This is a genomic window from Citrobacter sp. Cpo032, from assembly GCF_030332975.1.
GTDB classification, from domain to species: Bacteria; Pseudomonadota; Gammaproteobacteria; order Enterobacterales; family Enterobacteriaceae; genus Citrobacter; species Citrobacter portucalensis.
Genome location: NZ_JAOWGU010000044.1, coordinates 1 through 115,343 on the forward strand (window position 1 = coordinate 1; position 115,343 = coordinate 115,343).

Here is a 115,343-nt window from a genome sequence, read left to right on the forward strand (position 1 = left end):
TGAATCGCCACGGGTTTAACAGACACCTCGGAGTCATTTAAGATGACTTAAAGAGAGGTGCCCATGAGCGGTAAACGTTATCCCGAAGAGTTTAAAATTGAAGCAGTCAAACAGGTTATTGATCGCGGTCATTCTGTTTCCAGCGTTGCAACACGTCTCGATATCACCACCCACAGCCTTTACGCCTGGATAAAGAAGTACGGTCCGGACTCATCCACTAATAAAGAACAGTCAGATGCTCAGGCCGAGATCCGCCGACTCCAGAAGGAGTTGAAGCGGGTTACTGACGAACGGGACATATTAAAAAAAGCCGCGGCGTACTTCGCAAAGCTGTCCGACTGAGGTACGCCTTTATTCGTGACAACTCCCGTTGCTGGCCTGTTCGTCTGCTCTGCAGGGTGCTGGATGTTCATCCCAGTGGCTTTTACGCCTGGTTTAAGCAACCGTATTCTCAGCGCCACCAGGTAGATCTGAGACTGACGGGACAGATCAAACAGTTCTGGCTGGAGTCCGGTTGCGTTTATGGTTATCGCAAGATCCATCTGGACTTGCGGGATAGCGGTCAACAGTGCGGAGTGAACAGAGTCTGGCGACTGATGAATCGTGCCGGGATAAAGGCTCAGGTCGGGTACCGGAGCCCGTGGGCACGCAAAGGCGAGGCCAGTATCGTATCGCCCAACAGGCTCCAGCGACAGTTCAATCCGGATGCTCCGGATAAGCGTTGGGTAACGGACATAACCTACATCAGGACCCACGAAGGCTGGCTGTATCTTGCTGTGGTTGTTGATCTGTTCTCACGCAAAATTATCGGCTGGTCAATGCAATCCCGGATGACAAAGGACATTGTCCTGAACGCACTGCTGATGGCTGTATGGCGGCGTAATCCCCAAAAACAGGTGCTGGTTCATTCGGACCAGGGCAGTCAGTACACAAGCCATGAGTGGCAGTCGTTCCTGAAATCACACGGCCTGGAGGGGAGCATGAGCCGTCGCGGTAACTGTCACGATAATGCGGTTGCAGAAAGCTTTTTCCAGTTGCTGAAACGCGAACGGATAAAGAAAAAGATCTACGGAACGCGGGAAGAAGCCCGCAGCGATATTTTTGATTACATCGAAATGTTTTATAACAGTAAGCGTCGGCATGGTTCGAGCAATCAGATGTCACCGACAGAATATGAAAACCAGTATTATCAACGGCTCGGAAGTGTCTAGATTATCCGTGGCGATTCACTGATGACCCTTGCGCGTTCCAGATAACCAAAGCGCTTATTAGCCAGTACAGCATGTACTCGCAGAGGGCAAGGCATAAAACCGGCCAGTATCAATCGCGACCTTACCTGCCTAAGTGGCATGTTTACGGCACTAATTGATGCGGAACTGTTTTTTGGTGAACACCCTTTCAGAGGGATGAAAAAGCTCAAGGAGCAGAAACCAGAAACAGGCTATCTGACGCAGGAAGAAATAACATTGTTGCTTGCCAATCTTGACGGGGACAACAAGAAAATCGCGATTCTCTGTTTAAGTACCGGCGCTCGATGGGGTGAGGCCGCGAAATTGAAAGCTGAGAACGTAATACAGAATCGGGTGACGTTCGTTAAAACAAAGACGAACAAACCGCGTACTGTCCCTATCTCTGAGGAAGTAGCTGTAATGATTGCGGGTAAGGGTTATCTGTTCCCTGATGCCTCATACCCGAAGTTCAGGCGAACAATGAAAGATGTAAAACCAGATCTACCGGACGGGCAAGCAACTCACGCATTGCGTCACAGTTTTGCTACCCACTTTATGATTAACGGCGGGAGTATCATCACCTTGCAGAGAATACTGGGACATTCACGGATAGAGCAGACAATGGTCTATGCGCACTTTGCCCCGGAGTATCTTCAGGATGCTGTTTCACTCAATCCGCTACGTGGTGGTGTTGACTCCCAGAGTGTCCACACTGTGTCCACAGTAGGGTAATTTATTATGGCTTTCAGTGGTCTTGCGTGCCGCGCAAACCCGCATTGCACCGCTGAAAGCCCATGTTACCTGCCCTGAAAAACGCCCTTACGCAGGCTTATTTTTTGCCTGCCGTTTAAACTCCCTGAATATCCCAATTCAAATCACTTTTATCAGGCGAAAAAAAACCGGGCATTACGCCCGGCTGATTAGGTGATTAAAGATTAATGTGCGGCTTCTGGCTTGTGCTTTTGCGCACTCTGGAAGCCATAGGTCAGCTCATTTTTCTCTTTATCCAGCGCAACGGTCACCTGGCCACCATCCACCAGCGAACCGAACAGCAGTTCGTTAGCCAATGGTTTTTTCAGGTTATCCTGGACCACACGCGTCATTGGACGTGCGCCCATTGCGCGGTCGTAGCCTTTCTCTGCCAGCCAGTCACGTGCTTCCTGGCTCACTTCCAGAGAGACACCTTTCTGATCCAGCTGTACCTGAAGCTCGACGATAAACTTATCAACAACCTGATGAATCACCTCGGTAGAGAGATGATCAAACCAGATAATGTTGTCGAGACGGTTACGGAATTCCGGCGTAAACACTTTTTTGATTTCGCCCATTGCATCAGTACTGTTGTCCTGATGAATCAACCCAATCGATTTACGCTCAGTTTCACGCACACCAGCGTTGGTGGTCATGACCAGCACCACGTTGCGGAAATCCGCTTTACGCCCGTTATTGTCGGTCAGCGTGCCGTTATCCATCACCTGCAGCAGCAGGTTAAAGACATCCGGGTGCGCTTTTTCGATTTCATCCAGCAGCAGTACCGCATGCGGATGCTTAATAACAGCATCGGTCAGCAAACCGCCCTGGTCGAAACCGACATACCCCGGAGGCGCACCAATCAGGCGGCTGACGGTGTGGCGTTCCATATATTCGGACATATCAAAACGCAGCAGTTCAATGCCGAGTGCTTTGGACAACTGCACCGTGACTTCGGTCTTACCGACGCCAGTTGGTCCGGCAAACAAGAACGAACCAACTGGTTTATGCTCGTGTCCCAGACCGGCACGGCTCATTTTGATCGCTTCAGTCAGCGCCTCAATGGCTTTATCCTGTCCGAATACCAGCATTTTCAGACGGTTGCCCAGGTTTTTCAGCGTGTCGCGATCGCTCTGCGAAACGCTCTTCTCCGGGATCCGCGCAATGCGGGCCACAACGGACTCGATATCCGCCACGTTGACGGTTTTCTTGCGCTTGCTGACCGGCATCAGACGCGCACGCGCGCCCGCCTCATCGATCACGTCAATCGCTTTATCCGGCAGATGACGATCGTTAATGTACTTCACCGCCAGTTCGACCGCTGCACGCACCGCTTTGGCGGTATAGCGGACATCATGGTGCGCTTCGTATTTTGGCTTCAGACCGTTGATTATCTGTACGGTCTCTTCTACCGATGGCTCAGTGACATCAATTTTCTGGAAACGGCGCGCTAACGCACGGTCCTTTTCAAAGATATTGCTGAATTCCTGATAGGTCGTGGACCCTATCACACGGATCTTACCGCTGGAGAGCAGCGGCTTGATCAGGTTAGCCGCATCCACCTGGCCGCCCGATGCCGCACCCGCACCGATAATGGTGTGGATCTCATCGATAAACAGAATACTGTTAGTATCCTGTTCCAGCTGTTTCAGCAGCGCCTTAAAGCGTTTCTCAAAATCACCGCGATATTTGGTGCCAGCCAACAGCGAGCCGATATCCAGGGAGTAAAGGGTGCAATCAGCCATGATTTCAGGCACATCACCCTGGACGATACGCCAGGCGAGCCCTTCAGCAATGGCGGTTTTACCGACACCAGACTCTCCCACCAGCAGCGGGTTGTTTTTTCTGCGACGGCACAGTACCTGAATGGCGCGCTCCAGCTCTTTGTCCCGGCCAATGAGCGGATCAATTCCGCCCACTCGGGCAAGCTGGTTAAGGTTAGTCGTGAAGTTCTCCATACGGTCCTCCCCGCCAGCTTGCTCTTCGTTATTTGGCTGATTCCCAGAGTCAGAAGACTGACTGGGTTCGTCTTTGCGCGTGCCATGAGAAATAAAATTCACCACATCAAGACGACTTACTTCATGCTTACGCAGCAGATAAGCCGCCTGAGATTCCTGCTCGCTGAAGATAGCGACCAGCACATTTGCGCCGGTAACTTCATTGCGCCCGGAGGACTGAACATGAAAGACCGCGCGTTGCAGTACACGCTGAAAACTCAACGTTGGCTGCGTGTCGCGTTCTTCCTCACTGGCAGGCAATACAGGTGTGGTCTGTTCAATGAAGGCTTCGAGTTCCTGACGGAGCGCCACCAGATCCACAGAACACGCTTCCAGCGCTTCGCGGGCCGATGGGTTACTGAGCAACGCCAGTAACAAGTGCTCGACGGTCATAAACTCATGTCGGTGCTCGCGCGCTCTGGCGAAAGCCATGTTTAAACTGAGTTCCAGTTCTTGATTGAGCATAGGCACCTCCCCCAATGTTTATGCCTGCATTCAGGCTTTTTCCAGCGTACACAGCAACGGATGCTCGTTCTCCCTCGCATATTTGTTCACCATCGCTACTTTGGTTTCAGCCACTTCGGCAGTAAACACGCCGCAGATAGCTTTGCCTTGATAGTGAACTGCAAGCATCAGTTGCGTTGCACGTTCTACATCATAAGAAAAGAATTTTTGTAACACGTCAATAACAAACTCCATCGGAGTGTAATCATCATTGACTAATATCACTTTATACATAGATGGCGGTTTTAGCGCGTCGCGCAATTTGTCTTCCGCCAGCAGATCGAAATCCAGCCAGTCGTTCGTCTTACCCATTGTCAGTCGTCATCTTCAGTTACGGTTTCCGGCAGAAAATCTTGCCGCTGACAAGCAGCCTATGCGCACAATCAATCTACCTCAAGTATTAGATAACTATCATCTATTAGTGCCATCCGCGACATCTGTCACATAACCGACAATAGCGTTAACTGCTTCAAATTTTGATGCATTTTTACCCTATTCCGTCTGCATGGCGCTTGACGCCCCGCCTGATTTCTCTAAATTGTAGTTTCGAGAGTTGGCGAGGTTTTGAACAGCCCCCACTCCGCCACCGGTTCATTCCATCTTACTTATATAAGATTTACGAAGGATGTCGAAGTATGGAAACGGGTACTGTTAAGTGGTTCAACAACGCCAAAGGGTTTGGTTTCATTTGCCCTGAAGGCGGCGGCGAAGATATTTTCGCCCATTACTCCACCATTCAAATGGATGGTTACAGAACGCTAAAAGCCGGACAGTCTGTCCAGTTTGATGTCCACCAGGGGCCAAAAGGCAATCATGCCAGTGTCATCGTGCCTGTCATTGAAACAGAAGCTGTCGCATAGCTCTTCTGTCTCATTGTGTACATCCCGCAGTCAAAATGCCAGCCCTTGCGGCTGGCATTTTTATCTCTGTGGCATTATTCCCGCGCCAGAGCATCTACCGGATCCAGACGTGCCGCATTCCGCGCCGGTAACCAGCCAAACAACACACCGGTTGCAGTCGAACACAGGAACGCCGTCAACAGCGCGACGGGTGAGAATCCAATTTCCCAGCCCGGCAGAAATAGCTGTAGCGTAAAAGCGATCAGCATCGACAGGCTAATGCCCAACGCGCCGCCAACCAGACACACTAACACCGCTTCAATTAAGAACTGTTGCAGCACGTCACTGGCGCGAGCGCCAACCGCCATACGAATACCAATCTCACGCGTTCGTTCGGTTACTGAAACCAGCATAATATTCATCACGCCAATCCCACCGACCACCAGCGAAATCACCGCCACCAGCGTCAGGAAGAGTTGTAATGTACGTGTGGTCTTTTCGGCGGTTTTCAAGATGCCGTCCATATTCCAGGTGAAGAAATCCTTCTTACCGTGGCGCAACGTCAACAGTCGGGTCAGTTGCTGTTCGGCCTGGGCACTGTCGAAACCATCCTTCACCCGCACGGTGATCGAGTTCAGCCACGACTGTCCCATAATGCGCCCGGACATAGTGCTGTAAGGCAGCCAGACCCGCAGGATCTTGCTACTGCCAAACATCGACTGTTTCTCTTCTGCAACACCAATCACCGTAGCAGGCATATTCCCCACCAGCACGACTTCGCCAACAACTTTCGCTTTATTGGGGAACAACTGACGACGGGTATTGCTGTCGAGCACCACCACCTGAGCGCGCCCCGCCAGTTGCTCGGCGTTAAAGGTGGTCCCTTCGCTAAATGTCATGCCATAGACGTTGAAATAGTCGCCGCTAACGCCATTAGCACTGGCAGCAACGTCGATATTGCCATAGCGTAACCGCAGGTTCTTCGACACCGCAGGCGTTACTGAACTGACCCAGGGCTGCTTCTGTAGCGCCGTCAAATCGTCATACTTCAACGCCTGTTGATATTGCGGATCGTCGTCGCCGAAGTCTTTGCCTGGATAGATATCAATGGTGTTAGTACCTATAGCGCGAATATCTGCCAGTACCAGTTGTTTAGCCGCATCGCCTACCACCACGATCGACACCACCGAAGCAATACCGATAATGATCCCAAGCATGGTCAGTAGCGTTCGCATTTTATTCGCGGCCATTGCCAGCCAGGCCATGGTAAGCGCTTCACGAAAACCGCTGACAAACTGGCTCCAGCCGGATGCCGTTTTCACCGTTGGCTCCGCGATATCGCGTCCGCCAGAGGGTTTCTGTGGCGGTGGATTGCGCACAATCTCGCCGTCACGAATTTCAATGACCCGTTCGGCCTGCGCGGCGACCTGGCTGTCGTGAGTAACGATAATTACCGTATGCCCGCGATCGCGCAGCTGATGCAAAATCGCCATCACCTCTTCGCCGGAATGGCTATCCAGTGCGCCGGTGGGTTCATCGGCAAGAATAACCTGCCCCCCGTTCATCAGCGCACGCGCGATACTGACCCGCTGCTGCTGACCACCGGAAAGCTGGGAAGGTTGATAGTCAACCCGGTCACCCAACCCCAGCCGCTGGAGTAATTCCTGCGCACGCGCCAGGCGCTGCTTACGTTCAGTGCCCGCGTAGACCGCCGGTACCTCAACGTTTTGTGCGGCGGTTAAATGCGACAGCAGGTGATAGCGCTGGAAGATAAAACCAAAATGCTCACGACGCAGTTGCGCTAGCGCATCGCTATCCAGCGTAGAGACATCACGTCCGGCAACGCGATACGTACCGCTGGTTGGCTTATCCAGACAGCCGAGAATGTTCATCAGCGTCGATTTACCCGAACCCGACGCCCCGACAATCGCCACCATTTCCCCGGCCTGAATGCTCAAGGATACGTCCTTCAATACCTCAACCTGGCCTTCACCTGACGGATAGCTGCGGCGGATATGGCTCAGCTCAAGCAATGCTGTCATTTTGCAGCTCCAGCGTTGCCCTCACCGGTAATGACTTCATCCCCCTCTTCCAGCCCTTTCACGATCTCCACATCGGTGTCATTACGCGCGCCGATAACCACTTCACGTTCGCGGGTTTCGCCGTTACGCAGTAGTCTGACGTTATAGCGGTTGTTGCCAATAGGATCGCCCAGCGCCGACAGCGGGATGGTCAGGACATTTTTGACATCAGTGAGCTGGATATGGACCTGCGCGGTCATATCCAGACGCAGGATCCCTTTCGGGTTGGGAACTTCGAAGCGGGCATAGTAGAAAATCGCATCATTCACTTTCTCTGGCGTCGGAAGAACATCTTTGAGCTTACCTTCATAGCGTGTTTGCGGATCGCCCAGCACGGTAAACCAGGCCTTTTGCCCAGGATGCAGGTGAATTACATCAGCCTCAGAAACCTGCGCTTTTACCAGCATGGTGCTCATATCCGCCAGCGTCAGAATATTAGGGGCCTGCTGGGCGGCAATAACGGTTTGCCCTTGCAGGGTAGTAATTTGCGTTACTTCGCCAGCCATTGGCGCAACGATGCGGGTGTAATCAAGGTTGGTTTTTGCCGTATCGAGAGAGGCCTGATTACGCTTAATTTGCGCGTCAATTGTGCCAATTTGCGCCTGTTTGACCGCCATTTCGGTGGCCGCCGTGTCGAGATCCTGCTGTGAAACGGCCTGAGTTTTCGCCAGCTGTTGTTGGCGGGAGAGAGTGACCCGCGCCAGCTTCCACTCAGCTTCGGCTTGTAAACGCTGGGCGCGCAATTCCATCAGCGTCGCTTCAACCTCTTTGATTTGGTTTTGCGCCTGTTCAGGATCGATAACACCGAGCAACTGATCTTTTTTCACTTTATCGCCAATCGCAACCGACAGCGTTTTTAACTGCCCGCTGACCTGTGCCCCGACGTCAACTTTACGCAGCGCATCCAGCTTACCGGTCGCCAGCACGCTTTGTTGCAGATCGCCAGGTCGAACAATTAATGTTTGATACTGAGGTAAAGGCGCATTAAGCGTTCGCCAAAGTGCAATTACCGCCACAATAAGGATGACGGCGAACAGAAAATAGCGTTTTTTGATTTTTCCCTTGAGCTTCATAAATGTCCCAATTCCCCCAATACGCCCACCAGAGTGGAGTGCTAAACATCAACGTTAAATAAATCGCCGTTGAAAAGCGCAAGAATAACAGAGTTATTGATGAATGGTTAAGATCCGCTGTGCTGAAATTAGTACAAGGGTATCAATCGGATTTATATTATGAGTCAACTAACTGAAAGCACTTTTCTTTCCACCAAACCAGTCACGCGTTTTGGCCTTTTTTTCAGCCTGAGCAGCGGTCATTTACGGCCCGCACATTGCTGGGATAAACGGAGCTTTCGTCGTAAATTTATCTGGCGTTCATTATTGATACCCCGTCTCACTCAGGAATGGATGACTGAACTGGCCCAATGGCCGGATCTTGGCCCCCTGCTCGCCCGTCAACCCCGACTGCCGGTTCGTTTGCACCGTCCTTATCTTGCGGCAAACTTCTCCCGCAAAATGCGTTTAGATGCGGTGCGTTTTCATTACCATTTTATCCGCCACGCATTCTTACCCGCTGAATTTAACGCCTTATTAAGCAATGACGGCTTACATCTGGCGCAAACCGAAGGTAAAGACGGCGATATATTTACCATCACCATGATGATGTTTCCGGTACTGGATAAAGAGGGTGAAGCCACCATTCAGGTGCGCAATGGTCACGGAGACGTGCTAACCAAAATGACGTTTACGTTCTGCGAATATAATGGGAAAAGTACATTATTTATTGGCGGTGTGCAGGGCAATGCGCAACTACCACACGAAGCAATCCAAAAAGCAACGAAGTCCTGCCATGGAATTTTCCCAAAACGTATTGTGATGGAAACCATTTGCCGTTTAGCCGAACAGTTGAATATTGAAAAAGTTATGGCTGTAAGTAATGAACAGCATATCTTTCGCAGTCAACGCTACCACGATAAAAACAAGGTGATCCATTCTGACTACAACGCTTTTTGGGAGTCGGTTGGCGGTGAGTGCGACAGCAACGGGTACTATCATATTCCACGCACGCTGGCGCGAAAAAGCGAGGCGGATATTGCCAGCAAAAAACGCGCAGAATACCGCCGCCGCTATCAGCTACTGGACAGCATCCATTCGCAGCTGTCGTCGATGTTTCGCCACTAATCCGCTCTGCCGCGTGCCAGCCACAGCACGCGGGAAAACATTTTTCGCAGCAGCGTTGGCACCGCATCAACGCCCCGCCGCCCGGCTTCCATCGCCACCTCAATGGCTAAATCCGGTTTTGACGAACGATGTATCGCCTTGGAGATAATTTTGCGCATATTCATAGGCACATTCTCAGGGATTTGCGCCACCCGGTGAAAGACGTCAGCAAACCCCTGGCGATACATAAAGTGTTCCATATCCAGCGCGGGGAGCATGGTCAAATGCTCACGCTCTTCCTCTCTGTCGTCATTCAATAAGCTACGTACCGTGGCCGCGTACTTTTTCCCGGCTTCATCGCCATCGACCAGCACATGCCACTCTATCCCCATCCGGCGGGCGAATTTAACCAGCGGCTTAAGACCGGACTGGGCAAATTCAATGACTTTAATCCCTTCTGCATCAAAGTGGTGTCCGCACTGGCGGGCCAGTTCGTTAATAACCCATGTTTCCGTTTCACCTTCCACCAGCAGCCAGCAGCGGGCAAACAACGATGACGCACGATTAAAACGAATATGAAATGCGATTCGCCGACCATCTTCTGCACTGATCCCACCCGGCCCCAGCCGCCAGGCAGCGACGCGGGATGATTCACGTACCAGACGAACAACATGCTCAACAGGCGTAAGGGACAGCAGCTCACCAGAGTTGGTGGTCGCCACTCGCTGCAGAGGCAGTAAATTCAACAAGTGCCAGGCCACCGACAGCATGATGGGATGTAAACGCGTTTCCGGATCTTCCACCAGCAGTAAAGGTCGGGCGTCTTTATCCAGCCTTAGCGTGCCTTTGGCCTGCAACAAGGTCGAAAACAGGCCCAACAGAATAACCCGGTGCGTACGTCCGCCGGGTTTATCAATCATGCGGTTAATAATGTCCAGATAGCGCCAGCTCCGTTGTTCGTTATTGGAGCGACGGCGCATCAGACGGTAGCGGGACTGGCCAGCCCCCTGCTCGGAAAAATAGTGCTCCAACAACTGAACCATGGCCGATAACCCCTGGCGGATCTGCCCGTCGGTCAGGTTTTGCGGCCGGGTAGCCAGCTCACGCGCCAGAAAATCCAGTTGGCGGGCGGTGACTTCGACATCCGCCGAGTCCGGCACGGTACCGTTGCGGATCCGTCGCATAAATCGCGCGTCGCGCAGACGCAGTACCGGCATCAGACGCACAAGGTGGCGCGCCTGATCGTTAATGTCATCGAGAGGTAATGGATGGCCGTCGCCATCAAGAAAACTGCGTAAGGTCAGAACGCTACCGTCATCCGCACACTCGCCTTCCAGGCGATAAAAAATGCGGTGATAGCCATCCTGGCAAGGCGTCCAACTGGCTTCCAGAGGACGATAGCGACGCACCCGGTGACGACCCGGCTGGGATTCACGAAACGTCAGGATAATGTGCAGGTGGTGTTCCCTGCCCTGTATATCACCCGGCGGGAACCAGAAATCCTCGCGGACAAAATGATACAAGTCTGACTCCGGCGACAGCAGCAGGGTCAAGGCATCCAGCAGACTGGATTTACCCCACGCGTTCTCCCCAATCAGCACGTTGCTCTGCTCCAGCATCAACGACAGACGGTTAATACCGCGAAATCCAACAATCTCAACGCGTTCGAGAATCATATAGCCTCCGGAAATGCTAACTTTTTCCTTCAAGTTATCAGGAGTATAACGGCAAGCGGTCGCTCAGGACACCCGATATCAATCTGGTGTGAATCGCAAAAGCAAAAAAAATAAGAATATTCTTCTTATGTTTTCTCCTGAATATAATTTCAGAACTTAATCATCGTCCTTTCGCTAATTGAACTATGCTTCATTCACCCAAGATTCAAAAAGGAATCGCAACATATTGCCTTAAATCAAATTTTTTCATCAATTTAACTGGCGAAGGGATGATATTTTTTTCTAAAATACCCGCTCTTTCATCATCGTCCCTTTTAGCGATGAATTACCGGGCAAGGAACACGAACCCGGAACTTTTAATTGAGGTGGTTATGTTCAGGAAATTAGCAGCTGAATTCTTCGGTACGTTTTGGCTCGTTTTTGGTGGGTGCGGTAGTGCAGTGCTGGCAGCCGCATTCCCGGAATTGGGAATTGGATTTGCCGGTGTCGCGCTGGCATTCGGCCTGACAGTATTAACCATGGCATTCGCTGTGGGTCATATTTCAGGTGGGCATTTTAACCCGGCGGTAACCTTCGGTTTATGGGCTGGCGGTCGTTTCCCGGCAAAAGATGTTATTGGTTACGTTATTGCTCAGGTTGTAGGCGGTATTGTTGCAGCTGCGGCACTGTATCTTATTGCCAGCGGTAAAGCAGGTTTTGATGCAACGGCCAGTGGTTTTGCTTCGAACGGCTTTGGTGAACATTCACCAGGCGGTTATTCCATGCTTTCTGCCGTCGTCATTGAAATTATTCTGACCGCAGGTTTCTTATTAGTGATCCACGGCGCGACCGATAAACATGCTCCGGCAGGTTTTGCACCTATCGCAATTGGTCTGGCGTTAACACTGATTCACTTGATCAGTATTCCGGTCACCAACACCTCCGTGAACCCGGCACGTAGTACCGCAGTAGCCATTTTCCAGGGCGGCTGGGCATTGCAACAATTGTGGTTCTTCTGGGTCATGCCGATTATCGGTGGGGTTCTCGGCGGTCTTATTTACCGCACCCTGCTGGAAAAACGCGATTAATCGCTAACAAAAAGGCCTGGCGAAAGTCAGGTCTTTTTTTTCCTCTCTATATTTCCTTTTATTTGCAACTTTACTCCCCTCTTTGCATTGAGTAGTGTGTATACCCGTTATACTTCAAGTTGCAGATGTGTTGACTGCGCTCGCTCCCCCCAGTCACGTACTTATGTACGCTCCCGGGGATTCACTCCCTTGCCGCCTTCCTGCAACTTGAATTATTTAGGTTATAGTGACGCATTTCGTCTTACTTCTCAGCAAGGATCTGATTTTCATGTTTTCAGGGCTGTTAATCATTCTGGTTCCCCTTATTGTGGGCTACCTTATTCCGCTCCGGCACAGGGCTGCATTACAACTTATCAATCGCCTGTTAAGCTGGATCGTCTACCTTATTCTCTTTTTTATGGGTATTAGCCTGGCGTTTCTGGATAATCTCGCCAGCAACCTGTTAGCCATTCTTCATTATTCTGCGGTCAGCGTGACGGTCATTATACTGTGTAATATTGCGGCGCTGTTCTGGCTGGAGCGTTCGCTGCCCTGGAGACACAACCACAAGCAAGAAAAGCTCCCCTCGCGAATTGCAATGGCGCTTGAGTCGCTTCAGCTTTGCGGCGTCGTCGTCATCGGCTTCCTGCTCGGCCTCACTGGGCTTCCCATTCTGCAGCATGCCACCGAAGCCAGCGAATATACGTTAATCTTTTTACTGTTCCTGGTGGGGATTCAACTGCGCAACAGCGGCATGACCTTAAAGCAAATTGTGTTGAACCGTCGGGGGATGATCGTGGCCGTCGTCGTCGTCGCCAGTTCGATGCTGGCGGGGGTTATCAATGCCTTGATCCTCGGTCTGCCGCTGAAAACCGCGCTGGCGATGGCATCAGGTTTTGGCTGGTATTCCCTGTCCGGTATTCTGTTAACCGAATCGTTCGGGCCCATAATTGGTAGTGCCGCCTTCTTTAACGACCTGGCCCGTGAGCTGATCGCCATTATGTTGATTCCAGGAATGGTGGGCCGCAGCCGCTCTACCGCGCTGGGATTATGCGGCGCGACATCAATGGATTTCACCCTGCCCGTTTTACAACGCAGCGGCGGTCTGGAAATGGTCCCGGCAGCCATCGTCCACGGCTTTATTCTGAGTCTGTTAGTGCCTCTGCTGATGGCGTTTTTCTCCGCCTGACGCCGGGACAAATACCTCTCTGGCGGTAGTCAGCTACCGCCAAAATTGCGCTAAATCAATCTCCCTGCAAGTAGTAGCAGAAATCCCTTTTATCCCTTCGCGCACAGGCATAACCTTAAACATGTATATTAAATATAACTTTAAAAGGTGTGACCATGTTTTGTGTGCAATGTGAACAAACCATCCGTACTCCGGCAGGAAACGGCTGCTCTTACGCGCAGGGTATGTGCGGTAAAACGGCTGAAACCTCCGATTTGCAGGATCTGCTGATTGCTTCCCTACAAGGTCTGTCTGCATGGGCTGTTAAAGCACGTGAATACGGCATTATCGACCATGAGGTTGATAACTTTGCGCCGCGTGCATTCTTCTCCACGCTGACTAACGTTAACTTCGATTCCCCGCGTATTGTTGGCTATGCCCGTGAAGCTATCGCCATGCGCGACGCCCTAAAAGCGCAATGCCTGAACATCGACGCGAACGCAGCGGTCACCAACCCGATGGCCGATCTGCAACTGGTCAGCGACGATCTGGGCGACCTGCAACGTCAGGCCGCTGAATTTACCCCGAACAAAGACAAAGCAGCCATCGGCGAGAACATTCTCGGCCTGCGTCTGCTGTGTCTGTACGGCCTGAAAGGTGCGGCAGCTTACATGGAGCACGCGCACGTTCTCGGTCAGTACGACAACGAAATCTACGCTCAGTACCACAAAATCATGGCGTGGCTGGGTACCTGGCCTGCCGATATGAACGCTCTGCTGGAGTGTTCAATGGAAATCGGCCAGATGAACTTCAAAGTGATGAGCATTCTGGACGCCGGTGAAACCACCAAATACGGCCACCCGACCCCGACTCAGGTCAACGTAAAAGCAACCGAAGGTAAGTGCATCCTGATCTCCGGTCACGACCTGAAAGATCTGTACAACCTGCTGGAGCAGACCGAAGGTACCGGTGTTAACGTTTATACCCACGGTGAAATGCTGCCGGCGCACGGCTACCCGGAACTGCGTAAGTTCAAGCACCTGATCGGCAACTACGGCAGCGGCTGGCAGAACCAGCAGGTAGAGTTTGCCCGCTTCCCAGGTCCGATCGTCATGACCTCTAACTGCATCATAGACCCGACCGTTGGCGCGTACGACGACCGTATCTGGACCCGTAGCATCGTCGGTTGGCCGGGTGTGAGCCACCTCGAAGGCGACAACTTCGGTCCGGTTATCGCTCAGGCACAGCAGATGGCTGGCTTCCCGTACAGCGAAATCCCGCACCTGATCACCGTAGGTTTCGGTCGTCAGACTCTGCTGGGCGCTGCTGATACCCTGATCGACCTGGTGAGCCGCGAAAAACTGCGTCACATCTTCCTGGTTGGCGGTTGTGACGGTGCACGTGGTGAACGTAACTACTTCACCGACTTCGCCACCAGCGTGCCGGATGACTGCCTGATCCTGACCCTTGCTTGCGGTAAATACCGCTTCAACAAACTGGAGTTCGGCGATATCGAAGGCCTGCCGCGTCTGGTGGATGCTGGTCAGTGTAACGATGCTTACTCTGCCATCATCCTGGCGGTAACCCTGGCTGAGAAACTGGGCTGTGGCGTGAACGATCTGCCGCTGTCTCTGGTGCTCTCCTGGTTCGAACAGAAAGCGATTGTTATTCTGCTGACCCTGCTGTCTCTGGGCGTGAAAAACATCGTCACTGGCCCGACTGCACCTGGTTTCTTCACACCGGATCTGCTGGCAGTTCTCAACGAGAAATTTGGTCTGCGTTCCGTGACCACCGTTGAAGAAGACATGAAGCAACTGCTGAGCGCGTAAGGAGTAAAGAATGACAATGCCAACTCATCAGTGCCCATGGCGGATGCAGGTTCACCACATCCATCAGGAAACGCCGGATGTATGGACAATTTCGTTGCTATGCCACGATTATTATCCTTACCGCGCCGGGCAATATGCACTGGTCAGCGTACGTAATTCAGCGGATACGCTGCGTGCTTACACCATTTCTTCAACGCCGGGCGTTAGCGAGTACATCACGTTGACCATCCGCCGGATTGACGATGGCGCAGGTTCACAGTGGCTAACCCGCGACGTGAAGCGCGGCGACTATATCTGGCTGTCCGATGCAATGGGTGAGTTCACCTGTGAAGATAAAGCGGAAGACAAGTTCCTGATGCTGGCCGCCGGCTGTGGTGTTACGCCAATCATGTCAATGCGTCGCTGGTTGGCAAAGTACCGCCCACAAGCGGATGTACAGGTAATCTTTAACGTTCGCTCGCCGCAAGATGTCATTTTTGCCGACGAGTGGCGCGAATATCCGGTGACATTAGTTGCTGAAAACAATGCCACAGAAGGTTTTGTTTCCGGCCGACTGACGACCGAACTGCTGAAAAGCGTACCGGATCTGACCTCGCGTACCGTGATGACCTGTGGCCCGGCACCGTATATGGATCTGGTCGAGAAAGAAGTCAAAGCGCTAGGTGTGACGCGCTTCTTTAAAGAGCAGTTCTTCACACCTGTTGCCGAAGCCGCCACCAGTGGCCTGAAGTTTACCAAGCTACAGCCGGCGAAAGAGTTCTACGCGCCAGTGGGCAGTACGCTGCTGGAAGCGCTGGAAAGCAACAAGGTTCCGGTTGTCGCCGCATGCCGTGCAGGTGTTTGCGGCTGCTGCAAAACCAAAGTGGTTGACGGTAACTACACGGTCAGCAGCACTATGACGCTGACCGACGCAGAAATCGCTGAAGGTTATGTGCTGGCTTGTTCCTGTCATCCGCAGGGTGATTTAGTGCTGGCGTAATTGGCCGGGATCTGATGTGCAAAAGGCCGCCTGGCTGTACCGGGTGGCCTTTTTTTATGCTGTCAGGCGTTGCAAAATTCTGATGTTTTCACTCTCCCCGCAAATTATCGACCACACTTACCCTGCGCAGATTAAACATAATACCCGACTAGCACGTCGAACTTTCTACAAGGATCCCCATGAAAAAAGTGGCCATTGTCGGCGTCGGTCCCACCGGGATTTATACGTTTCATGCCCTGGTTGAGCGCGGTGAACCGCTGGAAATAGAGCTTTACGAGCAAGCTGAAGAGGCGGGCGTTGGCATGCCTTACAATAGCGACAACAACGCAGACCACATGCTGGCAAATATAGCCAGCATTGAGATCCCACCGATCTATATCAGTTATCTGACGTGGCTTCAGAATCAAAGTGATGACTATCTGGCCCAGTTTCAGATTGAACGCGCGTCTTTGCATGAGCGGCAATTTTTGCCCCGCGTGATCCTCGGCGACTATTATCGCGATCGTTTTTTAGCCATTGTCGAGAAAGCGCAACAAGCCGGTTTCACGATTCGCGTACATGAATCAAGCGAAGTCACCGACCTGCGAGCAGACCCGAATGGGGTTTCTTTGTGGATCAACCACGCGTCACAGCCCGTTGAGGTGGATTTCGCCGCTATCGCCACTGGTCATCTGTGGCCTGAAACGGATGCTCAGGAACGCAAATTTTTCCCCAGTCCGTGGACCGGTCTGATGGACGCGCAGATTGGTGCTTGCCGGGTAGGGATTCTGGGCACCTCGTTAAGTGCTATCGACGCAGCGATGGCTGTGGCCAGTCAGCATGGCACCTTCACTACCAATACCGACCATTCACTGCAATTCACACCTAAATCCGACAGTCAAAACCTGAAACTGACCCTGATGTCGCGCAGCGGGGTACTGCCTGAAGCGGATTTTTACTGCCCCCTTCCGTATGAATCGCTGAATATCGCGACGCCAGAAGCAATTGAAGATGCCATTGCCCATGGACAAAACGGATTACTGGACCGCATCTTTCAGCTTATGGCGCAACAACTGCAAGACGCAGCGCCAGGCTGGTGCCAACAGGTGGCGCTTGCGACGCTTAACGCCGACACGTTCCCCGAAGTCTATTTCGCCGACAGGCTCAGGCATGACCCTTTTGACTGGGCGAGACGTAACCTGGTAGAAGTTGAGCGCAACAAGCAGAAACAACATACCGTCGCCTGGCGCTATACCTTGCTGCGCCTGCACGAGGTTATCGAGGAGATAGTCCCTCATCTTGATGCCCGCGACGAAAAACGTTTCAAGCGCGGACTGGCGCGGGTATTTATTGATAACTATGCGGCAATCCCGTCAGAGTCAGTTCGCCGACTGCTGGCGCTGCACGAAGCTGGGCTGATTGAGATCCTCGCGCTTGGCACAGATTATGAGCGCATGAATGAACAGGAAATGACGGTAATTTCCCACCACGGTCAGCGCAGCGAATTTGATGTGTTTATTGACGCCCGAGGACAACGGGCATTGCAGAGCAAAGATATCCCGTTCCCAACGCTACGCGATCAACTGCTGGCCTGTGGCGATGAGATCCCGGATATCGGCGAAGATTACACGCTGCAAGCGCCGGAAAACGCCCGCAATCGCATCGCTTTTGGCGGGCTGCCGTGGTTAATGCACGATCGTCCGTTTATTCAGGGACTGGTGGTCAGCGCTGAAATAGGCGCCGCGATGGCAAGGGCATTGACGCAGCGAGCGCTGAGACGTCGGCACAAACTATGGAACAGTGACGACATATAGATTAGCGACAAATTGAACGACGAGGCGGAGCAATGCTACGCTTTCCCGCCTCGGTATTGACTCTCAGATGGTAACTATCGCCAGGCAGAATTCCCGGCAACGGAGTAACGCCCCGCCCCCAAAAACGCCACGGCCAGCGCGCCGATAAAGAAATAAACCAGACTTTCAATCGCCCATGCACCGGTTTTATCCAGTGTCCAGGTTTCCCCCATCCCGACCATCAGCCATGCCACAACCATCGTAAACGCCAGCCCCAACGCCGCCGGACGCGTCAGGATGCCAAGAATAATCAGACACGGTGCCACGACCTCTCCCAACAGAACGCCATACGCAATAAAGCCAGGGAAACCTTTCGCTATCAACATACCGCTGATGCCATCAATACCCGCAAAGAGTTTATGCAGCCCATGAAACAGCATCAACCCACCTACGGCAAAGCGTAACAATAACTTGCCAAAATCTTCGTGAGTCAGTACTCGGTTAACTGAATTTAATAGTTTTATAACCATTTGAATTTATTCCTTGTTTCACCATGTCCAAAACAAACTACGCTTAATACAGGTTAAATGAAACCTGCCGGAAATAAGGGGGAAATGAGAAGCATAACTATTATCTTCATCTAAACTTGTAACCGGTATCACATTAGAGGAGAAGGAAAACCATGAAACAAACGGTTGCCGCTTTTATTGCTAAAACACTCGAACAGGCTGGCGTAAAACGCATTTGGGGTGTAACGGGTGACTCGCTAAATGGTCTGAGTGACAGTCTGAATCGTATGGGAACAATTGACTGGATGCCAACCCGTCATGAAGAGGTTGCAGCCTTCGCTGCGGGCGCTGAAGCGCAGTTGACGGGCGAACTGGCCGTCTGCGCAGGCTCGTGCGGGCCAGGCAACCTGCACCTGATCAACGGGCTGTTTGATTGTCACCGTAACCACGTCCCGGTACTGGCAATCGCCGCGCATATTCCCTCCAGTGAAATAGGCAGCGGTTATTTTCAGGAGACCCACCCGCAAGAGTTGTTCCGCGAATGTAGCCACTATTGCGAGCTGGTTTCCAGCCCAGAACAGATCCCGCAGGTACTCGCCATTGCCATGCGTAAAGCCGTATTAAATCGTGGCGTCTCGGTGGTGGTTTTACCCGGTGACGTGGCGCTAAAACCTGCACCTGAAAGCGCCACCACGCACTGGTATCATGCACCGCTCCCGGTGGTGACTCCACAAGAAGAAGAGCTGAGAAAACTGGCGCAACTGCTGCGCTACTCCAGCAATATCGCCCTGATGTGCGGCAGCGGCTGCGCCGGTGCGCATAAAGAGCTGGTTGAGTTTGCGGCTAAAATTAAAGCGCCGATTGTTCACGCCCTGCGTGGTAAAGAGCATGTTGAGTACGATAACCCCTATGATGTGGGTATGACCGGGCTGATTGGCTTTTCATCCGGCTTCCATACCATGATGAATGCCGACACGCTGATCCTACTTGGCACCCAGTTCCCCTATCGCCCGTTCTACCCCACCGACGCCAAAATTATTCAGATTGATATCAATCCGGCGAGCATTGGCGCGCACAGTAAAGTGGATATGGCGCTGGTAGGCGATATTAAATCCACTCTCCGTGCCCTACTGCCTCTGGTGGAAGAGAAAACCGAGCGGCAATTCCTGGACAAAGCGCTGGAGCACTATCGCGAGGCGCGTAAAGGGCTGGATGATTTAGCCAAACCCAGCGATAAAGCCATTCACCCGCAGTATCTGGCGCAGCAGATCAGCCACTTTGCCGCTGACGATGCCATCTTTACCTGCGACGTTGGTACGCCAACGGTGTGGGCAGCACGCTATCTGAAAATGAACGGCAAACGTCGCCTGCTCGGATCGTTTAACCACGGGTCGATGGCGAATGCCATGCCGCAGGCACTCGGCGCACAAGCGACCGAACCAGGACGCCAGGTTGTGGCAATGTGCGGTGACGGCGGCTTTAGCATGCTGATGGGAGACTTTCTGTCGGTTGTCCAAATGAAGCTGCCGGTGAAGATTATTGTCTTCAACAACAGCGTACTGGGATTTGTGGCGATGGAGATGAAGGCTGGCGGTTATCTGACCGACGGCACTGAACTGCACGACACCAACTTCGCGCGGATTGCCGAAGCCTGTGGCATTACAGGCATTCGCGTGGAAAAATCCTCAGAGGTTGATGAAGCGCTACAAAGGGCGATGTCGATTGACGGCCCGGTGCTGGTCGATGTGGTGGTGGCGAAAGAAGAGCTGGCGATCCCGCCGCAGATCAAACTCGAACAGGCCAAAGGTTTTAGCCTGTATATGCTGCGTGCAATCATCAGTGGACGCGGTGATGAAGTGATCGAACTGGCGAAAACGAACTGGCTCAGGTAAAACATCCTTATTAAATCACACACAAAATCATTCATGATGCCTCAAGGCGGCTAGCCCGAAAATCCCCAGGAGCATAGGTATACTATGTGACTGGGGTTTAAGGGTGCGGCCAACGCCGAGGCAGCTTGAAGGATGAAGTGTAATAAGGAGACACCATGATTGATTTACGCAGTGATACCGTCACCCGGCCGAGTCGCGCCATGCTGGAAGAGATGATGGCAGCCCCAGTCGGGGATGACGTATATGGAGACGACCCTACCGTTAACGCCCTCCAGCAATACGCCGCAAAACTTTCTGGTAAAGAAGCCGCTATTTTCTTACCTACCGGTACTCAGGCTAACCTGGTGGCGCTGCTCAGCCATTGTCAGCGTGGCGAAGAGTACATTGCCGGTCAGGGCGCGCATAACTATCTCTACGAAGCAGGTGGCGCAGCGGTGCTCGGTAGCATTCAACCGCAACCTATCGACGCCGCACCAGATGGCTCCCTGCCTCTGGACAAAGTAGCTGCGAAAATCAAAGCGGACGATATCCACTTTGCCCGCACCCGCTTGCTCAGTCTGGAAAATACCCACAACGGCAAAGTGCTGCCGCGCGAGTATCTGAAAGACGCCTGGGAATTCACCCGTGAGCGTAATCTTGCCCTGCACGTCGACGGCGCACGTATTTTTAACGCCATCGTCGCCTACGGCTGTGAACTTAAAGATGTCACGCAATACTGTGATTCGTTCACCATTTGCCTCTCCAAAGGCCTCGGTACCCCCGTTGGTTCACTGCTGGCCGGCAGCCACGAGTACATCAAACGCGCTATTCGCTGGCGCAAAATGACCGGCGGCGGAATGCGTCAGGCTGGGATTCTGGCTGCAGCCGGACTGTATGCGTTGAAAAATAACGTGGCGCGTTTGCAGGAAGATCATGACAACGCCGCCTGGATGGCGGAACAGCTGCGCGAAGCAGGCGCAGACGTCATGCGCCACGATACCAATATGCTGTTTGTTCGCGTTGGCGAAGAGCACGCTACCGCGCTGGGCGAGTATATGAAAGCGCAAGGTGTGCTGATTAACGCCTCCCCGATTGTGCGCCTGGTGATGCACCTGGACGTATCACGTGAACAACTTGCTGAAGTCGTCGCCCACTGGCGCGCTTTTTTAACCCAATAAGGAGATGGGCGTGCCGCAACGGATTTTGGTTCTTGGCGCCAGTGGCTACATTGGTCAGCATTTAGTACAGGCGCTCAGTCAGCAAGGGCATCAGGTGTTGGCTGCGGCACGTCGCATTGAACGGCTGGAAAAGCAGCAACTGGCCAATGTCAGTTGCCACAAGGTCGATTTGAATTGGCCAGATAACCTCACCCCGCTGCTGACGGGTGTTGATACGGTTTATTATCTGGTTCATGGTATGGGCGAAGGCGGTGATTTTATCGCCCACGAACGCCAGGTGGCGATGAACGTGCGCGATGCGCTGCGTAATACGCCAGTTAAACAGCTTATTTTCCTGAGCTCATTGCAGGCTCCCCGGCATGAACAATCCGATCATCTGCGTGCACGACAGATAACCGCGGACACCTTGCGCGAGTCAGGCGTGCCAATGACGGAATTGCGCGCGGGCATTATCGTGGGAGCGGGTTCCGCTGCCTTTGAAGTCATGCGCGATATGGTTTACAACCTGCCGGTTCTCACCCCTCCACGCTGGGTACGCTCGCGTACCACGCCTATCGCGCTGGAGAATTTAATGTACTATCTGGTGGCATTGTTGGAAAACCCCACACCACATCACCGCGTCCTCGAAGCCGCCGGGCCGCAGGTGTTGAGCTATCAGGAACAGTTCGAGCATTTTATGGCGGTCAGCGGTAAACATCGCCTGCTCATCCCCATCCCCTTTCCTACCCGCTGGATTTCGGTCTGGTTTTTAAACGTCATTACGTCAGTGCCGCCAACCACGGCCAAAGCGCTGATCCAGGGCTTAAAACACGACCTGCTGGCCGATGACACCGAATTACGTGCGCTGATCCCTCAAAAACTGATTGCCTTTGATGACGCGGTGCGCAGCACGTTGAAGGAAGAAGAGAAACTGGTCAACTCCAGCGACTGGGGTTACGACGCACAGGCGTTTGCCCGCTGGCGTCCAGAATATGGCTATTTCGCCAAACAAGCTGGCTTTAGCGTTGAAACCTCTGCCAGCACAAAAGCGCTGTGGCAGGTTGTGAATCGACTCGGCGGCAAAGAAGGCTATTTCTTTGGCAATATTCTATGGAAGACGCGCGCGGCGTTGGACCTGCTGGTCGGCCATAAGCTGGCAAAAGGTCGTCCCGAACACCCACTATTGCAAGTTGGCGACACCGTTGATAGCTGGAAAGTCATCATCGTTGAGCCGGAGAAACAGCTGACGCTGCTGTTTGGGATGAAAGCGCCGGGACTGGGTCGCCTGAGCTTCACACTGGAAGATAAAGGCGATCACCGACGCATTGATGTACGCGCGTGGTGGCATCCGCACGGTATGCCTGGCCTCTTCTACTGGCTGTTGATGATCCCCGCCCACCTGTTCATTTTCAGGGGGATGGCGAAGCGTATAGCCAAACTTGCAGAACAAATCACAGACTAATGATAAAAAGAGCCTGTATTCTTTCATGTTTCCCATTGCATACAGGCGTAATTCACGGAAGAATGCGCACGACGTTTTTTAAACACAGTGGATTGATATGAAGGTACTGGTTACCGGAGCCACCAGCGGCTTGGGCCGAAACGCGGTTGAGTTTTTATGCAGCAAAGGCGTCAGCGTCAGAGCCACCGGTCGCAACGAAGCGATGGGCAAGCTGCTGGAGAAAATGGGCGCAGAGTTTGTGCATGCGGATTTGACCGAGCTGGTTTCTTCGCAGGCAAAAGTGATGCTGGCCGGCATTGACACGCTGTGGCACTGCTCCAGTTTCACCTCTCCATGGGGAACTCAGGAAGCTTTTGATCTGGCCAACGTTCGTGCTACCCGCCGTCTGGGCGAGTGGGCCGTAGCCTGGGGCGTACGTAACTTTATTCATATCTCCTCTCCGTCGCTGTATTTTGATTATCACCATCATCGCGATATCAAAGAAGACTTCCGTCCCCATCGCTTCGCCAACGAATTCGCCCGCAGCAAAGCGGCTGGTGAAGAGGTGATTGCGCTGCTCGCCCAGGCCAACCCGCAGACTCGCTTTACTGTCTTGCGCCCACAAAGCTTGTTCGGACCTCACGATAAAGTCTTTATTCCCCGCCTCGCCCATATGATGTACCACTACGGCAGCATCCTGTTGCCGCACGGCGGGAGTGCGCTGGTGGATATGACCTATTACGAGAACGCGGTTCACGCGATGTGGCTGGCGAGTCAGGAAGCCTGCGATAAGCTGCCGTCGGGTCGCGCGTACAATATAACCAACGGTGAACATCGCACCCTGCGCAGTATTGTGCAGAAACTTATCGACGAGCTGAATATTGATTGCCGTATCCGCTCCGTGCCCTACCCGATGCTGGACATGATTGCCCGCAGCATGGAGCGTTTAGGCAATAAATCGGCGAAAGAGCCAAAGCTTACGCATTACGGCGTTTCGAAGCTGAATTTTGACTTTACGCTGGATACCAGCCGCGCCCAGGAAGAGTTAGGTTATCAGCCAGTTGTGACGCTGGATGAAGGGATTGAGCGTACCGCGGCCTGGCTGCGCGACCACGGTAAGCTGCCGCGTTAGGCTGATAGCCATTGCAGGGGGGCGGCACAAGCGTCACAAAATCCTGCAAAATTAACCGTAGGCCTGATAAGCGAAGCGCCATCAGGCATTGGTGTCTGCGTTAACCCTGCCCGTATTTCTCCAGTAACGCTTCGGCAATCGCCTGCGTTTCCGCGTCCGCCACGCCATTCCACAACGTCGGGCGGAAGTGCATCTGGAATGCCATAATCACCCGCTGCTGTTCACGCGGCGTCATCTCAGCTTTTACCTCATAACCATAGCGTGACAGCAGATCGAGCAATGACGCGGTTTCTACCGGCGTATGGGGCGCTCGTCCGGCGAGATAAAATGCCACACGCTGAGCATCCGGCCATGCGCCAATGCCCTGAGCGGCCAGTGCTTGCCACGGAAACAGCGGGCCGGGATCGTCCTTACGCTGCGGCGCAATGTCTGCATGAGCCACCACGTTTTGCGGTTTTATGTCGTAGCGGACGATGATATCTTTCGCCAATGGGATTAACGCCTGAATCTGCGCGGGCTCAAACGGCGCAAAATACTTGCTGCCCGCTGATTTTTGCCAGCCGCGGTTTTCCAGCTCAATGCCAATTGAGGTATCGTTAATACGCGTAGCACCGCGCCAGAAGCTAATCCCCGCATGCCAGGCCAGGTCTTTTTCCGGCACCAGTTGCCAGATACGCGGCTTACCATGGTAAAGCGGCGGCACTGCGGGGATCAAATAGTGTGAACTGACGTTTTTATCGGTCAGCGTAGCCAGGGAAGAGTCAAAATCATCGGCCGTGTAATGGATAACCAGTACTTTAATGCGCGGATAAGCAGCCTGGGCCTGACGGCGGGTATCTAACTGATACCCGTTTTTGTCGACAATCCCTTTTTCGCCAGCACATCCCACCAGCAACAGCGTAAATGCCAGCAGACACAACAGACGTTTCATCGGCGAGTTTTCACCGCGGTACCGCTGACGCTCACCATCAGCATGCTACCGTCTTTGCCTACGGTTTCGTAATCGATATCGATACCGACCACCGCATCAGCACCCAGCGCTTTCGCCTGTTCGCCCAGCTCCTGAAAAGCAATTTCACGCGCTTTACGCAGCTCTTTTTCATACGCGCCGGAGCGACCGCCAACAATATCGCGAATGCCGGCGAAGAAATCGCGGAAGATATTCGCGCCTAAAATGGCTTCGCCGGTAACAACACCGCAGTACTCCACGATGCTCTGTCCTTCCAGCGTAGGGGTTGTCGAAAACTGCATGGTTAATCTCCTTTTTGCACTAAGAGCACAATCTCAAAAGCATTATCAAACCAATACACTATGACACTCAAAGGAAAGCCCGCCAAATAAAACTGCTATCCTTGTTGATGTGTAGCGGTTTCAGGTGGTGCGTTTTTTATTTTTATTTGACTGTTATGCCGCCAGAAATAAAAAATCCCCCAGATGTTTGGGGGCCTGAAGTTATTATTTTCTGAAATCTAATGGCGCCTGGCCGGACTGAATGTACATTGCTACGTTATCAAATGTAATCATTTTTGATTTACAAAAAATACATTTTGCCCCGAATGGATTTCCTTCAGTAACATCAAAGGTTGATGTTCTGTATTGGGAGCCATGGCAACATGGACAGCGAAAGTGAATATGATTAGTAATAATAGTTACCTCAAAGCGCCACAACATTAATTGCGGATGGACCTTTAGGTCCCTGCTCCACACCGAATTCGACTTTCTGGTTTTCATTCAGTGACTTAAACTCATTACTTTGAATCGCTGAGAAATGGACAAAGACATCTTTGCTGCCATCTGCAGGCGTAATGAAGCCAAAACCTTTTTCAGGATTGAACCATTTAACTAAACCAGTCATTTTAGTAGACATATATTTATTCCTTAATTTGAGCCTTTCGGCAAGCTTGGTTTTTATGACAGAAACTTCGTAGTGCTTAATGAAGAGACTCAAAGAGGGGATAAACGGATTACACCTGAAAATGAGAACTGCTTGAGTAAACTACTTTGTATATCGTCTGTTATTCAAACCGACCGGATCATTAACGCACGGGCACCGAGATTAAGCAACTCTTATTTTAGCCATCCGGAGTCCCTTATAGCCAACAACACGGCATGAGTTTTGTTTAGCCAGGCGTAAAGCGCGGCAAATAGAACATGCAAATGCTCAGATGGTCTATACAGTATAAGAAGCATGAATGGCCGCCAACGCCCCGTTGCAGGTTGATATACTAAAGCTGAAGCTGGCAACGAGCGCCACCAACATGCTTCAGGTGGGGTGTCCGCGAATTTGCTTTAGCAAAAACAATGTGTTAATCGATCATACAATCTTTAGTGAGACCGAATTGTTCATCGTAGAACACAATTAGTAGGAAGCTTATAAGGAAATCATTATGCGCTATTCGAAACTCTCTCTGCTGGTTCCATGTGCACTACTTCTCAGCGCCTGTACGACCGTGACGCCGGTCTATAAAGATAACGGCACGCGTAGTGGTTCATGCATAGAAGGTGGGCCAGACAGCGTGGCTCAACAATTCTATGATTACCGTATTCAGCATCGAAACAATGACATTACCGCCCTTCGTCCGTACCTGAGCGACAATCTGGCTAAACTGCTGACCGACGCCAGCCGCGATAATGCACACCGCGACCTGTTTAACAGCGATCCGTTCTCCAGTCGCGCTACGTTACCAGACAGCGCCAGTGTCGCCAGCGCATCGACTATTCCGAATAGTGATGCACGCAACATTCCACTGCGCGTAGAGCTGAAACAAGGTGACCAAAGCTGGCGTGATGAAGTGCTGATGATCCGTGAAGGTCAGTGCTGGGTCGTTGATGATGTACGCTATCTGGGCGGCAGCGTACACGCGCCAGCCGGGACGTTGCGCCAGTCTGTCGAAAACCGCTAACCGCCCCATTCACCCGCTTAAATCATAACCCCCATAAATTGTCTGGCATTCTGCATAGAATGCCGACATTTATTCTTGCCCACTGGTGACCTCGCTATTTTGTGCTATGTTTAGAGAAGAATGCGGTTTGCATTTAACTTTTAACGCATAAATATTGCATAACTATTCTGTCAAAGGTAGTATCTGCGGCTTCAATAGCTATCAGACTGCCAGTATCGAGTGTCAATGAGTATTCAATTAAACGGCATTAACTGCTTCTATGGCGCACATCAGGCGCTGTTCGATATCACGCTGGATTGCCCTCAGGGTGAAACACTGGTGTTACTTGGCCCAAGTGGAGCCGGGAAAAGCTCGCTGCTGCGCGTACTCAACCTGCTTGAGATGCCGCGCTCAGGCACGCTCTCTATTGCGGGCAACCGTTTCGACTTCACGAAGACCCCGTCAGATAAAGCCATTCGGGATCTGCGTCAGAACGTGGGCATGGTCTTTCAGCAATATAATCTCTGGCCGCATCTCACGGTTGTGCAGAACCTGATTGAAGCGCCCTGCCGTGTACTCGGTCTGACAAAAGAGCAGGCAATGGCGCGCGCCGAGAAACTGCTGGAACGTCTGCGCCTCAAGCCTTACAGCGATCGTTACCCATTACATCTTTCCGGTGGACAGCAACAGCGTGTAGCCATTGCCCGCGCGTTGATGATGGAGCCGCAGGTGCTGCTGTTTGATGAACCGACCGCCGCGCTTGACCCGGAAATTACCGCCCAAATCGTCAGCATCATTCGCGAACTGGCGGAAACCAACATTACTCAGGTGATCGTCACCCACGAAGTGGAAGTTGCACGTAAAACGGCCAGTCGTGTGGTGTATATGGAAAACGGTCATATCGTCGAGTTTGGGGATGCGAGCTGCTTTGCCAACCCGCAAACCGAAGCGTTTAAAAACTATCTTTCTCACTAAGATTCGGGACAATACAATGAAAAAAGTTCTGATTGCCGCGCTAATCGCAGGTTTTAGTCTTTCCGCTACCGCAGCCCAAACCATTCGTTTCGCCACCGAAGCGTCTTATCCTCCGTTTGAATCTATCGATGCGAATAACAAGATCGTAGGTTTTGACGTTGATCTGGCAAACGCGCTGTGTAAAGAGATTGACGCTACTTGTACCTTCACCAATCAGGCCTTCGACAGCCTGATCCCAAGCCTGAAATTCCGTCGTTTTGACGCGGTAATGGCCGGTATGGACATCACCCCAGAGCGTGAAAAACAGGTGCTGTTCACCACCCCTTACTACGACAACTCTGCGCTGTTTGTGGGCCAGCAGGGTAAATACACCAGCATTGACCAGCTGAAAGGTAAAAAAGTCGGCGTTCAAAACGGTACTACGCACCAGAAATTCATCATGGATAAACATCCGGAAGTGACCACTGTGCCGTATGACAGCTACCAGAATGCCAAACTCGATCTGCAAAACGGTCGCATTGACGGTGTATTCGGTGACACCGCAGTGGTAACCGAATGGCTGAAAGACAATCCAAAACTGGCCGCGGTTGGCGACAAAGTGACGGATAAAGATTACTTCGGTACGGGTCTGGGCATCGCGGTGCGTCAGGGCAACACTGAGCTGCAGCAGAAGTTTAACGCTGCGCTGGAAAAAGTGAAGAAAGATGGGACTTACGAAACCATCTACAACAAATGGTTCCAGAAGTAATATTTGATGAATGAATTTTTTCCTTTAGCAAGCGCCGCCGGGATGACCGTCGGCCTTGCCGTTTGTGCGCTGATCATTGGCCTTGCACTCGCCATGTTTTTTGCCGTCTGGGAGTCAGTAAAATGGCGCCCGGTGGCATGGGCGGGCTCGGCCCTGGTCACCATCCTGCGCGGTCTGCCAGAAATTCTGGTGGTTCTGTTTATCTATTTCGGCTCCTCACAACTGCTGCTGACGCTGGCCGATGGCTTTACGATCAATCTCGGGTTTGTACAAATCCCGGTTCAGATGCAGATCGAAAACTTCGACGTCAGCCCGTTCCTGTGCGGTGTCATTGCACTGTCATTATTGTACGCCGCTTACGCGTCGCAAACGCTGCGTGGCGCGCTGAAGGCCGTGCCACTCGGACAATGGGAATCAGGTCAGGCGTTGGGTTTGTCTAAAGCCGCGATCTTCTTTCGTCTGGTGATGCCGCAGATGTGGCGTCATGCCTTACCGGGACTGGGTAACCAGTGGCTGGTATTGCTGAAAGATACCGCGCTGGTCAGCCTTATCAGCGTGAACGATCTGATGCTACAAACGAAGAGTATTGCCACCCGTACCCAGGAGCCGTTTACCTGGTACATTGTGGCGGCCGCTATTTACCTGGTGATTACGCTGGTGAGTCAGTACATTCTCAAACGCATTGACCTGCGCGCGACACGTTTTGAGCGGAGACCAGGCTAATGCTTGAGTATTTACCTGAATTGTTGAAAGGGCTGCATACCAGCCTGACGCTGACAGTCGCCTCCATCGTGGTTGCTCTGGTGCTGGCGCTGATCTTCACCGTCATCCTGACGCTGAAAACGCCGGTGCTGGTGTGGCTGGTTCGCGCGTATATCACGCTGTTTACCGGTACACCGCTGCTGGTGCAAATCTTCCTGATCTACTACGGACCTGGACAGTTTCCGGCATTGCAAGAATATCCGGTACTGTGGCATCTGCTCTCTGAACCCTGGTTATGCGCCTTAATTGCGCTGTCGTTAAACAGTGCGGCCTACACTACGCAACTGTTCTACGGCGCTATCCGTGCAATCCCGGAAGGCCAATGGCAGTCCTGCGGAGCGTTAGGGATGAGCAAAAAGGATACGCTGGCGATTCTGTTGCCGTACGCCTTTAAACGCGCCCTCTCCTCGTATTCCAACGAAGTGGTGCTGGTATTTAAAAGTACCTCACTGGCTTACACTATCACGCTGATGGAAGTCATGGGCTATAGCCAGCTGCTGTACGGTCGTACTTATGACGTTATGGTCTTCGGTGCGGCAGGTGTGATTTACCTGATCGTCAACGGCTTGCTGACGCTGATGATGCGCTTAATCGAACGTAAAGCGCTGGCGTTTGAACACCGGAATTAAGCATATGCCTGATGGCGCTACGCTTATCAGGCCTACGGTTCATGCACCTTTTGTAGGCCGGATAAGGTGCTAGCACCGCCATCCCACAAATATGCATAAAGCAAAATAATAAAGACGGACAACAACCTAAATTGTCCGTCTTTTTTTATACCAGTAAAAATATTTAATCGTTTTTATTGCATATAAATTCATTAAATGGCATTGTTACTCCACGCCGCAGACACGGTAATAATCATAAGATTGACAGACGGGAGTTCCACCATGAAAAAGTTAGTACTGGCCGCATTACTTGCTACTTTCGCCGCTGGCGCCTCAGCTGCTGATAAAATTAGTTTCGGTGTATCAGCCACGTATCCGCCATTTGAATCACTGGACGCGAGCAATAAAATTGTCGGTTTTGACATCGACCTGGCAACGGCGCTGTGCAAACAAATGCAGGCAGAATGTACTTTCACCAATCACGCTTTCGACAGCCTGATCCCCGCGCTGAAATTCAAGAAATATGATGCGGTAATTTCCGGAATGGATATCACACCTGAGCGTAGCAAGCAGGTTGCATTTACTCAGCCTTACTATGCCAACTCCGCGCTGGTGATTGCGAAAAAAGACACCTATAAAACCTTTGCCGACCTGAAAGGTAAGCGCATCGGTATGGAAAACGGCACCACGCACCAGAAATACCTGCAGGACAAACATCCTGAAGTGAAAACCGTGGCCTACGATAGCTATCAGAATGCGATTATCGACCTGAAAAATGGCCGTATTGATGGCGTATTTGGCGATACCGCTGTGGTTAACGAATGGCTGAAAACCAACCCGCAGTTAGGCGTTGCCACTGACAAAGTAACCGATCCGCAATACTTCGGTACTGGCCTTGGCATCGCGGTTCGCCCGGATAACAAAGCCCTGCTGGAAAAACTGAACAGCGCGCTGGCGGCAATCAAAGCTGACGGCACGTACCAGAAAATCAGCGATCAATGGTTCCCGCAGTAACGTCTGCCCAATCTGAAAAGCCGCGCTCTGCGGCTTTTTTTATCTCTTCGCCTGCGCTTTCAGTCAGTTCTTACGCCATAAACGCTTTCCTGGCATACACTTGTTAAAACGAAAAAAAGTGAGGCAAACGGATGATAGCGTTCCCTGCCAGTTTACTGATCCTCAATGGAAAAAGTGCTGATAATCTCCCCCTGCGTGATGCCATTGCGAAGCTTCGCGATGAAGGCGTGGAAATCCATGTTCGCGTGACCTGGGAAAAAGGCGATGCCCAACGCTACGTTGATGAAGCTCGTCAGCTAGGCGTTGCTACGGTGATAGCCGGCGGCGGTGACGGCACCATCAACGAAGTTTCGACAGCGCTGATTCAGTCGCAGGGTGGCAATATTCCGGCGCTGGGTATTTTACCGTTGGGAACGGCGAATGACTTTGCCACCAGCGTTGGTATACCCGACGACCTTGATAAGGCGTTAAAGCTGGCTATCGCTGCAAATGCGACTGCGATCGATATGGTGCAGGTCAACGATAAAACCTGTTTTATCAACATGGCGACCGGGGGATTTGGCACGCGCATCACCACCGAAACGCCGGAAAAACTCAAGGCCGCACTGGGCGGTGTATCGTATTTTATTCACGGATTAATGCGCATGGATACTCTCAAGCCCGACATCTGTGACATTCATGGGGAGGATTTTCACTGGCAGGGTAAGGCGCTGGTGATTGGTATCGGTAACGGTCGCCAGGCCGGTGGTGGGCAACAGCTTTGCCCGACGGCGCTGATCAACGACGGCCTGCTGCAACTGCGCATTTTTACCGGCGAAGAACTACTGCCAGGACTGCTTTCGGCGTTAACGCAATCCGAAGACAACCCTAACATTATTGACGGCGCATCGTCGTGGTTTGATATCCGCGCCCCACACGAAATTACCTTTAATCTCGATGGTGAACCACTCAGCGGACAAGAGTTTCATATTGAAATCCTGCCCGCTGCGCTACGTTGCAGACTGCCGCCAGGTTGTCCGCTATTGCGCTAACCCAACGACAATCCGAGGATCAGGCAATAGTAACTTTGCTGTCCAGATAAACGTCCTGTACGGCGTTAATCAACTTAACGCCGTCGGCCATGGTTTTCTTGAACGCTTTACGCCCCAGAATCAGCCCCATACCACCCGCACGTTTGTTAATAACCGCCGTACGTACTGCATCGCTCAGGTCGGTGTCGCCGCCGGCCGCCCCGCCAGAGTTAATTAACCCGGCACGCCCCATATAACAGTTCGCCAGTTGGTAACGCACCAGGTCAATTGGATTCTCGCTGGTCAACTTGGTATAGACGCGATCGTCGGTGTAGCCAAAATTAACCGCTTTATACCCGCCGTTATTTTCCGCCATTTTCTGCTTAACGATATCCGCTCCGATAGTGGCAGCCAGATGGTTAGCCTGCCCGGTAAGATCGGCGGAAACATGGTAATCCACGCCATCTTTTTTAAACGCGGAGTTACGCAGATACGCCCACAGCACGGTAACCATACCCAACTCATGGGCGCGCTCAAACGCTGCTGAAATCTCTTCAATCTGGCGGCGAGATTCCTCAGAACCGAAATAGATAGTTGCCCCTACCGCAACCGCACCCATATTGAACGCCTGCTCTACGCTGGCATACAGCGTCTGGTCAAAAGTATTCGGATAGCTGAGCGTTTCGTTGTGGTTAATTTTAACGAGGAACGGGATACGGTGCGCGTAGCGGCGGGAGACAGAAGCCAGCACACCGTAAGTTGATGCCACGCAGTTGCACCCTGCTTCGATAGCCAACTCCACAATATTCTTCGGATCAAAGTACAGCGGGTTAGCGGCAAACGAAGCCCCAGCAGAATGCTCTACCCCCTGATCCACCGGTAGGATCGACAGATACCCTGTCCCCGCAAGTCGCCCCGTGTTATACAGCGTCTGCATATTACGCAGCACGGCAGGCGGCCGGTTGTTATCCACCATCACGCGATCGACGTAATCATGTCCAGGCAGGTAAAGTTGGTCAGAAGGAATGGTCATACAACGATGCTGTAAAAGGCTGTCGGCATCTTTGCCAAGCAACTGCGCAATATCAGTCATAGCTATGCTCCCGTAAGTTCCGGTTTAAAACCGGAATATGGATTGTCCTGACCCGCCTTTTTGCGGGCAGCATTAAGCCTGGTACTGACTGCACTTTTTTTCCATCTTTAGCGCACTTTTCAGCAACTTCTGCTGGCTCGATTCAGGAAAGAATAATGTTAAGACGGTCAAAGTTTAACCCCAAAGGTATTTTAAAGGTATTATTGAATGGTACTATCAGCGCGTACCTTACCTGTCATGAAGGATTTAAAGATGAAAACTACAGTTAAGCTGTCGTTCATGATGTTTGTAGAGTGGTTTATCTGGGGTGCCTGGTTTGTACCACTGTGGCTGTGGCTGAGTAAAAGTGGCTTTAGTGCCGGAGAGATCGGCTGGTCCTACGCCTGCACAGCCATTGCAGCGATCCTGTCGCCCATTCTGGTCGGTTCAATCACTGATCGCTTTTTCTCCGCGCAAAAAGTGCTGGCGGTGTTGATGTTCGTCGGCGCTATTCTGATGTACTTCGCCGCCCAGCAAACCACCTTTAGCGGATTCTTCCCTCTGTTACTGGCCTATTCGTTGACCTATATGCCGACGATTGCGCTGACCAACAGTATTGCTTTTGCCAACGTACCGGATGTTGAACGTGATTTCCCGCGCATCCGCGTGATGGGGACCATTGGCTGGATTGCCTCCGGTTTGGCCTGCGGTTTCTTACCGCAAATGCTTGGCTATAACGACATCTCACCCACCAATATTCCCCTGCTTATCACTGCCGGAAGCTCCGCATTGTTAGGCGTTTTTGCCTTCTTTTTACCGGATACGCCGCCAAAAAGTACCGGCAAAATGGATTTCAAAGTTATGCTGGGTCTGGATGCGCTGATCCTGCTGCGCGATAAGAACTTCCTCGTCTTCTTCTTTTGCTCTTTCCTGTTTGCTATGCCACTGGCGTTCTATTACATCTTCGCCAACGGCTATCTGACAGAAGTCGGAATGAAAAACGCCACCGGCTGGATGACACTGGGCCAATTCTCTGAAATCTTCTTTATGCTGGCGCTACCGTTTTTCACCAAACGCTTTGGCATTAAAAAGGTATTGTTGCTTGGTCTTATTACTGCGGCGATCCGCTACGGATTTTTCGTTTACGGCGGTGCGGAAGAATATTTCACTTACGCCCTGCTGTTTCTCGGCATTCTGCTGCACGGCGTCAGTTACGACTTCTATTACGTCACGGCTTACATCTATGTCGATAAAAAAGCGCCGGTCCACATGCGCACCGCAGCGCAAGGGCTTATCACCCTCTGCTGTCAGGGGTTCGGCAGCCTGCTCGGTTACCGTCTGGGCGGCGTGATGATGGAAAAAATGTTTGCTTATCAGGAACCGGTTAATGGTCTCACCTTTAACTGGGCTGGCATGTGGGGATTTGGCGCGGTCATGATTGCCGTCATTGCCGTGATGTTTATGATTTTCTTTCGCGAATCAGACAAAGAAATCACCGCCATTAAGGTGGACGATCGCGATGTAGCGTTGAAACAAGGGGAAGTAAAATGAAAGCAGAACGTATTCTCGGTGCTCTTTATGGGCAGGCGTTAGGGGATGCGATGGGCATGCCGTCGGAACTGTGGCCAAGAACCCGGGTTAAAGCACACTTCGGTTGGATCGACCGTTTTTTGCCCGGCCCTGCGGAAAATAATGCCGCCTGCTATTTTAACCAGGCGGAGTTCACTGATGACACGTCCATGGCACTGTGTCTGGCAGATGCCCTGCTTGAGTGCGACGGCGAAATTGTGCCAGACGTTATTGGTCGCAATATTCTGGCCTGGGCCGAGCAGTTTGATGCTTTTAATAAAAACGTGCTCGGCCCGACCTCGAAAATTGCGTTGAACGCTATTCGTGACGGTAAACCAGTCGCCGAACTGGAAAACAACGGCGTGACCAATGGCGCGGCAATGCGCGTTTCCCCGCTGGGATGCCTGCTGCCCGCCTGCGATCTTGATGCCTTTATCGATGATGTGGCACTGGCCTCCAGCCCAACACATAAATCGGATCTGGCTATCGCGGGAGCCGTTGTCGTCGCGTGGGCGGTATCGCGCGCCATCGACGGAGGAAAATGGTCAGAGATTGCCGACGCGCTACCTGCCATTGCCCTGCGTGCGCAGCAAAAACGAATCACCACCTTTAGCGCATCGCTTTGTGCACGCCTTGAACTGGCGCTGAAAATCGTCCGTAACGCCGACGGCGTCGAGTCCGCCAGCGAGCAGTTGTATCAGGTTGTGGGGGCAGGAACCAGCACCATTGAGTCCGTTCCTTGCGCTATCGCCATGGTTGAGCTGGCACAGACCGATCCTAACCGCTGCGCCATTTTGTGCGCTAACCTCGGCGGCGATACCGACACCATCGGGGCGATGGCAACCGCCATTTGTGGTGCATTACACGGCGTGAGCGCGATCAACCCAGCATTGAAGCAGGAGTTGGATGCGGTGAATCAGCTGGACTTTACCCACTACGCCAACGGGTTAATGCGACTGCGCGAGCAGCGGGAGGCGCTATGAGCAACACGCATCTGCAACAACTTCTCTCGCAGTTACGTACACAGCGGCCAGTAACGGTGGTGGGTGCGGCGGTGATTGATGTCATTGCCGATGCGTATGCCCTCCCCTGGCGCGGCTGTGACATCGAGCTCAAGCAGCAAGGTGTTAACGTTGGCGGCTGCGCACTCAATATCGCCGTCACGCTTAAGCGTTTAGGTATCGATGCCTGCAATGCTCTACCACTGGGCCAGGGAGTGTGGGCCGACATTATCCGCAACCGGATGGCAAAAGAGGGACTGCACAGCCGGATCGACAATGCCGAAGGCGATAACGGCTGGTGTCTGGCGCTGGTGGAGCCGGATGGCGAGCGTACCTTTATGTCTTTTAGCGGCGTTGAGAATCAGTGGAATGCCGCCTGGCTGGCACAGCTGGATATCCCGCGTCATAGCCTGGTATATCTTTCGGGTTATCAGCTAGCGTCCCCGTGCGGTGAATTGCTGGTGCAGTGGCTGGAAGGTCTGGAAGAGGTGACACCATTTATCGATTTTGGCCCGCGCATCGGCGACATTCCCGAGCCCTTACTGGCAAGAATTATGGCCTGTCGTCCGCTGGTGTCACTTAATCGTCAGGAGGCGGAAATTGCTGCCGAGCGGTTTGCATTAAGTCAGGATGTGGAAGGTTTTGGCGCAGAATGGGTGCAGCGTTTCACCGCACCGGTGGTCGTGCGTCACGATAAAGACGGCGCATGGTATTTCAGCGCACAGACATCCGGCTGCGTACCGGCATTTGCAACGGCGGTCGTTGATACTATCGGCGCAGGTGACAGCCACGCTGGCGGCATGCTGGCTGGGCTGGCGTCTGGCTGGACGCTGGCCGACTCAGTGCTGTTAGGTAACGCGGTGGCGTCCTGGGTAGTTGGACATCGCGGCGGCGATTGCGCCCCGTCACGCGAGGAGCTACTCCTCGCACACAAAAACGTATAGATCGCTACGACAGTAACTGATGCTGTATTCAATAGGCCGTTGCTGCTGGTCAAGCGCTACCTGCTTGATCACCAGTACCGGCACTTTGCTATCCATTTGAATGTGCGCCTGAAACTCTGCGTCAGGCATTCTGGCGCTAACACGTGAGCGCGTACGCTGCGGGAAAATATGCTGGCTACGAAAATAGTCATACAGCGAAACACCGATGGCATCCACGTCATGAATTAGATGTGCGGGTACCCAGGACTCTTCAATAGAGACTGCGTCTTCGTCAACGTAACGAATGCGTTTGAGCAGGAAGACATCACTCCCTGCGACAACAGCCAACTGCTGTGCCACCTCTTCCGGGCAAGGCACAATTCTTTTGTTAACCCACAACGTATCCGGTTTTTTACCGCGCAACACCACCTGCTGAGAAAAACCGCGCGCTTCTTTAAGCGAATACTCGAAGATATTGTTAATTTGCGTTCCGTAACCGCGGGCACGGGTTACTACACCTTCTTCTTCCAGGGCCTGCATCGCCTTACGTACCGTAATCCGAGAAACGCCGGTCAACTGGCTGAGGTCGCGCTCGCCGGGCAGGATATTGCCGTGCTCCAGGATCCCACTGCGCACAGCATTCTTCACCGTCTGCGCAAATTTCATATACAGCGGCGTGTTATCCGCCGCTGAAATACGTTCATTCAGTTGTGCGATAAGCTGGGTATGCGCTTGTTCCATTTATCTTTTTCCTGGCCGCCGTTTCTGCAGCCAGTATACCCATTACCACCACGCGTGGAAATGATGCACCGGACCGATTCCTTCGCCAACTTCCAGCGTGTCGGCCTGTGCCAGCGCCGCTGAAAGCCACAGTTTGGCTTCCTGTACGGTATCGGCCCAGCTGTTATGGCGCGGACGCAGGGCTGCCAACGCCGCCGATAGCGTACAACCGGTGCCATGGGTGTTTTTGGTCATCACCCTTGGTGCGGTAAAACGCTGCTCACCATCGCGCGTAAAGAGCCAGTCGGGGCTTTGCGCATCATCCAGATGACCGCCCTTCATCAACACTGCCTCGCAGCCCAGCGCCCGTAGCGCCCTTCCCTGCTCTAACATCTCCTGCTCAGTTTGCGCATGCGATGCCCCGAGCAGTGCAGCAGCTTCGGGTAAATTAGGGGTGATAATCGAAACCTGCGGCAACAAACGGGTACGCAACGTTTCTACCGCCGAGGGCGACAGCAACGGATCGCCGCTTTTCGCCAACATCACCGTGTCCAGCACCACATTTTGTACCCGATGGCGACGTAAACGTTCGGCAACAGCTTCGACAATGTCCGTCTCAGCCAACATACCGATTTTAGTCGTATCAATACGCACATCATTGAACACAGAATCCAACTGCGCGGCGACAAAATCAGGTTCAATGCGATACACCGACTGCACCCCACGCGTATTTTGCGCCACCAGCGCCGTGATAACGGAACAGCCGTAAGCGCCCAGCGCCGAGAAGGTTTTTAAATCAGCCTGAATACCCGCGCCACCGCTTGGGTCGGTTCCGGCGATCGTTAATGCGTTAATCCGTTTCATGCTTGCTCCTGGGCTTTCAGGTTATAGAGGGCGTCGAGAAATGCCGGGACAAAGCTACCCGGTCCGTTTGATTGCCCGGTGGCGATTTGCCCGGCCTGTTTCATCCAGCTACAGGCGGAGGCGACGTTATCAAGTCGGTCACCACGTAAAGCGCAACTGGCCGCAACAACCGCTGAAAGAGCACATCCGGTGCCCACCACGCGAGTCATCAACGGGTCACCACCGTCCACGCAAACGGTACGCTGACCATCGGTGACGTAATCCACTTCGCCGGTCACCACGACAATGGTCCCAATCTGACGAGCCAGCGCCTGCGCTGCCGGAAGCGCAGCGACAGCCGTATCGGTTGTATCCACGCCGCGTCCCCCACCGTTCATGCCGGCCAGAGCAAGTATTTCCGAAGCGTTGCCACGAATAGCAGCAGGCTGTAGTGACAATAATTCCAGGCAGAAGCGGCGGCGAAACTCAAGCGCGCCTACGGCAACGGGATCGAGCGTCCACGGGGTTTTAGCATTCTGAGCATGCTCAACTGCGGCACGCATCGCCGCGGCCCGTTCCCGAGTTAAGGTGCCGACATTAACCAGCAACGCACTGGCAATGGCGGCGAATCGGCTGGCTTCTTCAGGCTCGATAACCATCGCAGGCGATGCGCCCAGCGCCAGTAATGTATTGGCAGTAAAGCTTTGCACGACCTCATTGGTCATACAGTGTGTGAGCGGGGATAAGATTCTAAATTGGTGCAAAGTGTGAGCCGCGAGCGCGCGGCTGTGCAGGTCAGGCTGCATGGTTCAGCTCCTGCCCGCGCGAAGAAGGGACACGAGCAGTGTCAGACTTCCCTACGCTGGCATTATCCAGATCAGGTGGTACGGGTATTTCTCAGCCTTCACCAGGAAGGGCACCCCGAGTCGTTGAATTGATCTCTTTTAATTTTACAGTAAGTTATGCCTGAAAAATTAATTTGATCCGGAGTCAATATACACCATAACACCCCGCAAAGGTGTATCTCTTTTTGTGTCATACGTCGTGCCCCGCTTTAGGCATTATCCCGTTAATTGCATTTCAATGATTTAAGCTCTAGTAAACCGGAATATTAATTTTACTAAAATCTATTTTATTTTCATGATGTTATAATAATCACTCATTCCTTATTCCCATTTTTCAGGAATATGATAACGAGGGATACCATACTAACTAAGAGGGATTTTGATATGGCAATACCTGTTTATCTATGGCTTACAGACGATGTAGGAAATCAGGTTAAAGGATCGGTTGATGTACATGGTAGAGAAGGTTCTATTGAAATTGTAGAACTGATGCATAACGTAGAGCTACCTACTGATCCACTGACAGGACAGATTACAGCTAAGAGGAAGCATGGAGATTATTTTTTACTGAAAGAGGTAGATTGTTCATCGCCTTATCTCTATCAGGGTGTATCCAGTGGACAGATATTCAAACAAGCGGTATTGAAATTCTACCATATCAACCACAACGGGCTGGAAGAAGAATATTTTCGAGTGACAATGGATAATGTAAGGGTCAATGAGATTGAACCTTTTATGTTTGATGTCAAGAATCCAGCATATGAAAAGCGAAATCACATTGAGGCATTCTACTTAGCCTACGAAAAGATCACATGGCTCTATCTGGACGGGAACATAACTCACTCCGATTCATGGAACGACAGCAAGGAGGCGGCGTAATGACTTGGGTATACAAAGTAAGTTCTCATAGCTTCTATCTGAATGGTACATACCAATTTGATGCATTGTATTCAGGTAGACCAGGTTTTAAGAATGATTCAGCTAACGAGTGCGTGAGTGAAAAGGGGCCACTTCCTAGAGGAACCTACACTATCGGTCTTGCTTTCTATCACCATAAGACAAAAGCGTACACAATACGCCTTACACCTTACCCTGAAAATCAGATGTGCGGGCGTGATGGTTTCATGATACACGGTAATAGTTCAACACATCCTCTTAGTGCCTCGGATGGATGCATCATATTAGGACTGGCTGGTCGCAAAGAGATCAATGATAGCTCTGATAAGATTCTGGTAGTTGAGGATTAAATGAAAAAATTATTAATCCTTATAACCTTCATACCTATTCTTTCATTTGCAAAAAATGAGGGTTGTGCATCAGTAGGCTCAGCAATGGAAGCCATATTATTCAATAAGTTAGCAGAGGACTTGAGTATAGATACATCTACTGTTGATGAAATGAAAGCAAAAGTAGATGTGCTTGATATTACACCTATTTCACGGATGTACGCTGAGAAATTAGCAAGAATCGACTTTGATAAAGATCCTGATAAGGATAAAACAGAAGATAAGTACAAAAACATTTATCTTTCAAGCTATTATGATAATGAAGTGAAGTCCATTACAGCTAAATATACCTACACCGATAAGCACGGTAAGAAAGATGTATTCATTGCCTCAAGCCTGATGAACAAAGACGAGTGTTCAGTTAGGTTCAACGGGTACATCACCCTATCAAGAGAATTTTAATATTAATAATAGGGGTTAGCAACGGTCCCTATTATCTAATAGATGAAAGAATGCATGGCTGTCAGCCATAGAACAGCCGTAAAGCTGACAGAATGAATCGTGCTGTACCTCCCCTATTGCGAAACTACTGGTCAAGGTTGCTGCAATTCTGTACTTTCATTTACACTTTTTACGAAATGACTGGAGTGATCACAAAATAGTGCTTGTCAGACATCCGGTATGCCAGGAATGATACATGACTGATTTTGATGACCCGAAGAGGTAGAGAGGATGGGTATGAAGAATAAAATGTTGCTGGGTGCACTTCTGCTTGCAAGCAGCGTCGTCTGGGCCGCACCAGCTGCAACAGCTGCCCCCACCGGTATCGATAAGTATGAACTGAGCAGCTTTATTGCTGACTTCACCCATTTCAAACCCGGTGACAAGGTTCCACCACTGTATCTCACCGAAGAATACACCATTAAACAGTGGAATCTGCGCAACCTGCCCGCACCGACGGCAGGCACCCACTGGACCTACATGGGCGGCGCATATGTGCTGGTCAACGATGCCGATGCTAAGATCATTAAAGCCTACGACGGCGAGATTTTTTATCATCGGTAAAAAAACGCACCCAGTATAGTTGGGTGCGTAAATTTCTTGCTTTACTTACTTTTTAATTATAGTCAATAACGACCTTTACCCGACTCATTGTTTCTCCCGCAGTGACTTTCCCTGCATACGTTCTGGTGCGGGCGTAAATATTGATTGGTACTATATTCGCTTTCACATCGCCAGATCGATACAGGTTACTTCTGCCATAACCAATACTCGTTGAACCGTCCATTGATAACTGAAATCCTACCGACCCTGCGCTATTCGCCGCAGTACCATAATCGTTGGTCAGGGTCATTGAATCCTCCGCCAATGGACTCATCGGTTCAAAATAAAATAACAGATTATCAGGCGTAAACTTCAGATTCCCAGCCCCACTGGCCTGACAGGTGAATATTACCGGGTGAAGCTCAAATTTTTTCTTATCAAGATCATTAATATTTATCCTTCCCAGATCAATTTCCTGATTACCAAAATAGCAGGTTGTGATATCGACCATAATCGTGACATTTAAATTATAATTTAATTTTTTTGAACTACAGTTATTCTCATTTCCCTGACAGTATTCAAGGCTCAACTCAGTAACGAGAGGGATCGTCGCACCAGGGGCGATGATCGTTGCGGCCCCGCGGTCTGGGGCCTCAACAATTGAATAGTTCAGAACTAAACCCGCCATATCAAAAAAATCTGACAATGTATACTTTGCTTTATTTGCAACAATATCCTTTGCTTGATAACTCACAGAAAAGGAAACAATGTAATATTTACTGCCTACCTTAAAAGCATATTCACTGCTATGCAAGATGGCCATTGCGGCCTTCAACCATGCCTTCTCCTGTGACTTACAGTCCAGTACAACAGTGCCATCCTGGCCAGAAGCAAAAACACCACCATCAAGTACACCGGACATCGCATCTGGGGTGAAAGAATATGCTCCCGTAATATTTGGTGGAGGAACAAAATCACATTTATCAGCCTGTGCCCAAAAAGAGCATAATGTTAATACCGTTAACAGTATCCATCTCATCATCATTATCCTTTTACTGGCATGAGTATGTCTTACTGGCATCAATTTCCTGATTGAAGGAGATTGTGCAGTAACGTCCTTGTTGTTTATCAATGGCAACTTTGATTTTTGCAGGCACGTCATTAGTACGAATAAACAACATACTGCCTTGCCCAACCAGACCAATGTTTTCGCCCTGTTCGCTTTCGACCTCATAACCAAAGGTTAATGGTGATCCATCCGAGCGCAATGCTTTAAAGTACCAGGGTTTACGCTGGTCGGTATCAAATTGCGCTTTGACCACTGCCCCACGATATGGAGCAACACTTTTACGGTTACCCTGTAATTCTGTTTCGCTATTGGTATTAGAGACATCCAGTGTCAGCATATTCTCACGGTACGCACTCATACCATCATATACCACCGTACCTTTACTGTTTGTCTCCCGATATTTCTGCCCATTGATATAAGCGCCTTCAAGTCCAGGGGCGTCTACGATGGCGAAAGTCTCAGAAAGGTGGTTTGCCAGGTTTATACCGCCAGCCCATGCCACAATCCCACCGGAGATACTGCCACTGCTTTGTTTATATTTTGTGGATTGACTATAACTACCGTTAACCGTTGCAACAGGAGCACGCCACGTCACATTTGCCCCTGCGCTGGTTTCGCTGTCTTGTCGTTGATGGCTCAGGTTTACACCATAGTTAAATTGATCGCGATCGCCTGCGATCCCACTAATACCGGTATTATTTGATGCAAAACCATCATCATCAAATGTGGTCGAGTTAGAGAGATATACCTGTCGCCGTGGCGTGGATATACCATCTCCCCAGTTAAAGGGTATGGAGATAAAGATGTTGAAACGTTTATCTTCATTATGATCTTCATCGTAGGTTTGGCTAGCAGAAAGCGTATAGCTAATCCGTTGCCAACTATTGGTGTAGCTCAGTTGATAATCTTTATTACTACCGCTACGCCCCCAGTAGTCACGCCACAATGTGCTTAGTGATACGGATCCCCAACCCTCAGGAAGCGATTGATTGATGTTGGCTGTAAAACTGTTTTTACGACCGAAATCATACTGATAATAATCAGCAATATCGTAGACATCATTTTCATCACGATGATAACTGTTTTTATTATTCGCCCATACGTGATCGTTAAATGTACGATAGTCACGAGAAGAATATCGGTATGCCGCTAAACCAAATCGCGTCCCTGTCTGCGTAAGATATTTATTCCACGCAACCTGGTAACTCTGGCCATCAAAAACGTCACCATTATCCTGTTTACTATGTGACTGCGTGGCGTCAAAAGAAACAGCGCCAATGCGCGTATTCCAGCCTGTTCCCAGCGTAAAGGCATTATAGTTATCCCCTAGCATTGTGCCGCCATACAGCGTTAATAGATTATTAAAGCCATACTGATAACTGGCCTGAACGAAATCACTTTGGTTGCTGGCACCTTCAATATGGCTGCGACCCGCGACAAAATCATACTTTGACACGCCAGGCTGCAACATATTGGGTACAGACGAATAAGGAACCAGATAGGTCGTAACGGTACCATCCGCTTCTTTCACGCTAACGTCGAGGTCCGACCCACCGCCTGCTAACTGCAAATCGGCAATTGAGAAGGGGCCCGGCGGTACCTCTTTTTGATAGACAACAAAACCATTTTGTTCAATAGTGACAAGGGCATTACTTTGTGCAATCCCTTGAACTAACGGCGTAAAATTCTGTTTTGAGTTCGGGAGCATCTGCATATCACGATATAAGCGTACCCCGCGAAACCGCACGGTATCAAAAATATCTGATGATGTGTACATATCGCCCGCGCGCAATGTGCCCAAAATTTCCGGGATCCCGCGCTCCAAATAGAGAGTATTACTCTTCCACTCACCATTACTATCATCAGTCTTATTGTAACTGGCATCAGAATGTAGTTGCCAACCTAATAAATTCAATCCGCTATTAAAACGAGCAAAAGTATTTTTACTGTTACCGGAGTCTTTATAATCGCTATAGTATTGGCTCACATAATAGGACGTATACAGCGCATTAATCCCCCGATCCCAGTTTTCAGGCTCGACGTAACCGTATTCAAGTTCATTGACGAAAGCCTGCGGGACATTGAGATCAAGGCGAAATCGGCTCACATCAAAAGTCGCCCCTCCCCCCTGAAGTGCAGTTTTTAAAGGTACACATTGTGCATCTTTATCGACTTTAATCCCTTCAGACTTAATCCCAAGACGATGAACGAGATCCCACGTCAAACACGTGTCATCAGGTTCATCTTTGACATTCAATTCATATTTCCCACGCCATTGGTTGTTAAGATAAATATCTAGATCATAGGTTCCGGAAATCGGTTTTTCACCATCAAATCTAAAGTCACTGACCTTTTCACCCTTTAATCCCCCCATCATAAAATGGGTATCAAATGTTTCTTCTTCAGCAAATAGTTGCCCCGAGAACAACAGAAAAAATATCGCGGAAGCAAGTGGAGTTATCCTTAACATGGCCACACCTCATATTATTTAACTCTGATCGTATCGCTAACATAATTACCGCGATCATCAATAATAGTCACAACATACTGATTGCTGCCATTGTTTCTCAGTTGGAGAAGTTGACTGGATAATGGTGGCAATAAAATAGTTTTACCATTTAACTGAACTTTGTTCGCTTCAATCTTGGGGATGGTAATCCAGTTCGCAGTAGCATTATTTAAATTTAACCCGCCATTGCCGCGAGAAAAACTTAACTTTTTAATGCTATTTTGTGTGACCGACTCAATACCCTTAGGTCGGTACAGCATTTTTAATCTGTTCTGCATGGCAAATTTTAGCGTATTCTTCCCATCTTGATTATTTGTATTTGGGGGTATATCCAGCACATTAAAATAAAAAAGACTTTCTTTATCATTTGGTAAGTTATTGGCGATTTTTTTGATTTTTATTTGCTGACCTGAATTACCTTTAACACGGATAACCGGCGGAGTCAGCAAAAATGGTACATCTATTTTTTCCGGAGGTAATGTAGTATCGCCATCATCAATCCAGGATTGTACCAGTGATGCCCTGGTACTCTCATTCATCAACTGAACGACAATTTCTTTTTGATCAGCCGGATAAATAACACGGGTGCCATAAATCACGATATCAGCGTGTGCCGGGAGCGTCAGTGCTATCAGGCCTGAAAGTAAAATCCGTTTCATAATACACTACCTTATTGATAGCGCTATATTGTCGAGTCATCCCGACAATATAGCCATTTAGAATTAATCAGTTTCAACAGTAAATTTTATCGTAGATTTTACATCGCCAGCTTTAACAACCTGAGCCAGTCGCGCCCATCGCGCATCAAATTTCAAGGTGTACTTGACACCTTCATTTCCAATGGACTCACCTTTCAACCCGCTAACATCCACAACCTGGTCGTTCTCGTTGATATTAACGAAACTCGTGGCGGTGTTATAAAAATCAACAGCGAACCCTACGCCGGTAGTATCGCCACCATCATCCTGTAATAATCCCGGATGTTCCGAGAATTTAGTTGGTGAAAAGGTAATATTTTTCAACTCTACCGTAGACGGACAAATAATTTCAATTGAATCTGCATCGGTATTCCACACTTTTGTACTGCTAACAGCACCGATACCAATTTTATACACATCAGAAGTTGAAATTGTACCCATATCAATAATTGCAGAGTCACCACCATTGGAATTAAAATGACAAGATGACCCTTCTACTGTCGCTTGAATGATTAACTGTCCCTCATCAGTAATTTCAGCAGCATGCGCCATACCGACAGATAAAAATGGTAACATCGCCAAAGAAATAATGGATCTTTTCATAGGTCATTCCTTATTAATTTTAATAAACACATCCTTTTAACAACTTCGAAATCAAAATGTCACGAGAATAATTTTGACGCAATGTGAAATGATGTTTTATTTGATTTAACGCAAATTTCACTAAGCATTATTTAAGCATAAGATAATACTTATTTAAGTAATTCACGATAATAATAAATAACGGAAAGCAAATGTAATAGAAGGGAAAATTAAAGAGGCGGCAGTATTACGCTGGGTAAAACTGCCGTTTGACAAGATTCATTCTGAGGTCATTAATCGTAGGTATTGAGCACTATTTGCCGTGTCGTATCACCCGGTAACATCACACGTTGCGTATTGACACCCCGGTAGTTTGGTTTGTCGCTTCCAACCGTCAATCGAACCGCATCTGCCTGGCAATCATTTTGAGGCTCGCCACCTGTCATATCGATATGGCAGGTGGACTCAACAACATGCCCGATGATTGTTAACTTTCCATCGATTGTATCAGAAGCCAAAGCCTGCAAACTCATTCCATAAGCCAGAGTAATAACTCCCAAGAATAAACTTTTCTTCATTGTGTTCATTATTCCTGTAATGGGTGGGAAACAGCGTACAAGCCGCCTGCACTGAGTATTATCAGTTAACTCCCCTATTTGAACCAATTGAAATTGTAGATTAATGGGATAGATTTGATCAATTGTAATGATGCATTGAGGTGATTTATTCGGAAAAAGGCATGAATTATAAACGCAGAATGAACAATATCGTGAGATTTTTAAATTTAATATATTCACCGCATCAATAATACATTGATGCGGTGAATATCTGTAACGCTATAAATTACACCGCGCGGAAGGCAATTTCGCCCGGAATAACCTCTCCCTGCCAGTAGAGCTGTGCAGCCACTCGTCCTGCCAGATCGCGGTAAATAGCAGTAAATTCGCTATCAGGACGGCTAATCACCGTCGGCGTACCACGATCGAGGTCCTCACGCAGAGAAATATGCAGCGGCATCTGTCCCAGCAGTTGAGTGTGATACTGCTCGGCCAACTTCTGTGCCCCACCGGTACCGAAGATCGGTTCATGGTGACCGCAGTTGCTGCAAATATGCATACTCATATTCTCAACAATACCCAGTACCGGCACTTCGACTTTTTCGAACATCACGATGCCCTTTTTCGCATCGATCAGCGCGATGTCCTGCGGCGTAGTGACAACAACCGCGCCCGTTACCGGAATGTTCTGCGCCAGCGTCAGCTGGATGTCACCGGTGCCCGGCGGCATATCCAGTACCAGATAATCAAGATCCGGCCATAAGGTTTCCTGCAACATCTGCAGCAGCGCTTTGCTGGCCATCGGGCCGCGCCATACCATCGCGTTATCGTCAGTGACCAGATAACCAATGGAGTTCGTTGCCAGACCATGAGACATGATCGCTGCCATGTGGGTACCATCTGGCGAGGTTGGACGCTGGTTTTCCGCGCCAAGCATTGTCGGGATAGACGGACCATAAATATCGGCGTCCAGAATCCCTACCTTCGCCCCTTCTGCAGCCAGCGCCAGCGCCAGGTTCACGGCGGTAGAGGATTTACCCACGCCACCTTTACCTGAACTGACGGCGATGATGTTTTTCACACCATTAATACCCGGCTGGTTTTTCACGCGTTTCAGCGTCGCGATGTTATGCGACAGTTTCCAGTCGATCGCTTTCGCACCGGTAATACGCAGCAGATCGGCGCTACATTGCTCTTTTAAGTCCTCAAACGCGCTATGCCAGACAAACGGCATGACCAGCTCAACGTGCAACGTGTCATCCATCCAGGCGACGTGGTGCAACGCTTTAAGCGTAGTCAGATTATGCTTCAGGGTTGAATGCTGAAAATTCGCCAGCGTCCCGGCAACCATGGCGCGCAGGGTCTCTGGTGATTTGGCCTGGGATTGTGCGTTCATCCCGACTCCTTTTTGTTGTTCTGAATATACAATAGTCACCAGGTAGTTTACTCCAACCGCAACAATTATTCATTTACGGATAAATGCCCTTATCGCTTGGCGCAGTAATTACCATTTTGGTACTATCAAAGCCCTTTTCACTACAAAAGAAGTAATTGCCCACTATGACTCAAGTCGCGAAGAAAATTCTGGTAACGTGCGCGCTGCCGTACGCCAACGGCTCAATCCACCTCGGCCATATGCTGGAGCACATCCAGGCTGATGTCTGGGTCCGTTACCAGCGAATGCGCGGCCACCAGGTTAACTTCATCTGCGCGGACGACGCACACGGTACGCCAATCATGCTGAAAGCACAGCAGCTTGGGATCACGCCAGAGCAGATGATCGGTGAAATGAGTCAGGAGCATCAGACTGATTTTGCAGGTTTTGACATCAGCTACGACAACTACCACTCGACGCACAGCGAAGAGAACCGTGAGTTGTCTGAGCTGATTTATACTCGCCTGAAGGAGAACGGTTTTATTAAGAACCGCACAATCTCCCAGCTTTACGATCCGGAAAAAGGCATGTTCCTGCCGGACCGTTTCGTTAAAGGCACCTGCCCGAAATGTAAGTCTCCGGATCAGTACGGCGATAACTGTGAAGTCTGCGGCGCAACCTACAGCCCGACCGAACTTATCGAGCCGAAATCCGTCGTGTCTGGCGCAACGCCGGTGATGCGTGACTCCGAACACTTCTTCTTTGATCTGCCGTCATTCAGCGAAATGCTGCAGGCGTGGACGCGCAGCGGCGCGTTACAGGAGCAGGTCTCCAACAAAATGCAGGAATGGTTCGAATCCGGCCTGCAACAGTGGGATATCTCTCGCGATTCTCCGTACTTCGGTTTTGAAATCCCGAATGCGCCTGGCAAGTACTTCTACGTTTGGCTGGACGCGCCAATTGGCTATATGGGTTCATTTAAAAACCTGTGCGATAAGCGCGGTGACACCACCAGTTTTGACGAGTACTGGAAGAAAGATTCCGACGCCGAGCTGTATCACTTCATCGGTAAAGATATCGTTTACTTCCACAGTCTGTTCTGGCCTGCCATGCTGGAAGGCAGCAACTTCCGTAAGCCGACCAACCTGTTCGTACACGGTTATGTGACGGTGAACGGCGCGAAGATGTCCAAATCTCGCGGCACCTTCATTAAGGCCAGCACCTGGCTGAAGCACTTCGATGCCGACAGCCTGCGCTATTACTACACCGCGAAGCTTTCTTCACGTATTGATGACATCGACCTGAACCTGGAAGACTTTGTCCAGCGCGTTAACGCCGATATCGTCAACAAAGTAGTCAACCTGGCATCCCGTAACGCCGGCTTTATTGCTAAGCGTTTTGACGGCGTTCTGGCGAATGAACTGGCCGACCCGGCGCTGTATAAAACCTTCACCGACGCCGCAGCGGTGATTGGCGAAGCATGGGAAAGCCGTGAATTTGGTAAAGCTATCCGTGAAATCATGGCACTGGCCGACGTGGCAAACCGCTACGTTGACGAACAGGCACCGTGGGTCGTGGCTAAACAGGAAGGCCGCGATGCCGACCTGCAGGCGATCTGCTCCATGGGTATCAACCTGTTCCGCGTGCTGATGACCTACCTGAAACCGGTTCTGCCAACGCTTGCTGAACGTGTTGAAGCTTTCCTGAACAGCGAACTGAGCTGGGATGCCATTGAGCAGCCACTGCTCGGCCACAAGGTCAACACCTTTAAAGCGCTGTACAATCGCATCGACATGAAACAAGTTGAAGCGCTGGTTGAGGCGTCGAAAGAAGAAGTGAAAGCAGCTGCAGCACCGGTTACCGGCCCGCTGGCGGATGACCCGATTCAGGAAACCATCACCTTTGACGATTTCGCCAAAGTTGACCTGCGTGTAGCGCTGATTGAAAACGCCGAGTTCGTGGAAGGTTCTGACAAACTGCTGCGTCTGACGCTGGATCTCGGTGGTGAGAAACGTAACGTCTTCTCTGGTATTCGTTCTGCGTATCCAGATCCGCAGGTCCTGATTGGCCGCCAGACCATTATGGTGGCCAACCTGGCACCACGTAAGATGCGCTTCGGCATTTCCGAAGGGATGGTGATGGCCGCAGGTCCTGGCGGGAAAGATATCTTCCTGTTAAGCCCAGACGAAGGTGCAAAACCAGGCCAACAGGTGAAGTAAATCAAACATCTCAAGCGCTGCAACCGCAGCGCTTTTTTTTGCTACGCAAGTGCTTCCTCTAATCTTAACCCCTGCTCCATTTTCGGACTGCTTCGTTGTTAATATTAGATTTATTCTATACTGCTCTGGTATCAAGGTAGTCCGGGCTCACCAGATTCGTGGACGTTATTATTTAACATCCGATATTCATGAAATGGAGTTTTACATGAAAGCGTTACAAAAATTATTTTCTCTCGCCGTGGCATCGATTGTGGTTTTTTCCCTGGCGGGATGTGGTGATAAAGAAGAGACAAAAACATTCAATGCCAACATTAATGGTTCTGATATCACCGTCTCCTACACCTATAAAGGTGATAAGGTCCTGAAGCAAATCTCCGAAAGTAAAATTAGCTATGCGTCAGTCGGTGCCAGCAATAAAGAGGAAGCAGCAAAAGTATTCGACGCATTAAGCGCCAAATATCAAAACATTACTGGCATAGAAGAAAAACTCACCTATTCAGATACCTACGCGCAAGAAAATGTCACTATCGATATGGAAAAAGTTGATATAAAAGCGTTGCAGGCCATTTCAGGGATGAAACTCTCTGAAAACGCCGATAAAAACATCAGCATGAAGCAAATGCAAACGGTAATGGAATCGGCGGGTTTTAAAGAAGTGAAGTAAACCATCGGCGACCCGATGTTAATCGGTGTCGCCCATTTTTTCTTTATGGTTTCGCGTTATGTACCCGTGATGTCAAACCACGCAGAAAATAACGCAGGAACTGATCGCCGCATTCGCGATAGTTCTTATGATCAGGGGCACGCATCATGGCGGTAATTTCCGGCATCGACACACGGAATTTCTGCTCGGTCATAATAGCCAGAATATCGTCGGTTTTCAGCGAAAAGGCGATACGCAGCTTTTTCAGCACCGTATTGTTATTAACACGACGCTCCAGCGCCAGTTCCGGTGCAGAATCATCTTTACCACGCAGATGATAAATCAGGCCGTTTAAAAAACCGGAGAGAATGATATCCGGGCAACGAACAAACCCAGTCTCATCTTCTTTTGTCATCCAGGTATCGAAACCTGCGGAGGTGGATTCCATGTCAGCAAGCGCAAGAATACGCACCATGTCGTTATTGTTCGCTTTCAGGGTGTAGCGCAGGCTACGAAGAATATCGTTACTTAGCATAGAGCCTTCAACTGTCGGTGATGCAATGGCGCGCAGTGTATCAGTTTTACAGTCCAATCGCCTCTTTTAGACTTTTAAGATAACGACGACTCACCGGAACGGTCAGTCCGTTACGCAAAATCAGTTCCGCCTGACCGTTGTCTTCCAGACGGATCTCCTGCAATTGCGCCATATTTACCAGATATTGCCGATGACAACGCAGCAGAGGAGTACGGCTCTCCAGCGTCCTGAGCGTCAACTCAGTGAAGCCTTCTTTACCATCGCTGCTGGTCACATACACACCACTCATGCGACTGCTGATAAACGCCACATCATCCATTTGCAGCAAATAAATCCGACTATGGCCGCTGCACGGAATAAACTTCAGTGCCTGCTGATTTTCTGGCAGCAGTGATACATCCTGCTTGGTGCGCTCCTGACGCAAACGGATCAGCGTTTTTTCCAGCCGTGCTTCTTCAATCGGCTTGAGCAGATAATCAAACGCATGTTCTTCGAAGGCTTTCACCGCATACTCATCAAAGGCGGTCAGAAAAACAATGTACGGACGATGCTCGGGATCAAGCATGCCAACCATTTCCAGGCCGCTGATACGCGGCATCTGAATATCAAGGAACAGAACATCCGGACGCAATTTATGCACCGCGCCAATGGCTTCCACCGCATTCGAACATTCACCGACAATCTCGATGTCGCTTTGCTCTTGCAACAGGATCCGCAGATTCTCCCGGGCTAACGGTTCGTCATCGACAATCAGCACTTTGATCATGCCAGTTCCTCCAGAGGAAGTCGTAAAGTGATTCGGGTAAAGCGGTCAGGTTCACACGCTACGCTGATGCCAAAATCATCACCAAACCGCTCGCGCAGTCGTTTATCGACCAGATTCATACCCAGTCCACTGGCTTCTGAGGTTGGCTGATACAGCCCGGCATTGTCTTCGATATCCAGCATCAGATATTGCCCTTCGCGACGGGCGGTAATCGATACTTCACCGGTATCCAGTAACTGAGAAGTACCGTGTTTGATGGCATTCTCCACGATGGGTTGCAGAGTAAAGGCGGGTAATTGCTGATGCGAAAGTTCTTCTGGCACCGTCAAGGTCACCTGAAGACGTGACTGGAATCGTGCCTTTTCAATTTGCAGATAAGCATTAACGTGTTCAATTTCATCGGCCAGCGTCACAATTTCCGACGGGCGTTTTAAATTTTTACGAAAGAACGTCGACAGATACTGCACCAGTTGGCTGGCCTGCTCGCTATCGCGTCGGATCACAGCTTTGATGGTGTTGAGTGCATTAAACAGAAAATGGGGATTGACCTGGGCGTGCAGGAGTTTTATTTCCGACTGCGTGAGCATCGCTTTTTGCCGCTCATACTGCCCGGCCAGAATTTGCGCCGAAAGCAGTTGGGCGATCCCTTCCCCCAGCGTACGGTTGATCGAACTAAAGAGGCGGTTTTTGGCTTCATAAAGTTTGATGGTCCCCATTACCCGCTGGTTTTCACCTCGCAGGGGGATCACCAGCGTCGAGCCTAATTTGCATTGCGGGTGCAAAGAGCAACGGTAAGGAACTTCATTCCCATCGGCATACACCACCTCTCCGGTTTCAATCGCGCGTTGGGTATATGACGATGAAATAGGTTTTCCGGGTAGATGGTGATCGTCACCAATACCGGTAAATGCCAGCAGTTTCTCACGATCGGTAATCGCCACCGCACCGATATCCAGCTCTTCATACAGCACCTGAGCAACCTTCATGCTGTTAACCTCGTTGAATCCCTGGCGCAAAATACCTTCCGTTGAGGCGGCAACTTTGAGTGCTGTGGCGGAAAAAGCGGAGGTATATTTTTCAAACATTGCCCGTTTATCGAGCAAAATACGCATAAATAAGGCGGCGCCCACGGTATTGGTCACCATCATCGGCGCGGCAATATTGCTGACCAACCGAAACGCATCATCGAACGGACGCGCAATTAATAAGATGATCAGCATCTGCACCAGTTCGGCAACAAAGGTAATCGCTCCCGCGGTCAGCGGACTAAAGACTTTATCGGTACGACCACGACGGGTAAGCACGCTGTGCACCAGCCCGCCGAGCAACCCTTCCACAATGGTCGAGATCATGCAGCTAAGCGCAGTCATCCCACCCATCGAATAACGATGCAAACCGCCGGTAAGACCAACTAAACCGCCAACCACCGGGCCGCCAAGCAGCCCGCCCATCACCGCGCCAATAGCGCGAGTGTTAGCAATAGAGTCATCGATATGCAGCCCGAAATAGGTGCCTAAAATGCAGAAAATGGAAAAAGTAACATAGCAAAGCAGTTTATGCGGGAGTCGGATAGTCACCTGCATCAGCGGGATAAACAAACGCGTTTTGCTCATGAGCCACGCGATAACGAGGAACACACACATCTGCTGAAGCAGCAGCAACACCAGATTAAACTCGTACATACCCGCCAACCACACATCACTTAAAAGCGCGTAACATACATGGGCTGCGTGTAACTTTCTTTGAAGTGTTGCAAAAAAAGACGAATTTGTGAGAACGATCACTCGAAAGCGCGAGCATGGTTACAAAATCACCCATTCATAGATCAAAAAACAGACAAAACTACCTGGTTCGCAAAAGAGCGTCTAAAGTAAAACTGGGACCTCGCGAGCAAGAGTGAGACGACGATGGCGCTTTACACAATAGGTGAAGTGGCTTTGCTTTGTGATATCAACCCTGTCACTTTACGCGCGTGGCAGAGGCGTTACGGATTACTTAAACCGCAGCGGACAGACGGCGGGCATCGCCTGTTTAACGATGCGGATATCGACCGGATCCGCGAGATAAAACGCTGGATAAACAACGGTGTTCAGGTCAGCAAGGTTAAAATGTTGCTCAGCAATGAGAGCATTGATGTGCATAACGGTTGGCGTGAACAACAAGAGACGCTGTTGAGCTATTTGCAAAGTAATAATTTGCATAGCCTCAGACTGTGGATCAAAGAGCGCGGCCAGGATTATCCCGCACAAACGCTCAACACCCATTTGTTCATTCCGTTACGCCGACGTCTGCAATGCCAACAGCCGATCCTGCAGGCGTTACTGGGGATCCTCGACGGCGTACTGATCAACTATATCGCGATTTGTCTGGCCTCAGCACGTAAGAAACAGGGGAAAGATGCTCTGGTGGTTGGCTGGAACATTCAGGATACGACCCGTTTATGGCTGGAGGGTTGGGTCGCCAGCCAGCAGGGATGGCGCATTGACGTCCTTGCCCATTCGCTGAACCAACTGCGACCGGAGCTGTTTGAAGGTCGCACCTTGCTTGTCTGGTGCGGCGAGAACCAAACGCCCGCTCAGCAGCAACAGCTGAATGAATGGCGCGCGTTAGGTCACGATATTTATCCACTCGGTATTTAATATTCTATTAACAAACGTGTACAATCCTTGAATTCACATAAGGAGTGCATAATGAGCGCAGCTAAAATCGGTGTCATTACCCTCTTCCTGCTGATGGCCATCGGCGGTATCGGCGGTGTCATGCTGGCAGGCTATACTTTTATTTTACGTGCCGGGTAAGATGTCTCGCTAATTTCTCAAACCCGCGATCAACAATTACCGCCGCCAGCGCGACCAGCAGCGCCCCCTGAATCACATAGGCGGTATTGAACCCACTTAGCCCGATAATAATCGGCGTACCCAGCGTGTTCGCCCCAACGGTTGAGGCGATGGTTGCGGTGCCGATATTAATAATCACCGACGTGCGAATCCCGGCCAGAATCACCGGGGCCGCCAGCGGCAACTCGACTTTACGCAGCCGCTGCCCCTGACTCATGCCCATTCCGCTGGCAATATCCATCACGCTGGGTGAAATTCCGCCGAGTCCCGCCAGTGTTGCCTGCAAGATCGGTAATACGCCATACAGGATCAACGCGATAATTGCCGGTTCAGGACCAAATCCCATCACCGGTACAGCTATCGCCAACACCGCAACTGGCGGAAAGGTCTGCCCCACGGCGGCAATGGTTTCCACCATCGGCCGGAATTCCGCGCCCCAGGGCCGGGTTACCGCTATACCGGCCCCGGTGCCAATGAGTACGGCAATCAGGCTTGAAATCCCCACCAGGCCAAAATGGCTCAGTGCCAGCGCCGCAAAACTTTCCTGCTGATACACGGGACGCGGTAGCGCCGGAAATAGCGCACTGAACAAGGCCTGACTATGAGGCAACCCAACTAACAGGACCAGAAACAGGACAATAAGCCATAACAACGGATCAGCAAGACGTTTCACGGGTCGGCATCTCCGAAAGCAAATCACGAAAATGAAGCGTCCCGCAGGACACCCCCTGCGGGGTCACGACCGGCAAGACGTCGCAACCGCGCGCTACGAACACCGACAACGCATCACGCAGCGTCATTTCATCTACCAACGGTTCACCGGCTGTGTGTTCACCGCGACGGATAAAATCCCCTACCGTGCGAAGCGACAACAGACGTACGCCCAGTTCACTACGGCCAAAGAATGTTTGCACGAATTCGTTCGCCGGTGCTGTCAGCATCGACAGCGGCGTGCCTTGCTGCACTACCTTTCCTGCATCCATCAGAACCAGATGCTCCGCCAGCCTTAGCGCCTCGTCGATATCATGCGTCACCAGCACAATGGTACGCCCGAGCAGACGATGAATACGCGTCATCTCCTGCTGCAGCGCACCGCGGGTGACCGGATCCAGCGCGCCAAAAGGCTCATCCATCAGCAGTACCTGCGGATCTGCCGCCAGTGCGCGAGCAACCCCGACCCGCTGCTGTTGCCCGCCAGAAAGCTGATGCGGATAACGATGGCGCAAACTGTCCTCAAGACCCAGCAGCGCCATCAGTTCGTCTGTTCGGTCATCAATACGAGAACGCGACCACTTTTGTAGCTGCGGCACCGTGGCGATGTTCTGCGCGACTGTCCAGTGGGGAAACAAGCCAATCGACTGAATCGCGTATCCCATACGCCGCCTTAACTCCAGCACCGGCAGGCTGCGGATCTCTTCCCCGGCAAAGCGAATCTGTCCGCTGTCATGTTCAACCAGCCGATTGATCATTTTCAGCGTGGTGGATTTCCCGGAACCTGACGTGCCAATTAACACCGAAAAGCTGCCCTCCCCCAACCGCAGGTTAAGGTCGTCAACGGCTGTTTGCTGACCATAGGTTTTACTGACATGGCGAAATTCAATCATTGTTTGTTACCTTCAACAGCGCGAGCCCTAAATCAAACAGCGCATCAATCAATACTGCCAGTACCACAACCGGGATCACGCCCAGCAACACTAAATCGACGGCGCTACTGAGCAATCCCTGAAAGACCAGCGCGCCAAATCCCCCTGCGCCAATCAGCGCAGCAATCACCGCCATTCCCACCGTTTGCACCATCACTACCCGTAAACTGCGCAAGAAGACCGGCAATGCCAGCGGGAACTGCACCGAGACAAACCGCTGGAAAGTGTTCATCCCCATCGCTCGGGCGCTTTCCAGTACATCCTGCGGCACCTGATTCAACCCAGCCACAACGCCACGTACCAGCGGTAACAGCGCATACAGCACTAACGCAATAAGCGCAGGCGTCAGGCCAGTTCCGGCGACGCCGAGCGAACCCAACAAAGGAAAGTGCTTCACCAACCCGGCAAGGGGCGCAATTAACAGGCCAAACAGCGCGACTGAGGGAATGGTTTGGATGATATTCAGTACCGCAAAAACCGGCCCCTGACGGGAGACAGAGAAAGCACACCAGATGCCCAACGGCACACCAATAAGCAGCGCGGGCACCACGGTAGCGAACAGAATTGTCAGATGCTGCGCCAGGGCGTCATTGAAGACATCCTGACGGTTGGCATATTCTTTAAGCAGGGAAAGATCGTTAAACGTGCCGGAGAACAAAAGCACCAGCGGAAAAATAAACATTTGCGCGTGCAACAGCCAACGCCATGATGCCAGCTCGGTTATGCGACGAATAGCGTCACTGGCGGCCAGCAACATTAGTCCTAGCCCCAACCAGAACCCGCTGCCCAGGCTGGTTCTGGCCAGTGGACTTCCCGTCTGGGCCAGATACGTTGCCGTTGTTCCTGCGGTTACCAGCGCTGCAATCACCAGCAACTGGCTAATAACAAGGGTCAATATATTGCCGGGCTTTCCCGGTACAAAGCACAGAAGAAACAGCAGCAAACAGGCTACTGCCAATCCCCACGCCATGTCGGGCCGGATATCCCAGAGTTGGCGCCCCTCACCGGAGACCAGGCGATTAGGCGCATAGCTAATGAAAGGCAGCGCTGCCGCCGCGAAGGTAAGAAGTACCAGTAACAACAGCACCCGATTAACTGAAATCTTTGACAAAACACCCACCTGCTGCAAACTCCGTTACTTCACCCATCCTTTTTGCTTCAGGTAGTCTGCTGCAACTTTTTTCGCATCCAGCCCCTCCACGGCAATACTGGCATTCAGCTGCTGCAACGTTTTTTCATCCAGACTGGCAAAAACTGGTTGTAGCCATTCTCCCATTTGCGGGTAGTCTTTCAGCACCGATTCACGTACGACGGGTGCTGGCGCATAAATGGGCTGGACACCTTTTGGATCGCTTAAAGTTTGCAGACCGAGCGCCGCAACCGGGCCATCTGTGCCATAAGCCATCGCCGCATTGACGCCAGAAGTCTGCTGCGCCGCTGCTTTAATCGTCACCGCGGTATCTCCCCCAGCTAGCGACAACAGCTGATTTTGATTTAGTTTGAAATCATAGGCTTTTTCAAACGCAGGCAACGCGTCAGCCCGTTCGATAAATTCAGCAGAGGCAGCAAGTTTGAACGTTCCCCCGTCTTTCAGGTAGCGGCCTAAATCAGCAAGGGACTCAAGCTTGTTCTTTTGCGCGACATCCTGGCGTACCGCAATGGTCCAGGTATTGTTGGCAGGAGCAGGCGTTAGCCAGACCAGCTTATTTTGCTCTGCATCCAGCTTTTTCACTTTATCGAAACCGGCCTGCGCATTTTTCCACGCGGGATCATTTTCATCTTTAAAAAAGAATGCGCCATTACCAGTATATTCCGGATAAATATCCAGCTCACCGGAGGTGATTGCCCCACGCACTACTGGGGTGGTACCCAGCTGTACTTTATTGACAGTTTTCACGCCATGGCTTTCGAGCACCTGCAAAATAATGTTGCCGAGCAGCGCCCCTTCGGTATCTATTTTTGAACCAACCGTGACGGGTGACGCGGCCTGTAAGGGTAGGCTTATCGCGGCTAACAGCGCCAGCGAACCCACCGATACTTTTGAGATTATCATGCTGTACTCCTTATCCTTTTGCGGCCCTTTTCAGAGACTTGAGGAAAAAGCATAGTCGAAAAATCAAGCCTTAACCTGGCAATTGGGTGGTAACGCTGAGAGTTATTAGCGGTAAGGCGATAATAAAATAAAAAAAATCCGGCAAACCCAATGTGAATTTGCCGGATGATACGACTTTGTCGGCCTGATAAGCATAGAGCCATCAGGCATGCTGCATGACTTTATTCATCTATTACAGCAGTTCAAATTCGCCCTGCTTCACTCTGGCGGAATCCACGCCGATGAAAACGTTAAATTTGCCAGGTTCTGCATCGTATTTCATCTGCTGGTTCCAGAATTTGAGCGCTTCAATATCAATCGGGAAGCTGACGGTCTGGGTTTCACCAGGCTTAAGATTCACTTTTTCAAAACCTTTCAGCTGTTTTACCGGACGACTCATGGAGGCGGTCACATCCTGTAAATACATCTGAATCACCGTTGCACCTTCGCGTTTGCCGGTGTTGGTCACCTGCACGCTGGCCGTCACGGTTCCGTCACGCTTCATCGTCGGAGAAGAGAGCTTCACATCAGAAACCGTAAACGTGGTGTAGCTCAGGCCATAACCAAAGGGATACAACGGACCATTGGCTTCATCAAAGTAGCGCGACGTATACTTGTTCGGCTTATCGGCGTTATACGGACGGCCGGTATTGAGATGGCTGTAATAGACCGGGATCTGTCCAACAGAGCGCGGGAAAGACATCGGCAGCTTGCCTGACGGATTGTAATCACCAAACAGCACATCGGCGATGGCGTTACCGCCTTCCGTCCCGGCAAACCAGGTTTCGAGGATCGCATCGGCTTGTTGATCTTCCTTCACCAGCGCCAGCGGACGACCGTTCATCAACACCAGAACCAGAGGTTTACCCGTGGCTTTCAGCGCAGCAATCAGGTCACGCTGACTTTGCGGAATGGTGATATCGGTGCGGCTGGAGGCTTCATGCGCCATGCCCTGCGCTTCACCGACTACCGCGACAACCACATCAGATTGCTTCGCGGCGTTAACGGCTTCATCGATCATCGCCTGCGGCGAACGCGGATCAACCTTTACCGCTTCTTCATACAGGTTGAGGAAATCGACAATGCCTTTGTCGTTGGTGATATTCGCCCCTTTGGCGTACAGCACTTTGCCCTGATCGCCGACGGCATTTTTAATCCCCGTCAGTACCGTTACCGACTGATCGGCAACACCGGCGGCGGACCAACTGCCCATTACATCACGCTTGCTGTCGGCCAGCGGTCCGACAACCGCCACGGTGGCGAATTTTTTCAGCGGCAACGTTTCCAGACGGTTTTTCAGCAACACCAGGCTTTCGCGCGCCACTTCACGCGCCTCTTTGCGATGCAAACGGCTTTCTGCGTTGGTGTCCTGTGGGTCAGATTCTTTGGCCCCCAGATGGCTGTACGGATCGTTAAACAACCCCATATCATATTTCACGTTCAGCACATGACGCGCGGCGTCGTCCAGCTCCGCCATCGTCACTTTGCCGGATTTAATCAAGCCCGGCAGATATTTGCTGTAATACTCATCGCTCATACTCATGTTGATGCCGGACTTGATCGCCACACGCACCGCATCTTCAGGATCGGAGGCGGTACCGTGCTTAATCAGTTCCTTAATCGCGCCGTGATCGGAAACGGTAATCCCCTTAAAGCCCCATTCATCTCGCAGCACGTCTTTTAGCAGCCATGCATCTGAGGTTGCTGGTGTACCGTTCAGCGAATTAAGACCCACCATCACCGCACCGCTACCGGCATCCAGCCCGGCTTTATACGGTGGCATATAGTCGTTGAACAGACGCTGTGGACTCATATCGACGGTGTTATATTCCTTGCCACCTTCAACCGCGCCATAGGCGGCGAAGTGCTTGACGCTGGTCATCACCGAATAGCGGTCAGCCGGGCTTTTCCCCTGCATCGCTTCCACCATGGTTTTACCCATCGTAGCCGTTAAAAACGTATCTTCTCCAAAACCTTCTGAAGCTCGGCCCCAGCGCGGATCGCGAGAGACATCGACCATTGGCGCCCAGGTCATATTCAGACCATCATCGGCAGCCTCATACGCGGAAATACGGCCAACGGTTCTGACCGCATCGAGATTAAAAGAGGACGCCAGGCCGAGACTTATCGGGAACACGGTACGCTGGCCGTGCAATACGTCGTAGGCAAAAAAGAGAGGAATTTTCAGGCGGCTGAGCTCCATCACCTGATCCTGCATTTTGCGGATATCCTGGCGCGTGACGGTGTTAAAAATTGCCCCAACCTGCCCGTCTTGGATCATCTCGCGGATGGCTTCTTTCGGGTTATCAGGCCCTACGCTTATCAAGCGTAGTTGCCCAATTTTCTCATCCACGGTCATCTGTTTAAGTAAATCGGTAACGAATGCATCCCGCGCTTCTGGCGTCAGAGGATGGTTACCAAACAGCGTGTCCGCCAGCGCTGGTTGCAACGCCAGACTCACCGCGACACCTACAGAACATAGCCATTTCATGTTGATTCTCTCTTTATTTTTTCCCGACGAGGCAGCGAAAATATAACAAAAACCGCAGTTTGCCGTAAGACTAAACGGGAGCGATAAAGAAAGCTAAGGTTATTCTCCTAATTTTCGAAACCAACGCGACTCAGTGGAGGACAACCCAGAGACAATGTGAATGAGAAAGCGTATTGTCATACAAAGCGCTATGCTTGTTCCTGATATTGAGTCCCACCACAAGGAGTGGAGAATGTCTTCCATTACAACAGATAATAAAGCTTTTCTGAATGAACTGACCCGTCTGGTAGGTCATTCACACCTGCTCACAGACCCTGCTAAAACCGCCCGCTATCGCAAGGGATTCCGTTCCGGTCAGGGCGATGCACTCGCCGTGGTGTTCCCTGGCTCGCTTTTAGAACTGTGGCGCGTCCTCAACGCTTGCGTCGCCGCAGATAAAATTATCCTGATGCAGGCCGCCAACACTGGCCTGACCGAAGGCTCTACGCCGAGCGGTAATGATTACGACCGCGAGATTGTCATTATCAGCACCCTGCGCCTTGATAAGCTGCACGTCATCGGCAAAGGCGAACAGGTGCTGGCCTATCCCGGCACCACGCTTTATTCACTGGAAAAAGCGCTCAAACCGTTTGGCCGTGAGCCGCATTCGGTGATCGGATCTTCCTGTATCGGCGCTTCAGTGATTGGCGGTATTTGTAACAACTCCGGCGGCTCGCTGGTTCAGCGCGGTCCGGCATACACTGAGATGTCGCTGTTTGCGCGTATTGACGAGCAGGGTAAATTACAGCTGGTTAACCATCTGGGTATCGAACTGGGCCAGACCCCGGAACAGATCCTTAGCAAACTTGATGACGAGCGTATCAAAGATGACGATGTGCGCCACGATGGACGTCATGCACACGATCACGACTACGTTACCCGCGTCAGAGATATTGAGGCGGACACGCCCGCTCGCTATAACGCCGACCCGGATCGGTTGTTTGAATCATCCGGTTGTGCAGGCAAGCTCGCGGTTTTTGCGGTGCGCCTGGACACCTTCGAAGCCGAAAAAAACCAGCAGGTCTTTTACATCGGTACCAACCAGCCAGAGGTACTGACGGAGATCCGCCGTCATATTCTGGCAAAATTTGAGCATCTGCCGGTCGCCGGTGAATATATGCACCGCGATATTTATGACATCGCTGAGCAATACGGTAAAGATACGTTTCTGATGATCGACAAGCTCGGCACCGACAAAATGCCCTTCTTCTTCACCCTGAAAGGTCGCACCGATGCGATACTGGAAAAAGTGAAAATTTTCCGTCCACATTTCACCGATCGGGCAATGCAGAAATTTGGCCATTTGTTCCCCAGCCACTTACCCGCGCGCATGAAAAGCTGGCGCGATAAGTACGAACATCACCTGCTGTTAAAAATGGCCGGTGGCGGCGTGGCTGAAGCGCAAAACTGGCTAAGCGAGTTTTTCAAAACCGCTGAAGGCGACTTCTTTGCCTGTACGCCGGAAGAAGGCAGCAAGGCGTTTTTGCATCGCTTTGCGGCGGCTGGCGCGGCGATTCGTTATCAGGCCGTACATGCCGATGAAGTGGAAGATATTCTGGCGCTGGATATCGCGCTGCGCCGTAACGACACCGAATGGTACGAGCATCTGCCTGCAGAGATCGACAGCCAACTGGTGCACAAACTCTATTACGGCCACTTTATGTGCTACGTCTTCCACCAGGATTACATCGTGAAAAAAGGCGTGGATGCGCATGCGCTGAAAGAGCAGATGCTGGAGCTTCTGCACGAGCGCGGAGCACAGTATCCAGCAGAGCATAACGTCGGACATCTGTATAAAGCACCGGAAACATTAACCCGTTTTTACCGCGAGAATGACCCCACCAACAGTATGAACCCGGGGATTGGTAAAACGAGTAAGCAAAAGTTCTGGAAAGAGTCGTAAACCAGAAAAAGATAAGCGCCACCGGGCATGTTGCCGGGGGCGCTTCGCTTGCCCGGCCTACCGCTACATTAGCTATGTGTATGCCGGATAAGTTGTCTTATTTAATCGTTCTGTGCAGTTTGCTCGCTCGTCACTGAACCCGCCGCTGCCATCTGCGCCGCTTTTTGCTTTTTATAGCTCAGCGCCGCTGCCGGAACCGGCATCACCTTGCCCGTTTCGATCCAGGTACGTAAACGGCTGGCATCAGCAAAGTGGGTATATTTACCGAACGCATCCATCACCACCAGCGCCACCGGTTTGTTATTGATCACGGTGCGCATCACCAGACAGTGGCCTGCCGCATTGGTAAACCCGGTTTTGGTTAACTGAATATTCCAGTTATCGCGGTATACCAGATGGTTAGTGTTACGGAATGGCAGCGTATAAGCCGGGTTGGCAAAAGTCGCCATATCTTCACGCGTGGTGCTTAACTGGCCAATCAGCGGATACTGTTTGCTGGCGATCAGCAGCTTGGTTAAATCACGGGCGGTCGAGACGTTATGAATCGATAAGCCGGTTGGTTCCACAAAGCGAGTCTGAGTCATGCCGAGCGCTTTCGCTTTGGCATTCATGGCCTTAATAAACGCGTTATAACCGCCAGGGTAATGATGCGCCAGGCTCGCCGCCGCACGGTTTTCTGATGACATCAGCGCCAGCAGCAGCATGTCTTTACGGCTAATTTCACTGTTCAGTCGCACACGAGAGTAGATGCCTTTCATTTCCGGCGTCTGACTGATATCAACTTTCAGCTTCTCATCCAACGGCAGTCGTGCATCAAGCACCACCATCGCGGTCATTAATTTGGTAATCGACGCTATCGGACGCACCAGATCCGGGTGGTTCGAATAGATAACCTTGTTGGTATTCAGATCAACAATCATTGCGCTACCGGACGCTATCTCAGGCTGAGAAGCTGCTGCGGTAGTTGCCGTTTTAGCCACGGCTTGGGGTGCAAAAGGAACGGCCAGCACCAGGGCAAGGCTTAATAATGAAACTCGGAATTTCAGCATGATGAGATTTCTGATAATGGTTCACGCACGTCACAACGCACACCGCCAGAGACTAAGTATTATCTCAAGCTAGCTCAGGCATCATAGCGATCCGGCAGGTTTGCCGCCACAGGAGAATCGTCTCGAAATGCTGCGTTGCTGACTTTTACGTCAACAACGCAGCGCAGACAGGTTTATCCGTCAGAATAACCGATAGCCGTAACCCCACAGGATTACCGTAATCGCCAGCAGAACTTCCAGCACCAGCACACCGATCGCCAGCGTCGAACTGGAAAAGCTCAGGCCTTCCTCTTTAGAGATATTCAGGAACGTCGGAATGCCGAGATAGAGTAAATAACCGGTGTAAAACAGCGCAATGGTCCCCACCAATGCGCACAGCCAGACCAGCGGATAAAGTGCGACCAGCCCGCTTAAAAACAGCGGCGTCGCGACATATCCGGCAAACACCATACAATGCGCCAGCGACGGACGTTGCGGATAATTACGCGCCATCCACCAGATAACCCGGCCCATGACGGCGACGCCTGCCAGCATCACCCCGTAGAACAGAATTGCCATCGCAAATCCGGTCAACAGAGATAACTTCAGGATATTGCCATCGCCAAAATTCCAGCCGATTTGCGTGGTACCGATAAACGCGCAAACAACCGGGATTGCCGCCATCAGCAGTACATGGTGGGTATAGTGATGCGAAACACTTTCGTTTTCGCTGTTGATCACGTGCATTTCACGATCGGGATGGGAAAATAGCCCCCAGACATGGTTCATACCGCCCCCTTCTTGTCAGCTCCGGACCTCAACACTTCAATTATAATTCAGCTTTTGATTATTTTATGTACACAGAGAAAATACCGAAGCGCCGGGTAAAAAGTGTGTAAGCCGTAGGCCTGATAAGCGAAGCGCCATCAGGCATTAGGGAACTGAACGACGTTATGCGCTACTACGCGGCTTTTCCGGCATCAAATAATCATAGGGTGTATGCTATGACCAGTGGAGGTCATACAACGTATGGATATAACGCATTATGTTGCGCAGTACGGCTATGCTGCGTTAATCATCGGCAGCCTGGCGGAAGGTGAAACCATAACCCTGTTAGGCGGCGTCGTGGCGCATCAGGGAGTCCTGAAATTCCCGCTGGTGGTACTCTCGGTCGCACTAGGTGGGATGATTGGCGATCAGTTGCTCTATTTACTCGGACGTCGTTTTGGCGGCAAAATTCTGCGTCGTTTCTCGCGCCATCAGGCGAAAATTCATTATGCGCAGAAAATGATCCAACGACGTCCTTACCTGTTTGTGGTCGGTACGCGCTTTATGTACGGCTTTCGCGTTATTGGTCCCTTACTGATTGGCGCCAGTCACCTGCCGCCGAAGATCTTTTTACCGCTGAATATTCTTGGCGCGTTTGTCTGGGCATTGCTATTTACCACCCTTGGCTACGTCGGTGGTGAAGTGATTGCACCGTGGCTGCACAGCCTCGACCAGCATATCAAGCATGGCATCTGGCTGGTGCTGGTTATTGGGATAGTCGCGGGCGTTCGCTGGTGGATGAAACGCCGAAGCACGCGTAAAGCGCAATGAAGATGGCCCGCCAGCGGAACACCGGCGGGCCGAACAATCAGGATGCGTGATAACCGCCGCCCAGCGCGCTGGTCAACTGGATTGAGGCATCCAGCCACTGGCCTTGTAAAATCAGACCGTTGCACTGTTCACGTAATGCCGGGATCTTTGCCTCACTGACCCTGGAGCCCGCAATAATACCCGCATTAAAGCGCGCCTGCGCCAGCCCCACTACGCGCTGAGCGTCATGTTCAATCTGCTGCTGATGCTGATTTTTCTGCGCCAGTGTTTCTACCTGCGATGCCGCACGTGCCACGTCATTCACCGCATCCACCACAGCTTTGTTGTAATTCGCCACTGTCAGATTACTTTGCGCTTTCGTAATATCGAGATTCGCATTCAGTCTGCCACTGTCAAAGATAGGCAGCGTCAACCCGGCGGTTACGCCCATTTGCTGCGCGGAATGGCGGAACAGGTCACTCAGATGTAACGCATCCTGTTGTAAAAATGCCATCAGATTCACATCGGGATAAAACGCCGCTTTCGCCGCATCAATACTGCTCAGCGATGACTCAATGTACCAGTGTGCTGCCTGCAAATCTGGTCGACGGGCCAGCAGCGAATAACCTAGCTGGGACGGAAGCTGACTTTCAACCACGGGCAGTTTGGTCGAATGGAGCTTCAGGGCAACGGACTGCGAGTTGCTCAGCGCGCTTAGGCGCGCCTCAATCACCTTCATTTTACCGCTGACATCGTTCAGCTGCTGCTCTGTCTTGCTGGAATCGATATCGGTTTCGACGCCTTCCACCGAAGAAGTGAGGCCGTTTTGATACAGTTGATGATCGACGGTAATCACATTTTGCTGCTCGCTTTCGATTTGCGTCAGCACGGTTTTCAGCGCCGCCTGCGTCTGCCATTCCCAGTAAAGACGGGAGACACCGCTCGCCAGCAGCTGCCGGGTTTGCTCGCGCTCAGCCTCACGCGCCTTAACGGCTCCTATACGCGCAGTCACTTCGGCCCGATTCTTACCCCACAGATCCAGATTCCAGCCGGCGGTTAAACCAAAAGTACCGTTGGTGTACCACGGCCCTGTCGTCCCGGCGGCCGGATCGGTAATGGCAAACGGCCCCATCAGCCCTTCGGCTGACATTCTCTGACGCTCAACGTCTGCGGAGAAGTCAATCTCCGGGCCATCTTGTGCTTCCACGGCCTTAGCCTGCGCCTCCGCCAGTTGAATGCGCTGTTCCGCGACCTGCATATCAGGAGAATTTCGCAACGTGCTTTCAATCAACGCATTAAGCTGGGGGTCGTGATATGCCTTCCACCACTGGCTGTCCGGCCAGCCATTTTTTAACGCGGCAGGCAATGCGGTATCGACATTTGCGGCAGGCGTCTGCTGTGACAGAGACTGGCGGTCATCATGCATCGGCGCGCAGCCAGACATCAGAACAAAAAGCGGCAACAATGCCGTCGTGACAAACACAGAATTACGATTCATGGAGATATACAGGTAAGAAAAGATGTGCAGAGATTACGACTTGTCGCTGTTGCTTTTTTAGTTACGCGTGGCAATACATCTTTGGCAATAAAAATATATAATCAGCAAAATATACACCTAGTAAATAATATAGATTAAATAATTTTAATAATTAATGGATGGAGATGTTATGTCACAGAATATCTATGACAATCCTGAGTTCTTTGCCGGATATGCCACGCTGGATCGTTCAGTAAAGGGACTCGACGGCGCGCCAGAATGGCCGACAATACAAGCGATGCTCCCCTCTCTTCAAGGCAAAAATATTCTTGATTTGGGCTGTGGATATGGTTGGTTTTGCCGCTACGCGCGCGATAATCAGGCAGCCAGTGTAATGGGACTGGATATTTCACAAAAGATGTTAACCCAGGCACACAGTATGACGCAGGGTAATGGCATCGTTTATCAGCGTGAAGATCTCGAAACGCTAACCCTGTCCCCAAATTCTTTTGACCTGGTTTATAGCTCGCTTGCCCTGCACTATTTGCACGATATAGAACGATTATTCGTAACCATTTACCAGTCATTAACACCAGGCGGTATGTTAGTTTTCTCTGCCGAGCATCCAATTTATACCGCACCGCTTAATCAGGGTTGGATAAAAGATAAAACTGGGCAGCTGTCCTGGCCGGTTAATCATTATCAGCAGGAAGGTGAGCGCATCAGTAACTGGTTTGCTGAAGGCGTCAAAAAACAGCACCGTAAGCTGGCGACCTGGATTAATGCGCTGATTGCCGCCGGATTCGAGATCGTTTGTGTCGATGAATGGGGACCGTCCGCGCAACAGATTGCTGAAAACCCGGCTTTAGATGAAGAAAAAGAGCGGCCGATGGTGTTTCTGCTCAGCGCACGTAAACCTGCATAACAACGCCTCCAGGCAGAATGATTGATACTTTCCTATACTCAATCTGAACTTACCAAAAAAAGGAAAGTTAATGAAAATTCTGCTGTGGGTAATTCTGATTATTTTTCTGATTGGGCTATTGGTGGTAACAGGCGTGTTTAAGATGATTTTCTGATGTCGTCATTTCGCCCAGGCCTGATAGCAGAAATCTCAGGCTATTCTTCTCTCTGATGCCGGATGGCGGCGTAAACGCCTTATCCGGCCTACTGGAACTGAGATCAGGCAGTAATCTCGATAGCCTGAATCGCACGTGCGATATCCGGCGAATTATTTAACGCACGAATTTCCTGAAACAGTTCTGTTGCCTCTGAATATTCTTTGCGCAAATACCCTAACCACTGCTTAATCCGCGCTACATGATACAGCCCGGTGTCCCCCTGCTTTTCAAGGCGGGTATATTTTTGCAACAGCGTCACGACTTCAGGCCACGGCATACGCGGCTCGTTGTATTTCACCACGCGGCTCAGGTTCGGAATATTTAATGCGCCACGTCCGATCATCACCGCATCGCATCCGCTGATGGCCATACAATCCTGGGCGCTCTGCCAGTCCCAGATTTCACCATTCGCAATAACCGGTATGGTCAGCCGCTGGCGGATCTCGCCAATCGCCTGCCAGTTGATATGTTCCGCCTTGTAGCCCTGCTCTTTGGTTCGGCCATGCACCGCCAGTTCACTGGCACCAGCTTGCTGGACGGCATCGGCAATTTCAAACTGCCGGTCGCTGTTGTCCCAGCCCAGACGAACTTTCACCGTCACCGGAAGATGAGCCGGGACCGCCTCGCGCATAGCTTTTGCGCCCCGGTAGATAAGCTCAGGATCTTTCAATAATGTTGCGCCACCGCCGCTACCGTTCACCAGCTTCGATGGACAGCCACAGTTTAGATCGACACCGTACGAGCCCAGTTCTACCGCTCGTGCGGCATTCTCCGCCAGCCACTGCGGATACTGTCCTAACAGCTGAATGCGAACCAACGTGCCGGATGGCGTCCGGCTGTTGTTATGCAGTTCCGGGCAGAGTCGATGAAATACTTTTGCCGGCAGGAGCTGATCCACCACGCGCACAAACTCGGTGATGCACAGATCGTAATCATTCACTTCAGTCAGCAGCTCGCGCACCAGTGAGTCGAGCACGCCTTCCATCGGCGCCAGTAAAACACGCATATCGTCACCCGCAAAAAAAGAGGCGCTATGGTAGCGCCTCCGTTCGGGAGATTAAAGAGGCTCAGCGCGGCAACAGACAGTTATCTTCTTTCCAACCGTACAGCCATTCCATACCGCGATAAAACTCTGCCTGCGATTTGTCTTTCCACAGCAGATTACGTACCTGACGCTCGACGCCTGCGGCGTGGTAGACACGGCCCATTTCACGCGTTGACCAGACGATGCGTGCGGTACGCGGAATACGCACCGACTCATACAGCGCAAAGGCATCAGCCGCATCGCCACCACACTGCTGTAGCGCTTTACCGAGCGTTACCGCATCTTCCAACGCCATACAGGCACCCTGTGCCATATATTGCGCAACCGGGTGCGCGGCGTCTCCCACCAGCGTGATGCGGTCGGTTCCCCATTTTTCTACCGGCTCGCGGTCGGCAGTGGACCAGCGCCGCCATGATGTCGGTTTATCCAGCATCTGGCGCGGGCGCGGATGGATACCCGCAAAATAGGAGAGCACTTCCTCTTTGCTGCCATCCTTCACGCCCCACTCTTCCTGCTGACGACTGTGGAAGGTCACCACCAGGTTATATTGCTTACCGCCGCGCAGCGGATAGTGCACCAGGTGACAGTGTGGTCCGGCCCACAGAACCGGTGCGTTAATGCGTAAATCTTCTGGCATATCATCGCAATCAATCACGGCGCGATAGACCACGTGTCCGGTAACCCGTGGCGCATCGCCAATCAGAGACTGGCGGACAACCGACTTCACACCGTCACAGCCCACCAAAATATCTGCCGTCCAGCTGTTGCCGTGCTCATCAAATACCGTCACGTCATTCTCTGTCTGGCGGATATCAACCACGTTAGTTGAAGTGCGATACTCAACGTTAGGATGCACCAGCGCCGCTTCCCAAACGCTGGCGTGAATATCAACCCGATGGATAACCGCATAAGGACCGCCAAAGTGATCGCGGAACGCCTGGCCGGTTTCAATGCGGACCACCTCTTTCGCATTTACCGCATCCATCATCGTGATGTGGTCGGTAAAAACGGCACGCTTACGGGCGACTTCTCCCACGCCAAGGCTGTCCAGAGCAGAGAATGCATTCGGCCCGAGCTGAATACCCGCGCCAATTTCACCAATCTCGTGCGCTTTCTCCAGCAACATCACTTTAATGCCCTGACGGGCCAGCGATAGCGCGGTCGCCGCGCCGCCAATCCCGCCACCCACGATAATTGCGCGTGTCACTTTAGCCATTGTCGTTCTCCTTATCAGGCTGGAATTTTATCTTGTTGATTCTCGGGCGCGGCTGCGATAAACGCCGGAAGCTGAGTACAGGCATCATATACCGCCTTACAGCGCGGATATCCGCTCAGATCGCAGCCCATACGTAACGCGTTCGCCCACTGTGGGATCAGACAGCAATCCGCCAGCGTTGGCGCATCACCCACGCAGAACGTCCCCGAATGGCTCTGGCGCAGCATCTGTTCCACCGCGCTTAACCCTTGCTGGATCCAGTGTGCATACCAGCGTTTTTTATCTTCTTCACTGACCTTTAACTCTTCGCTCAGGTAGCGCAGTACCCGCATGTTATTCACCGGGTGGATATCACAGGCGATGGCATAGACAATTTCCAGCACCTTACTGCGCACCGGGAAGTCGGCAGGCAGCAGTGGCGTTTGCGGAAAGTGGCCATCCAGCCAGTCAATTATTGCCAGCGACTGCCCAAGTGATTCTCCGTCATCGGTCACCAGAGTCGGCACCAGTCCCACCGGGTTCATCCGTCGGTAGGCCAGTTCGTTCTGCTGACCGATGCGAATGTTGACGCCCACCGTCTGGTAATCCAGCCCCTTCAGCGCCAGCGCAATGCGCACCCGATATGACGCCGAGCTATTAAAGAAACTGTACAGCTTCATCATCCACCTCAGACAATCTTCACGGCGATGGGGGTTAAACCGTCTACGTTTCCGGTGATCACATCCCCTTTAACTACCGCCCCCACGCCTTCTGGGGTACCGGTGTAGATCAGATCGCCCGGCTGCAGTTCAAAGAAACCAGACAGATAGCTGATGGTTTCATTCACAGACCAGATGAGGTGGCGAATATCGCTACGCTGATGATCGTCGCCGTTGACCTGCAACCAGATTGGCGCATTGTTAACATCCACACTTTCGCTGGCTTTATGCAGCGGCGCGATGGGTGCGGAGAGATCAAACGCTTTGCCAATTTCCCACGGACGCCCCATCTGGCGCATCTCCATCTGCCGATCACGGCGAGTCATATCCAGACCGGTGGCATAGCCCCAGATATATTCGTGCGCTTTTTCCAGCGGAATATCACTGCCTTTTTTGCCAATCGCCACCACCAGCTCTATCTCATAGTGATAGTTATCGGTTTGCGATGGGTACGGCAGTTCGAGGATCTGACCAGCCGCCACCGGGACTACCGCATTGGCAGGTTTACAGAAAAAGAACGGCGGTTCGCGATCCGGATCAAAGCCCATTTCACGGGCATGTGCGGCATAGTTACGGCCCACACAGTAAACACGGCGCACAGGAAATTGTTCATCACAGCCAACAACCGGAACGGTAACAGGCGCTTGTGGTTCAAATACGTATTGCGTCATTTTCTCTCTCCCAAATTAATAGCGTGCTTCGCGGAACAACCCCAGTGCTTCCTGAACCGGTCTGTCCGAAAAACTGAATAAGACGGTATCTTCGTGGGTCTGGAACGACACGCCGTGCCAGGTCGGCACCACAAAGATATCTTTTGGCGAAAAGTTGAAGGTTTCGTTGCCGATGGTGACCTGCCCACTTCCTTCCACCACGTGGTAGATAGTGCTGTCGGTGGTACGCGCCATCCGTGAGGAAAAGCCCTGCGGCAACAGTTGCAGGAAGGTTCCCATCGAAGGCATGGGATAACCGCCGGTTACCGGGTTGACGTAACGCATCTTGTAACCGTCCCACTCATCGGCGTCGCCCATGCGGGTCAGGTCATGCAGTGCTTCACGGCTGCGATCGTAGCGATAGTTAAAAATCGGCGATGAGTTACCTTTCTGATGACGCAGCGGCAGCATATTGGCCGCGTAGCGCGGTAAGTAATCCCCTTCCTTGCGCGTGACCGGCTGCTGATCTTCCGGGTAGTCTTCCGCAAAGCCACAGCCCAGCAGGTTCACCAACGGCAGGTCCAGACCGTCCAGCCACACCACCGGTTCACTGCCCGGGTTGCCGTGATCGTGCCAGCGCCACTGCGGCGTCAGAATAAAATCGCCTTCATGCATTTGGGTGCGCTCACCGTCCACGGCGGTAAATGCGCCTTTCCCTTCGACAATAAAGCGCAGTGCAGACTGATTATGACGATGACTCGGCGCAACCTCGCCCGGCATAATTAACTGCAATCCCGCGTACAGCGTTGGGGTGATTGAAGACTGTCCACGCAGCATTGGGTTTTCCAGCACCAGCACGCGGCGAATCGCCTCTTTCGCGCCAATCAGATCGCCACTTTCCAGCAGCAGCGGGCGGATCTCCTGATAGTTCCAGTACGCAGGCGCGCAATGTGCGTTCGGTGTTGGCGGCACCAGGCGGTGCAGCGACTCCCACAGCGGGGTCAGATTCTGCCCGGAAATATGCTGGTAAAACTGCTGACGGCTGTTCTTAACGTCCTGATTCAGTTCAGACATAGGGATTCTCCTTATTCATTCACAACACCTGCGCGTGGCAGAGTATTTGAGGCAGAGGCCGACTGGCGGATAACAACCGTCAGCAGCGTAAGCATTACCGCGCTGATGGCCGCCGGGACGGCAATAATGAAAAACAGGTTATCGAATGAGAAATTCATCGCCATCATCACCCCGCCGGAAAGCGAGCCGACAATCGCGCCGCAGCGCCCCACTGCATTAGACCAGCTGACGCCCGTCGCCCGGCTTTGTGTCGGATAAAGCGTAGCGGTTAACGCATTAAGACCAACCTGAGAACCGCTGATGCCGATGCCGGTGCCAAAAATAGCCAGTGCCATCAGCCACAGACCGTTTTCGCTCAGGCCAATCATGACGATGCACACTGCGCCCAGCGCATAACTCACGGCCAGCACGCGGAAAGGGTCATATTTGTCCATCAGCACACCCAGCGCCAGTGCCCCCAGCGTTCCTCCAATCTGGAAGGCGGCAGTTACCCAGGAGGCATGCTGCAGATCAATTCCACGATGGTTAAGCAGCGTTGGCATCCAGCTGGAGAGCAGATAAATAATCAGCAGGCTCATAAAGAACACTACCCATAGCATCAGAGTAATAGGCAGCTGTCGCCCAACGAACAGCTGGCGAATGCTGCCTTTAGCTATCGCGGCACCTTCGTTGAGATAAAAATGGGTATTGTCATAACGTTCCCGGGTGATGGCGCTAACGGTTCTGGCAATCACGTTTTGCGGCAACTGACGACGAACCTGCCAGCGCGGGGATTCCGGTAGCGCAAACAGCAGAGCAACAAACAGCATTAGCGGTAGAACGCCTCCCAGCACCAGAATGCCGTGCCAACCAATCACCGGCACCAGCTGTGCGCTGACGATACCGCCCATTGCCGATCCCAGAGTAAAGCCACAGAACATCATGGTGACCAGTGCACCACGCCGACGCGCGGGCAGGTATTCCGAGGTCATAGTAATGGTATTCGGCATCGCGCCGCCCAGCCCTAAGCCGGTAAGAAAGCGCAAAATAACCAGCGTTTGCAGATCGGGTGAAAAAGCCGAGAGCAGGCTCAGTGCACCGAACAGCGCCACGCAGAGTTCTATCACCCGTTTGCGGCCAAAACGGTCGGACAGTGGGCCACAGAGCAGCGCGCCAGCGGTCAGCCCCAGCAGACCTGCACCAAACAGCGGTGCCAGATCGCCAGCAGTCAGCTGCCAGTGAGTGCGAATATCGGGTGCGATAAAACCAATCGCCGCGGTATCAAATCCGTCGAGCATGACAACCAGAAAACAGCAGATGATAACGCGCCACTGGGTCTTACCGACGGGGGCGGAATCGATCAGTGCTTGTAGATCACGTTGTTGAGTCATAGTGAATGCCTCAGTGCAGGTAGAGTAGATTTCTGTTTTGTTTTAGGTATGTTGCGACTTTGTATGTTTGGAGATGAAATGTACAATGGCTTTTCATGCAGAGGCATAACCTGGAGGTTATAGCAAATGGCAAACTGGGCGCAGAAACTGAAGTTGCAACACCTGCAAACGCTTATCGCGCTGGGCGAACAGGGAAATCTGACGCACGTCGCCCGGATGATGAATATCACCCAGCCCGCATTGTCGAAATGGTTATCACAGCTCGAAGATGAGATTGGCATCACGCTCTTTGAACGTCACAGTAAAGGCTTGCGCCCTTCCGAAGGCGGCAAGTTGCTACTGCAACATGCCCAACGCCTGATCAATGATATGGAGCGTTCGCAGTATGAAATCGCCCGTTTTAAGCAAGGCGGACTTGTAGGGAGTCTGAAGATTGGCTGCTCGCCGGTAGCGACCGACTGTGTTTCACAGGCAATACTGGGTTTGCTCACAGAACTGCCAACCCTGCATCTAAATATTGAAGAGAAAGTGATGACCCCGCTGCTGCACGATCTGCTCGCGGGTTCGGTGGATGTCGTCGTCGGTCGGGTCGGCGGTCGGGCGCTTCAGTTGCCGCTCAATTATCAAGTGCTGTATACCGAGCCGGTCTGTTTCGTCGCCCGCCCCGATCATCCCTTGGCAAAATATCCCCTGCTCACCTGGCACGATCTGGCTAACTGGCGCTGGATTGTCTGGCCGACAGGAACCCCTATCCGGATAAGCATTGATAACGCGCTGGTTGATAACGGCGTAATGTTGCCGGAAAACATCATTGAATCGGCATCAATCAACGTCAGTACCAACCTGCTGCAAAGTAGCGACATGATCTCTATTCTTTCTCTACGGCTGGCACAACGGTATGCCGCCCAGGGACAACTGGCTATCCTGAATCTGCCGAAGATTGAACAAAAAGGCAGCGTCGGCGTATTCTGGCGCAACAACGAAACGCCTACTACCGCCCTGAATCGTTTTCTGTACTACCTGGCACAAGTTTAGCGCGGAGAGTTAGGGCCATCGCCCGATGTTCCAGATATCTATTTCCTCTATGCTTAGAATTCATGATGTGATCGGTAGCACGTTTTTAAGTTTAATTGTATGATGAATCAGTCTCGTCAAGGGTTTCAACTATGAGCAAAGCACTGAACGTTATCTGGCAATATTTGCGCGCATTCGTCCTGATTTATGCCTGCCTCTATGCAGGTATTTTTCTTGCATCGCTACTCCCCATCACCATTCCGGGCAGCATTATCGGCATGCTGATTCTGTTTGTCTTACTGGCTTTGCAGGTGTTACCGGCAAAATGGGTTAACACCGGCTGCTACGTGCTGATTCGCTATATGGCCCTGTTGTTTGTCCCGATTGGCGTGGGGATCATGCAGTACTTTGACCTGCTGCGCGCGCAATTTGGTCCGGTGGTGGTGTCTTGTACCATCAGTACGCTGGTCGTTTTCCTGGTGGTGAGTTGGAGCTCGCACATTGTGCACGGTGAGCGCAAAATCGTTGGGCAAAAAGAGGCTAAAGCAAAAAAATGATGTCGTATATCTGGTGGTCGTTACCTCTTACGCTGGCGGTATTTTTTGGCGCACGTAAGCTGGCAGCTCGCTTTAAAATGCCTTTGCTGAATCCGCTGCTTGTTGCCATGGTGGTGATCATTCCCATTCTGCTGCTGACCGGTATTCCCTACGATCACTATTTCAAAGGCAGCGAAGTGCTGAACGATTTGCTGCAACCCGCCGTGGTCGCGCTGGCCTATCCGTTATACGAACAGTTGCACCAGATTCGCGCCCGCTGGAAATCAATCATTGCTATCTGTTTTGCCGGGAGCGTTGTGGCGATGGTAACAGGTACAACAATCGCCTTGTTGATGGGCGCATCACCGCAAATTGCCGCGTCTATTATGCCAAAATCGGTCACTACACCTATCGCTATGGCGGTGGGTGGCAGTATTGGCGGCATTCCGGCGATCAGCGCCGTATGCGTCATCTTTGTCGGTATCCTGGGGGCAGTGTTTGGTCATACGTTGCTTAATGCGATGCGTATCCGCACTAAGGCCGCACGTGGGTTGGCAATGGGCACCGCGTCGCACGCCCTGGGCACCGCACGCTGTGCGGAACTGGACTATCAGGAAGGTGCGTTTAGCTCACTGGCGCTGGTCATCTGCGGCATTATTACCTCGCTGGTAGCCCCGTTCCTGTTCCCGATTATTCTGGCAGTGGTGGGTTAATCTTCATTTTTTAGCTATTTATTTGCGATGCGTTGCACATTTTTCATTTAAGTTTCATAAGTTGCACACACAATGAGATTTGGATCACATATAAAGCCATAACAGGCCCGTAAACTACGATTCCATTACATTGTTATGAGGCATCGCCATGCATCCACGTTTTCAAACTGCTTTTGCCCAACTCGCGGATAACTTGCAATCAGCCCTGGCCCCTGTTCTGGCGGATGCACATTTCCCCGCCATGCTGACTGCTGAGCAGGTCTCTTTGCTGAAACGCGAATCGGGACTGGACGAAGACGCGCTGGCATTCGCTCTGCTGCCGCTGGCTGCGGCCTGCGCACGTACTCCGCTGTCCAACTTCAACGTTGGGGCAATTTCTCGCGGCATCAGCGGCAACTGGTACTTCGGTGGGAACATGGAGTTCCTGGGCGCGACCATGCAGCAAACTGTTCATGCCGAGCAAAGCGCTATCAGCCACGCCTGGCTGCGCGGTGAAAAAGGGCTCGCCGCCATCACCGTCAACTACACGCCGTGCGGCCACTGTCGACAGTTTATGAACGAACTGAACAGCGGACTGGATTTACGGATTCATCTGCCGGGACGTGCGCCACACATGCTGCGTGATTACCTGCCAGATGCCTTCGGCCCGAAAGATCTGGAGATTAAAACGCTGCTGATGGACGAGCAGGATCACGGCTTCGCGCTGCAGGGCGATGCGTTGACCCAAGCGGCAATCACTGCTGCCAACAGATGTCATATGCCGTACAGCAAATCCCCAAGCGGCGTGGCGCTGGAGTGTAAAGATGGCCGTATTTTTAGCGGCAGCTATGCTGAAAATGCCGCCTTTAACCCGACCCTGCCACCGCTGCAGGGCGCGTTAAACCTGTTGAATCTGAACGGTTATGATTATCCAGATATCCAACGCGCCGTGCTGGCTGAAAAAGCCGACGCGCCGTTGATTCAGTGGGATGCGACCTTCGCCACGCTGAAAGCACTGGGCTGCAATAATATTGAGCGCGTTCTCCTGGGTTAATCGACTCAATAACGCCAGTTCGTAGGCCGGATAAGGTGTTTACACCGCCATCCGGCACTATGCAGAATGCCTAAAATCCCCTCAATCAGACTGCTGTTTCTTGCGCTACGTCTTCCGGTACAGTAGCCTGATTGAAATTCCATCCAAATAACGAGTTTTCTGCATGTTAAAGCGCGTGTTTTACAGCCTGTTAGTCCTGCTAGGCTTGCTGCTTTTGACTGTGCTTGGACTCGATCGCTGGATGAGCTGGAAGACGGCTCCCTACATTTACGACGAACTGCAGGATTTGCCCTACCGCCAGGTCGGTGTGGTTCTGGGCACGGCGAAGTATTACCGCACCGGCGTCATCAATCAGTATTACCGCTACCGTATTCAGGGCGCATTGAACGCCTATAACAGCGGGAAGGTAAACTATCTGCTGTTAAGCGGCGACAATGCCCAGCAAAGCTATAACGAACCCATGACGATGCGTAAGGATCTGATTGCCGCAGGCGTCGATCCCGCTGACATCGTGCTTGATTACGCCGGGTTTCGGACGCTTGACTCCATCGTGCGTACCCGCAAGGTGTTCGATACCAACGATTTCATCATTATTACTCAACGATTCCACTGTGAGCGCGCCTTGTTTATTGCGCTGCATATGGGTATCCAGGCCCAGTGCTACGCCGTACCTTCGCCAAAAGATATGCTCACCGTGCGGGTTCGTGAATTTGGCGCGCGTTTTGGCGCACTCGCCGATCTCTACATTTTCAAACGTGAGCCCCGTTTTTTAGGTCCACTGGTGCCCATCCCTACCATGCATCAGGTACCGGACGATGCGCAGGGGTATCCGGCGGTCACGCCTGAACAATTACTCGAATTACAAAAGAAACAAGGAAAATAAGCATGGAAGGAAAAACGATCTTTATCGTTATTGGCGTACTGATGATTGTTCTCTGGACGTGCAGAGAAGGCCTGAAGGGACTGCGTTCCGGTATCGTCGAGAAAACAGTGAAAGGTTCGCAGACGCCAATGATCATTTCTCGCGCTAAAGAACCCAGCACTTACTGGAGCTATATCATCGTTTATTTCGGTATGGCCATTGGTGCACTGTTCACTGGTATCTGGTTACTCTTTATCAAATAAAAAAACCGATGCAGAACGCCTCTGCACCGGTTTTATTTTTCTCTTCCCAGATTACTTCTTACGCGCGTACTTCAGTGAGTCCAGCGCGACCGCGAAGATAATAATGCCGCCCTTGATAATATACTGCCAGTATGGGTTCACGCCGATGTAGGTCAAACCGTAGTTGATGACGGTGAAGATAATCACACCGGTCACTACGCCAAACACGGTACCTACCCCGCCGCTGAACGACACGCCGCCAACCACGCACGCCGCAATCGCATCCAGCTCATACATAAAGCCGAGGTTGTTGGTCGCTGAGCCGATACGTCCGGCTTCCAGCAAACCACCGAAGGCATAGAATACGCCAGACAACGCATAGATAATCAGCAGGTTCAGCGCAACGTTTACACCGGACACTTTCGCAGCTTCCGGGTTTCCGCCGATGGCGAAAATGTTTTTACCGAAGCGAGTCTTGTTCCACAGCACCCACACAAAGGCCACCGCAATCAGCGCATAGAAAGTGATGTAGGAGAGTCGGAAACTGCCCAGTGCAATAAAGCCCTGCGCAAAGGTTGAGAATCCGCTGTCAAAGCCAGAAATTGGCGATGCGCCGACGAAGTCGTAGTACAGGGAGTTGATCCCGTAAACGATAATCATCGTACCCAGTGTGGTAATAAACGGCGTTACGTTCAGATAAGCAATGATAATACCGTTCACCAGACCGATAATGGCGCCAATCACGCAAACAATCAGCACCACTACAATGATCGGCATCGTCGCCATTTCCGGGAACACCTTGTTGGCATTCTCCATAGACTGCAACAGAGTTGCCGCCACCACTGCCGCCAGGCCAACCTGACGCCCCGCCGACAGGTCGGTCCCTTGGGTAACAATCAGTCCAGCCACACCCAATGCGATAATAATACGCACCGAGGATTGCGTGAGAATATTACTCAGGTTCAGTAAGCTTAAGAAAGTGGGATCCTGGAAAATAATAATCGCCAGCAAAACCAAAAGAACAACGTAAATTCCGCCTTCTTTCAGGTAAGTAAGAAAACTTTTCTTATTTAACGCACTCATGAGGAGCCCCTAATCTTAAAGGTGCAAAGACGCAAGACGGAGGATTTCGTTTTGCGTTGTTGTTTTAGTGTCAACAATTCCAGCAACGAGACCATTGCTCATCACCAGAATACGATCGGTAATACCCAGCAGCTCCGGCATTTCAGAGGAAATAATAATAATCCCCTTATCCTTTTTCGCGAGTTCGGCAATCAACTGATAAATTTCAAATTTCGCGCCAACATCGATTCCACGCGTCGGTTCATCCAGCATCAGAATTTCTGGCTGCGTTAATAACCAACGACCAATAACCACTTTTTGCTGATTACCACCAGAAAGTGAACCGATTTGCGTACGATGACCCGGTGTTTTTACCCTCATGGAGTCAATTACCCACTGGGTATCACTCTTCATGCGGGAATTATCCAACAGACCAACTTTGTTTTTATAGTTTTGGATATTGGAAATTAACGAGTTAAAACCAATGTCCAGATACGCATAAATACCGGTTGAACGGCGCTCTTCCGTGACCAGTGCAAAACCATGGTTGATGGCTTCATTTGCACTGTGGTTATTAATTTTTTTGCCGTGTAGCGTAATCGTACCTGATGATTTCTCACGAATACCAAAAAGCGTTTCAACGATATCCGTGCGTTTTGCGCCTACCAGACCTGCAATCCCAAGAATCTCCCCTTTGTGCAAATCAAACGAGATATCACGAATCGACGGCTGGCGCAGCGAGGTCAGGTTACGCACTTGCAGAATGACTTCACCAGGTTTGTTTTCTTTATCCGGAAAACGTTGGTTCAGTGAACGTCCGACCATCATGGCGATGATCTTATCCATATCCAGCCCTTCCAGCGGCTGGGTCGCAATCCACTGGCCATCGCGCAGAACGGTAATTTCATCGCACAGCTGGAAGATTTCTTCCATTTTGTGAGAGATATAAACAATACCGCATCCACGCTCTTTCAGCTTACGGATGATGGTGAACAGATGGTTAACTTCTTTTTCAGTTAACGATGAAGTTGGCTCATCCATGATGACGATTTTGGCGTCATAGGAGAATGCTTTCGCAATTTCAATCATCTGCATTTGTGAAACAGATAATGTGCCGACACGCGCACGCGGATCGATATCAATATCCAGTTCATCAAATATCGCTTTGGTATCACGGTACATTTTTTCCTGATCGACAAACATGCCCTTGGTGGGATAGCGTCCCAGCCACATGTTGTCCATTACAGAACGTTGTAATACCAGGTTTAATTCCTGGTGTACCATCGAAATACCATTTTCAAGCGCTTCTTTCGCAGAATGAAAATCGATTTCTTTACCCTGAAATAAAATACTGCCGGAATCTTTTTGATAGATGCCGAAAAGACATTTCAATAATGTTGATTTCCCCGCGCCATTCTCTCCCATTAGGGCGTGAATAGAATGCGGGCGGACTTTTAAATTGACATTATCAAGCGCCTTAACGCCGGGGAAGGACTTGTTGATGCCGGTCATTTCCAACAAGTATTCGCCTGACGACTGAGTATGTGTGCTGACCATAATTATACCTTGTTGGCCTTGCAGAGTGCGTTATTAAGGGCGCAATGAAATTGCGCCCACATACGGAGTATTTATTTGTTGGTGAACTCTGCCAGATTATCTTTATCGACACCTACGTACGGAACGCGAACAATCTTGTTCTCAATTTTCCAGTTAGTGCCATCTGCCGCACCTTTGCCGTCAGCCAGGTTTTTCGCCAGATCGAAGGTGGCTTTCGCCTGGTTGTTGGCATCGTTCAGGACGGTACCGGCCATTGCGCCAGATTTCACCAGAGCCAGCGCTTCTGGCAGCGCATCCACACCAAATACTGGTACGCTGGTTTTGTTGTGCGCTTTCAGCGCTTCAACTGCACCCATTGCCATCGCATCGTTGTTAGCGATAACCACTTCAATTTTGTTCGCGTTTGGACCAGACATCCACGCATCCATCTTATCTTTCGCCTGAGCGGTATCCCACATTGCAGTATCTAACTGCAGCTGCTCAGTTTTAATGCCTTTGTCGTTCAGCTCTTTAATCACGTAAGTGGTACGTGCTTCAGCATCCGGGTGTCCCGGTTCGCCTTTCAGCAGAACAAACTGAATTTTGCCGTCTTTGTTCAGATCCCAGTTCGGGTTAGCTGCCCAGTGTTTGGCAATCAAATCACCCTGAATAATGCCGGACTCTTTAGAGTCGGTACCGACGTAATACGCTTTGTCATAGCTGTCCAGCGCTTTACGAGAAGGTTCTTTGTTGAAGAATACGATCGGTACGTTCTGTCCGCGTGCTTTTTCAATGACCGTGCCAGCAGCTGCCGGGTCAACCAGGTTAATCGCCAGTGCTTTAACGCCTTTTGCCAGCAGCACGTCGATCTGATCGTTTTGTTTGGACTGGTCGTTCTGCGAGTCGTTCATCAGCAGCTGTACATCTGGTGCCGCTTTGGCATCTTTTTCAATAGCCTTACGTACTACAGACATAAAGTTATCGTCATACTTATAGATAGTCACACCAATGCGGGTATCAGCAGCGTGCGCAGCCGCGCCGAATAACATGCTTGCCATTACAGCAGACAGGGTCAACACCTTCTTATTCATGGTATCTCCGGTTTTATTATGCAGGGTAGTACTTGAGATAAATGCTCGGCAGGCAGAACGTTACTGAAGTGTTACTGAACGCCGAAGCTCACTTTTAAAAAATATTTCTTCCGTGTCTGGCAACGCTCCAAAAACAGGCTTTAATTTTTGTTTAAGGCACCTATACCTCGATGAAAGTGATTATTCACCGTTACATAGTAGTTACAGCGCAACAAACAGTGTCATCATAGCTATCGCATTGTTAATATACTGTGAATTTACTCACATATTGAAAGCGGTTACATCGCGCAACGTTATGAGTTAGTGATCGGTGCCGCATTCTGCCGCAGCGCTACTGAATGGCGACGCACCAGCGTTGGCATAAAACAATGCGACGCCTGCGGATCCAACGTGCCAGCCGCCCCCTGTAGCGCAAGCTCCGTCGCCATTTTTGCCATTGAAGCAATGGGATAGCGCACAGTGGTTAGCTGCGGATCGGTGTAACGCGCGATGGGAATATCATCGAAGCCAATGATAGAAAGGTGTAATGGAATAGCGATGCCGTTATCTTTTAGCGCGGTCAGCGCACCGGCTGCCATATTGTCGTTATAAGCGAAGACCGCCGTCAGTTGTAAGTTACGCCCCAGCAGTTCCACCATCGCGGACTCTCCGCCCTGCATATCGGGCGAACCGGTGCCGACCCAGCTTTCTGCCGCAACAATCCCCTGCTCTTTCAGAGCAGTTAACCACCCTTCTTTGCGCATGGCGTCATCTTCAATGCGGTGGCTTGATGCCAGATAACCGATGCGTTGATGACCATTATTTAGCAGCATTCGGGTAGCCATTTTGGCACCGCTGATGTTATCCAGGCAGACGCAACGGTGGGCGTAGCCAGGAACAAGGCGGTTGATCAGTACCATGCCGGGGATTTGATCCATAAACTCGGCCAGTTCCCGATCGCTCAGCGCTTTAGAGTGTACAATCAGCGCGTTACAGCGTTGGCGAATCAACACCTCAATGGCATGACGTTCTTTTTCCGCCTCATGGTAGCTGTTGCCAATCAGGACATACTTCTGATGCTGCTGGGCAACCATATCCACGGCTTTTACCAGCGCGCCAAAAAACGCATCTGATACATCCATGACGACAACACCAATCGTGTCGCTTACCTGCGTCGCCAGTGCTTGTGCGTTGGCATTAGGTCGATAGCCAAGCTGAGTGACTGCTTTCATTACCGCTTCACGCGTATCGGGACTCACCAGCGCACTGTTGTTCAGTACGCGGGAAACGGTCGCTACAGAAACGCCAGACTGCCGTGCCACATCACGAATGGTTACCATATTCACTGCCCTGTTTTAGATTGCGGCTGCCCGCAGACACCCCAGGCTGGGTATTTTGTCAGCACAATGAAACGGACTGCGTGAGTGATGTCACAGGAATGAAAGCGCTTACATCCATTTTGTTAATGAATGTGATCCAGATCGTTATCTGGATGTTCGCGGTAATGATGTCCCCGCAGCACGCAGGGTTAATTGACGCCACAGCCATTCCACCGGGCCCTGCCAGTAGAAACGCAGCCATATGACAGAGAAAAGTAAGTTAATCGCCCAGACAGGGATGACGAAAAACAGCAGCTCCAGCCGGTCAAATTTCATAAATAAACCGGCCTGATAAAACAACGTGGTGCAGATTAAGGTTTGTAACAGATAGTTGGTTAATGCCATGCGCCCCACACAGGCGATAGCTATGACCCATTTGAAGCGACTAAGCTGTGGCCAGAAACCAAACATCAGCGCAGCATAACCAATGGTTTGCAAAGGTGCCCCCAGCTCTCGCGGGGCTTGTAACAGGAAGGCACACCAGCGGTAGGCCCAGTCCAGATGCCACTGAGCGATGATAGCAGGCAGGTTAATCGCCATGCCGATAATAACCAGCAGAACGCCAGTGCGTCGATAATGCTGCAAACTGTACTGCCCTTTTAGCCAGCCGCTACGCATTAATGCCGCGCCGAGCAGCATCATCCCCGCCAGTTGCCAGCCATATTGCGCGCCTAACGCCAGCAAGCTATTGGACATCATATCCACGCGATTGCTGATTGCTTCCATTCCGCCGTTCACTTTCCAGTATTTTTCATACAGCAGCGCTGAAGCATCCGGCGTCCAGGCCCGGCTGGTTTCGCTCCCGGAGATCATACCCAACAGCAGCAATACACCAACGCCCGCCAAATAAAGCACCACGCCGGTGTTAAACAAGCTTTTCACCGACGGCGCATCCCGGATCAGCCGCCAGCAAATCAGGCCGATCAAGCCATATGCCAGCAGGATATCGCCATCCCAGAAGAGTAAACCGTGAATAAATCCCAACAGCACCAGCAACGTAAGCCGCGACTGTATCCAGCGTTTACCACGCGGGAGCAGCATTTGCAGACCAGCACCAAACAGCAGAGCAAACAGCGTGAGGAATTTTACCTGCGCGAAGAGATCGAGCAGCGCCCAGGTCCAGGCGTCAGATAAGGTAATGTCGCCATACCAGGCGGGGTTGAGATATGCCGCCTTCGGCAAGCCAAAGGCGCTAATATTGAGAAGCAGGATACCAAGAATGGCAACGCCACGAATAAAATCCAGCGTGACATTACGCTCCATGGTTCCTGTCCTAATCAGTTGTGATGACGTACTGCGCGCAGAAATTCCTGACGCGTGTTCTGGCTGGACTTAAACAATCCGCCAAGAGAAGTGGTGGTGGTCGCACTGGTCGCATCGCGAATGCCGCGCGCTTTCACACAGTAATGCACCGCATCAATCGATACCGCCACATTATTCGTCCCGAGCAGCGTTTGCAGCGCGGTGAGAATTTGCTGGGTCAGACGTTCCTGTACCTGCGGACGCTGCGCAAAGAACTGCACAATGCGGTTAATCTTCGACAGACCAATGACCGAATCTTTCGGAATATACGCCACCGTCGCTTTGCCATCGATAGTGACAAAGTGGTGTTCGCAGGTGCTGGTCAGCGTGATATCGCGAACCGTGACCATCTCGTCCACCTTCATTTTGTTTTCAATGACGGTGATTTTCGGGAAGTTGGCGTAATCGAGGCCGGAGAAAATCTCATCGACATACATTTTCGCAATGCGATGCGGAGTTTCCATCAGACTGTCATCGCTCAAATCGAGATTGAGCAATTGCATAATCTCGGTCATATGGCCAGAGATAAGACGTTTGCGTGTTTCGTTATCCATCTCTTGCACGGGCGGGCGCAGCGGGGTTTCGAGACCACGCGCAACCAGCGCTTCATGAACCAGTGCCGCTTCTTTACTGAGTGATGACATTTCTTCTTCTCCTGCAGGTGGGGCGCCTCTGCCCTGCATGGGGCAAAGTTTTTAGGCTGTGTCACAGCCAGAACATTGTGCGTGAGGCGGCGCACATAATCCAGTATTCACCGTGATAATTATTGAAATTGGCACAGCCTTTCAGCGTTGCTGATTTCACTTGTTGTTCAGCCCGGTGACGTCGAGTGTTAATGTAAAGTTATATAGATGATGAAGTATGTTTGCTCAATGCGGAAGTGAAAGTTACTCACAGTGCTATGAATAATCTGTATTATGATGAGTTCGCAAACACATTCAGGTTCAACACAACAAGGAGCCACGCATGGAAATGCTTGAAGAGCACCGCTGTTTTGAAGGCTGGCAGCAACGCTGGCGTCACGACTCCGCCACGTTAAATTGCGCCATGACCTTCAGTATTTTTCTTCCACCACCCCGTGATAACGCCGCACCTCCGGTGCTGTACTGGCTGTCGGGCCTGACCTGTAATGATGAAAACTTCACTACCAAAGCAGGCGCGCAGCGCATTGCAGCTGAGCTGGGTATTGTTCTCGTGATGCCGGACACCAGCCCGCGCGGCGAGCAGGTTGCCAACGATGATGGCTACGATTTAGGTCAAGGGGCCGGATTTTACCTCAATGCCACCCAGCAGCCGTGGGCAACGCATTTTCGTATGTATGACTATTTGCGTGATGAGCTTCCGGCACTGATTCAGTCGCAGTTTAACGTCAGCGATCGCTGCGCCATCAGCGGACACTCCATGGGCGGCCACGGCGCATTGATTATGGCGCTGAAAAATCCCGGGAGATACACCAGCGTTTCCGCCTTTGCGCCGATCGTAAACCCTTGTCGCGTTCCGTGGGGTGAGAAGGCTTTTAGCGCTTATCTGGGCGAAGATAAAACACAGTGGGCAGAGTGGGATAGCTGCGCGTTAATGCTGGCCAGCAAGCCCGCAGACGCGATTCCGACGTTAATCGATCAGGGAGACAGCGATCAGTTTCTTGCCGATCAGTTGCAGCCCGCGGTACTGGCCGAAACTGCCCGTCAGACCGCATGGCCAATGACGCTACGCATCCAGCCTGGTTACGACCACAGCTATTACTTTATTGCGTCGTTTATTGAGGATCACCTGCGCTTCCACGCCCAGTATTTGCTGAAGTAGTTCCTGAGTTGAGGGCGGAAGCCCTCTTCATTTCTCCATCATTCCTTCACTTTTTCTCCTTTTTTCTTCCCCCACTATCTTATTGATTAAAAAAGCATTTCACTCCAAAACATATCAAACACAAATGATTTCTATTATCATTTGTGTTTACAAATATTCATACTTTTGTACAATCCCCCCGCTTCTTTACTGAAAAGAGTCCTTAAAAGACAAATACATACAATTGTCATGGCCTTTCACATGACGCGCAGTTTGATTCATTTAAATGGAATGATACAAATGACTATACCTCACGTTAAGGCTGTAGCTGCCGCAGTATGCGTCGCCTGCCTCCCATCACTCGGCCATGCCGCTGAACAAGACACCGTGGTCGTTACCGCTACCGGTTTCGAGCAGAAAATTCAGGATGCCCCGGCTTCAATATCTGTTATTACCAAGCAGCAGATTGAGGACAAAGCCTATCGAGATGTCACCGATGCGCTAAAAGATGTCCCTGGCGTCGTCGTCACTGGCGGGGGAAGCAGCAGCGATATCAGTATTCGCGGTATGGCTTCGCAATACACTCTCTTCCTGGTCAACGGTAAACGCATCAGCACCCGCGGCACACGTCCTAACAGCGACAACTCAGGTATTGAGCAAGGTTGGCTGCCGCCGCTGGAATCCATCGAGCGTATCGAGGTAATCCGAGGCCCGATGTCGTCCCTTTACGGCTCCGATGCGATGGGCGGTGTCATTAACGTCATCACCAAAAAAGTGTCGAATACTAAAGCCTGGACCGGCTCTTTGCACGGCGATGCCACTTTCCAGGAAGACAGAGACTCCGGTGATATTTACCAGACCAACGCCTATGCGTCTGGACCACTGATTGACGGATTACTTGGCGCGAAGGTGACCGGATTATTCTCCCACCGCGCGGAAGATGAAATCGTAAATGGCTACAATGAACAGCGTATGCGTAGCGGGGGATTAACCCTGAACTTTACGCCAGATGATAAAAACGACATCGATTTCGATTACGCACGTGAATTGCAGGATCGCGACAGTACGCCAGGCAAATCCATGGCAGAGGAAAACTGCCGTAACGGAAGCTGTAAGCCCAACAGTAAAAGCGAAAACAAGTATGTGCACACCACGTACTCAATAACCCACAGCGGTTATTACGACGACTTCAACTCCACCAGTTATGTCCAGCAGGAAGAGACCGACAACCCTGGTCGCCAGATGAAGTCTTACAACACGATTTTCAATAACCAGAACCAGCTCTTCCTTGGGGCACACACCCTGACGCTAGGCGGGCAATACCGTTATGAAAAACTGCGCGATAACGGTAACCAGCTGCAAGCGGCTGATGGGCTTAACAAACTAACTCGCTGGAGCTGGGCGCTGTTTGCTGAAGATGAATGGGCCGTAACCGATACCTTCACGCTGACCGGCGGTCTGCGTATGGATAAGGATGAAAACTACGGTGACAACTGGACGCCACGCGGCTATGGCGTATGGCATCTGAGCGATCAGTGGACCTTAAAAGGTGGCGTTTCCGCGGGCTATCGCGCACCGGATCTGCGCCAGTCCTCTGCCAGCTGGGGACAGGTTACCGGCGGCGGCCGTCTGAACGGAATCATTGTCGGCAACCCGGATCTGAAGCCGGAGAAAAGCCTCAGCGAAGAGATCGGTTTACTGTGGGATAACGGCAACGACCTTAACGCAGGCGTTACGTTGTTCAATACCGACTTTAAAAACAAAATCACCGAAGTTCGCCGTTGTAACAGCAGTTCCGATCCGGCCTGCACCATCGGCAATACGACTTATGACTTCGTCAGCGATCGCGTTAACGTCGATAAAGCCAATATGCGCGGCGTAGAATCCACCTTCGGCTGGAAAATAACCTCCGACGTCAACTGGACCGCGAACTACACCTACACGGAATCTGAGCAGAAAAGCGGTCAGTTCTCTGGCCAGCCGTTGAACAAAATGCCGAAGCATATGTTTAACACGACGCTGGACTGGCAGGCTACGCAGGATCTCGGTTTCTGGAGCCGTCTGAATCTGCGCGGGAAAACGTCTGAATACCTGAGCCGTACCTCAATGGCACAGGGCACCCCGTCCTATACTCAGGTCGACGTTGGTTTACGTTACTATGCTACCAAGGATCTGTTGATGACCGCTGGCGTGTATAACGTGCTGGATAAACAAATCGATTACGATACCTACGACACCGTTCTTGATGGACGTCGTTACACGGTTGGCATGACTTACAGCTTCTAAGTCTGACGCAATAAAAAACCCCGGTACTCATCATGCCGGGGTTTTTGTTATGCTTTTTTATACTGTTACTTCTTCACGCGACCCGGGAATTTCATTTCGCTGTAGCGAACAAAACGGGTTCCTTTGGTCAGCTTATAGCCAAACCAGATAATCAGGAACAGCGGGATACCGATATAGGTAGCCATCACGCCGCCCCAGTCAATGCTGTCTTTCAGGAACGCTTCATAGTTCTGACCCAGGGTGATAATCAGGCACAGCACAAAGGCGAAGATCGGACCCAGCGGGAAGAAGCCAGAACGGTACGGCAGGTCCTTCACATCGTGACCCTGCAGCACATAACCGCGACGGAAGCGATAGTGGCTAATAGCAATCCCCAGCCAGGCGATAAAGCCCGTCATCCCGGAAGTATTCAGCAGCCACAGATACACGGTCTGGTTGCCAAACATTGAAGTCAGGAAGCACAGCCCCGCCACCACGGTGGTCGCATACAGCGCGTTACGCGGTACGCCGCCACGAGACAGTTTACCGAAAATACGCGGTGCTTTACCGTCACATGCTAGGGTATAAAGCATACGCGTGGAGGCGTACATCCCGGAGTTACCTGCCGACAGCACCGCCGTCAGGATAACTGCGTTCATCACCGCTGCCGCAGACAGCAGACCCGCATGCTGGAATACCAGCGTGAACGGGCTAACGCTGATGTCTTTTACATCGTTACGCAGCAGGCTTGGATCGGTGTACGGAATGATCAGGCTGATAATCAAAATCGCGAACACATAGAACAGCAGGATTCGCCAGAATACCTGACGTACCGCACGTGGAATGTTCTTTTCAGGATCTTCAGATTCGCCAGCTGCGATACCGATAAGCTCTGTCCCCTGGAAGGAGAAGCCGACTATCATCGCCACGCCAATCATCGCAGCAAAACCACCGGCAAACGGTGCATCACCGGTCGTCCAGTTGCTCCAGCCCACCGGCTGAGCGCCTTTGAAGATACCGAAAATCATCATCACACCGACCACGATGAAGATAATGACGGTGGTAACTTTGATCAGCGAGAACCAATATTCCGCTTCACCAAATCCGCGAACGGAAATGTAGTTCAGCAGGAAGATAACGCCGAGGAACAGCGCACTCCAGATCCAGCCCGGCGTGCCCGGGAACCACCAGCTCATCACCAGCTGTGCGGCCACCAGGTCAACGGCAATCGTTACCGCCCAGTTGTACCAGTAGTTCCAGCCCAGCGCGAAGCCAAAGCCCTCTTCTACGTAGTTCTGACCGTAGGTGGAAAACGAGCCGGAAACCGGCATATAGGCAGCCAGTTCACCGAGGCTGGTCATCAGGAAGTACACCATCAGACCGATCAGAATATAAGAGAACAACGCGCCGCCTGGACCCGCTGCAGAAATAGTTGCACCAGATGCAACGAAAAGACCTGTACCGATGGAGCCTCCAATGGCAATCATCGTCAGGTGACGCGCCTTCAGTTCACGACGTAGCGTGGGCGCTTCTGTGGTTTTAGTTTCGGAAACCATGTGAAAATGCTATCCATCCAAAAAATGAGGCGCGATTGTAGCAGACGAAATGGCATTCTTCCGGCACAAATACGCTGTTATAAGAGACCTTCATGACTGGCCGCGGATTATAAGTAAAGCAGAAAATATGCGGCGCACAGCGGTTAAGATATAACCGCCGTTCTACAGAGATGACCTTACGACAGTAAGCGCCCTATTCGCCCAGCTCGACCTGATCGCTGTAATGTAAAAAACGCGTAATGGCATTGGAGATGTGTTTTTGCCTGTGATGCACGCGCCAGAGAGTACGGACTAAACGCGGCAGCGGCACGGGAACTTCGCTCAGCGTTCCCGCCTGCAGCTGCTCCGCAATGACCCGACGCGACAAGCAGCTGATCCCGAGACCATGGCGTACCGCATGCTTAATGGCCTCTGAGTTACCCAACTCCATTGCCATCTGAAATCTCGGCAGATGAGACAACAGCAGGTAATCCACCAGTTCACGCGTACCGGATCCTCGCTCACGCAGGATCCACGGCGAAGCCGCCAGCTGTTCCAGCGTAACAGGCCCCTTTGTGAGCGGTGACGACGGTGCGGCAAACACCACCAGCTCGTCTTCCAGCCACGGTTCAGAGATAATTTCAGTACTGTGACACGGCCCTTCGATCAGCCCAATGTCTACCCGAAAATCAAGCACAGCATTGATCACATCCTGACTGTTACCCACGCTCAGCTCGAGCGGCAAATCAGGAAAATCCTGCCGATAGCGGGCGATCATAGCAGGCAAGATATAGTTACCAATGGTGCTACTGGCATAGACCCGAATGGCACCATTATCTTCGCGAAAAAGCTGCTCGATTTCGGTCGTTTGCTCAAGTAACGCCAACGCTCGTGGGTAGAGCAAACGCCCGTGCTCATTGACCACTAGCCGTTTGCCGACGCGGTCAAACAGTTGCACGCCGAGTTGCCCTTCCAGATCGGTAAGTGCCGCACTCACCGCCGATTGCGACAATGCCAGCATGACAGACGCCTGGGTCGTTGAACCGCTTTTTAGTACCTCAGCAAACACTTCAAGTTGTCGCAAGGTGATATGCATAGTCGTTTTCCACCGGATATCCGTTACTTATACCCTAAATAATTCGAGTTGCAGGAAGGCGGCAAGAGAGAGACAAATTCGTCAGGAACGAATTTGACCAGCCAAAGGCTGGCCTCTGGTGAGGGACATGGATGTCCCTCATTAATCCCCGGGAGCGTACTTAAGTACGTGACTGGGGTGAACGAGCGCAGCCAACGCACATGCAACTTGAAGTATGACGGGTATACCACTTATATAGATTAATTATAAATATATAATCAATTTTATTTTTAAACCACTTCGCCGTACTCTTTTACCCAGATAAAGGAGAAGGATATGACAGAACTCACCTTGCAGACTCATCGTCGTACAGCGTGGCATTTTATTCCGGGGCTTGCCCTGAGTGCAGTTATCACTGGGGTCGCCTTATGGGGTGGATCTATTCCCGCCGTCGCAGGTGCCGGGTTCAGCGCCCTCACCTTAGCAATCTTGTTGGGGATGGTCCTCGGCAACACCGTCTATCCGCACATCTGGAAAAGCTGTGACGGCGGCGTGCTGTTTGCTAAACAACATTTATTACGTTTGGGGATCATCCTCTACGGCTTCCGCCTCACCTTCGCGCAAATTGCTGACGTCGGCGTCAGCGGTATCGTGATTGATGTGTTAACGCTGAGCAGTACCTTTTTGATTGCCTGCTTCCTGGGGCAGAAAGTGTTTGGTCTGGACCGCCACACCAGTTGGCTGATTGGTGCGGGGAGCAGCATTTGTGGGGCCGCCGCCGTGCTGGCAACCGAGCCGGTAGTGAAAGCGGAAGCCAGTAAGGTAACCGTCGCTGTCGCCACCGTGGTGATCTTCGGTACCATCGCTATCTTCCTGTATCCGGCAATGTATCCGCTGCTGGCACACTGGTTTAGCCCAGAAACCTACGGCATTTACATTGGTTCCACCATGCATGAAGTAGCACAGGTAGTGGCTGCCGGGCACGCCATTAACCCGGATGCAGAAAACGCCGCGGTTATTGCCAAAATGCTGCGTGTCATGATGCTGGCACCGTTCCTCATCCTCCTGGCCGCACGCGTTAAACAGTTGTCTCCGGCTACGGGCGGTGAGAAAAGCAAAATCACTATTCCATGGTTTGCCATCCTGTTCATTGTGGTCGCGATTTTTAACTCGTTCCACCTGCTGCCGCAGTCGGTTGTGAACATGCTGGTAACGCTGGATACCATTTTGCTGGCAATGGCAATGGCTGCACTGGGGTTAACCACTCACGTTAGCGCACTGAAAAAAGCCGGTGCCAAACCGTTACTGATGGCCCTGCTGCTGTTTGTCTGGCTGATTGTCGGTGGTGGTGCGATTAACGTCGCTGTCCACGCCCTGATGGCATAAACGATCACGACTCACCTCCATTAACCCGCTATACTCTCCCTTTTTGTATTTGAGTATGGCGGGTTAAATTTATGAAATATATCGGAGCGCACGTAAGCGCCGCTGGCGGTCTGGCTAACGCCGCTATTCGAGCCGCAGAAATCGAAGCGACCGCATTCGCCCTGTTCACCAAGAATCAACGCCAGTGGCGTGCTGCGCCGCTAACCACCGAAATCATTGATGATTTCAAATCCGCCTGCGAGAAGTACCACTATACTTCCGCCCAGATCCTGCCTCACGATAGTTACCTGATTAACCTCGGTCACCCGGTCAGCGAAGCGCTGGAAAAATCGCGTGATGCGTTTCTTGATGAAATGCAACGCTGTGAACTGCTTGGCTTATCCCTGCTGAACTTTCACCCGGGCAGCCATTTGATGCAGATCCCGGAAGATGAATGTCTGGCGCGCATTGCCGAATCCATCAACATCGTCCTCGCTCAGACCCAGGGCGTTACGGCAGTTATCGAAAATACCGCCGGACAAGGTAGTAATCTGGGATTCAAGTTTGAGCACCTGGCCGCCATTATCGACGGCGTCGAAGATAAGTCCCGTGTTGGCGTTTGTATTGATACTTGCCACGCTTTCGCGGCGGGTTACGATTTGCGTTCCGCAGAAGAGTGCGAAAAGACGTTTGCGGAATTTGAACGCATTGTCGGTTTCAAGTATTTACGCGGTATGCACCTGAACGACGCCAAGAGCGCGTTTGGCAGTCGCGTTGACCGTCATCACAGCCTGGGTGAAGGTAATATTGGCCATGATGCCTTCCGTTGGATTATGCAGGATAATCGTTTTGACGGTATTCCGCTGGTACTGGAAACCATTAATCCGGATATATGGGCCGAAGAGATCGCCTGGCTGAAAGCCCAGCAAACAGAAAAAGCAGTGGCATAACGATCTCCGCGCGCCAGACAAGCTGGCGCGTATCAAGTGAGCGTAACCAGATCCTCTGGCATATGGTTGTACAAAATCCGCCAGAAATGCTCTGCCGTTTTATTCAAACGGGTATCCATTCGGTAAATATAGGCCTGAATTGGCACCATCAACTCCGGCGTGTCCAGACAAACCAGGCGCTTATCCCGTAGTTCGTTCACGATCGTCCACGCTGGCAGCCAGGCGATACCATGACCATCCAATGCCATATTCTTCAATAGCTCACTCATCGAAGACATAAACAGCGTACGCGCTGAAATACTGCCCACCTCCGCCAGGTGACGGTTAACCAATCTTCCCATGTAGGAAGTGCTGGTATAGTTCAGAATCGGCACCTGCGGCTGATAGATATCAAACAACGCCTTACCCTGTGCATCCGCAGCACAGACGGGATACAGCTCAGACTCAAAAACCTTCAAGCCGCAGAAAGGCGACTGCATTAAGTCTTCATCGCGAAAGGAGATAATAAAATCACTTTTCCCCTCGCGCAGCGTATTCACCGCCTGGACTACATCAATCGCTTCGACGTGGTAAACAAATTCTTCGCCCCATGCCGACATTGAATGTACTAATCTGGGCAACATCGTCAGCGACAGAGAATGTGCCGCCGCTATTTTGATATTGGGAACGCCAAGCAGGTTGTGACCACTTAGCTCATCTAAATTGCATTCCAGCTGTTGTAGCAGGCTACGGGTCTGCGAATGAAATAACTTACCCTCCTCCGTCAGCTGCAGTGGACTTGTCGTACGGTCAAACAGCAGCACCCCAACAGCGGATTCTAGCGCCTTGATCCGCCGACTAAATGCCGGTTGGGATAGGTTGCGCTCCTCTGCGGCCTGAGAAAAATGACGACACGCTTCCAGCGTCAGAAAATCATATAACCATTTTGTCTCGATATTTTTCATGCCTGTCACGCGGATGTTTAAATATGTCGATTAGTCTTAAGCATCATGCCTGAATATTCCCGGAGATGATATTCAACATCAGCATCTGGTGATTCGTTTTTTGCATAATACCTTCGTTTTTGACATTAACATGTTTCTTTACCCATCGACCACGACCGCTCATCCACCGCTGAATGACGGGCCTCTGGCTGATTACCGGCCTGCCGAGGTGGTAAAAGACATCACGCTCATGCGTTTTTTGCATTGAACCAAACATTATTGCATTTCTCCTCACGACACTCTGCTGTTAAACATAAGCACCAGATAGACACCAGCTCTGAATATTAAATATCGGTAAATTAGAGGTATATATCGTGAAAGGTTTAATTGGCGTACTTGGTGGTATGGGGCCTGCTGCAACCGTCGATCTTTTTAATAAATTCGTCACCTTTACCGCAGCGCAACGCGATCAGGAACATATCCCATTAATTATTTCATCCATCCCTGATATTCCAGACCGAACTGATGCGTTAATGCATCATGGTCATTCTCCACTTCCGGCAATGCGTGATTATATGCACAAACTGGAAGATGCTGGTGCGGAGTGTATTGTGATCCCCTGTAATACCGCCCACTTTTGGTTTAATGAATTAAAAGAGTGCTGTCATACAGAGTTACTCAGTATCGTTGAAACAACCATGAATGAGGTCAAAAACTGCGGAAAATCACGTATCGGTTTACTTGCTACTAACGCCACCCTTTACATGGGACTCTACCAAAAAGGCATAGAATCTCTTGGTTTAACCTGCATCAGTCCTGATTCATCCGGTCAGGAAAAGGTCATGGAAAGTATTTATTGCTTAAAAGCCGGCGACCTTAAGCGGGCACAAACGCTGATGAATGAACAGGCTGAAGTGCTCTTCTCACGCGGCGCACAAATCATTGTACTGGGATGTACTGAAGTCCCCGTCATTCTTGCCGACGCAGTCAGAAAGTCTCCAGATAAATATATTGACTCAACCGGATCATTAGTTCGCGCCGGTATTAAATGGTACGAAAAACGAGTTGGCAAACATCATCTTCTGGCGCAATAACAGCCGTCACCAGATTAATAAAGCATTAAACAACAACTTATTTTAATAACAAATTATTCTCTGGCGGAGGCCATTATGGTTTGGTTAGAAATTATCGTCGTGTTGGGTGCAATATTTTTTGGTATCCGCCTCGGCGGAATAGGTATCGGTTTATGCGGTGGTCTGGGGCTGGCTATTTTAACGTTGGGATTTGATCTGCAAATTGGCTCGCCACCCGTTGACGTTATCCTCATTATTATGACAGTTGTCGTGGCAGCATCGGCGCTACAGGCCGCAGGAGGTATGGATTATCTGGTTCGCGTTGCCGGTAATTTCATGCGGCGTAACCCTAAATATATCAATATTATTGCACCGATTATCACCTGGTCGATGACCATTATGGCCGGAACAGGGTTCATTGTATTTTCTACCCTGCCAGTGATTGCCGAAGTCGCCAAAGAGTCCGGTATCCGCCCTTCTCGTACGCTCGCCGGATCCGTAGTCGCTTCCCAGGTGGCGATATCCGGTTCGCCGATCAGTGCCGCAATGGCGGCTATGCTGACCATTATGGAAGGCAACGGTATCACTTTTATTCAGGTCATGGCTGTATGTCTGCCAGCTTCTTTTGTCGCCGCGATGGTTGCCGCTTTTATCGCCTCACGTCAGGGATGCGAGCTACAGGATGATGAAGTCTATCTGGAACGCCTGCAAAAAGGATTAGTGCGTAAATATGAAGGGCAAAACAGCACTACGCCAGGTGCCAAACTCTCAGTCGCCCTGTTTATGCTGGCAACGGTCGTCATCGTTATTCTTGCCGCCTGCCCGCAGCTACGCCCTGGATTCGATGCAGGCAACCCAATGAATACCCGGGATATCATCATTATCTGTATGCTGGCTGCCGCTTGCCTGATGGTGGTGTTATGCAAAACATCAACCGATGCTATTGTCCTGACATCCACGTTTCGATCGGGGATGAGTTCACTGGCGGTCATTCTCGGGATTGTTACACTGGGAACGACCTTTATTGATGCCCACTTAGCGGAGATTAAAGATATCGCAGGCGATATTCTACGGGCTTACCCCATGCTGTTGGCACTGGTGTTGTTTGGTACCTGCGCGCTTCTTTACTCGCAAGGCGCCACCACGCCGCTGATCATCCCTCTGGCCGTTGCGCTCGGCGTGCCTACATGGGCAATTCTGGCCTCCTATGTGGCGGTAACCGGGGTGTTTGTTCTACCAACATACCCGACTTCGCTGGCGGCAATGGAGTTCGACACCACAGGGACAACGCGCGTGGGCAAGTATGTCTTAAACCATCCGTTTATGCTGCCAGGTCTGGGTGGGATCATTGCTGGCGTTGCCTTTGGTTTTATCATCGCGCCAATGATTGCCTGACCCGTTTTATTAAGGCTGGATGGATTATTGTGGCGATGCTGCAACGGTGTAGGTAAATGCATAAAAAAGGGGCAGAGAATTCTCTGCCCCTGGTATTGACGTTAAATCAGGCCGCCTTTGCCACAACCTCAGCTTCCGGGCGCTTCAGCACCGCGTAGGAGAGACCGGCTACCAACGTACCAGCAATAATTGCCAGCAGGTATCCCAACACCGGCGTGATTGCGCCTGGGATTAACAGGACAAACAGCCCGCCGTGTGGCGCCATCAGCTTCGCACCCACCGCCATCGAGATAGCCCCGGTAATCGCACCACCAACGATACAGCAAGGCAGAACGCGCATTGGGTCACGGGCAGCGAACGGGATTGCCCCTTCGGTGATAAAGCACAGGCCCAGTACCAGGGCAGCTTTGCCGCCTTCCTGCTGCGCTTTGTCGAACTTACGACGCGCAACCAGCGTTGCCAGACCCAGGGCCAGCGGAGGTACCATACCCGCAGCCATGATGGCCGCCATCGGCGCATAAGTTTGCGTACTCAGCAGACCCACACCGAAAGCATACGCCGCCTTGTTAACCGGACCACCCATGTCGGTACACATCATGCCGCCAAGAATCGCGCCAAGCAGCACCGCATTGGCCGTACCCATGGTTTGCAGCCAGTGAGTCAAACCTTCCAGAATACCCGCCACCGGTTTGCCGATCAGGTAAATCATGGCCAGACCAACCACCAGGCTTGAGAACAGCGGAATGATCAGGATCGGTTTCAGCGCTTCCATACTCTGCGGGAGTTTCAGCTTCGTGCTGATAAGCTTCGCCACATAACCGGCAAGGAAACCAGCAATAATCCCGCCAATAAAGCCGGAACCGGTGCTTACCGCCAGCATACCGCCGATAAGACCCGGCGTCAGACCCGGACGGTCAGCGATGGAAAACGCGATATAACCTGCCAGTACCGGCACCATCAGCGCGAAGGCTGAACCACCGCCAATCTGCATCAGCGCCGCCGCCAGCGTCCCCTGCTCTTTAAACGCTTCGATACCAAAAGCGAACGAGAGTGCAATACACAGACCGCCAGCAACCACCATCGGCAGCATGTAAGAGACGCCCGTCAGCAGGTGACGATACGCCCCCGCGCTCTCTTTCTTACTTTCGGTTGCTGAAGTCTGCGCTTTACCGGTTGGCTGGTACGGTGTTGCTTCTTCCAGCGCTTTGTCCAGCTCCTGCTTGGTTTTCTTCAACGCAAGACCGGTAGAGGTGCGGTACATCGGTTTGCCGGCAAACTTCGCCAGATCAACTTCAATGTCAGCGGCCACAATCACCAGATCAGCCTGAGCCACTTCTTCCGGCGTAATGGCATTACCTGCGCCAACAGAACCTCGGGTTTCAACCTTCACCCACCAGCCACGTTTTTTCGCTTCAGTTTCAATCGCTTCAGCGGCCATAAACGTATGAGCAACACCGGTCGGACACGCCGTCACCGCCACCACGCGTTTTGGACCACTGCTGGCCACAGGTGCTGTTGCAACCGGGGCGCTGTAGGGTTTTGCATGGCCTTTAGCTTCGCTGAGGAAGAGTTCAGGATGCGCAACCGCACGACCAATGTCGCCCAGCCAGACTTTTTTGCCGTTCAGCGAACTGTCGGCAGGAAGCGTATCGCCCAGAACAATTGCCAGTTCGGCATCATTCGGATTATCAATAATTTCCAGATGTGCTTTCTGTGCCGCCGCTCCAAGCAGGGTTTTCGCCATGTAAGCGCGAGCCTGGCCGAGATTAGCGTCAATAATCAGCAGCGTTTTCATTATGCCTCTCCTGCTGTCAGTTAAACGGTTTTAAGTCGACACGCGCCATCATTGCGGCCAACTGAGGACGATCGGTAATGCCTACATTACTTTGGCTTACCGCCAGGGCGGCAACAGCCGTCGCCAGACGCAGGGTATGTTCGCTGGACTCACGCATCAGCAGACCGTAAATCAGACCGCCAACCATTGAATCACCCGCGCCGACGGTGCTGACCACCTCAACTGACGGCGGTTTAGCAATCCACTCACCTGAGGCGTTAACCCACAGCGCACCTTCTGCGCCGAGTGAAATCACCACATGAGCGATCCCCTGTTCACGCAGCGCATGCGCCGCTTCAATCACATCTTTCATTTCCGGCAGCTTACGACCGGCCCAGATTTCCAGTTCGCGACGGTTTGGCTTCACCAGCCATGGTGCCGCTTTCAGACCTGCTACCAACGCTTCACGACTACTATCAAAGATAATGCAAGGACACTGACTACGCAGGCGCGTCATCCAGTCGGTGAAGGCTTCCGGGCTCACGCCGGTTGGCAAACTGCCGCTGACGCACACCATGTCGAACTGGCCCAGCCAGCTCAGCGAATCATTCACAAAGCGTTCCCAGTCAGCCGGGGTGACTTCAAAGCCGGAGAAGTTGAAGTCAGATACTTCACCGTCTTTTTCGGTCAGCTTGACGTTAATACGGGTACGGCCCTGCACGACCTGAAAACGGTTGGCAATGCCCAACTCGCTGAACAACTGCTGAAAACCATCCTGGTTGTCTTTACCCAGGAAGCCGCCCACAGTGACATCAATACCTAAATCCTTCAAAACCTTAGCGACGTTGATCCCTTTCCCTGCCGCATGCAGACCGGTGGTTTTAACCAGGTTCACTTCACCGCGTTCAATTTCCGGGCAGAAGCCCACCAGGTCGTAGGCCGGGTTAAGGGTGATAGTAGCAACACGTCTGCTCATTACGCGCCCTCCCCAAGACCTGCCGCGATGGCTTCGCCAATCGCCTTCAGCGCCTGTTCAGCATCTTCGCCCTGTGCAGTAAAGCGCAAGTGATGTCCTTTCTTCACACCTAACGCCACAACTTTCATCAGACTGCGTCCATTCGCCGGCTTGCCGGTTCCATCAAGATTTGTCACGGTAATTTCACTGTTAAATTGTTTAATCGTATTCACCAGCATGGTGCCCGGGCGGGCATGTAAACCATGCTCATTGCGCACAATAAATTCGGCGCTCAGTACATCATCAGTTAAGGCATCATCGCTGGTCAGCAGCGCCAGCACCGTTGCCGCATCAGCTTTCAACAAACGGTCAGCTTTATTATTCAGCAGCAGATCGCCAAGGCGCTTCAGCACAGCAACCGGTTGATCGTCATTCATGGCGACGGTCACCAACAGGGCGGCAACTTCACCTTGTACATCGAACGCTGTTGCTGCACGGCTGACCGCAACGGCGCTACGCACGTTACCTTCAGCACAGTCATTCAGCCAGATCCCCTGACCAAGATTCATCGGCTGCTCATTGATTGCTCTGGCCACAAAGGTGGCGTCAACCGCACCGACTTCTTTCAGCCGTGCCGCGTTGAGTGCCTGCAGCGTCACCAGCGAGTTGGCCACGACATCCAGCGACAGCGTTTCGTTATCAAGCTTCAGCTGCTCACTTTGCTTTTCACCCATCAGCAGCGCACGCAGTTCTTCCGCCGTGGTCGCAGATTTCAGCTGTTCAGCAACGGAGTCATCGCTCAGCACGTGTGTCAGCTGACGCAGTAAACCGAGGTGTTCATCAGAGCTTGCGGCGATGCCGATTGCCACATAAGCAACCTGCCCTTCGCCCCAGGTCACGCCTTGCGGAAACTGAAATACCTGCACACCGGTTTTCAGTACCTGATCGCGCGTGTCCGTCGTACCGTGAGGAATCGCAATACCGTTGCCGAGGAACGTGGACGTCTGTTGTTCGCGCGCCAGCATGCCATTGACGTAGCCTTCCGCGACGTTACCCGCCTGCACTAAGGCAGCGGCAACCTGGCGAATAGCCTCTTCTTTATTCCCGGCCTGTTCGCCCGGGTGAATATCCTGAACAGATAACTGGAACATGATTCTCCTCTCCCGCTGAATTGAAACGATTCAGCCAACATGAGAAAAAAGGCGTCACCCGACTCCATCAGTTAAGGCAAGATGACGCTGAAACGTTTCAAGAAGTCTTGCTCTTTTTTCTTCAGCACACAAGTAAAGTTGACAAATTACTTGCTGAATTTAGAGATAACGCACATTTTCTCTGCGAAGGAGAAAAAAATGCTGACGCAAAAACGCCGTCAGCTTGTCAGATTCAGCAACGTCAGCAAACAGCAGTCTTTGACTGAAATGCTATTTTGATTTTTGATGCCGATTTTGATTTGGCTCCCTGTTTATTTTCTGACAAGCGGCGTAAACTCCGCGTCTCTTCACATCATTGATATCAAAACATGCATAACACCCCCGTAGCCGCCACACCCAAGGCGTTTGATTTAACGTCTTCGGCGTTCCTGCTTGTCGCATTTCTGACGGGTATCGCCGGTGCGTTGCAGACGCCAACGCTCAGCCTTTTTCTGACGGATGAAGTCCACGCCCGTCCCGGCATGGTCGGGTTCTTTTTTACCGGTAGCGCTGTGATCGGTATTCTGGTAAGTCAGTTTCTGGCCGGACGTTCAGATAGAAAAGGCGATCGCAAGAACCTGATTGTGTTTTGCTGCGTGCTGGGGATGCTGGCCTGCGTGCTGTTCGCCTGGAACCGTAATTATTTTATCTTGCTGTTTGTCGGGGTATTCCTCAGCAGCTTTGGATCGACCGCCAACCCGCAAATGTTTGCTCTCGCCCGTGAACACGCCGACCGCACAGGTCGGGAAGCCGTCATGTTCAGCTCAATATTACGTGCGCAGGTTTCGCTAGCCTGGGTAATTGGCCCGCCGCTGGCCTACGCGCTGGCCATGGGATTCAGCTTTACGGTGATGTATCTCAGCGCGGCGGTGGCGTTTGTTGTCTGCGGCGTAATGGTCTGGCTGTTTTTACCCTCAATGAGTAAAAACGTGCCTCTCGCGACAGGCGCAGTTGAGGCCCCGCGCCGCAATCGACGCGACACGTTGCTGCTGTTTGTTATCTGCACATTAATGTGGGGAACCAATAGTCTCTATATCATTAATATGCCGCTGTTTATCATCAACGAACTGCATCTGCCGGAAAAACTGGCGGGCATAATGATGGGCACCGCAGCCGGACTGGAAATCCCAACCATGCTGATTGCTGGCTATTTTGCAAAGCGTCTGGGTAAACGTCTGTTGATGAGAATTGCCGTCGTTGCCGGATTCTTCTTTTATGCCGGTATGCTGCTGGCTCACTCTCCGGCAATATTGCTTGGCTTACAGCTGCTGAACGCGATTTACATCGGTATTCTCGGCGGGATTGGTATGCTCTATTTCCAGGACCTGATGCCGGGACAGGCGGGTTCAGCCACCACCCTCTATACGAATACCATTCGCGTGGGCTGGATTATTGCTGGATCGCTGGCGGGGATTGCCGCTGAAATTTGGAACTATCACGCGGTGTTCTGGTTTGCACTGGTGATGATCGTCGCCACCGTCGCGTGCCTGGCACGCATCAAGGACGTTTAAGGCGCGGTTAGCGCTTCAAGCTCGATGAGATAAACCATGGCCTGGTGCGTCGTCCGCCCGCACATTTCCGCACTAGGCTGTAAACCGCCGCACACCTTTGGTCGTAGCGGCGACGCAAAAATTTTGCAACGCAGGGATTCATCCAACTGAACGCATGGCGTATTAGCGGGCTTGCCATCAGGCATACCGGGGATGGGACTGGAGATTGAAGGCGCAGTGCAGCATGCACCACAATCCGGACGGCATTCCATATAGTACTCTCTTTATCGTAAACCATCGGATTGTGCGGAAAGGGCACAGTACCACCTTTTTTGCACCAGCAAAAGCATGAATTCCGCTTGCCTGAATGCCCCGGCGCGAGTAGTTTTACGCGATATTTTAGACACTCCTCACTACAGGATTTTTTCGATGCCAAGAGCGAACGAAATTAAAAAAGGTATGGTACTGAACTACAACGGCAAACTGCTGATTGTAAAAGATATCGATATTCAATCACCGTCTGCACGTGGTGCTGCCACGCTGTACAAAATGCGTTTTTCTGATGTGCGTACCGGTCTGAAAGTTGAAGAGCGCTTCAAAGGCGACGATATCGTGGATACCGTCACTCTGAGCCGTCGTGGCGTTGATTTTTCCTACGTCGATGGCAACGAATACATCTTTATGGATAAAGAAGACTATACCCCGTATACCTTCACCAAAGACCAGATTGAAGAAGAGCTGCTGTTCATGCCGGAAGGCGGTATGCCGGATATGCAGGTACTGACCTGGGACGGCCAACTGCTGGCGCTTGAACTGCCGCAGACTGTAGACCTGGAAATCGTTGAAACCTCACCGGGTATTAAAGGTGCTTCAGCGAGTGCGCGCAACAAGCCAGCTACCCTGAGCACTGGTCTGGTGATCCAGGTTCCTGAGTATCTGAGTGCGAGTGAAAAAATCCGTATTCATATCGAAGAACGTCGCTATATGGGCCGTGCAGATTAAGCTCCTGTCGTTACAGGTGAACCAAAGATAATGACATGTTGTCTCTGGCAAAATGTTCCGTTCACTTTAGTGATATCACTTCTCTGAAACGATACTGCCTGTGAACGTGTTAAGGGTACTATCGCCGTACCCTTAACAATCCCGGCTCCCGGCGGGAAAATTGTTGCTACGCAATACCCTCCGCTTTTTCCTTCAGGCTATCGGGCCGGGCGCGAGGTAGCGTCCCTGCAAAGCGCGCCCTGAACCCGCATCCCTGCGGGTTCTCCCGGCCTTACGGAAACACGTCGGCAATTTTCAGCCGGACCAGCCACACCTGACCATCTACTTTTTTGTTTAAACAGCAAAACAGATTTAACTGGAAATCAGAGAGTTGAAGCGATGACCCCGGTCCGGCTGAAAATCGATGAGGCGTTGACGGCTGACCGGGTCTGCCCGCAGGGATGCGGGCAGAGGGGACGGCCTGCAGGGACGCAGGCTCGGCCCCGACCCGACAGGCAGACGGCATGAGCCGAATGAATCGCATCGCGACGATTTTCCCGCCGGGAGCCTGGGTTGCAAGGGAGGCGGCGGTGAGCCTCCCTTGCACGTTCACGGGTATCTGCGCTTCAGAGAAATGACTCCGCTGAGGTGAACGGAACCCTATGCCGCAATAAAATATTCTCCATAATGCTTAACTGACTGGCATTACAGCGCAGGCTGTCCCTTTTTTCATTTTCAGCGCTGGCTGCTGAAATAAAAATCATCCATCAGCAACGACTCCAGATACTGTTCATCCTCTTGCATAAAACGCACTATCAGATTCACCGTCTGAGGATAAAACCCCTCGTTATCCCGCACCAGACAAGCGTCGCGAAATAACGGTGCCCAGCACAGAATATGATGATGCAAAAAGTAATATTGCGCCGATAGCCTCTCCTCTTTAGCAACCATCCTCGCCATTAATGCCAACTGCACAGCAATATGATCGGAGGGTTCATTCTCTCGCGCTGCCAGACCTTGCTCAATCAGCAGCACATTCATTTGCCGACGTTCTTCTGCCGCTGTCGTGTGTGGATAGTGCCCTGCATAGGGAGAAACACTAGCTGGCGGGGCCAGCAGAAACAGCGAGGCAAAATCTGCTGCCAGCTCCAGTTGTCGGGAGTCGCGCCGCAAAACCCGGCCCAGGCTATGCTCAAAACGTTTAACCTCGGCAGACACTCCAGGAACCGCCGCCAGTGAGGCAATCCAAGCCTGGCTATCGCCGTTTTCCAGACTGGCAAGCTGTTTTTCATCCAGCTCACGAAATAACAGTTGCGAAAACCACTGGTACACAGCTGCCCGCTGCTGATGAATTTGCTTATGCTGCACTGGTCCCCTCCTCTTTCACAATCTGCGGACCACCGAATGCCGTCACCTGCGGGGCTTTCTGCTGATAACGCTCGACCTCCACCAGCACGGTATGCGCTGAAGGCCCCTGGGCCAATTGTGAAGTACCTATATCCGCGCTTAGCACATTCGGGTCGCCATAGGTGCATAATGTCCCGGCTTTCCCCCCTTCCTGCGGGGAGTACCACGCGCCTTCATGAATACGAATCACGCCAGGGGAAAAATCCGGACTGACAACTACGCCAGCCAGTACCTGACCACGAGCGTTGAAGACGCGGGCGATATCACCGGCTTTTAAGCCACGAGCGGTGGCATCCTGTTCACTGATATAAAGCGGCTCTCTTCCGGCAACCGCATAGGTGTTACGAAACGCCTCGCTAGAGCACAGTTGGGAATGCAGACGTTTATCCGGATGGCAGGATTGCAGATGCAGCGGGTATTTATCTTTTTTGCCGCTATGGGTACGCTCAAAGGGTTCCATCCACACCGGATGCCCCGGACAATCCTCATAGGCAAAGCCCGCGATGGTTTTGCTGTAGATTTCAATCAGACCTGACGGCGTTCCCAGCGGATTCAGGTCTGGCTGGTCGCGAAACTCACCGTGACGTACCCACGGCTGCCCCGGCGGATATTCAATATATCCATCCCCCTGCCAGAACGTTGTGAAATCCGGTAATGAGACGCCGAGCGATGCCCCCATCTTCACACCTTCGTCATAAAGCGCCTGTAACCACTGCATTTCATCACGGTTTTCACGGTACACCGCTTCCTTGTCAAAGCGCTTACACAGCCCGGCAAATACATCAAAATCATGCCGCGCTTCATATTGCGGTTTGACGATCTGATGCAACGCCATCAGCCCTTTATTCGAATGCGTACCGAACTGCTCAATATCGTTACGTTCAAAGCGGGTAGTAACGGGCAGGACGATATCGGCAAATCGGCACGACGCGGTCCATTGGTGATCCAACACCACCACGGTTTCCAGCTTCTTCCACGCGTCGATCATGCGATTCCTGTCCTGCTGCGCATGAAATGGATTCGCCGCGCTGTAGATCGCCATTTTGATGTCAGGCCAGGTTAACGTCTCGCCGTTAAAGGCAACCTTTTTGCCCGGCTCAAGCAGGCAGTCAACGATACGCGAAGTGGGGATATGCTCCGATGCGCCGCGAAAATCCGCGTTGTACTTTGCCTGCGGGGGATTCGTGATCCCTCCCAGTCCAGAAAGCACAGGCCCGGCGGATGTTACCGTACCACCGCCGTTGTAGTGCCAGCCAAATCCTACCCCGCCGCCGGGCAAACCAATTTGACCGACCATGCTGGCCAGCACCACCAGCATCCACGGATACTGCTCACCATGGTGCATGCGTTGTACGCACCAACCGCCCATAAACTGTGTCCGCCCTTTCACCAACAGGCGGGCGAAGTCTCGGATCTGCTCTGCCGTCAGGCCGCAGATTTCAGCCGCCCATTCGGCATTTTTCGGCTGTTTATCGGTTTCGCCCAGCAGATACGGCAAAAACTGCTCAAAGCCGACGGTGTAATCGGTAATAAACGCCGTGTCGTACAGTTTTTCTTCGTACAAGGTATGCGCCAGCGCCAGCATTAACGCGACATCGGTTTGTGGCCGCAACGCCAACTGCTCGCAGCCAAGATAGTTTTGCGACTTGCTCCGCACCGGATCAACACTGATAACGCGCATCTTACCCTGCGCTACCGCCTCTTTAATCTGCTGCCAGTAGCCAAACGCATCGTGATCGGGAACCAAAAACTCGATCTGCAGGTTCTTGATCGGATCGCAGCCCCACAGCACGATGGTATTGCTGTTTTGAATCACCAGCGGGAGCGACGTCTGCTGCTCATAAACTTCCAGCGAACCAATCACATGCGGTAAAATGACCTGTGCCGCTGCCGCAGAATAGTCGCCGACGGTTGTCACATAGCTACCATGCAGGCCAAGTCCCCGATCCATCGCCCCGCCCGCTTTATGGTATTTGCCCACCATTTGCCAGTCGGCAAGCCCGGTAAATACGCCTGATGAGCCATAGGTTTTTTGCACCCGCTCCAGCTCTTCGTAAAACAGATCCAGCGCCTGATCCCAACTGACCCGAACAAAACGGTTATCTCCGCGCTGACTGCGATCTGACTTCTCACGCTTACGCAGCCAGTCAAGACGCACCATCGGGTAGCGTACCCGCGACGGGTTGTAGACCACTTCACGCACCGCGTTCAGCATATCGCAGGGGTATTTGTCATGTTTGAACGGACGGGTTTCGGTCCACTCACCGTTGACCACTTTGGCTTCAAAAGCGCCATAGTGCGAACCAGATTGGATCCACTGCTCGGGATTTTCCCCCGCCGCCCACACTTTTGATATCAGCGGATTAGGCGCCAGTGCGCTGGCAGCCCCCACCGCCAGCATTCCGTTGAGAAAACGGCGGCGGGACGGATTAAAGTCATGAATATCCATACATTATCCTTACTTTTTGTTGGTTTCAGACACATCGCTGGCGTGGGTCTGGAGGTATTTCAACAACGTACGTTCCTCCACCGGATTAAGCCGGTAATAGGTCGACATGGCTTTCAGTCCGGCGATCCAGCCGTTAGCGGTATATCGGGTTGTAGGAGGAGTGCTATGACAGGCGCTACAGGTGGATTGCAGCATTTGATCTGAGTATTCCCAGATTGGCGCAAGCGTGTTGATAAAGTCCTGATCGGTGGTCCAGGCGGTGACGCTCACCTGCTGCCATTCCTGATGTGAGTCAGGATCGACCTGGGTGTGTAGCACTTTTACGTTCGCCATCAGGGGCTCATCGAGAACGGCGGAGAAAACGCGTTTCCCCATATACTGGGTGATCACCCGTCCACGCCCTTTGCTTTCTCGCCAGCCCGTGATTTCGAGCTGCACGTTACTGCCTTCTTTTTTCAGCACCTTGACCTCGGTAGCAGGAAATAACAGCGCCTTCCCGACCGGACTCCCTGCCGTTGCCGCCAGTGATTTTTCGCTTAATGAAAACAGTGTGGTCGCATCCGTTGGCGTATCTCCTTGACGCTGTAGCTGCTTATAGCGATCGCGAAAACCGCTGCTCATATCGGGTTTGTGATGAGCTATTCCTTTGTGACAATCGATACAGTTACTGTCTTTTGCTGCCGCTGCGGTCATTTGCGCAGCCGCGTTTGCCGATTGCTTGCCATGATCCATTGCCTCATAGCTATGGCAGGATTTACACGCCGCTGAATTATTCGCGCTCATGCGTGCCCACTCCCGCTGGGCCAGCTCCGGGCGTTTGGCAGCAAACTTTTCAGGAGTATCGATAGAAGGAGAAATAAAGGTGTGATAGAGGTCGTTTAAGGCTTCAGTTTTACGAACAAGCGTTGGAACAACGCCCGGGGGAATATGACAATCCTTACACTCAGCCCGCACGCCAGATGCGTTACGAAAATGCACGCTGGTTTTATATTCCTCTCCAGCCGTGCGCATCGAGTGACACGATAAACAAAATTCGGTGGTACTGGTGTAATGAACGCCTTGCCACGATCCCCAAATAGCCAGGGCCATTGCCACCGCCCCAGCCAATACGCACCACAATGCGTTCTTTCTTATCCACGACATGCTTGCCTCCATTTTTTAATAGCGACACGCTAAGGGATAATAAAAATCAAAAATAGAGACAGCGATAGCAAGCTATAGGAACAGCTGCTACTCCATGAGGTGTATCAAATAGTAAAAACGAGAAATTCGTAATATAGTGGCCATATATTAATAAGGAATTACTCATGCTTACATTAACGCTCAATAGAGAACTCCGCACTCCGCTGCAATTGCAAATTTTCCAATTTTATTTCCAGGCTATTCAGCGGGGAGATTTGCTTTGTGGCGATAAGCTTCCCTCTATTCGCGAGCAGGCTCAGGTATTGAACGTAGCCAAAATAACGGTAGTGATGGCCTATGATAAGCTTATGGCAGCAGGGTTAATCAAGAGCCGACACGGCATTGGCTATGAAGTGATATTCACCACGCCTGTACGTATAACACCAACGCATGTGCCCGTTACCCAAGGTTCTCCGCCGACAAAACCTAAAGCTGCCGGAGTCTCAACCGATGTTTACGCCGAGCCTGGACGAGAGTGCTACTGTCGGATGGGCGTCCCCGATCCCAACGCTTTTCCCTGGTCAAGCTGGCGGAAATGGAATAATGCTCCAAGCATACTTAAAGAACAATTATTTACCCGATACCATTCACCAAGTGGATTATTTTCACTGCGTGAGCAATTGGTCAGATACCTTAATTTATCCCGCGGAATTAATACCCGAGCAGAGAACATCATCATTACCAACGGGATTCAGGAAGGATTATCACTGCTCAGCCAAATATTTATTATTCATCATGCTGTCAGTCAGCAAAAAAAGTGCCATATTGTGACGGAATCCCCTTGTTATTCTGGCGCATGGCATCTTTTTAATTATTACGGTGCAGACATTACGTCAATTGCCGTAGATAACCACGGGCTGCAAACAGATAATTTACCCGAGTATGAAACCCAGCTTTGTTATGTTACTCCAGCGCATCAGTATCCGATGGGAAGCGTGCTTTCACTGGAGCGCCGTCAGTCATTATTAACGTGGGCGCAACGCGTCGGCGCTTACATCATTGAAGATGATTACGATGCCGTTTTTACCTATGGGGAAAATCCCCTTCCCGCGCTGAAAGCCATGGATTATCACAACCGGGTTATCTACATGGGGACATTTTCTAAAACGCTGGGGCCAGGCGCACGGCTTGGCTATCTTATTTGCCCTGATGAATTGCTTCCGGCGGTACAGAATATGAAAGCGCTCAATAACAACGGCAGTCAGTGGTTGTTGCAGCAATTTTTGGCCGAACTGATGCAAAACCAGGTGTTCTATACGCATATCAGCAAGCTGGCCTGCAGCTATGCGACGCGCCTCACCCTGTTACGCGATGGCCTTTCCACTCTGTTTCCCGAAGGGAAAATCGCTGGCGCAACGGCAGGTCTGCACCTCTCGTTACACATTGCCAGACACGCAGAATTCATCACCAGGTTACAACAATGCTGCCTGTTGGCCGGGATCCGTTTCGACACTCTGCCGGATATAGAAAATGGATCAGAAGCCCCATGGTGCAAAGAGAACAGCGATGCTGTTATGTTTTTTGGATTTGGTGGATTGCAGATACAGCAGATCAATAAAGTGCTGACAGTGCTGGAGCAGGCGCTCGCGCAGCCTTGATGAAAAACAGGGATCGCGCCTGTCGCGCAATCCCTGTTGTTAGACTTACAGCAGATCGCGGAACTGCGTTTGTTTCAGCGCCAGCTCAACGCCACGGACTTCTGCCAGGCCTTTCAGGCGACCAATCGCAGAGTAGCCCGGGTTGGTTTTCTTGTGCAGATCGTCAAGCATCTGGTGTCCATGATCCGGACGCATCGGGATAGGACGCAGGTCGCCCGCTTTTTTACGCCGCTGCTCTTCGCTCAAAATGGCAGCCACCACCGATACCATATCCACATCGCCCTGCAGGTGCGCACCTTCATGGAAGGTTTTCGGGTTATCTTCACGACAGGTTGAGCGCAGGTGCGTGAAGTGGATACGATCGCCAAAGGTTTCGATCATTTTCACCAGATCGTTATCAGCGCGCACGCCGTAAGAACCGGTACACATGGTGAAACCGTTATTAATGCTATCGACCGTTTCTTTCAGCCACTGCATATCTTCGATAGTCGAAACGATACGCGGCAGGCCAAGGATCGGGCGCGGCGGATCGTCAGGATGCACGGCCAGACGCACGCCGACTTCTTCTGCCACTGGCACAATCGCCCGCAGGAATACCGCCATATTATCGCGCAGATCATCCTTACTGATGCCGTCATATTCAGCGAGACGCGCACGGAACTGATCCAGCGTATAGCCCTCTTCTGCACCAGGCAGGCCAGCAATGATATTGCGGGTCAGCTTTTCAATTTCTGCATCGCTCATGGCATTGAAGTAGTCCAGCGCCTGGCGTTGTTCTTCGGCGGTATAATCCGCTTCAGCTCCCGGGCGTTGCAGAATGTGAAGTTCGAAGGCCGCAAAAGCAATCTGGTCAAAACGCAGCGCTTTGGAACCATCCGGCAGTTGATATTCGAGGTCGGTACGCGTCCAGTCGAGGATCGGCATGAAGTTATAGCACACCGTATCGATACCACAGGTCGCCAGATTACGGATACTCTGCTGATAGTTGGCAATCCACGTTTGATATTGACCTGAACGCGTTTTGATATCTTCGTGGACAGGGATACTTTCCACTACCGACCAGGTCAGCCCTTTTTCAGCCAGAATGGCCCGACGCTGCTGAATTTCTTCTACCGGCCACACTTCACCGTTAGGAATATGGTGCAAGGCGGTCACAACACCCGTTGCGCCAGCCTGACGCACATCATCAAGCGATACCGGATCGTTAGGTCCGTACCAACGCCAGGTTTGTTCCATTGTTTCACCTCACAAGTTGTTATACCAAATTAAATCATCTTAATGACGACTACCATACAGGCATCCGTCAACTGATCAACACATTGCCGATGATTGGTTGATCAAGCTCACATTCCCCGGATAAATGAGGCACACCAATTCAATTTGTTGTCATATAACTTTATACTGCCATTGTTAATTTATGGTTAATCAGGTGTATTAAATGAAAACTATTGCCTCAGCGCCACTGGCGGAAAATGTCATGATGCCGCAATACGACCGCCAGCAATTAAAAACGCGGATTGTGCATTTTGGTTTCGGTGCTTTTCACCGCGCCCATCAGGCGTTACTAACCGACAGGGTGCTGAATGCGCAGGGTGGAGACTGGGGTATTTGTGAGATCAGTCTGTTCAGCGGCGATCGACTGATGAGCCAACTGCGCGAACAGGATCATTTATTTACCGTGCTGGAAAAAGGGGCCACCGGTAACCAGCCAATTGTTATCGGCGCCGTCAACGAATGTCTCAACGCCAGGCTGGATTCGCTGGCGGCTATTATCGAAAAATTCTGCGAACCTCAGGTGGCTATTGTCTCGCTAACCATCACAGAAAAAGGCTACTGCATCGATCCGGCGACAGGTTCGTTAGACCTCAGTAATCCACGTATTGCTCACGATCTGCAAACACCGACTGAACCGCACTCTGCCCCCGGAATTATTGTTGAAGCCCTACACCGCCGACGTGAACGCGGGCTACAGCCGTTTACCGTCCTCTCTTGCGATAACATCCCGGACAATGGTCATGTGGTAAAAAACGCCGTCCTTGGAATGGCGGAGAAACGTTCACCAGAACTGGCAACCTGGATTCAGGAGCATGTCAGTTTCCCAGGCACCATGGTCGACCGCATTGTCCCTGCCGCCACTGAAGAGTCACTGGCCGAAATTGCCCGCGAGCTGGGGGTTGCCGATCCTTGCGCAATCAGCTGCGAACCGTTTATCCAGTGGGTGATTGAAGATAATTTTGTGTGTGGCCGCCCACAATGGGAAACGGCGGGCGTCCAGATGGTCGAAAATGTGTTGCCGTGGGAACAAATGAAACTTCGGATGCTGAACGGCAGTCATTCGTTTCTCGCTTATCTCGGCTATCTGGCCGGGTTCCAGCACATCAGCGACTGTATGCAGGACAGCGCATTTCGTGAAGCCGCTTACCGCCTGATGCTCAACGAACAGGCACCTACGCTGCAAATTACCGATGTGGATTTAGACCAGTATGCCCTAAGCCTGTTGGAGCGTTTTGCCAACCCAGCGTTGAAACATAAAACCTGGCAAATCGCGATGGACGGTAGCCAGAAATTACCCCAGCGCATGTTGGAAGGGATCCGCGTACATTTAGCCCGCCAAAGTGAGTGGCCACTGCTGGCGCTCGGCGTCGCAGGCTGGATGCGTTATGTGAGCGGCGTGGATGATTCAGGCACCGCTATTGATGTTCGTGACCCGTTGAGTGAAAAAATTGCCGCTCTGGTTAAACAGAGCACAGAGTCAGAACGCGTCAACGCCCTGCTTTCGCTGCGCGAGATTTTCGCCACCGATCTCGTACAGAATCCGCAGTTTGTCGCGGCCATTCAGCAGGCCTGGCAACGCATTGCCCAATACGGTGCGCATCAGGCTGTCATTGAGACGTTAAAAAGTTAACGATTTCTGCCATTAAGCAGGACGAAGCGCCTCTTCGTCCTCTCACCCCTTCTCTTTTTCCCCGTTTTTCGCCAGGATTGTTAAATGCCATTACGGTAATTTATGATTCTGGAGTAAATGTGACTAAAACCAATCTCATCACCGGTTTTCTCGGCAGTGGCAAAACCACCTCTATTCTTCATTTGTTGGCAAACAAAGACCCTGCTGAGAAGTGGGCCGTGCTGGTTAATGAGTTTGGCGAAGTTGGCATTGATGGCGCGTTGCTGGCCGACAGCGGTGCGCTGCTAAAAGAGATCCCTGGCGGCTGTATGTGCTGTGTTAACGGTCTGCCAATGCAGGTTGGCCTCAATACGCTGCTGCGTCAGGGGAAACCCGACCGCCTGCTGATTGAACCCACCGGCCTCGGGCATCCCAAACAGATTCTGGATTTACTCACCGCACCGGTTTATGAGCCGTGGATCGATCTGCGCGCAACCCTTTGTATCCTTGATCCTCGCCTGTTACTGGATGAGAAAAGCGTCGCCAATGACAATTTCCGCGATCAGCTGGCCGCCGCTGATATCATTGTTGCCAACAAAACCGACCGTGCCACGACGGAAAGCGAAAACGCCCTGCAAAGCTGGTGGCAACACTACGGCGGTAATCGACAGTTGGTTCATGCCGACCATGGGCAAATTGACGGACAGCTACTGGATTTACCCCGACTAAACCTGGCGGAGCTTCCTGCAAGCGCGGAGCACGACCATAGCCATGCCAACAAAAAGGGGCTGGCAGCGTTGAGCTTACCCGCACAGCAGCGCTGGCGTCGTAGCCTGAACAGCGGTCAGGGCCATCAGGCCTGCGGTTGGATTTTTGACGCCGATACGGTGTTCGATACCATCGGTCTGCTGGAATGGTCGCGTCTTGCCCCGGTTGGGCGCGTGAAGGGGGTAATGCGTATTAAAGAAGGACTGGTACGCATTAACCGCCAGGGAGACGACTGGCATATAGAGACGCAAAACGTCGCACCACCGGATAGCCGTATTGAACTCATCGCCGATACCGAGACTGACTGGAATGCGTTACAGAGCGCGTTGTTGAGACTTCGTTTAGACGCTAGCGCGTAAGGTTGCCTTCGTTTTTAGCAATGGTAAACGACGATGAAAACCCGATACCCTTTAATCCTCCTGCTTAATATTGCTGGTCTGGCACTGTTTCTGTCCTGGTATATTCCAGCCGGGCATGGGTTCTGGTCTTCACTCGATACGGGCGTTTTCCGCTTCTTTAATCATAAACTGGTGGAAAGTCCGCTGTTCTTATGGGTTGTTGCTATTACCAATAATCGGGCATTTGATGGCTGCTCATTGCTGGCTATGGGCGCATTGATGCTGCACTTTTGGCTCAAAGAGACGTCGGAAGGTCGCCGACGCATTGTGGCAATTGGTTTGGTTATGCTGCTCACTGCAGTGGTATTAAACCAGCTGGGCCAGGCGCTTATTCCCGTTAAACGCGCCAGTCCCACGCTTATGCTGGATAATATTTATCGCGTCAGCGAACTGCTGCATATTCCGACCAAAGATGCGTCGAAAGACAGTTTTCCTGGCGATCACGGCATGATGCTGCTTATTTTTTCCGCATTCATGCTGCGTTATTTCGGAAAAGTCGCAGGAATAATCGGCCTTATTATTGCTGTGGTTTTTGCCTTCCCGCGCGTAATGATTGGCG

107 protein-coding genes, 1 pseudogene and 1 riboswitch (1 of these 109 running past the window's edge) are annotated in these 115,343 nt (G+C 51.5%); of the genes and pseudogenes, 53 read left to right on the forward strand and 55 right to left on the reverse strand.

Features of this window, described 5'->3' with window-relative positions; translation table 11 throughout:
- The first annotated feature begins 63 nt into the window (after nt 1-63).
- Together OGY33_RS11195 and OGY33_RS11200 are read left to right on the forward strand one after the other, a co-directional pair.
- Nucleotides 64-1,211, forward strand: a protein-coding gene (locus tag OGY33_RS11195; RefSeq protein ID WP_191238548.1) for an IS3 family transposase whose coding sequence is annotated in 2 segments (ribosomal slippage) — nt 64-301 and nt 301-1,211 — 1,149 coding nt in all. Because the reading frame shifts where the segments join, the coding sequence is not laid out codon by codon here.
- An 11-nt stretch (nt 1,212-1,222) separates the two neighbouring features.
- Nucleotides 1,223-1,961: pseudogene (locus OGY33_RS11200) on the forward strand (phage integrase); the annotation flags it as partial.
- Nucleotides 1,962-2,164: 203 nt separating this feature from the next.
- On the opposite strand, the gene clpA reads toward OGY33_RS11200, so the two are convergent.
- Nucleotides 2,165-4,441 carry an ATP-dependent Clp protease ATP-binding subunit ClpA gene (gene clpA, locus OGY33_RS11205; RefSeq protein WP_003036804.1) on the reverse strand — a complete coding sequence of 759 codons (2,277 nt, stop codon included), beginning with the start codon at nt 4,439-4,441 and terminating at the stop codon, nt 2,165-2,167.
- Between the two features lie 30 nt (nt 4,442-4,471).
- A complete protein-coding gene (gene clpS, locus OGY33_RS11210) occupies nt 4,472-4,792 on the reverse strand; it encodes an ATP-dependent Clp protease adapter ClpS (RefSeq protein WP_003036810.1) in 321 nt (106 codons plus the stop codon).
- A 323-nt stretch (nt 4,793-5,115) separates the two neighbouring features.
- On the opposite strand from clpS, the gene cspD reads away from it, so the two are divergent.
- Nucleotides 5,116-5,340, forward strand: a complete 225-nt coding sequence (gene cspD, locus OGY33_RS11215; RefSeq protein ID WP_003834283.1) for a cold shock-like protein CspD — start codon at nt 5,116-5,118, stop codon at nt 5,338-5,340.
- Between the two features lie 74 nt (nt 5,341-5,414).
- On the opposite strand, the gene macB is transcribed toward cspD, so the two are convergent.
- Both macB and macA read right to left on the reverse strand, forming a co-directional pair.
- Nucleotides 5,415-7,361, reverse strand: coding sequence for a macrolide ABC transporter ATP-binding protein/permease MacB (gene macB, locus OGY33_RS11220; RefSeq protein ID WP_048215946.1), 1,947 nt, complete (start codon nt 7,359-7,361; stop codon nt 5,415-5,417).
- Nucleotides 7,358-8,473, reverse strand: a complete 1,116-nt coding sequence (gene macA / locus OGY33_RS11225; protein ID WP_008785219.1) for a macrolide transporter subunit MacA — start codon at nt 8,471-8,473, stop codon at nt 7,358-7,360. Before macA ends, macB begins: the two co-directional genes overlap by 4 nt.
- A 159-nt stretch (nt 8,474-8,632) precedes the next feature.
- Here macA and OGY33_RS11230 point away from each other — a divergent pair, with 159 nt between their 5' ends.
- Complete coding sequence (locus OGY33_RS11230; RefSeq protein ID WP_149607997.1) at nt 8,633-9,580, forward strand: VirK/YbjX family protein; 948 nt, start codon at nt 8,633-8,635, stop codon at nt 9,578-9,580.
- Here OGY33_RS11230 and OGY33_RS11235 read toward each other — a convergent pair.
- Complete coding sequence (locus tag OGY33_RS11235) at nt 9,577-11,235, reverse strand: ATP-dependent endonuclease (RefSeq protein ID WP_003834292.1); 1,659 nt, start codon at nt 11,233-11,235, stop codon at nt 9,577-9,579. The genes OGY33_RS11230 and OGY33_RS11235 overlap by 4 nt on opposite strands.
- Before the next feature lie 371 nt (nt 11,236-11,606).
- Between OGY33_RS11235 and aqpZ the strand changes: the two genes are divergently transcribed.
- The 5 genes from aqpZ to OGY33_RS11260 all read left to right on the forward strand — a co-directional run bounded on the left by aqpZ (nt 11,607) and on the right by OGY33_RS11260 (nt 18,050).
- Nucleotides 11,607-12,302: an aquaporin Z gene (gene aqpZ, locus OGY33_RS11240; RefSeq protein ID WP_003840208.1), complete on the forward strand. Its 696-nt coding sequence runs from the start codon at nt 11,607-11,609 to the stop codon at nt 12,300-12,302.
- 268 nt (nt 12,303-12,570) lie between these two features.
- Entirely contained in the window at nt 12,571-13,470 is a 900-nt protein-coding gene (locus tag OGY33_RS11245; RefSeq protein ID WP_191238308.1) for a LysO family transporter, read from the forward strand.
- A gap of 155 nt (nt 13,471-13,625) precedes the next feature.
- Nucleotides 13,626-15,278, forward strand: coding sequence for a hydroxylamine reductase (hcp, locus tag OGY33_RS11250; protein WP_008785224.1), 1,653 nt, complete (start codon nt 13,626-13,628; stop codon nt 15,276-15,278).
- Nucleotides 15,279-15,288: 10 nt separating this feature from the next.
- Nucleotides 15,289-16,257, forward strand: a complete 969-nt coding sequence (gene hcr, locus OGY33_RS11255) for an NADH oxidoreductase (RefSeq protein WP_003027256.1) — start codon at nt 15,289-15,291, stop codon at nt 16,255-16,257.
- A gap of 179 nt (nt 16,258-16,436) precedes the next feature.
- Nucleotides 16,437-18,050, forward strand: coding sequence for an FAD-NAD(P)-binding protein (locus OGY33_RS11260; protein ID WP_048215943.1), 1,614 nt, complete (start codon nt 16,437-16,439; stop codon nt 18,048-18,050).
- 74 nt (nt 18,051-18,124) lie between these two features.
- On the opposite strand, the gene OGY33_RS11265 is transcribed toward OGY33_RS11260, so the two are convergent.
- Nucleotides 18,125-18,559 carry a DoxX family protein gene (locus tag OGY33_RS11265; protein ID WP_003834302.1) on the reverse strand — a complete coding sequence of 145 codons (435 nt, stop codon included), beginning with the start codon at nt 18,557-18,559 and terminating at the stop codon, nt 18,125-18,127.
- Nucleotides 18,560-18,711: 152 nt separating this feature from the next.
- On the opposite strand from OGY33_RS11265, the gene poxB reads away from it, so the two are divergent.
- The 4 genes from poxB to OGY33_RS11285 all read left to right on the forward strand — a co-directional run bounded on the left by poxB (nt 18,712) and on the right by OGY33_RS11285 (nt 24,139).
- Nucleotides 18,712-20,430 (forward strand): ubiquinone-dependent pyruvate dehydrogenase, encoded by a 1,719-nt coding sequence (gene poxB / locus OGY33_RS11270; protein ID WP_032943955.1) that lies wholly within the window; start codon nt 18,712-18,714, stop codon nt 20,428-20,430.
- A gap of 155 nt (nt 20,431-20,585) precedes the next feature.
- Nucleotides 20,586-21,587: a low-specificity L-threonine aldolase gene (gene ltaE / locus OGY33_RS11275; protein ID WP_191238307.1), complete on the forward strand. Its 1,002-nt coding sequence runs from the start codon at nt 20,586-20,588 to the stop codon at nt 21,585-21,587.
- A 10-nt stretch (nt 21,588-21,597) separates the two neighbouring features.
- Nucleotides 21,598-23,028, forward strand: coding sequence for an SDR family oxidoreductase (locus OGY33_RS11280; protein ID WP_048216410.1), 1,431 nt, complete (start codon nt 21,598-21,600; stop codon nt 23,026-23,028).
- 97 nt (nt 23,029-23,125) lie between these two features.
- Entirely contained in the window at nt 23,126-24,139 is a 1,014-nt protein-coding gene (locus OGY33_RS11285; protein ID WP_003834312.1) for a 3-beta-hydroxysteroid dehydrogenase, read from the forward strand.
- Between the two features lie 100 nt (nt 24,140-24,239).
- Here the strand turns inward: OGY33_RS11285 and OGY33_RS11290 are convergent, their stop codons facing one another.
- The 4 genes from OGY33_RS11290 to cspE form a co-directional block, all read right to left on the reverse strand.
- The gene (locus OGY33_RS11290; RefSeq protein ID WP_191238306.1) at nt 24,240-25,070 is read right to left on the reverse strand and encodes an N-acetylmuramoyl-L-alanine amidase; all 831 of its coding nucleotides are present in this window, start codon (nt 25,068-25,070) and stop codon (nt 24,240-24,242) included.
- A complete protein-coding gene (locus OGY33_RS11295) occupies nt 25,067-25,390 on the reverse strand; it encodes a heavy metal-binding domain-containing protein (RefSeq protein ID WP_001160725.1) in 324 nt (107 codons plus the stop codon). The genes OGY33_RS11290 and OGY33_RS11295 overlap by 4 nt, the downstream gene beginning before the upstream one ends.
- A gap of 204 nt (nt 25,391-25,594) precedes the next feature.
- Nucleotides 25,595-25,783 carry a cold shock small protein YmcF gene (gene ymcF / locus OGY33_RS11300; RefSeq protein WP_071692589.1) on the reverse strand — a complete coding sequence of 63 codons (189 nt, stop codon included), beginning with the start codon at nt 25,781-25,783 and terminating at the stop codon, nt 25,595-25,597.
- 10 nt (nt 25,784-25,793) lie between these two features.
- A complete protein-coding gene (gene cspE / locus OGY33_RS11305; RefSeq protein WP_267452083.1) occupies nt 25,794-26,006 on the reverse strand; it encodes a transcription antiterminator/RNA stability regulator CspE in 213 nt (70 codons plus the stop codon).
- Between the two features lie 520 nt (nt 26,007-26,526).
- Here cspE and OGY33_RS11310 point away from each other — a divergent pair.
- From OGY33_RS11310 to yegS, 7 genes are all read left to right on the forward strand, one after another.
- Nucleotides 26,527-27,042, forward strand: a complete 516-nt coding sequence (locus OGY33_RS11310; RefSeq protein WP_003834409.1) for a lipoprotein — start codon at nt 26,527-26,529, stop codon at nt 27,040-27,042.
- 225 nt (nt 27,043-27,267) lie between these two features.
- Nucleotides 27,268-27,996 carry an arginine ABC transporter ATP-binding protein ArtP gene (gene artP / locus OGY33_RS11315; protein ID WP_003027295.1) on the forward strand — a complete coding sequence of 243 codons (729 nt, stop codon included), beginning with the start codon at nt 27,268-27,270 and terminating at the stop codon, nt 27,994-27,996.
- Nucleotides 27,997-28,012: 16 nt separating this feature from the next.
- Nucleotides 28,013-28,744: an arginine ABC transporter substrate-binding protein ArtI gene (artI, locus tag OGY33_RS11320; protein WP_003027298.1), complete on the forward strand. Its 732-nt coding sequence runs from the start codon at nt 28,013-28,015 to the stop codon at nt 28,742-28,744.
- A 6-nt stretch (nt 28,745-28,750) separates the two neighbouring features.
- Nucleotides 28,751-29,467 carry an arginine ABC transporter permease ArtQ gene (gene artQ / locus OGY33_RS11325; RefSeq protein WP_003027301.1) on the forward strand — a complete coding sequence of 239 codons (717 nt, stop codon included), beginning with the start codon at nt 28,751-28,753 and terminating at the stop codon, nt 29,465-29,467.
- Nucleotides 29,467-30,135, forward strand: coding sequence for an arginine ABC transporter permease ArtM (artM, locus tag OGY33_RS11330; protein WP_003840185.1), 669 nt, complete (start codon nt 29,467-29,469; stop codon nt 30,133-30,135). The genes artQ and artM overlap by 1 nt, the downstream gene beginning before the upstream one ends.
- Before the next feature lie 261 nt (nt 30,136-30,396).
- Complete coding sequence (gene artJ, locus OGY33_RS11335) at nt 30,397-31,128, forward strand: arginine ABC transporter substrate-binding protein ArtJ (protein WP_003027308.1); 732 nt, start codon at nt 30,397-30,399, stop codon at nt 31,126-31,128.
- Between the two features lie 131 nt (nt 31,129-31,259).
- On the forward strand, nt 31,260-32,159 hold the full coding sequence (gene yegS, locus OGY33_RS11340; protein ID WP_149608005.1) for a lipid kinase YegS: 900 nt from the start codon (nt 31,260-31,262) through the stop codon (nt 32,157-32,159).
- 19 nt (nt 32,160-32,178) lie between these two features.
- On the opposite strand, the gene fbaB is transcribed toward yegS, so the two are convergent.
- Complete coding sequence (fbaB, locus tag OGY33_RS11345) at nt 32,179-33,231, reverse strand: class I fructose-bisphosphate aldolase (protein ID WP_003834421.1); 1,053 nt, start codon at nt 33,229-33,231, stop codon at nt 32,179-32,181.
- Between the two features lie 252 nt (nt 33,232-33,483).
- Between fbaB and OGY33_RS11350 the strand changes: the two genes are divergently transcribed.
- The 3 genes from OGY33_RS11350 to OGY33_RS11360 are packed head-to-tail and all read left to right on the forward strand — an operon-like array spanning nt 33,484 to nt 36,724.
- Nucleotides 33,484-34,761, forward strand: coding sequence for a nucleoside permease (locus OGY33_RS11350; protein WP_008785233.1), 1,278 nt, complete (start codon nt 33,484-33,486; stop codon nt 34,759-34,761).
- Complete coding sequence (locus OGY33_RS11355; protein ID WP_191238304.1) at nt 34,758-35,762, forward strand: ADP-ribosylglycohydrolase family protein; 1,005 nt, start codon at nt 34,758-34,760, stop codon at nt 35,760-35,762. The genes OGY33_RS11350 and OGY33_RS11355 overlap by 4 nt, the downstream gene beginning before the upstream one ends.
- The gene (locus OGY33_RS11360) at nt 35,759-36,724 is read left to right on the forward strand and encodes a PfkB family carbohydrate kinase (protein WP_008785235.1); all 966 of its coding nucleotides are present in this window, start codon (nt 35,759-35,761) and stop codon (nt 36,722-36,724) included. The genes OGY33_RS11355 and OGY33_RS11360 overlap by 4 nt, the downstream gene beginning before the upstream one ends.
- Here the strand turns inward: OGY33_RS11360 and OGY33_RS11365 are convergent.
- The 3 genes from OGY33_RS11365 to thiM are packed head-to-tail and all read right to left on the reverse strand — an operon-like array spanning nt 36,698 to nt 39,072.
- Nucleotides 36,698-37,444 carry a GntR family transcriptional regulator gene (locus tag OGY33_RS11365; RefSeq protein ID WP_008785236.1) on the reverse strand — a complete coding sequence of 249 codons (747 nt, stop codon included), beginning with the start codon at nt 37,442-37,444 and terminating at the stop codon, nt 36,698-36,700. The genes OGY33_RS11360 and OGY33_RS11365 overlap by 27 nt on opposite strands.
- A 42-nt stretch (nt 37,445-37,486) precedes the next feature.
- Nucleotides 37,487-38,287, reverse strand: coding sequence for a bifunctional hydroxymethylpyrimidine kinase/phosphomethylpyrimidine kinase (thiD, locus tag OGY33_RS11370; protein WP_048224552.1), 801 nt, complete (start codon nt 38,285-38,287; stop codon nt 37,487-37,489).
- Nucleotides 38,284-39,072: a hydroxyethylthiazole kinase gene (gene thiM / locus OGY33_RS11375; protein WP_191238302.1), complete on the reverse strand. Its 789-nt coding sequence runs from the start codon at nt 39,070-39,072 to the stop codon at nt 38,284-38,286. The genes thiD and thiM overlap by 4 nt, the downstream gene beginning before the upstream one ends.
- Before the next feature lie 31 nt (nt 39,073-39,103).
- A riboswitch (TPP riboswitch) is annotated at nt 39,104-39,200 on the reverse strand.
- 295 nt (nt 39,201-39,495) lie between these two features.
- On the opposite strand from thiM, the gene tssD reads away from it, so the two are divergent.
- The 4 genes from tssD (at nt 39,496) to OGY33_RS11395 (ending at nt 41,402) form a co-directional block, all read left to right on the forward strand.
- A complete protein-coding gene (gene tssD / locus OGY33_RS11380; protein WP_048236390.1) occupies nt 39,496-39,990 on the forward strand; it encodes a type VI secretion system tube protein TssD in 495 nt (164 codons plus the stop codon).
- Complete coding sequence (locus OGY33_RS11385) at nt 39,990-40,358, forward strand: tlde1 domain-containing protein (protein WP_048234942.1); 369 nt, start codon at nt 39,990-39,992, stop codon at nt 40,356-40,358. Before tssD ends, OGY33_RS11385 begins: the two co-directional genes overlap by 1 nt.
- Nucleotides 40,359-40,799: a hypothetical protein gene (locus OGY33_RS11390; RefSeq protein WP_048234940.1), complete on the forward strand. Its 441-nt coding sequence runs from the start codon at nt 40,359-40,361 to the stop codon at nt 40,797-40,799. It begins immediately after the preceding gene.
- Nucleotides 40,800-41,069: 270 nt separating this feature from the next.
- Complete coding sequence (locus tag OGY33_RS11395; protein WP_003834436.1) at nt 41,070-41,402, forward strand: RcnB family protein; 333 nt, start codon at nt 41,070-41,072, stop codon at nt 41,400-41,402.
- A gap of 52 nt (nt 41,403-41,454) precedes the next feature.
- On the opposite strand, the gene OGY33_RS11400 is transcribed toward OGY33_RS11395, so the two are convergent.
- The 6 genes from OGY33_RS11400 to apbC all read right to left on the reverse strand — a co-directional run bounded on the left by OGY33_RS11400 (nt 41,455) and on the right by apbC (nt 48,192).
- Nucleotides 41,455-42,420 carry a fimbrial protein gene (locus tag OGY33_RS11400; RefSeq protein ID WP_048215932.1) on the reverse strand — a complete coding sequence of 322 codons (966 nt, stop codon included), beginning with the start codon at nt 42,418-42,420 and terminating at the stop codon, nt 41,455-41,457.
- A gap of 13 nt (nt 42,421-42,433) precedes the next feature.
- Nucleotides 42,434-44,920 (reverse strand): fimbrial biogenesis outer membrane usher protein, encoded by a 2,487-nt coding sequence (locus tag OGY33_RS11405; protein ID WP_048215931.1) that lies wholly within the window; start codon nt 44,918-44,920, stop codon nt 42,434-42,436.
- 14 nt (nt 44,921-44,934) lie between these two features.
- Nucleotides 44,935-45,618 (reverse strand): fimbria/pilus periplasmic chaperone, encoded by a 684-nt coding sequence (locus tag OGY33_RS11410; RefSeq protein WP_048215930.1) that lies wholly within the window; start codon nt 45,616-45,618, stop codon nt 44,935-44,937.
- A gap of 63 nt (nt 45,619-45,681) precedes the next feature.
- Complete coding sequence (locus OGY33_RS11415) at nt 45,682-46,260, reverse strand: fimbrial protein (protein WP_071692570.1); 579 nt, start codon at nt 46,258-46,260, stop codon at nt 45,682-45,684.
- 272 nt (nt 46,261-46,532) lie between these two features.
- On the reverse strand, nt 46,533-46,817 hold the full coding sequence (locus tag OGY33_RS11420) for a DUF2574 family protein (RefSeq protein ID WP_048215929.1): 285 nt from the start codon (nt 46,815-46,817) through the stop codon (nt 46,533-46,535).
- Between the two features lie 265 nt (nt 46,818-47,082).
- Nucleotides 47,083-48,192, reverse strand: a complete 1,110-nt coding sequence (gene apbC / locus OGY33_RS11425; protein ID WP_191238301.1) for an iron-sulfur cluster carrier protein ApbC — start codon at nt 48,190-48,192, stop codon at nt 47,083-47,085.
- Nucleotides 48,193-48,356: 164 nt separating this feature from the next.
- Between apbC and metG the strand changes: the two genes are divergently transcribed.
- Together metG and OGY33_RS11435 are read left to right on the forward strand one after the other, a co-directional pair.
- Nucleotides 48,357-50,390, forward strand: coding sequence for a methionine--tRNA ligase (gene metG / locus OGY33_RS11430; protein WP_191238300.1), 2,034 nt, complete (start codon nt 48,357-48,359; stop codon nt 50,388-50,390).
- Nucleotides 50,391-50,595: 205 nt separating this feature from the next.
- Nucleotides 50,596-51,054, forward strand: a complete 459-nt coding sequence (locus OGY33_RS11435) for a YehR family lipoprotein (protein ID WP_032943976.1) — start codon at nt 50,596-50,598, stop codon at nt 51,052-51,054.
- A gap of 43 nt (nt 51,055-51,097) precedes the next feature.
- On the opposite strand, the gene OGY33_RS11440 is transcribed toward OGY33_RS11435, so the two are convergent.
- Genes OGY33_RS11440 through OGY33_RS11450 form a run of 3 tightly spaced genes read right to left on the reverse strand, consistent with a single transcriptional unit; the run spans nt 51,098 to nt 54,016 of the window.
- Nucleotides 51,098-51,568: a YehS family protein gene (locus OGY33_RS11440; RefSeq protein ID WP_191238299.1), complete on the reverse strand. Its 471-nt coding sequence runs from the start codon at nt 51,566-51,568 to the stop codon at nt 51,098-51,100.
- A 46-nt stretch (nt 51,569-51,614) separates the two neighbouring features.
- Entirely contained in the window at nt 51,615-52,334 is a 720-nt protein-coding gene (btsR, locus tag OGY33_RS11445; RefSeq protein ID WP_003840155.1) for a two-component system response regulator BtsR, read from the reverse strand.
- On the reverse strand, nt 52,331-54,016 hold the full coding sequence (locus OGY33_RS11450) for a sensor histidine kinase (protein WP_003834458.1): 1,686 nt from the start codon (nt 54,014-54,016) through the stop codon (nt 52,331-52,333). Before OGY33_RS11450 ends, btsR begins: the two co-directional genes overlap by 4 nt.
- A 225-nt stretch (nt 54,017-54,241) precedes the next feature.
- On the opposite strand from OGY33_RS11450, the gene mlrA reads away from it, so the two are divergent.
- Nucleotides 54,242-54,973 (forward strand): HTH-type transcriptional regulator MlrA, encoded by a 732-nt coding sequence (mlrA, locus tag OGY33_RS11455; RefSeq protein ID WP_003027351.1) that lies wholly within the window; start codon nt 54,242-54,244, stop codon nt 54,971-54,973.
- 51 nt (nt 54,974-55,024) lie between these two features.
- Nucleotides 55,025-55,132 (forward strand): protein YohO, encoded by a 108-nt coding sequence (locus tag OGY33_RS11460; RefSeq protein WP_003027354.1) that lies wholly within the window; start codon nt 55,025-55,027, stop codon nt 55,130-55,132.
- Here the strand turns inward: OGY33_RS11460 and OGY33_RS11465 are convergent.
- The 5 genes from OGY33_RS11465 to bglX all read right to left on the reverse strand — a co-directional run bounded on the left by OGY33_RS11465 (nt 55,113) and on the right by bglX (nt 61,397).
- Nucleotides 55,113-55,844 (reverse strand): ABC transporter permease, encoded by a 732-nt coding sequence (locus tag OGY33_RS11465; RefSeq protein WP_048234924.1) that lies wholly within the window; start codon nt 55,842-55,844, stop codon nt 55,113-55,115. The genes OGY33_RS11460 and OGY33_RS11465 overlap by 20 nt on opposite strands.
- Nucleotides 55,828-56,775: an ABC transporter ATP-binding protein gene (locus OGY33_RS11470; protein ID WP_060683543.1), complete on the reverse strand. Its 948-nt coding sequence runs from the start codon at nt 56,773-56,775 to the stop codon at nt 55,828-55,830. Before OGY33_RS11470 ends, OGY33_RS11465 begins: the two co-directional genes overlap by 17 nt.
- Entirely contained in the window at nt 56,768-57,934 is a 1,167-nt protein-coding gene (locus OGY33_RS11475) for an ABC transporter permease (RefSeq protein ID WP_275052637.1), read from the reverse strand. The genes OGY33_RS11470 and OGY33_RS11475 overlap by 8 nt, the downstream gene beginning before the upstream one ends.
- Before the next feature lie 15 nt (nt 57,935-57,949).
- On the reverse strand, nt 57,950-58,867 hold the full coding sequence (osmF, locus tag OGY33_RS11480; protein ID WP_128316783.1) for a glycine betaine ABC transporter substrate-binding protein OsmF: 918 nt from the start codon (nt 58,865-58,867) through the stop codon (nt 57,950-57,952).
- Nucleotides 58,868-59,099: 232 nt separating this feature from the next.
- Nucleotides 59,100-61,397, reverse strand: a complete 2,298-nt coding sequence (bglX, locus tag OGY33_RS11485) for a beta-glucosidase BglX (protein WP_191238297.1) — start codon at nt 61,395-61,397, stop codon at nt 59,100-59,102.
- A gap of 232 nt (nt 61,398-61,629) precedes the next feature.
- On the opposite strand from bglX, the gene dld reads away from it, so the two are divergent.
- Nucleotides 61,630-63,339: a D-lactate dehydrogenase gene (gene dld, locus OGY33_RS11490; RefSeq protein ID WP_048224581.1), complete on the forward strand. Its 1,710-nt coding sequence runs from the start codon at nt 61,630-61,632 to the stop codon at nt 63,337-63,339.
- Nucleotides 63,340-63,440: 101 nt separating this feature from the next.
- Here the strand turns inward: dld and pbpG are convergent, their stop codons facing one another.
- Both pbpG and OGY33_RS11500 read right to left on the reverse strand, forming a co-directional pair.
- Nucleotides 63,441-64,388 carry a D-alanyl-D-alanine endopeptidase gene (pbpG, locus tag OGY33_RS11495; RefSeq protein WP_020996667.1) on the reverse strand — a complete coding sequence of 316 codons (948 nt, stop codon included), beginning with the start codon at nt 64,386-64,388 and terminating at the stop codon, nt 63,441-63,443.
- Between the two features lie 180 nt (nt 64,389-64,568).
- A complete protein-coding gene (locus OGY33_RS11500; protein WP_003834475.1) occupies nt 64,569-65,156 on the reverse strand; it encodes a Yip1 family protein in 588 nt (195 codons plus the stop codon).
- A 240-nt stretch (nt 65,157-65,396) separates the two neighbouring features.
- Between OGY33_RS11500 and OGY33_RS11505 the strand changes: the two genes are divergently transcribed.
- Complete coding sequence (locus OGY33_RS11505) at nt 65,397-65,966, forward strand: DedA family protein (RefSeq protein ID WP_003834476.1); 570 nt, start codon at nt 65,397-65,399, stop codon at nt 65,964-65,966.
- A gap of 37 nt (nt 65,967-66,003) precedes the next feature.
- On the opposite strand, the gene mdtQ is transcribed toward OGY33_RS11505, so the two are convergent.
- Nucleotides 66,004-67,443: a multidrug resistance outer membrane protein MdtQ gene (gene mdtQ / locus OGY33_RS11510; protein WP_191238296.1), complete on the reverse strand. Its 1,440-nt coding sequence runs from the start codon at nt 67,441-67,443 to the stop codon at nt 66,004-66,006.
- A 169-nt stretch (nt 67,444-67,612) separates the two neighbouring features.
- Between mdtQ and OGY33_RS11515 the strand changes: the two genes are divergently transcribed.
- Together OGY33_RS11515 and yohP are read left to right on the forward strand one after the other, a co-directional pair.
- A complete protein-coding gene (locus OGY33_RS11515) occupies nt 67,613-68,347 on the forward strand; it encodes a class I SAM-dependent methyltransferase (protein ID WP_048224585.1) in 735 nt (244 codons plus the stop codon).
- Between the two features lie 70 nt (nt 68,348-68,417).
- Entirely contained in the window at nt 68,418-68,501 is an 84-nt protein-coding gene (gene yohP / locus OGY33_RS24580; RefSeq protein WP_015572324.1) for a small membrane protein YohP, read from the forward strand.
- 103 nt (nt 68,502-68,604) lie between these two features.
- On the opposite strand, the gene dusC is transcribed toward yohP, so the two are convergent.
- The 6 genes from dusC to mhbT all read right to left on the reverse strand — a co-directional run bounded on the left by dusC (nt 68,605) and on the right by mhbT (nt 74,596).
- The gene (gene dusC / locus OGY33_RS11520) at nt 68,605-69,549 is read right to left on the reverse strand and encodes a tRNA dihydrouridine(16) synthase DusC (protein ID WP_003834483.1); all 945 of its coding nucleotides are present in this window, start codon (nt 69,547-69,549) and stop codon (nt 68,605-68,607) included.
- A 61-nt stretch (nt 69,550-69,610) separates the two neighbouring features.
- Nucleotides 69,611-70,804 (reverse strand): 3-hydroxybenzoate 6-monooxygenase, encoded by a 1,194-nt coding sequence (locus tag OGY33_RS11525; protein WP_103014206.1) that lies wholly within the window; start codon nt 70,802-70,804, stop codon nt 69,611-69,613.
- A gap of 14 nt (nt 70,805-70,818) precedes the next feature.
- Nucleotides 70,819-71,463 (reverse strand): maleylacetoacetate isomerase, encoded by a 645-nt coding sequence (gene maiA, locus OGY33_RS11530; RefSeq protein ID WP_103014205.1) that lies wholly within the window; start codon nt 71,461-71,463, stop codon nt 70,819-70,821.
- Between the two features lie 8 nt (nt 71,464-71,471).
- Nucleotides 71,472-72,173 (reverse strand): fumarylacetoacetate hydrolase family protein, encoded by a 702-nt coding sequence (locus tag OGY33_RS11535; protein ID WP_191238295.1) that lies wholly within the window; start codon nt 72,171-72,173, stop codon nt 71,472-71,474.
- 15 nt (nt 72,174-72,188) lie between these two features.
- Nucleotides 72,189-73,226, reverse strand: coding sequence for a gentisate 1,2-dioxygenase (gene gtdA, locus OGY33_RS11540; RefSeq protein WP_048234914.1), 1,038 nt, complete (start codon nt 73,224-73,226; stop codon nt 72,189-72,191).
- Between the two features lie 11 nt (nt 73,227-73,237).
- On the reverse strand, nt 73,238-74,596 hold the full coding sequence (gene mhbT / locus OGY33_RS11545; protein ID WP_191238294.1) for a 3-hydroxybenzoate transporter MhbT: 1,359 nt from the start codon (nt 74,594-74,596) through the stop codon (nt 73,238-73,240).
- A 126-nt stretch (nt 74,597-74,722) separates the two neighbouring features.
- Between mhbT and OGY33_RS11550 the strand changes: the two genes are divergently transcribed.
- The 6 genes from OGY33_RS11550 (at nt 74,723) to OGY33_RS11575 (ending at nt 79,017) form a co-directional block, all read left to right on the forward strand.
- The gene (locus tag OGY33_RS11550) at nt 74,723-75,631 is read left to right on the forward strand and encodes a LysR substrate-binding domain-containing protein (RefSeq protein ID WP_008785262.1); all 909 of its coding nucleotides are present in this window, start codon (nt 74,723-74,725) and stop codon (nt 75,629-75,631) included.
- 131 nt (nt 75,632-75,762) lie between these two features.
- Nucleotides 75,763-76,167 (forward strand): CidA/LrgA family protein, encoded by a 405-nt coding sequence (locus tag OGY33_RS11555; protein ID WP_191238293.1) that lies wholly within the window; start codon nt 75,763-75,765, stop codon nt 76,165-76,167.
- Nucleotides 76,164-76,859, forward strand: a complete 696-nt coding sequence (locus OGY33_RS11560; protein ID WP_003027380.1) for a CidB/LrgB family autolysis modulator — start codon at nt 76,164-76,166, stop codon at nt 76,857-76,859. The genes OGY33_RS11555 and OGY33_RS11560 overlap by 4 nt, the downstream gene beginning before the upstream one ends.
- A gap of 148 nt (nt 76,860-77,007) precedes the next feature.
- Nucleotides 77,008-77,892, forward strand: coding sequence for a cytidine deaminase (gene cdd / locus OGY33_RS11565; protein WP_149608286.1), 885 nt, complete (start codon nt 77,008-77,010; stop codon nt 77,890-77,892).
- 163 nt (nt 77,893-78,055) lie between these two features.
- The gene (gene sanA / locus OGY33_RS11570; RefSeq protein WP_003027383.1) at nt 78,056-78,775 is read left to right on the forward strand and encodes an outer membrane permeability protein SanA; all 720 of its coding nucleotides are present in this window, start codon (nt 78,056-78,058) and stop codon (nt 78,773-78,775) included.
- A 2-nt stretch (nt 78,776-78,777) separates the two neighbouring features.
- On the forward strand, nt 78,778-79,017 hold the full coding sequence (locus tag OGY33_RS11575; protein WP_003834502.1) for a DUF2542 family protein: 240 nt from the start codon (nt 78,778-78,780) through the stop codon (nt 79,015-79,017).
- Between the two features lie 51 nt (nt 79,018-79,068).
- Here the strand turns inward: OGY33_RS11575 and mglC are convergent, their stop codons facing one another.
- The 6 genes from mglC to folE form a co-directional block, all read right to left on the reverse strand.
- Nucleotides 79,069-80,079: a galactose/methyl galactoside ABC transporter permease MglC gene (gene mglC, locus OGY33_RS11580; RefSeq protein WP_003027393.1), complete on the reverse strand. Its 1,011-nt coding sequence runs from the start codon at nt 80,077-80,079 to the stop codon at nt 79,069-79,071.
- A gap of 15 nt (nt 80,080-80,094) precedes the next feature.
- The gene (mglA, locus tag OGY33_RS11585) at nt 80,095-81,615 is read right to left on the reverse strand and encodes a galactose/methyl galactoside ABC transporter ATP-binding protein MglA (protein ID WP_003027396.1); all 1,521 of its coding nucleotides are present in this window, start codon (nt 81,613-81,615) and stop codon (nt 80,095-80,097) included.
- Between the two features lie 71 nt (nt 81,616-81,686).
- Entirely contained in the window at nt 81,687-82,685 is a 999-nt protein-coding gene (gene mglB, locus OGY33_RS11590; RefSeq protein WP_003027399.1) for a galactose/glucose ABC transporter substrate-binding protein MglB, read from the reverse strand.
- A gap of 293 nt (nt 82,686-82,978) precedes the next feature.
- Nucleotides 82,979-84,004: an HTH-type transcriptional regulator GalS gene (galS, locus tag OGY33_RS11595; RefSeq protein ID WP_032943995.1), complete on the reverse strand. Its 1,026-nt coding sequence runs from the start codon at nt 84,002-84,004 to the stop codon at nt 82,979-82,981.
- Nucleotides 84,005-84,148: 144 nt separating this feature from the next.
- Entirely contained in the window at nt 84,149-85,306 is a 1,158-nt protein-coding gene (gene yeiB / locus OGY33_RS11600) for a DUF418 domain-containing protein YeiB (protein WP_191238292.1), read from the reverse strand.
- A gap of 14 nt (nt 85,307-85,320) precedes the next feature.
- Complete coding sequence (gene folE, locus OGY33_RS11605; RefSeq protein ID WP_003027410.1) at nt 85,321-85,989, reverse strand: GTP cyclohydrolase I FolE; 669 nt, start codon at nt 85,987-85,989, stop codon at nt 85,321-85,323.
- Nucleotides 85,990-86,311: 322 nt separating this feature from the next.
- Here folE and fghA point away from each other — a divergent pair, with 322 nt between their 5' ends.
- Nucleotides 86,312-87,148 (forward strand): S-formylglutathione hydrolase, encoded by an 837-nt coding sequence (fghA, locus tag OGY33_RS11610; RefSeq protein WP_008785267.1) that lies wholly within the window; start codon nt 86,312-86,314, stop codon nt 87,146-87,148.
- Nucleotides 87,149-87,427: 279 nt separating this feature from the next.
- Entirely contained in the window at nt 87,428-89,413 is a 1,986-nt protein-coding gene (locus OGY33_RS11615; RefSeq protein ID WP_191238291.1) for a ligand-gated channel protein, read from the forward strand.
- 65 nt (nt 89,414-89,478) lie between these two features.
- On the opposite strand, the gene lysP is transcribed toward OGY33_RS11615, so the two are convergent.
- Nucleotides 89,479-90,948, reverse strand: coding sequence for a lysine-specific permease (gene lysP, locus OGY33_RS11620; RefSeq protein ID WP_191238290.1), 1,470 nt, complete (start codon nt 90,946-90,948; stop codon nt 89,479-89,481).
- A gap of 193 nt (nt 90,949-91,141) precedes the next feature.
- Nucleotides 91,142-92,023: a DNA-binding transcriptional regulator YeiE gene (yieE, locus tag OGY33_RS11625; RefSeq protein WP_003834519.1), complete on the reverse strand. Its 882-nt coding sequence runs from the start codon at nt 92,021-92,023 to the stop codon at nt 91,142-91,144.
- 315 nt (nt 92,024-92,338) lie between these two features.
- On the opposite strand from yieE, the gene OGY33_RS11630 reads away from it, so the two are divergent.
- Complete coding sequence (locus tag OGY33_RS11630) at nt 92,339-93,388, forward strand: YeiH family protein (protein WP_008785269.1); 1,050 nt, start codon at nt 92,339-92,341, stop codon at nt 93,386-93,388.
- Nucleotides 93,389-93,459: 71 nt separating this feature from the next.
- The gene (gene nfo / locus OGY33_RS11635; RefSeq protein WP_191238289.1) at nt 93,460-94,317 is read left to right on the forward strand and encodes a deoxyribonuclease IV; all 858 of its coding nucleotides are present in this window, start codon (nt 93,460-93,462) and stop codon (nt 94,315-94,317) included.
- Between the two features lie 32 nt (nt 94,318-94,349).
- Here the strand turns inward: nfo and hypT are convergent, their stop codons facing one another.
- Entirely contained in the window at nt 94,350-95,261 is a 912-nt protein-coding gene (gene hypT, locus OGY33_RS11640; RefSeq protein ID WP_020996669.1) for a hypochlorite stress DNA-binding transcriptional regulator HypT, read from the reverse strand.
- A gap of 43 nt (nt 95,262-95,304) precedes the next feature.
- Nucleotides 95,305-95,517 (reverse strand): hypothetical protein, encoded by a 213-nt coding sequence (locus OGY33_RS11645; RefSeq protein WP_048215909.1) that lies wholly within the window; start codon nt 95,515-95,517, stop codon nt 95,305-95,307.
- A gap of 97 nt (nt 95,518-95,614) precedes the next feature.
- On the opposite strand from OGY33_RS11645, the gene cuyB reads away from it, so the two are divergent.
- Nucleotides 95,615-96,334, forward strand: a complete 720-nt coding sequence (gene cuyB, locus OGY33_RS11650; protein WP_020996671.1) for a cysteate racemase — start codon at nt 95,615-95,617, stop codon at nt 96,332-96,334.
- A gap of 75 nt (nt 96,335-96,409) precedes the next feature.
- The gene (locus OGY33_RS11655) at nt 96,410-97,708 is read left to right on the forward strand and encodes an anaerobic C4-dicarboxylate transporter (RefSeq protein ID WP_008785273.1); all 1,299 of its coding nucleotides are present in this window, start codon (nt 96,410-96,412) and stop codon (nt 97,706-97,708) included.
- 106 nt (nt 97,709-97,814) lie between these two features.
- Here OGY33_RS11655 and fruA read toward each other — a convergent pair whose 3' ends face one another.
- From fruA to fruB, 3 genes are read right to left on the reverse strand one after another with little or no spacing between them, the layout of a single operon-like run.
- Entirely contained in the window at nt 97,815-99,503 is a 1,689-nt protein-coding gene (gene fruA / locus OGY33_RS11660) for a PTS fructose transporter subunit IIBC (RefSeq protein WP_048215908.1), read from the reverse strand.
- A gap of 16 nt (nt 99,504-99,519) precedes the next feature.
- The gene (fruK, locus tag OGY33_RS11665) at nt 99,520-100,458 is read right to left on the reverse strand and encodes a 1-phosphofructokinase (protein WP_003834544.1); all 939 of its coding nucleotides are present in this window, start codon (nt 100,456-100,458) and stop codon (nt 99,520-99,522) included.
- Entirely contained in the window at nt 100,458-101,588 is a 1,131-nt protein-coding gene (gene fruB, locus OGY33_RS11670; RefSeq protein WP_103014199.1) for a fused PTS fructose transporter subunit IIA/HPr protein, read from the reverse strand. Before fruB ends, fruK begins: the two co-directional genes overlap by 1 nt.
- Before the next feature lie 368 nt (nt 101,589-101,956).
- Here fruB and setB point away from each other — a divergent pair, with 368 nt between their 5' ends.
- Nucleotides 101,957-103,138 (forward strand): sugar efflux transporter SetB, encoded by a 1,182-nt coding sequence (setB, locus tag OGY33_RS11675; RefSeq protein ID WP_003834548.1) that lies wholly within the window; start codon nt 101,957-101,959, stop codon nt 103,136-103,138.
- Here setB and OGY33_RS11680 read toward each other — a convergent pair.
- On the reverse strand, nt 103,135-103,389 hold the full coding sequence (locus OGY33_RS11680; protein ID WP_008785278.1) for a YkgJ family cysteine cluster protein: 255 nt from the start codon (nt 103,387-103,389) through the stop codon (nt 103,135-103,137). The two genes, setB and OGY33_RS11680, sit on opposite strands and share 4 nt — an antisense overlap.
- 157 nt (nt 103,390-103,546) lie before the next feature.
- Here OGY33_RS11680 and yeiP point away from each other — a divergent pair, with 157 nt between their 5' ends.
- On the forward strand, nt 103,547-104,119 hold the full coding sequence (gene yeiP, locus OGY33_RS11685) for an elongation factor P-like protein YeiP (RefSeq protein ID WP_191238288.1): 573 nt from the start codon (nt 103,547-103,549) through the stop codon (nt 104,117-104,119).
- A 714-nt stretch (nt 104,120-104,833) separates the two neighbouring features.
- Here yeiP and torD read toward each other — a convergent pair.
- The 3 genes from torD to torC are packed head-to-tail and all read right to left on the reverse strand — an operon-like array spanning nt 104,834 to nt 109,097.
- Entirely contained in the window at nt 104,834-105,466 is a 633-nt protein-coding gene (gene torD / locus OGY33_RS11690; protein WP_128316796.1) for a molecular chaperone TorD, read from the reverse strand.
- Complete coding sequence (gene torA / locus OGY33_RS11695; RefSeq protein WP_149607645.1) at nt 105,456-107,954, reverse strand: trimethylamine-N-oxide reductase TorA; 2,499 nt, start codon at nt 107,952-107,954, stop codon at nt 105,456-105,458. The genes torD and torA overlap by 11 nt, the downstream gene beginning before the upstream one ends.
- 9 nt (nt 107,955-107,963) lie before the next feature.
- Nucleotides 107,964-109,097, reverse strand: coding sequence for a pentaheme c-type cytochrome TorC (gene torC / locus OGY33_RS11700; protein ID WP_191238287.1), 1,134 nt, complete (start codon nt 109,095-109,097; stop codon nt 107,964-107,966).
- Nucleotides 109,098-109,261: 164 nt separating this feature from the next.
- Between torC and pdxR the strand changes: the two genes are divergently transcribed.
- Nucleotides 109,262-110,734 carry a MocR-like pyridoxine biosynthesis transcription factor PdxR gene (gene pdxR / locus OGY33_RS11705; protein WP_191238286.1) on the forward strand — a complete coding sequence of 491 codons (1,473 nt, stop codon included), beginning with the start codon at nt 109,262-109,264 and terminating at the stop codon, nt 110,732-110,734.
- 45 nt (nt 110,735-110,779) lie between these two features.
- On the opposite strand, the gene uxuA is transcribed toward pdxR, so the two are convergent.
- Nucleotides 110,780-111,970, reverse strand: a complete 1,191-nt coding sequence (uxuA, locus tag OGY33_RS11710) for a mannonate dehydratase (RefSeq protein WP_191238285.1) — start codon at nt 111,968-111,970, stop codon at nt 110,780-110,782.
- Nucleotides 111,971-112,172: 202 nt separating this feature from the next.
- Between uxuA and OGY33_RS11715 the strand changes: the two genes are divergently transcribed.
- The 3 genes from OGY33_RS11715 to OGY33_RS11725 form a co-directional block, all read left to right on the forward strand.
- Nucleotides 112,173-113,639, forward strand: coding sequence for a mannitol dehydrogenase family protein (locus OGY33_RS11715; protein ID WP_128316799.1), 1,467 nt, complete (start codon nt 112,173-112,175; stop codon nt 113,637-113,639).
- A 119-nt stretch (nt 113,640-113,758) separates the two neighbouring features.
- Nucleotides 113,759-114,745 carry a CobW family GTP-binding protein gene (locus OGY33_RS11720; protein ID WP_048215900.1) on the forward strand — a complete coding sequence of 329 codons (987 nt, stop codon included), beginning with the start codon at nt 113,759-113,761 and terminating at the stop codon, nt 114,743-114,745.
- Between the two features lie 33 nt (nt 114,746-114,778).
- Nucleotides 114,779-115,343 carry the 5' portion of a phosphatase PAP2 family protein gene (locus tag OGY33_RS11725; protein ID WP_032944023.1) on the forward strand. The gene runs 149 nt beyond the window's last position, so the window shows 565 of its 714 coding nt (coding positions 1-565); its start codon is at nt 114,779-114,781; its stop codon lies beyond the right edge, outside the window.

What these genes read in the sequence shown, in the direction of transcription:
- aqpZ (WP_003840208.1), top strand. Translation starts at nt 11,607, where the DNA reads ATGTTCAGGAAATTAGCAGCTGAATTCTTCGGTACGTTTTGGCTCGTT.
- cspD (WP_003834283.1), top strand. Translation starts at nt 5,116, where the DNA reads ATGGAAACGGGTACTGTTAAGTGGTTCAACAACGCCAAAGGGTTTGGT.
- thiM (WP_191238302.1), bottom strand. Translation starts at nt 39,072, where the DNA reads ATGCAGCCTGACCTGCACAGCCGCGCGCTCGCGGCTCACACTTTGCAC.
- maiA (WP_103014205.1), bottom strand. Translation starts at nt 71,463, where the DNA reads ATGAAGCTGTACAGTTTCTTTAATAGCTCGGCGTCATATCGGGTGCGC.
- OGY33_RS11365 (WP_008785236.1), bottom strand. Translation starts at nt 37,444, where the DNA reads ATGGAACAAGCGCATACCCAGCTTATCGCACAACTGAATGAACGTATT.
- OGY33_RS11550 (WP_008785262.1), top strand. Translation starts at nt 74,723, where the DNA reads ATGGCAAACTGGGCGCAGAAACTGAAGTTGCAACACCTGCAAACGCTT.
- hcp (WP_008785224.1), top strand. Translation starts at nt 13,626, where the DNA reads ATGTTTTGTGTGCAATGTGAACAAACCATCCGTACTCCGGCAGGAAAC.
- OGY33_RS11390 (WP_048234940.1), top strand. Translation starts at nt 40,359, where the DNA reads ATGAAAAAATTATTAATCCTTATAACCTTCATACCTATTCTTTCATTT.
- apbC (WP_191238301.1), bottom strand. Translation starts at nt 48,192, where the DNA reads ATGAACGCACAATCCCAGGCCAAATCACCAGAGACCCTGCGCGCCATG.
- nfo (WP_191238289.1), top strand. Translation starts at nt 93,460, where the DNA reads ATGAAATATATCGGAGCGCACGTAAGCGCCGCTGGCGGTCTGGCTAAC.
- torC (WP_191238287.1), bottom strand. Translation starts at nt 109,097, where the DNA reads ATGTCGTGGATAAGAAAGAACGCATTGTGGTGCGTATTGGCTGGGGCG.
- ltaE (WP_191238307.1), top strand. Translation starts at nt 20,586, where the DNA reads ATGATTGATTTACGCAGTGATACCGTCACCCGGCCGAGTCGCGCCATG.
- mdtQ (WP_191238296.1), bottom strand. Translation starts at nt 67,443, where the DNA reads ATGAATCGTAATTCTGTGTTTGTCACGACGGCATTGTTGCCGCTTTTT.
- gtdA (WP_048234914.1), bottom strand. Translation starts at nt 73,226, where the DNA reads ATGTCTGAACTGAATCAGGACGTTAAGAACAGCCGTCAGCAGTTTTAC.
- OGY33_RS11385 (WP_048234942.1), top strand. Translation starts at nt 39,990, where the DNA reads ATGACTTGGGTATACAAAGTAAGTTCTCATAGCTTCTATCTGAATGGT.
- tssD (WP_048236390.1), top strand. Translation starts at nt 39,496, where the DNA reads ATGGCAATACCTGTTTATCTATGGCTTACAGACGATGTAGGAAATCAG.
- OGY33_RS11295 (WP_001160725.1), bottom strand. Translation starts at nt 25,390, where the DNA reads ATGCAGTTTTCGACAACCCCTACGCTGGAAGGACAGAGCATCGTGGAG.
- OGY33_RS11400 (WP_048215932.1), bottom strand. Translation starts at nt 42,420, where the DNA reads ATGAGATGGATACTGTTAACGGTATTAACATTATGCTCTTTTTGGGCA.
- dld (WP_048224581.1), top strand. Translation starts at nt 61,630, where the DNA reads ATGTCTTCCATTACAACAGATAATAAAGCTTTTCTGAATGAACTGACC.
- OGY33_RS11535 (WP_191238295.1), bottom strand. Translation starts at nt 72,173, where the DNA reads ATGACGCAATACGTATTTGAACCACAAGCGCCTGTTACCGTTCCGGTT.
- pdxR (WP_191238286.1), top strand. Translation starts at nt 109,262, where the DNA reads ATGCTTACATTAACGCTCAATAGAGAACTCCGCACTCCGCTGCAATTG.
- OGY33_RS11470 (WP_060683543.1), bottom strand. Translation starts at nt 56,775, where the DNA reads ATGATTGAATTTCGCCATGTCAGTAAAACCTATGGTCAGCAAACAGCC.
- mhbT (WP_191238294.1), bottom strand. Translation starts at nt 74,596, where the DNA reads ATGACTCAACAACGTGATCTACAAGCACTGATCGATTCCGCCCCCGTC.
- OGY33_RS11360 (WP_008785235.1), top strand. Translation starts at nt 35,759, where the DNA reads ATGAGCAACACGCATCTGCAACAACTTCTCTCGCAGTTACGTACACAG.
- hcr (WP_003027256.1), top strand. Translation starts at nt 15,289, where the DNA reads ATGACAATGCCAACTCATCAGTGCCCATGGCGGATGCAGGTTCACCAC.
- poxB (WP_032943955.1), top strand. Translation starts at nt 18,712, where the DNA reads ATGAAACAAACGGTTGCCGCTTTTATTGCTAAAACACTCGAACAGGCT.
- OGY33_RS11615 (WP_191238291.1), top strand. Translation starts at nt 87,428, where the DNA reads ATGACTATACCTCACGTTAAGGCTGTAGCTGCCGCAGTATGCGTCGCC.
- metG (WP_191238300.1), top strand. Translation starts at nt 48,357, where the DNA reads ATGACTCAAGTCGCGAAGAAAATTCTGGTAACGTGCGCGCTGCCGTAC.
- OGY33_RS11500 (WP_003834475.1), bottom strand. Translation starts at nt 65,156, where the DNA reads ATGAACCATGTCTGGGGGCTATTTTCCCATCCCGATCGTGAAATGCAC.
- galS (WP_032943995.1), bottom strand. Translation starts at nt 84,004, where the DNA reads ATGGTAACCATTCGTGATGTGGCACGGCAGTCTGGCGTTTCTGTAGCG.
- OGY33_RS11645 (WP_048215909.1), bottom strand. Translation starts at nt 95,517, where the DNA reads ATGTTTGGTTCAATGCAAAAAACGCATGAGCGTGATGTCTTTTACCAC.
- hypT (WP_020996669.1), bottom strand. Translation starts at nt 95,261, where the DNA reads ATGAAAAATATCGAGACAAAATGGTTATATGATTTTCTGACGCTGGAA.
- osmF (WP_128316783.1), bottom strand. Translation starts at nt 58,867, where the DNA reads ATGATAATCTCAAAAGTATCGGTGGGTTCGCTGGCGCTGTTAGCCGCG.
- btsR (WP_003840155.1), bottom strand. Translation starts at nt 52,334, where the DNA reads ATGATCAAAGTGCTGATTGTCGATGACGAACCGTTAGCCCGGGAGAAT.
- cdd (WP_149608286.1), top strand. Translation starts at nt 77,008, where the DNA reads ATGCATCCACGTTTTCAAACTGCTTTTGCCCAACTCGCGGATAACTTG.
- OGY33_RS11525 (WP_103014206.1), bottom strand. Translation starts at nt 70,804, where the DNA reads ATGGCTAAAGTGACACGCGCAATTATCGTGGGTGGCGGGATTGGCGGC.
- fruK (WP_003834544.1), bottom strand. Translation starts at nt 100,458, where the DNA reads ATGAGCAGACGTGTTGCTACTATCACCCTTAACCCGGCCTACGACCTG.
- fruB (WP_103014199.1), bottom strand. Translation starts at nt 101,588, where the DNA reads ATGTTCCAGTTATCTGTTCAGGATATTCACCCGGGCGAACAGGCCGGG.
- folE (WP_003027410.1), bottom strand. Translation starts at nt 85,989, where the DNA reads ATGTCATCACTCAGTAAAGAAGCGGCACTGGTTCATGAAGCGCTGGTT.
- macA (WP_008785219.1), bottom strand. Translation starts at nt 8,473, where the DNA reads ATGAAGCTCAAGGGAAAAATCAAAAAACGCTATTTTCTGTTCGCCGTC.
- clpA (WP_003036804.1), bottom strand. Translation starts at nt 4,441, where the DNA reads ATGCTCAATCAAGAACTGGAACTCAGTTTAAACATGGCTTTCGCCAGA.
- OGY33_RS11575 (WP_003834502.1), top strand. Translation starts at nt 78,778, where the DNA reads ATGGAAGGAAAAACGATCTTTATCGTTATTGGCGTACTGATGATTGTT.
- mglC (WP_003027393.1), bottom strand. Translation starts at nt 80,079, where the DNA reads ATGAGTGCGTTAAATAAGAAAAGTTTTCTTACTTACCTGAAAGAAGGC.
- setB (WP_003834548.1), top strand. Translation starts at nt 101,957, where the DNA reads ATGCATAACACCCCCGTAGCCGCCACACCCAAGGCGTTTGATTTAACG.
- clpS (WP_003036810.1), bottom strand. Translation starts at nt 4,792, where the DNA reads ATGGGTAAGACGAACGACTGGCTGGATTTCGATCTGCTGGCGGAAGAC.
- fbaB (WP_003834421.1), bottom strand. Translation starts at nt 33,231, where the DNA reads ATGACTGATATTGCGCAGTTGCTTGGCAAAGATGCCGACAGCCTTTTA.
- OGY33_RS11230 (WP_149607997.1), top strand. Translation starts at nt 8,633, where the DNA reads ATGAGTCAACTAACTGAAAGCACTTTTCTTTCCACCAAACCAGTCACG.
- OGY33_RS11680 (WP_008785278.1), bottom strand. Translation starts at nt 103,389, where the DNA reads ATGGAATGCCGTCCGGATTGTGGTGCATGCTGCACTGCGCCTTCAATC.
- yeiP (WP_191238288.1), top strand. Translation starts at nt 103,547, where the DNA reads ATGCCAAGAGCGAACGAAATTAAAAAAGGTATGGTACTGAACTACAAC.
- macB (WP_048215946.1), bottom strand. Translation starts at nt 7,361, where the DNA reads ATGACAGCATTGCTTGAGCTGAGCCATATCCGCCGCAGCTATCCGTCA.
- OGY33_RS11560 (WP_003027380.1), top strand. Translation starts at nt 76,164, where the DNA reads ATGATGTCGTATATCTGGTGGTCGTTACCTCTTACGCTGGCGGTATTT.
- OGY33_RS11555 (WP_191238293.1), top strand. Translation starts at nt 75,763, where the DNA reads ATGAGCAAAGCACTGAACGTTATCTGGCAATATTTGCGCGCATTCGTC.
- artQ (WP_003027301.1), top strand. Translation starts at nt 28,751, where the DNA reads ATGAATGAATTTTTTCCTTTAGCAAGCGCCGCCGGGATGACCGTCGGC.
- OGY33_RS11405 (WP_048215931.1), bottom strand. Translation starts at nt 44,920, where the DNA reads ATGTTAAGGATAACTCCACTTGCTTCCGCGATATTTTTTCTGTTGTTC.
- OGY33_RS11505 (WP_003834476.1), top strand. Translation starts at nt 65,397, where the DNA reads ATGGATATAACGCATTATGTTGCGCAGTACGGCTATGCTGCGTTAATC.
- OGY33_RS11235 (WP_003834292.1), bottom strand. Translation starts at nt 11,235, where the DNA reads ATGATTCTCGAACGCGTTGAGATTGTTGGATTTCGCGGTATTAACCGT.
- torA (WP_149607645.1), bottom strand. Translation starts at nt 107,954, where the DNA reads ATGGATATTCATGACTTTAATCCGTCCCGCCGCCGTTTTCTCAACGGA.
- OGY33_RS11265 (WP_003834302.1), bottom strand. Translation starts at nt 18,559, where the DNA reads ATGGTTATAAAACTATTAAATTCAGTTAACCGAGTACTGACTCACGAA.
- OGY33_RS11285 (WP_003834312.1), top strand. Translation starts at nt 23,126, where the DNA reads ATGAAGGTACTGGTTACCGGAGCCACCAGCGGCTTGGGCCGAAACGCG.
- OGY33_RS11290 (WP_191238306.1), bottom strand. Translation starts at nt 25,070, where the DNA reads ATGAAACGTCTGTTGTGTCTGCTGGCATTTACGCTGTTGCTGGTGGGA.
- artP (WP_003027295.1), top strand. Translation starts at nt 27,268, where the DNA reads ATGAGTATTCAATTAAACGGCATTAACTGCTTCTATGGCGCACATCAG.
- mglB (WP_003027399.1), bottom strand. Translation starts at nt 82,685, where the DNA reads ATGAATAAGAAGGTGTTGACCCTGTCTGCTGTAATGGCAAGCATGTTA.
- OGY33_RS11395 (WP_003834436.1), top strand. Translation starts at nt 41,070, where the DNA reads ATGGGTATGAAGAATAAAATGTTGCTGGGTGCACTTCTGCTTGCAAGC.
- pbpG (WP_020996667.1), bottom strand. Translation starts at nt 64,388, where the DNA reads ATGCTGAAATTCCGAGTTTCATTATTAAGCCTTGCCCTGGTGCTGGCC.
- fruA (WP_048215908.1), bottom strand. Translation starts at nt 99,503, where the DNA reads ATGAAAACGCTGCTGATTATTGACGCTAATCTCGGCCAGGCTCGCGCT.
- bglX (WP_191238297.1), bottom strand. Translation starts at nt 61,397, where the DNA reads ATGAAATGGCTATGTTCTGTAGGTGTCGCGGTGAGTCTGGCGTTGCAA.
- uxuA (WP_191238285.1), bottom strand. Translation starts at nt 111,970, where the DNA reads ATGGAACAAACCTGGCGTTGGTACGGACCTAACGATCCGGTATCGCTT.
- OGY33_RS11515 (WP_048224585.1), top strand. Translation starts at nt 67,613, where the DNA reads ATGTCACAGAATATCTATGACAATCCTGAGTTCTTTGCCGGATATGCC.
- sanA (WP_003027383.1), top strand. Translation starts at nt 78,056, where the DNA reads ATGTTAAAGCGCGTGTTTTACAGCCTGTTAGTCCTGCTAGGCTTGCTG.
- OGY33_RS11460 (WP_003027354.1), top strand. Translation starts at nt 55,025, where the DNA reads ATGAGCGCAGCTAAAATCGGTGTCATTACCCTCTTCCTGCTGATGGCC.
- OGY33_RS11715 (WP_128316799.1), top strand. Translation starts at nt 112,173, where the DNA reads ATGAAAACTATTGCCTCAGCGCCACTGGCGGAAAATGTCATGATGCCG.
- OGY33_RS11440 (WP_191238299.1), bottom strand. Translation starts at nt 51,568, where the DNA reads ATGCTAAGTAACGATATTCTTCGTAGCCTGCGCTACACCCTGAAAGCG.
- yegS (WP_149608005.1), top strand. Translation starts at nt 31,260, where the DNA reads ATGATAGCGTTCCCTGCCAGTTTACTGATCCTCAATGGAAAAAGTGCT.
- OGY33_RS11245 (WP_191238308.1), top strand. Translation starts at nt 12,571, where the DNA reads ATGTTTTCAGGGCTGTTAATCATTCTGGTTCCCCTTATTGTGGGCTAC.
- artJ (WP_003027308.1), top strand. Translation starts at nt 30,397, where the DNA reads ATGAAAAAGTTAGTACTGGCCGCATTACTTGCTACTTTCGCCGCTGGC.
- OGY33_RS11410 (WP_048215930.1), bottom strand. Translation starts at nt 45,618, where the DNA reads ATGAAACGGATTTTACTTTCAGGCCTGATAGCACTGACGCTCCCGGCA.
- thiD (WP_048224552.1), bottom strand. Translation starts at nt 38,287, where the DNA reads ATGAAACGGATTAACGCATTAACGATCGCCGGAACCGACCCAAGCGGT.
- dusC (WP_003834483.1), bottom strand. Translation starts at nt 69,549, where the DNA reads ATGCGTGTTTTACTGGCGCCGATGGAAGGCGTGCTCGACTCACTGGTG.
- mglA (WP_003027396.1), bottom strand. Translation starts at nt 81,615, where the DNA reads ATGGTCAGCACACATACTCAGTCGTCAGGCGAATACTTGTTGGAAATG.
- OGY33_RS11350 (WP_008785233.1), top strand. Translation starts at nt 33,484, where the DNA reads ATGAAAACTACAGTTAAGCTGTCGTTCATGATGTTTGTAGAGTGGTTT.
- OGY33_RS11415 (WP_071692570.1), bottom strand. Translation starts at nt 46,260, where the DNA reads ATGAAAAGATCCATTATTTCTTTGGCGATGTTACCATTTTTATCTGTC.
- OGY33_RS11630 (WP_008785269.1), top strand. Translation starts at nt 92,339, where the DNA reads ATGACAGAACTCACCTTGCAGACTCATCGTCGTACAGCGTGGCATTTT.
- mlrA (WP_003027351.1), top strand. Translation starts at nt 54,242, where the DNA reads ATGGCGCTTTACACAATAGGTGAAGTGGCTTTGCTTTGTGATATCAAC.
- OGY33_RS11310 (WP_003834409.1), top strand. Translation starts at nt 26,527, where the DNA reads ATGCGCTATTCGAAACTCTCTCTGCTGGTTCCATGTGCACTACTTCTC.
- yeiB (WP_191238292.1), bottom strand. Translation starts at nt 85,306, where the DNA reads ATGGAGCGTAATGTCACGCTGGATTTTATTCGTGGCGTTGCCATTCTT.
- OGY33_RS11420 (WP_048215929.1), bottom strand. Translation starts at nt 46,817, where the DNA reads ATGAAGAAAAGTTTATTCTTGGGAGTTATTACTCTGGCTTATGGAATG.
- artM (WP_003840185.1), top strand. Translation starts at nt 29,467, where the DNA reads ATGCTTGAGTATTTACCTGAATTGTTGAAAGGGCTGCATACCAGCCTG.
- OGY33_RS11260 (WP_048215943.1), top strand. Translation starts at nt 16,437, where the DNA reads ATGAAAAAAGTGGCCATTGTCGGCGTCGGTCCCACCGGGATTTATACG.
- OGY33_RS11655 (WP_008785273.1), top strand. Translation starts at nt 96,410, where the DNA reads ATGGTTTGGTTAGAAATTATCGTCGTGTTGGGTGCAATATTTTTTGGT.
- cspE (WP_267452083.1), bottom strand. Translation starts at nt 26,006, where the DNA reads ATGTCTACTAAAATGACTGGTTTAGTTAAATGGTTCAATCCTGAAAAA.
- OGY33_RS11450 (WP_003834458.1), bottom strand. Translation starts at nt 54,016, where the DNA reads ATGTACGAGTTTAATCTGGTGTTGCTGCTGCTTCAGCAGATGTGTGTG.
- lysP (WP_191238290.1), bottom strand. Translation starts at nt 90,948, where the DNA reads ATGGTTTCCGAAACTAAAACCACAGAAGCGCCCACGCTACGTCGTGAA.
- yohP (WP_015572324.1), top strand. Translation starts at nt 68,418, where the DNA reads ATGAAAATTCTGCTGTGGGTAATTCTGATTATTTTTCTGATTGGGCTA.
- artI (WP_003027298.1), top strand. Translation starts at nt 28,013, where the DNA reads ATGAAAAAAGTTCTGATTGCCGCGCTAATCGCAGGTTTTAGTCTTTCC.
- fghA (WP_008785267.1), top strand. Translation starts at nt 86,312, where the DNA reads ATGGAAATGCTTGAAGAGCACCGCTGTTTTGAAGGCTGGCAGCAACGC.
- OGY33_RS11355 (WP_191238304.1), top strand. Translation starts at nt 34,758, where the DNA reads ATGAAAGCAGAACGTATTCTCGGTGCTCTTTATGGGCAGGCGTTAGGG.
- yieE (WP_003834519.1), bottom strand. Translation starts at nt 92,023, where the DNA reads ATGCATATCACCTTGCGACAACTTGAAGTGTTTGCTGAGGTACTAAAA.
- OGY33_RS11435 (WP_032943976.1), top strand. Translation starts at nt 50,596, where the DNA reads ATGAAAGCGTTACAAAAATTATTTTCTCTCGCCGTGGCATCGATTGTG.